Consider the following 112,841-nt stretch of genomic DNA (forward strand, 5'->3'; position numbering starts at 1 on the left):
GTGTGCGGTGCAGCTTAGACACCTCCACCACACCGGAGGTCTTCGCCATGATCAAGACCCCGGCCCTGTTAACAACGCTCGTGATCAATACACCTAGGCCGCTGACCGCACCAGCGGGTGACGGAACCGTACCCGGGCCCCGAACTCGATCAGCCCCGCCTCCTCCGCCGCCGCCCCCGCGTCCGCGGCGATCCCCAGCCGCCCGGCCGCGCGCCACAGCAGGATCCCGTCACCCGACGGGTCGGCGGCCGCCACCAACAGCCATCGCCGTGCCGCGCGGGGCACCGACTCAAGCCGCCGGACGAAGCCCTGCTCGATGCGGCCGGCCACCCGCCCCCCGTCGGGCAGCGCGAATCCGCCCGCCAGTTCGGCCGGCGTCAACTGCCCGGGCAGTTCCAGCAGCGCCAGCGGATTTCCCCGGGCCTCGGCCACGATCCGGTCCCGCACCCGCTCGTCCAACGGCCCGTGGATCGTCGACGCCAGCACCAGGCGAGCGTCGGCATCACCGAGCCCCTCGACCACCAGCTCCGGCAGCCCACGCAGCTCCCAGTCCTCGCTTGGCTCCCGCACGGCGAAGACCACGGCCACCGGATCGGCCAGCAGGCGCCGCGCCGCGAACGCCAGGGCCTGCACCGACGCCCGATCGAGCCACTGGGCATCGTCGGTCGGGCACACCAGAGGCCGCTCCGCAGACGCCTCGGACAGCAGCGTCAAGACCGCCAGGCCGACCAGGAACCGGTCCGGGGCGCCCCCTCGGATTCGATACCCCCGACCCGGGCGATGCCGCACCCCGTCGCCCGCCGGCCCGCGTGCTCCAGCGGGGCCGTCATGCCCATCCCCGGCTCGCCCCGCAGGACCAGCACGGCACTCCGGCACCACTCCCAGCTGCGCGGCGAGGCGGGAGACGGGATCATCCTCGGGGCCTCCCCACCGGGTCACCTGAGCCAGAACCTCGCTGCGGCGGACGGCGCTCCACGATCAGGACAGTGGCCGGCGTTGAGGCGGCTGTCCTGGTGAAGCCCATGACCGCAGAACCACTACCGGCTGCCGACACGGCCCCGTACGCGCCCCGTGTTGGCTTCGCAGCGTGGCGACATCACCTCGCCCAGATCCTGACGAGCTATCAGGAAAGGCGGCATTGGGTCAGCATCCGTCCGACCAAAGCTGCTCACAGATGGCCGCACCTCGGAATCGCGGACAGCCTCGGAGGCGTCCGCTCGGCAGTCCCTGAGAGGGCTCCCGCTACAGACTGTCGTTGTGAGACAACTGCCGCAGGTCAGCGCACCCTTCCTCGGGGTTTCATCGGCACTTCCGGCAGTTGAGGTGCGGGCAGCGGGGCTCCGGCGTAGCCCTTCACCTCGCCGAAGCGGGTCCCCTTCACCCAGTCCTGGCGAGCCTGGACGATCTCCGCCTGGGACCGCCCGACGAAGTTCCACCACATGACCAGTTCCTCGGCGAACGGCTCGCCGCCCAGGAGCATGATCCCGGCGTCCGACTCGGCCCGCAGCGGGAGTTCGGAGCGGCCGCAGCCGAGGTAGAGCAGGGAGCCGGGCAGTACCGGAACCCCGTCCACGTGCACCTCGCCGGACATGGCCAGCACGCCGTACTCGAAGTCCGGCTCCAGGGGGAGGCGGGCCTCGGCGCCCCGGCGCAGGGCGAGGTCGGCGCCGACGATCGGGGTGTACGCCGTACCGGGGGAGCGGGCGCCGTCCAGGTCGCCGAGGATCACCGTGGCGGTCAGGCCGGGCGCGGTCGCCGTGGGCAGCTCAGGGTGGTACTCGAACGACGGTTCCGTGTGCCGGTGCTCGTCGGGCAGCGCCACCCACAGCTGGGCGCCGTGCAGGAGGCGGGCGTGCGGGCGGGGGCTCTCCTCGGAGTGGCTGATCGCCCGGCCCGAGGTCATCAGGCCCAGCTGCCGGGGCCCGATCGTCTGCAGGCTGCCGGTCGAGTCCCGGTGCAGCACCTCGCCCTCGTGCAGCCAGCTGACCGTCTGCAACCCGGTGTGCGGATGCGGCGGGACCTGCATGCCGGGCTCGTCGGCGATGTCGTCCGGGCCGTAGTGGTCGACGAAGGCCCACGCGCCGATCATGCGCCGGCCGAGGTTCGGCAGCAGCCGGCGCACCTCGGCCGACTCGCCCGGTTTCACGTGACGGGGACTCAGCAACTCGCGGACGGGTTCGGCGACGACGAATCCGCGGCCGCCGCAGACACTGGGCACGGGCGCGCGGTCAAGGTTGCTCATGACGCACAACCTAGCGCTCCGCGCGCTGCGCAGGAGGGGGCGCGGGAGCGGTTCACCGGTGTGGTGCGCTCGGGGACGGCTGGGCCGTGGACGGGCGCACCGGGCTCGGTACCGGGCTCGGCACCGAGGACGGCGTGCCGGTCGGGGGACGGGGGGAGCGGGCGGGCCCGGCCGGGTGGGACGGGCCGCCGCGTGTCGTGAAGAACACCAGCGCGGCCACGGCGGCCAGGGCCAGCACGCCCGCCACCGCCCGGCGCACCAGCACCCGCCGGGGCCGTACCGCACCGGCCGGCGGGCGCAGCGGCCGCAGGTCGGCCGGGCCGACCGAGTCCGCCCGCGCGGCCAGGGCGGCCCGCAGCCGCTCCTCGACCGGCGTCGCCGTGCTCCGCGTACCGGACTCGTTCATCGCAGCCCCTCCAGACGCCGGCCCAGGGCGTCCAGCGCCCTGCTGGCCGTGGACTTGACGGCTCCGCGCGACAGACCGAGCGTCGTCGCGATCTCGGCCTCGGTCAGATGGGACCAGTAGCGCAGCACCAGCACCTCCCGCTGCCGCCGGGTCAGCGTGCGCAGCGCCGCCAGCACCTCCCGGTGGTCCTCGTGCAGCAGCACGTCCTCCTCCGGGGCGGGCGCGTGCCCCTCGGGCGCGGGGGTGTACGCCCGTACGGTCCGGCGCCGGCGCAGCACCGAGCGGGCCGCGTTGACGACACTGGTCCGCAGGTACGCCTCCGGGTCGTCCAGCGCCGCGAGCCGGTGGCCGTGGCGCCGGAACAGCGCGGTGAAGGCGTCCTGCACGACGTCCTCGGCCGTGGGCAGGTCGTCCACGAGGAGCACCGCCAGGCGGACGAGGGACAGCCGTCGGTGGTGGTACAACTCCTCGATGTCCGGCGGGGGTACGGCGTCGGCGGCGGACCCGGTGCCGCGGGGCGCGGTGGGGGACGGGTCCGTGCGGATGCGGGCGAGGACGCGGACCGGAAGCAGCTGCGCGAGACGTCGTCGGCGGGCGGGGTCCTTCCAGGGGCCGGTCCGTTCCCAGGGCAGGGCCGTCGCCGGTGGTGTCGCTGTCGTCATGGCTCTCCCCGGCCGGGTGGGAGGGGAGCCGCCGCGCGACGGCTCCCCTCCCACCCGGCCCTGCCTCAGTGCTGCTGCGGAACCGGCGCCGGCGTGGCGTGACGGTGGTGGTGGTGCGGTACGGGCGCCGGGTGCCGGGGCGCGGGGGCGGACGGCACCGGGCGTGGGGCGGCCGGCACGGGTGAGGGGGTGGCCGTGGCGGGTGCCGGTGCGGGGCTCGTCGGCCGTACGGGCGAGGGCACGGGGGACGGGGTGCCGGTGCGGGCCGGGGACGGGACCGGGGAGGGGGTGCCCGTGCGGACCGGGGACGGTACCGGGGAGGGGGTCGCGTGGGCGCGCGCCGGTGCGGGGGCGGGGTGGTCCGCCGGGTGGCCGCCGTCCTGGGCCGCCTGGGCGGTCAGCGTGCCGGCGACGGCCAGGGCCGCGCCTACGGCGGAGACCCCCAGGGCGGCCCGCAGCCGGCGGGAGCGGTTCGGACGCGGGGTTCGGTGTGCGGACATGGGTTCCTTCGGTGGCTCGGGGTCGGACATCTGGTCGAAGCGGAGGCCTCCACCCCGACAGACGCCCGACCCCGGGCGAGGTTGCAGGTGACGGCCGACGAATTCTCCGCGCCCGGCGATCCCGCCGACCGCCGCTGTCCGGCGACCCCGCCGACCGTCACCGGCCCCCGGGGCCGTCAGCCCCGTCGCAGGCCGCCGCCGTCGCCCGGGGCCGTCAGCCCCGCCGTCACCCGCGGCCTTCGCCCCGTCATAGCCTGCCGCCGTCACCCGCGGCCCTCACCCGCGGCCGTCAGCCCCGCCGTCACCCGCCGCCGTCTCCCGGGGCCTCACCCCCGACGTAGCCCGCCGCCGTCCCCCGGCAGCTTTCAGCCCAGCCGCTTCAGCAGTTCCTCGGCGACCGGAGCCGAGGATGCCGGGTTCTGGCCGGTGATCAGGTTGCGGTCCACCACGACGTGCGGTGCCCACGGCTCGCCCGCGCGCACGTCGACGCCCGCCTCGGTCAGCCGGTCCTGGAGCAGCCACTCGGCCTGGCCGGCGAGGCCGCCCTGGGTCTCCTCCTCGTTGGTGAAGGCCGCCGCGCGGTACCCGGCGAAGGCGTTGGTGCCGTCGGGGCGGACCGCGGCGAGCAGCGCGGCCGGACCGTGGCAGACCACGGCCAGGGGCTTGCCCGAGTCCAGGGCCGACACCAGCAGCCGGCCCGACTCGGCGTCGACGGCCAGGTCCTCCATGGGGCCGTGCCCGCCCGGGTAGAACACGGCGGCGAAGTCGCCGAGGTCGACCTCCGCGAGCTTCACGGGCGTGCGCAGTTCGGTCATCTCCTCCAGCGCACGGGCGACCTCGGCGGCGCCCTCCTCGCCGCCGTTGAACTCGGGCGCCAGGCTCGCCCGGTCGACCGGCGGCACCACACCGCCCGGCGTGGCGACGACGACCTCGTGCCCGGCGGCCTTGACGGCGCGGTACGGGATCACGGCCTCCTCGGCCCAGAAGCCGGTGGGGTGCGTGGTGCCGTCGGCGAGCGTCCACTGATCGGCGCCGGTCATCACGAACAGGATCTTCGACATGGGGTCCCTCTTCACAGCGTGCGTCTTCGGAAACGGGCGCGTCCGCGGAAACGTGCGTCCGCAGGAAAGAACGTAGGCGGCCCGACCCATCGGGATCCAATGAAGGATCCAATGGCTGACATTGGATTCCCTATGGGACGGCGGGAATACCGGCCGGTGATACTCGGACCGTGGAGACCGCTTCCCTCGACCTGAACCTGCTGCGCACCTTCCTCGCGGTGTACCGCTCCGGCTCCTTCACCGGCGCCGCCCGCCTGCTCGGCCTGTCCCAGCCGACGGTGACGACGCAGATGCGCGCGCTGGAACGGCAGACCGGCCGGGAGCTGTTCGAACGGCTGCCGCGCGGGGTCACGCCGACCCCCGTGGCCGACGAACTGGCGGCCCGTGTCGCCGCGCCGCTGGACGAGCTCGCGGCCGTCGCCGGCCCCACTCCGCCGGCCGGGACCGGAGCCGAACCGGTGCACCTGGCCGGCCCGGCGGAACTGCTGTGCACCATGGTCCTGCCGGCCCTCGCGCCGCTGGTCGCCGAGGGCGTACGGCTGCGGGTGGCGACCGGGCTGACTGATCCGCTGCTGGACGAACTGCGGGCCGGCCGCCACGACCTGGTGATCGCCACCACCCGCCCACGCGGCCGCACCCTGCACGCCGTTGCGCTCACCGACGAGGAGTTCGTGCTGGTCGCGGCGCCGGTCTGGGCCGAGCGGCTGACGGACCGCCTGCGCGCGACGGGATCCGAGGGCCGGGAACCGGGCGCGCAGGGGGCCTTCGACCCCGCCGTCCTGCAAGGTGTCCCGCTGCTCACCTACGCCGAGGACCTGCCGATCACCCGCCGCTACTGGCGGCACGTCTTCGGCCGGCGCCTGTCCCGTACCGCCGCGGTGACCGTGCCGGACCTGCGCGGGGTCCTCACGGCCGTGGCCGCGGGCGCCGGGTTCGGCGTGCTGCCCCGCTACCTGTGCCAGGACCTGCTGGAGTCGGGCGCGCTCGTGGCGCTGCTGGAACCGGAGGACCCGCCGATCAACACCGGCTTCCTCGTCCAGCGGCCCGGCGCCTCCGACAACCCGGACGTGGCCCGCGTCCGCGCGCTGCTGCTGCGGGCGGCGCGCGGCTGGTGACCGCCCGGCCCCCGGCCTCCGCCCCACCCCGCCCCCTGGCCCACCCCGGCCGGCAGCCCGCCTCCGCCGGTCACCTCCGGGCGAGCGGGTGGGACACCCGACATCCGGCACTCCGGCGGCAACTCCCGCGCCGCCGCCTCGTGTCGCGCGCCCGGACCGGACAGCACCGCCTCGTCGGACTCCGGCCCGCTCCGGCAGCACAGCGGCTGCCCGGGCAGGGGGCGCAGGGCGGATCCGACCTGACATCGTTCTCCCGCGCCCCTGGATGGCGGGGCCGGGTCGCCGGGCCGACCATGGGGGTGGGGCACGGCCGCCGCCGCAGCACCGGCGCCGTCCGAGGCCGCCGGGGGACGGAGGCCGGCCCCGGCCGCGGTCAGCGGCCGGAAGGGAGGACACCGTCATGCTGGAAGTGAAGACGGTCGAGAAGCCGGACGAACGGCGCGACTTCCCCCGCGGCCACCTCGAAGCACTCCACCTGACCGGGCTCGACTTCGCGGTGGGCACCTTCGAACCGGGCTGGCGCTGGTCGGAGTCGGTGGCACCGATCGCGGGCACCGGGAGCTGCATGGTCCACCACAACGGGTACGTCGTGCAGGGACGGATGCACCTGCGCATGGACGACGGCGGTGAGGGCGAGGTCGGCCCCGGCGACGTCTTCGTCTGCCCGCCGGGCCACGACGCCTGGGTGGTCGGTGACGAGCAGGTCGTCGTCCTGGACTTCGCCGGGACGATGGCGAACGAGTACGCGAAGGGCTAGCCGGACGCCGGCGACCGTCCGCGCGTCTCCACCGCCGGGCCGCACCGGGTGCGGCCCGGCGGCCTGTCCGCAAGCCCGGTAGGTCCGTGACGTCGTCAGTCCGTGACGTCGAAGATCTCCGCTTCCTCCTCCGCGAACCCGACGGCGTCCGGGTGGCCGAACAGGCCCGGGAGGCCGCCCGTGTGGAGCAGCACCGTCTTCTCGCCGGGGCGGACCGTGCCGTCGGCGACCGCCGCGCGCAGGCCGGCCAGGGCCCGGCCCGTGTAGACGGGGTCCAGCGGCAGGCCCTCGGTGCGGGCGGCGAGCCGCAGGGCCTCGCGTACCGGACCGGTCAGCGTCGCGTACCCCGCGCCCACCTGGTCCCGGCGGATCCGCAGCCCCTCCCGGGAGACGTGCTCCGTGGTGAGGGGCGCGGCGAACGCGGTCACCGCCGCCGCGGGGTCGGCCAGCGCGCCCACGTCGACGCCCAGTACCGCCCCGCCGCCCAGGGCCGCGACCAGCCCGGCCATCGTGCCGCCCGAGCCGAGCGCCACCACCGCCGTGCGCAGCTCCGGCAGTTGCTCGCGCAGCTCCGCGCCGCAGCGCAGGTAGCCGCGGGCGCCCAGGACGCCGGAACCGCCGAACGGGATCAGCGCCGGGCGGGCACCGCCGGCCCGCAGGCGGGCGCAGACCCCGGCCGCCGCCGCGTCCAGCCCGGCCTGGTCCACCGGCCCGGCCCAGGCCAGCCGGGCCCCGAACAGGCCGTCGAGGGCCAGGTTCCCGGAGCGGGAGGCGCCCGGGGAGCCGCGCAGCACGAGGACGACCGACAGGCCGAGCCGGGCGCCCGCGGCGGCGGTCAGCCGGGCGTGGTTGCTCTGCGGGGCGCCGGTGGTCACCAGCGTGTCCGCGCCCTCGGCGACGGCCGCGCCCACCGTCCACTCCAGCTTGCGGATCTTGTTCCCGCCGCCGCCGAGACCGGTCAGGTCGTCCCGCTTCACCCACAGGTCGTCCGGCCCGAGTCCGAGCGCGGCGGCGAGCCGGGGCGCCGGTTCCAGCGGGGTGGGGAAGGTGCCCAGCGGCACGGGCGGGTGAGTCATGGCGACGCGTCCTCGGGTCGGGTCCGGCGAGGGGGCCAGTGGATCACGGACCGGTGCCCGGCGTCACACCGGCAGCAGCCTCGCGATGAGCCCGCTCAGCTGCCGGGCCGTGCGGCACTCGTGCATCTCGGCCAGCTCGGCGTAGGCGGGCGCGGCCGAGTCGCCGGTGCCCCAGCGGTCGCGCGGCTCGGGGTTCAGCCAGTAGACGCGCCGGGCCCGCCGGGACAGCTCGCGTACGGCGGGCAGGTTGGGGTCGCTCATGTTCGTCCGGGCGTCCCCGAGGACGAACACGGTCGTCCGCGGGCCGACCGCACCGCCGTACCGCTCGGTGAACTCGCCCAGCGCCACGCCGTAGTCGCTGCTGCCGTGCCAGCCGGTGAGCACGGCCTCGGCGCGGATGCGGGCGCTCAGCCCGTCGGGGTCGGCGCGGCCGTGGTCGAGCAGGCCGGTGACCTCGTCGAGCCGGTTGACGAAGGCGAACACGCGCACCTTGCTGAACTGGTCGTGCAGGGCCTGCACGAGGAGCATGGTGAAGTCCGAGAAGCCGGACACCGAGCCGGACACGTCGCAGAGCAGCACCAGTTCGGGGCGGACCGGGCGGCGCCGGCGCAGCACCGGCCGTATCGGCACCCCGCCCGTGGACAGCGAGGAGCGCAGGGTGCGGCGCAGGTCGATCGTGCCGCGCGCGGCCCGGCGGCGGCGCGCGGCGAGCCGGGTGGCCAGCTTGCGCGCCAACGGCTGGACGGCCCTGCGCAGTTCGACGAGCTGGTCCCGGCCGGCGGTCAGGAAGTCGACCCGGTCGGCGGTCGGCCGGACGCCCCGCCGCGCGATCTCGTCCCGCCCGCGCCGCTCCGCGACCCGGCGCCGTGCCTCCGTCCCGACCATCCGCCGGAACTCCTCGATGCGGCGCCGGATCTCGTCGTCCAGCAGCCGGTCCGCGAAGCCGGCGCCGCCGCCGTCCGGGCCCCGGACGTCGGACCGTACCCTGGCCAGCAGGGTCTGCGGGCGCAGCCGGTCCAGGGTCTGGTACGCCGACCAGCCGTCCGAACCGGGTGAACTCCCGTATCCGCCCAGGCCGTCGACGGCTTCCGCCGCCAACCGGGCCAGAAGCGCCCGGTCGTCGGCGGCCAGCGCTTCCGCGAGCCGGTCGCGCAGGGTCTCGCGGTCCGGGGGAGCGCCGTCGGGGCCGCCGACCCCGCGCGGGAAGTACAGGTCGAAGACGGAGTCGAACAGGGCGCGTTGGCCCGGGCCGTGCAGCAGGGTGGCCGCCAGCCCCTCGCGCAGCAGCTCCCGGTCGGCGAGGCCCAGTGCCTCGACGGCCCGGGCCGCGTCCACGGTCTCCCCGGTGCCGATCCGCACCCCGTGCGCGCGCAGTGCCCCGGCGAGGCCCGTGATCCGGCCGGCGACGTCGGTCACAGCGCGTCCAGGTCGAGTTTGGCCGCCGCCTTCTGGATGTCGTCCTGGTGCTTGAGGATCACGCCTAGGGTGTCCCGGACGAGGGTCTCGTCGAGGGTGCCGGCGCCCAGGGCCAGCAGGGTGCGCGCCCAGTCGACGGTCTCGGCGACGGACGGCACCTTGCGCAGGTCCATCGCGCGCAGCGCCCCGACGACCCGGACCACCGACGCGGTCAGCGCCTCGCCGAGGTCCGGCACCTTCAGCCGTACGATCCGCCGCTCCAGCTCCTCCTCCGGGAAGCCGATGTGCAGGAAGAGGCAGCGGCGGCGCAGGGCCTCGGACAGCTCGCGGCCGGCGTTGGAGGTGAGGACGACGAACGGGCGGCGGGTCGCGGTGACCGTGCCCAGCTCCGGGACGGTGACCTGGAAGTCGCTCAGCACCTCCAGCAGCAGCCCCTCCATCTCGACGTCGGCCTTGTCGGTCTCGTCGATGAGCAGCACCGTCGGCTCGTCACCGCGGATGGCGGTGAGCAGCGGGCGGGGCAGGAGGAACTCCTCGCTGAAGATGTCGGTGCGGGTCTCGTCCCAGTTCTCGTCGCGGCCCGCGCTGATGCGCAGCAGCTGTTTGGCGTGGTTCCACTCGTACAGGGCCCGGGACTCGTCCACGCCCTCGTAGCACTGGAGCCGGACCAGCCGGGCCGCGGCGACCTGGGCGACGGCCTTGGCCAGTTCGGTCTTGCCGACCCCGGCCGGGCCCTCGACCAGCAGCGGCTTGCCCAGCCGGGCGGCGAGGAAGACGGTCGTGGCGACGGCGGGCGAGGCGAGGTAGCCGGTCCCGGCGAGGCGGGCGGAGACGTCGTCGACGGACGTGAACAACGGGGCCTCCGGGCGGGTCGGGGAGCGGGCTCCTGGGGGCAGCAACGGCCGAGCCCCTATCTAAGCGCTTGTTCAGCTCCGGCGCCATGGGTCCGAGCCCGGCCGCGGAGCTCCGTGGCGGCGGAACTCCCTGCCGGGGAGCGCCGGGCCGGCTCCCCCGGACGGGCCAGCCCAGCGTGCCGCCGCCGGGGGCCGCCCGGTCCAATGGAGCCGTGACCGCGCCCCCGGACGACTGCCTCGCGCGCAACGCGTGGATCTGCGGCGCCTACCTGAGCACCCGCCGGCAGATCCTGCTCGACGCGGTCGTCCAGCACCTCCAGCTGACCTTCCTGTCGGTCCTGATCGGCCTGCTCGTGGCCCTGCCGCTCGCGGTTATGGCCCGCCGCTGGGGCTGGGCGGCCGGCCCGGTCCTCGCGGTCACGACGGTCCTCTACACCATCCCGTCGCTGGCCATGTTCTCCCTGCTCCTGCCGCTCTACGGCCTCTCGGCCACCCTGGTCGTCGCCGGGCTGGTGCTGTACTCGCTCACCCTGCTCGTCCGCAACATCCTCGCCGGGCTGCGCGCGGTCCCGCAGGAGATCCGGCAGGCCGCGCTCGGCCTCGGCTACGGCCCCGTCCGGCTGCTCCTCACCGTCGAGCTGCCCCTCGCCCTGCCCGCCGCGATGGCCGGCCTGCGCATCGCCACCGTCTCGGCGGTCTCCCTGGTCACGGTCGGCGCGATCGTCGGCTTCGGCGGCCTCGGCAACCTCATCTACGCGGGCATGAACACCTACTTCAAGGCCCAGGTGCTCACCGCCTCCGTGCTGTGCGTGGTCATCGCCGTCGCCGCCGACCTGCTCCTGCTGGGCGTGCAGCGGCTGATCACGCCCTGGACGCGGGCGGCCCGCGGATGAACGCCCTCGCCGCCGCCTGGGACTGGCTCACCGACCCCGCGCACTGGTCGGGCGACGACGGCATCCGGCACCGGCTGTTCCAGCACCTCGTGCTCACCGTCGTCTGCCTGCTGCTCAGCTGCCTGATCGCGCTGCCCGTCGCCCTCGTCCTCGGTCACCTCGGCAGGGGCGGCGCGCTCGCCGTGAACATCTCCAACGTCGGCCGGGCCGTGCCCACCTTCGCCGTCCTGGTGCTGCTGCTCCTGACCCCGGTCGGCAGGTGGGGCGAGGGCCCGACGGTGGTCGCCCTGGTGCTGTTCGCCGTACCGCCGCTGCTCACCAACGCCTACGTCGGCGTGCGCGAGGTCGACCGGAGCGTGGTCCAGGCCGCCCGGGGCATGGGGATGACCGGCCGGCAGGTGCTGTTCCACGTGGAACTGCCCCTTTCGCTCCCCCTGCTCCTGAACGGGGTGCGGATCGCCGCCGTCCAGCTCGTGGCCACCGCCACCATCGCCGCGCTCGCGGGCGGCGGTGGCCTCGGCCGGATCATCACGGCCGGGTTCAACCTCGCCAGCACCCCGATGGTGGTCGCGGGAGCGCTGCTCGTCGCCGGGTTCGCCCTCCTCGTCGAAGGAGTCTTCGAGGCCGTCGAGCGGCTGGCACCGGCGTGGGCCCGGGGCGGCCGGTGAGGGGGCGCACGGCACTCGCCGCGCTCGCGCTCCTCGTGCTGGGCGGCTGCGCCACCGGCCCGGCCCTGGAGCACCGCGGCCAGGTCACCGCACCGCCCGGCGACAGCCGCCACCTGACCATCGGCTCGGCCGGCTTCACCGAGAGCGACCTGCTCGCCCAGCTCTACGCCCAGCTGCTGGACCGGGCCGGCTACCGGACGTCCGTCCTCACCGTCGCCAACCGGGAGCTGTACGAACCGGCCCTGGAGTCCGGCCGGATCGACGTCGTGCCCGAGTACGCGGCCACGTTCGCCGACTGGCTGGGCGCCAAGACGCACGGCGCGGGCGCGCCCCCGGCCGGCTCGCCCGACCTCGCCGCCACGATGCGGGCGCTGCGTGCTCTCGCCGCCCCCCGCGGCCTCACCGTCCTGCCGCCCGGCCGGGCCGTCGACCAGAACGCCTTCGCGGTGACCGCCGCCTACGCCCGCCGGCACCGGCTCAGGACCCTCGGCGACCTCGGCGCCTCCGGACTGAAGGTACGGCTCGCGGCGGGCGACGAGTGCGTGCAGCGGCCGTACTGCGCGCCGGGCCTGCGGAAGGTGTACGGCATCGACATCACCGGCATCGATCCCAAGGGCGTGGGCACCACCCAGGCCAAGCTCGCCGTACAGGCCGGCCGGGACCAGATGGTGCTGACCACCACCACCGACGCCACCCTCGGCTCCTTCGGCCTGGTCCTGCTCGCCGACGACAAGCGGCTGCAGAACGCCGACTACGTCGTCCCGGTCGTCAACCGCTCCCGCGCGGGCGGCCCCGGTGTGGCGAAGGCACTCGGCCGGCTCAACGACGTCCTCACCACCGGCGACCTGGCCGCCATGAACCAGCAGGTCGACAGCTGGCGCCGGCTCCCCGCCGACGTGGCCCGCGCCTATCTGGTGGACAAGGGCCTGCTGAAGTGACCCGCCTCAGGCGTCGGCCACCGAGTCGAACGGCACCTGCCCGCGCGCCACCCCGCGCGCGTCCGCGTCCACCGAGCGGCGCAGCGCCTCGTGCAGTTTCGCCGGGGTCAGCACCCCCAGGAACCGCGCCCCCTCCAGCACGGCGACCCACCCGGCGTCGTACTGGAGCATCACCCCGAACGCCTGCTTCAGCGGGGCGCCGACCGGCACCCAGGCGGTCATCCGGTGGGTCAGCTCCCCGACCGGGCCGCCCGCCACCAGTTCCTCGATGCCGACCCAGCCGCGCAGGTCACCGCCCCGGTCCAGGACCACCGCCCACCGGGCGCCCTCGGCCCGCAGCCGCTCCAGCGCCTGCCCGGCGGGCTCGTCCAGAAGGGCCACCGGCGGCTGTTCCAGGTCGTCCGGTTCGATCGTGGTGACCGACAGTCGCTTCAGCCCGCGGTCGGCCCCCACGAAACCGGCGACGTACGGCGTCGCGGGCGACCCCAGCACCGCGCCGGGCGTGTCGAACTGCTCGATACGGCCCTGTCCGTACACCGCGATGCGGTCGCCGAGCCGGACGGCCTCCTCGATGTCGTGCGTGACCAGCAGCACCGTCTTGCGCACCGCGGCCTGCATGCGCAGGAACTCGTCCTGCAACTGCTCGCGCACCACCGGGTCGACCGCGCCGAACGGCTCGTCCATCAGCAGCACCGGCGGATCCGCGGCCAGCGCCCGCGCCACGCCGACCCGCTGCCGCTGCCCGCCGGACAGCTGCTCCGGGTAGCGCGGCCCGTACGTCGTCGGGTCGAGGCCCACCAGGTCCAGCAGCTCGGCCGCCCGGGCCCGCGCCGCCGCCCGCTTCCAGCCGAGCAGCGCGGGCACGGTCGCGGTGTTGTCCAGGACCGTGCGGTGCGGGAACAGGCCCACCTGCTGGATGACGTACCCGATCCGGCGGCGCAGCCGGACCGGGTCGACGGCCGCGATGTCCTCCCCGCCGACGAGGATCCGGCCCGAGGTGGGCTCGATGAGCCGATTCACCATCATCATCGTGGTCGTCTTGCCGCACCCGGACGGTCCCACGAGCGTGACCAGCTCGCCCTCGGACACCTCGAAGGAGAGGTCGTCCACGGCCGTAGTACCGTCCGGGTACCGCTTGGTGACCTGCTCGAACCGGATCATTCCCTCACGCTACGGCAGCCACTGCCGGGTCTCATCCCGCCATGGCCCGGCCGGCGGACAGCGGCGCTCACCGCCCGGACGTGAGCACGATCTCGCCGTACTGGGCGCCCGCCTCCATGTACCGGTGGGCCTGGACCGGCAAAGTACGACGACTGTCAAACTACGACGGCGGCGGGGTCAGCCGAGCAGGATCACCTCCAGGGTGCGCGGGCCGTGCACGCCCTCCACCCGGTCCAGTTCGATGTCGCTGGTGGCCGACGGACCCGAGATCCATGTCAACGGCCGGACGGGATCCAGGCGTTCGAGGGCCTGCGGGACCGACGAGACGACCTGGTCCGGGACACGGACGACACAGATGTGGTGGTCCGGGACGAGCGTGATGCGGCGCCGGCCCTGGTCCGGGGAGCCGTCCAGGACGATCGTGCCGGTCTCGGCGATCGCCACGGCGCAGCCCGTCACCACGCTGTCGACCCGGTCCAGCCGCTGCGGAGTGTCCGCCGCCCGGTCGTCGATCCGCACGCAATCGGCGGCCGACAGCCACTGCGGCGGCAGCCCCGGCGGGACCAGCACCTCCCGGGAACCCCGCTCGGCCAGCAGCCGCATGACCAGCAGCGGCAGCTCCCCGGCGTCGGCGCGGTGCACGATCGCCCGGTAGTCCGCCAGGTTCTCCGCGAGCAGCTCCACCGTCTGCTCGACGGTCCGCTCCCCGTGCTCGCGCAGATAGTCCCGCGGCACAGCCTCCTCGTACGGCCGCTCCTGCGGCGTCACGTCCGCCAGTGCGCGCCGCACCCGGCCCAGGACCCGTTCCCTGCTGCTCACTTGGTGCCGTCCTTTCCGCCGTGCGTGCGCTGCCACCAGTCCCGGAAGGGTTCCGGCGGCACGGCCGGCAGGTCCCGGGTGCCGCTCCAGGCCCGGCCGGGGCCCGGCAGCGCGCGGGGGTGCAGCCGGCGGGTCCGGGAGGCCAGCCGCTGGCCGGTGCGCAGGGCGCCCGGGTGGGTGAACGCCCAGCGTGCCGCCCGCATCGCCGCCCGCTCGGCCGCGTGCCCCTTCGCCGGCTGGAGCACCACCTTGTTGCCCTGCCGTACCGCGGGACCGCCCTCCACGACCCGCTCGCGCAGGTGTACCAGCACCTCGGGGATGTCGATGGCGACCGGGCACACCTCGTAGCAGGCCCCGCACAGGCTCGACGCGTACGGCAGCGAGGCGTCGATCTCGCTCTGCGTGCCCCGGAGCTGGGGACTGAGGATGGCGCCGATGGGGCCCGGGTAGACCGAGCCGTAGGCGTGCCCGCCGGCCCGCTCGTACACCGGGCAGACGTTCAGGCAGGCGGAGCAGCGGATGCAGCGCAGGGCCTGGCGGCCGACCTCGTCGGCGAGCGTGTCGGTACGGCCGTTGTCGATCAGGACCAGGTGGAAGGCGCGCGGGCCGTCCCCGTCCGTGGTGCCCGTCCACATGGTGGTGTACGGGTTCATGCGCTCGGCGGTGGAGGACCGGGGGAGGGTCTGCAGGAAGACCTCCAGGTCCCGCCACGAGGGGACGACCTTCTCGATGCCGACGACCGAGATGAGCGTCTCCGGCAGGGTCAGGCACATCCGGCCGTTGCCCTCGGACTCCACCACCACCAGCGTGCCGGTCTCGGCGACCATGAAGTTGGCCCCCGAGATGCCGACCTTCGCGCGCAGGAACTTCTCCCGCAGGTGCAGCCGGGCGGCCTCGGCGAGTTCGGCGGGGGTGTCCGTCAGCCCCTCCGGGGCCGGCCGGCCCCACTCACCCATCTCGGAGCGGAAGATGTCCCGGATCTCGCCCCGGTTGCGGTGGATGGCCGGGACCAGGATGTGCGAGGGGCGGTCCCTGCCCAACTGCACGATCAGCTCGGCGAGATCGGTCTCGTACGCGCGGATGCCCTCGGCCTCCAGGGCTTCGTTGAGGCCGATCTCCTGCGTGGCCATCGACTTGACCTTGACGACCTCCGACTCGCCCGTCTCCTTGACCAGCCGGGCCACGATCCGGTTGGCCTCGCCGGCGTCGGCCGCCCAGTGGACCGTGCCGCCCGCGGCGGTGACCGACTCCTCCAACTGCACGAGGTACCGGTCGAGATGGCGCAGGGTGTGGTCCTTGATCCGGCTGCCCGCCTCGCGCAGGGCCGCCCAGTCGGACAACTCGCCCACCGCCCGGGCCCGTTTGGCGCGGATGGTGTGCGTGGCGTACCGCAGGTTGCCGCGCAGGGTGGGATTGCGGACGGCGTCGCGTGCGGCCTCCGGGAAGGCCGGCATGCCGAGATACGTTCCGCTCATACCGCCGGTTCCTCCTCCGTGCTCGCCAGGATCTCCGCGATGTGCACCGGCCGCATGCCCGTCCGCAGCCGGCTCATCGTGCCGCCGAGGTGCATCAGACAGGAGTTGTCGGCCGCGCACAGCACCTCCGCGCCCGTCGACTCGGCGTTGCGGACCTTGTCCGCGCCCATCGCCGCCGACACCTCGGCGTTCTTCAGCGCGAACGTGCCGCCGAACCCGCAGCACTCCTCGGCACCGGGCAGCTCGACCAGCTCCAGCCCCTTGACGGCCTCCAGCAGCCGGCGCGGCCGGTCACCGAGCCCGAGACCGCGCAGCCCGTGGCAGGTCGGGTGGTAGGTGACCGTGTGCGGGTAGTAGGCGCCGACGTCCGTCACGCCGAGCACGTCCACCAGGAACTCGGTCAGCTCGTACGTCTTCGGCACCACCGGAGCCAGTGTCCGCGCCAGAGAGTCCCCCCGCCCCTCGGCCCGGGCCCGCTCGCCCATGCGCGGATACAGCTCCCGCACCATCGCCCCGCACGAACCGGACGGTGTCACGATCGCCTCGTAGTCGCGGAAGACATCGGAGAATTGCCGGGCCAGCGGCTCGGCCTCATGGCGGTAGCCGGTGTTGTAGTGCGCCTGCCCGCAACAGCTCTGGCCCATCGGGAAGTCGACGTCGACACCCAGTCGGGTCAGCAGCCTCACCACGGCACGCCCGGTGTCCGGATACAGCGTGTCGTTGACACAGGTCAGGAACAGGGCGACACGCATCGCGGCTCCTCGGCGTCGGTCATCGGACGAGTGCAGGGTAGTCGGCGGGTCCCGCCGGCGGGAGAGGGCGATCATCGCGCGGCGAGCCGGGCCTCGGCCGCCCGCCACCGGCCGGTGTCGCCGCGGGGCGTGTACCGGGTGACGGGCTGGGTGCGGGTGAGCAGCCGGCGCGTCTCGGCCAGGTCGCCGGCGAGTCCCTGCGCGCGGGCCTGCACGAGGACGTTGCCGAGCGCGGCGGCCTCGGTCGCGCCGGCCACCACCGGCAGACCGCAGGCGTCGGCGGTCAGCTGGCACAGCAGCGCGTTGCGGGTGCCGCCGCCGACCAGGTACACCACGTCCACCGGATGGTCGGCCAGCCGCTGCGCGTCCGTGACGGCCCGCCGGTGGGCGAGGGCCAGGGAGTCCAGGATGCACCGGGTGGTCTCGGCCCGCGTCCCCGGGACCGGCTGCCCCGACTCCCGGCAGGCCCGCGCGATCCGCTCCGGCATCCGCCCCGGCGCGAGGAACGCCGCGTCCCCGGCGTCCACCACCGAGCGCAGCGCCTCCGCGGCGGCCGCCTCCCGCAGCAGCACCCCCAGGTCCGGCTCCCCCCAGGCGCGTACGCACTCCTGGAGCAGCCACAGGCCCATGATGTTGCGCAGATAGCGGACGGTGCCGTCCAGCCCCAGCTCGTTGGTGAAGTTCGCGGCCCGGCTCTCCTCGGTGAGCACCGGAGCGCGCAGTTCGAGACCGGCCAGCGACCAGGTCCCGGTGCAGATGTAGGCGAAGCGCTCACCGGCCGCCGCGGGGACGGCGGCCACCGCGGAGGCGGTGTCGTGGGAGCCGACGGTGGTCACCGGCACCGGACCGGTCAGGCCCGTCTCCGCCAGCACCTCCGGCCGCAGCGTCCCGGCCGGATCACCCGGTTGCCGCAGCGGCGCGAACAGGCCGAGGTCGATTCCGAGCCGGTCGGCGGTCCCGTACGACCAGTCCCGGGTCCGCGGGTCGATCAGCTGGGTGGTGGAGGCGTTGGTCAGCTCGGTGCCCTGCTCGCCGGTGAGCCAGTACGTCAGCAGGTCGGGGACGAGCAGCAACCGCTTCGCCGCGGCCAGTTGGGCGGTGGAGCGGGCGGCCGTGAGCTGGTAGAGGGTGTTGAACGGCGCGTACTGGATGCCGGTGGCCGCGTACAGCTCCGCCGCCGGCACGGTCGCCCACACCTTCTCCGCGACCCCCTCGGTACGGCCGTCCCGGTAGTGCACCGGGTTGCCGAGCAGGGCCCCGTCGGCGTCCAGCAGGCCGTAGTCCACGGCCCAGCTGTCGACGCCCACGGAGGCGAGCCGTCCGCCGCAGCGGGCACCGGCCGCCCGCAGCCCGTCCAGGACACCGCCGTACAGCGCGAGGACGTCCCAGCGCAGCCCCTCCGGCAGGCGCACCGGACGGTTGGGGAACCGGTGCGCCTCGCTCAGCTCCACCGAGTCCGGACCCACCCGCCCGACCATCACCCGCCCGCTGGAGGCGCCCAGATCGACCGCCGCGTACGACTTCACCTGCGCGCTCACCGCAGGAACGCGGCGGCCACACCCGCGTCGACCGGGATGTGCAGACCGGTGGTGTGCGTCAGGTCCCCGCCGGTGAGCGCGAACACCGCGTTCGCCACGTGCTCGGGCAGCACCTCCCGCTTCAGGATGGTCCGCTGCGCGTAGAACTCGCCCAGCTTCTCCTCCGGCACCCCGTACACCGCGGCCCGCTGCGCCCCCCAGCCGCCCGCGAAGATCCCGGACCCGCGCACCACCCCGTCCGGGTTGACCCCGTTGACCCGGATCCCGTGCTCACCCAACTCGGCCGCCAGGAGTCGCACTTGATGAGCCTGGTCGGCCTTGGCGGCGGAGTAGGCGATGTTATCGGGCCCGGCGAATACGGCGTTCTTCGAGCAGATGTACACGATGTCGCCGCCCAGCCCCTGCGCGGTCATCACCCGGGCCGCCTCGCGCGACACGAGGAACGACCCGCGGGCCATGACGTCGTGCTGGAGGTCCCAGTCCCGCACCGACGTCTCCAGCAGCGGCTTGGAGACGGAGATCCCGGCGTTGTTGACGACGAGGTCCACCCCGCCGAAGGCGAGCACGGCCGCCTCGAACGCGGCGGCGATCTGCTCCTCGGAGGTGACGTCGACGGTGACGGGGACGGCCTTGTCCGGCCCGCCCAGCTCCTCCGCGACGGCCGCGGCGTTCTCGCCGTTCAGGTCGGCGACGACGACACACGCCCCCTCTGCCACCAGCCGGTGCGCGATGGCCTTCCCGATCCCGCTGCCGGCCCCGGTGACGAGCGCGACACGCGTGGCGAGCGGCTTGGGCCCGGGCAGCCGCCGGAGCTTGGCCTCCTCCAGCGCCCAGTACTCGATCCGGAACTTCTCGGCTTCCTCGATCGGCGCGTACGACGAGACGGCCTCCGCGCCCCGCATCACGTTGACGGCGTTGACGTAGAACTCGCCGGCCACACGGGCGGTCTGCTTGTCCGTGCCGAAGGAGAACATGCCGACGCCCGGCACGAGCACGACGGCCGGGTCGGCGCCGCGCATGGCGGGGGAGTCGGGCAGGGCGTGCCGCCGGTAGTAGGCGGCGTACTCCTCCCGGTAGGCGGCGTGCAGCTCCCGCAGCCGGGCGACGGCCTCGTCCAGCGGCGCGGCCGGCGGCAGGTCCAGCACGAGCGGCCGTACCTTGGTGCGCAGGAAGTGGTCCGGGCAGGAGGTGCCCAGGGCGGCCAGCCGGGGGTGCTCGGCGCGCGCCAGGAAGTCGAGCACCACCTCGGCGTCCGTGAAGTGTCCGACCTGCGGCCGGTCCTGGGAGGCGAGCGCGCGGACGTACGGCGCGAGCGCGGCCGCCCGCTTCCTCCGCTCCGCCTCGGGCAGCGCCTCGTACCCCTCGACGACCGGCCCGAAGGGCTCCGCCTTCCCCCTCTCGGCGAGGAACGCCTCGGCGGTCCGGATGATGTGCAGCGAGTTGCGTTCGCACTCCTCGGAGGAGTCGCCCCAGGCGGTGATGCCGTGCCCGCCGAGGACGCATCCGACGGCGTGCGGGCTGGCGGCCTTGATCGCGGCGATGTCCAGCCCCAGCTGGAACCCGGGCCGCCGCCACGGCACCCACACCACGCTGTCCCCGAAGCACTCGGCGGTCAGCTTCTCCCCGTCGGCCGCGCAGGCCAGCGCGATACCGGAGTCCGGGTGGAGGTGATCGACGTGCGGGGCGTCCACCAGCCCGTGCATGGCGGTGTCGATCGAGGGCGCGGCCCCGCCCCTGCCGTGCAGGCAGTAGTCGAACGCGCCGACCATCTCGTCCTCGCGCCCGACCCCGGGGTACACCTCGGCGAGGGCCCGCAGCCGGTCCAGCCGCAGCACGGCCAGCCCGTCCTCGGTGAGGGTGCCGAGGTCACCACCGGACCCCTTCACCCACATCAGTTCCACCTCGCCCCCGGTGACGGGGTCGGTGGCGGTGCCTTTCGCGGACGTGTTCCCGCCGGCGTAGTTGGTGTTACGGGGATCGGAGCCGAGCCGGTGGGAGCGGGAGAGGAGAGCGGCGACTTCGGGACGGGTGGTCATGGAGATCAATTCCTGTTCGGAAGAGGGACGGACGGACAGGAGCGCGGGCCGTGTCGATGTGCGGCTGCGCCGCGTGGGGCACGCCACCACGGACCCGCACCCCGCAACGGCGCTCCGGGGGCGGACGCGTCACGCCCCCCAGCCGGCCTGCTCCCCGCCCACCCGCTCGGCGACGATCTTCTCGCCCCACCCGGACCGGGCGTAGGCGCCCATCGGATCGGGGTCCAGCCCCGACTCCTCCCGGACCTCGCGCAGCAGCCCGCGCACATCCGTGTTGTACGCGTCCATCAGCACGGCGTTGGCCCCCAGCACGTCCCCGGCCCGCTGCATCGCGGCCAACGCGTCACGGTCGACCAGCAGGGCCTTCGCCGTGGCCTCCTGGACGTTCATCACCGAGCGGATGATCGCCGGGATCTTCGCCTCGATGTTGTGGCACTGGTCGAGCATGAACGCGACGTCGGAGGTGAACCCCCCGCCCCGGATCACCTCGTACATGATCCGGAACAGCTGGAAGGGATCGGCCGCCCCCACCATCAGGTCGTCGTCGGCGTAGAACCGCGAGTTGAAGTCGAACCCGCCGAGCTTGCCCTCCCGCAGCAGCGTCGCCACGATGAACTCGATGTTGGTGCCCGGCGCGTGGTGCCCGGTGTCGACGACCACCCGGGCCTTGTCGCCGAGCCTGAGGCAGTGCGCGTAGGCGGTTCCCCAGTCCGGGACGTCGGTCGTGTAGAAGGCCGGCTCGAAGAACTTGTACTCCAGCAGCATCCGCTGCCCCTCGCCGAGCCGCTCGTAGACCTCGGCCAGCGCCTCGGCGAGCCGGTCCTGGCGGGCGCGGATGTCGTCCTGCCCGGGGTAGTTCGTCCCGTCGGCGAACCACAGCTTCAGATCGCGCGACCCGGTGGCGTCCATGATGTCCACGCACCGCAGCAGGTGGTCGACGGCCTTGCGCCGCACCGCCGCGTCCGGGTGGCAGACGCTGCCCAGCTTGTAGTCGTCGTCCTGGAAGGTGTTGGAGTTGATCGCGCCCAGCCGTACGCCCCGTTCCCCGGCGTACTGCGCGAGGGCCGCGTAGTCCTCCACGGTGTCCCAGGGGATGTGCAGGGCGACGGTCGGCGCGACGCCGGTGAAGGCGTGCACCTGGGCCGCGTCCTGCAGCTTCTCCCAGGGCGAGCGCGGCACGCCGGCCTGGGCGAACACCTTGAAGCGGGTCCCGGAGTTCCCGTACGCCCACGACGGCGTCTCGACGGCCTGGGTCTTGAGGGCGGCCTTCACCGCGGCGAAGTCGGTCACTTCAGGGCTCCTGGGAGGTCGGGCGGGACGACTGAGCAGGTGAAACGATTCAGAACGGCAAGCTAGGGGTCACCCGAAGGGGTGTCAAGCGGTCCGGCCCGCCCGGCCTCGTGTGGCCCCGCCGCGACCTACGGCTGTCGAAACTTTTTCGATACGGCCCCATTGACGTGACATGACTGCGGTGCCTACCGTCCCGGCAGTCCACTTGAAACCTTTCACAACCCGGCGGCGGTCCTGCGGCCCCGCCGGTGTCGTTCAGGAGCCCCCATGACCCACCCGCCCGACACCGGACCGGCCCCGGTGCTCGCACCGGAGGGCGTCTCCAGGTCCTTCGGCGCCGTACGCGCCGCGCGGGACGTCTCCCCGGAGCTGCCGCCCGGCGAGGTGCACGCCCTCGCCGGCGAGAACGGCGCGGGCAAGCCGACCCTGGTCAGGACCCTCGCCGGAGTGCACCGGCCGTTCGCCGGCCGGGTGCTGCTCGACGGCGGGCCCGTCGTCTTCCACGGCCCCGGCGACGCCCGTGACACCGGCATCGCCGTCAACGGCAGAGAACATCGACCAGTTCAACTCCGGGAGGCGGGCGGCTGTCGATGCAGCGCGTGTGTTTCCTGCTGAAGGTCCGGGCGGACCGGCTCGACGAGTACCGCGAGCGGCACGCGGCCGTCTGGCCGGAGATGCTCGACGCCCTGAGGGCGACGGGCTGGCACAACTACTCGCTGTTCCTGCGCGAGGACGGCCTGCTCGTCGGCTACCTGGAGACGGAGGACTTCGCCGCCGCCCAGGCGGGCATGGAGGCCACCGGCGTCAACGCCCGCTGGCAGGCGGAGATGGCGCCGTTCTTCGAGTCGCTGGACGGCGCCCGCCCCGACGAGGCCATGAAACCGCTCACCGAGGTGTTCCACCTCGCCTGACCACCTGGAGCCGAACATGGGACGACGCACCGTGCCGGCCGGCGCCCGCGCCGCCTCCGTCACGGCCGCCCAAACCGCACCGGCGGCCGTCCCGGGCCCGTCGGTCACCAGCAGGGGGACCGCCCGACTCGACGCCCGGGCCGTCTACTTCGTCTCCTACGACGGCCTGGTCAACAACAACTCCTTCCAGAAGAACGGCCTGCTGACCTACCGGGGCCACCAGTACGCCGCCTGGTACACGGCGAGCCGCCACGCGGTCGTGGCCCGCCGGGCCCTGACCGCCGGCACCTGGTCGACGGTCACCCTGCCGCACCGGCTGAAGGCCGACGACTCCCACAACGTCATCTCCATGGGCGTCTCCGCGGCCGACGGCCGCCTGCACCTGAACATGGACTCCCACAGCGACGGCTTCTGCTACGTCAAGTCCGTCGCCGGGCTGCTGGACGACCCCGCGTCCACGGCCTGGACCGGGTCCGTCTTCGGTGCCGTCCAGACGACCCTCGACGGCCTGGCGCTCACCCCCCGGTTCACCTACCCGCAGTTCGTCGCCACCCCCGAGGGCCGGCTCCAGCTCAGCTACCGCGCCGGCATCTCCGGCAACGGCCGCAACGCCCTCGCCGAGTACGACGGGTCACGCTGGACCGCGCTGGGGGAGTGGACCAGCGCGACCGGCACGTACACCAGCGAGCACGGCTCCAGCACCGCCCGGAACATGTACCTGCACGGCCTCGACTACGACACGCGGGGCCGGCTGCACGCCCTGTTCACCTGGCGGGAGCAGAACGCGGCCGTCATGCGCGGCGGCGGCATCACCAACCACGACACCGGTTACGTGTGGTCCGACGACCGCGGCCGTACCTGGCGCAACGACGTGGGCGCCGTCGTCGGCACCACCGGCGGGCCGGACACGGTCGCCGTCGGTGACGGCGGTCTCGTCGTGGACCCGCTGGACCCGGACCACTCCCTGATGAACCAGGAGAGCCAGGCCACCGACTCGGCCGGCCTGCCGCACGCGGTCATCAGCTACGTCGCCGGCCGCTTGGGCCAGTGCACCACCGACCACGTCGCCGCCCGCACCGCTCACGGACGCGCCTTCCATCTGCGCAAGGACACCTCCGGCGGCTGGCGGAAGACCGAGATCCCGGTCCCGCTCGGCTCCAGCCAGCGCACCAAGCTGGTCCTGGACCGGTACGACAACGCCTACGCCGTGTTCCCGTTCGGCCGGATCGCCGCGGCCTCCCGGTCCTCCGGGTACACCGACTGGACGCTGCTGTACGACGGCGGCGGGCTGAACGCCTTCGGCGAAGTGGTGGTGGACGAGACCCGGGTCCGGGCGGACGACGTCCTGTCGTTCCTCTACCAGGAGAAGTCCACCGGAACCACGCCCTCGCCACTGCACGTGGCCGACTTCGCCCTGCCGGCGTGACGGTAGTGTGAAGACCGCCCCGCCGCGTCCCGTTCCCTGGAGGTCCGAACCCCGATGGCCCAGTCGGTGGGTATCAAGGACGTCGCCCGCGCCGCCGGAGTGTCGGTGGGCACGGTGTCCAACGTCATCAACCGCCCGGACACCGTCGCCGGCGAGACCCGTGCCCGGGTGCTGTCCGCGATCGACCGGCTCGGCTACGTCCGCAGCGAGTCGGCGCGCCAGCTGCGGGCCGGCCGCAGCCGGATCATGGGGCTGCTCGTGCTCGACATGGGCAACCCGTTCTTCGTCGACGTCGCGCGCGGGGCCGAGCGGGCGGCCCGGGAGGCGGGGCTCGGCGTGATGGTGTGCAACAGCGCGCAGAACGCGGCCGAGGAGGCGGAGTACCTCTCGCTCTTCGCCGAGCAGCGGGTGCGGGGCGTGCTGCTCACCCCGGCCGACGCCACCGGCCGCAACATCGATGCCTTCCGCCGGCACGGCATCCCGTTCGTGCTGGTCGACCGGGTCGCCGAGGGCACCACCGAATGCTCGGTGAGCGTGGACGACGTGGCGGGCGGCGCGCTCGCCGTCCGGCACCTGGTGGACGCCGGGCACCGCTCGATCGCCTACGTCAGCGGGCCGCCCGGACTCAACCAGGTCCGCGACCGCCGCACCGGCGCGCTGAACGCCCTCGCCGAGGCCGGGCTCGGCCCCGGCGCCCTGCGCGAACTGCCCACCGAACGGCTCGACGTGGCCGCCGGCCGGGACGCGGGTGCCCGGCTGCTCGGCCTCGCCGACCGGCCCACCGCCGTCTTCTGCGCCAACGACCTGCTCGCCCTCGGTGTCCTCCAGGCCATGTACGCGGCCGGGGTCACCGTCCCGGACGACCTCGCGCTCGTCGGCTACGACGACATCGAGTTCGCCGCCGCGGCCGCCGTACCCCTCACCTCCGTACGGCAGCCCGCCGTCACCCTGGGTGCCCTCGCCGCCGAACTGCTGCTGGAGGAGACCGAGCAGCACGAGGGTGAGCGGAAGCGGGCGCACGAGCACCGGCGGGTGGTGCTCCAGCCGGAGCTGGTGGTGCGCCGCTCCAGCCTCGCCGCCCGCTGAAGGTCCGTGCGCTGACCGCCAGTTCAGTAACAATCCATGATTCTGGGGCTCGGCCCGAGCGCCCTCGTGTGCTCAACTGGGACACGTCCAGCCCGTCCGTCCCAGGAGACCCGTTGAGCCTCAGCTACCGCCAGCCCGGCGTCGTCCTCACCGACCGCCGCTTCACCGTGCCCCTCGACCACGCCGACCCGGGCGGCGAGACCATCGAGCTGTACGCCCGCGAGGCGGTGGCGAGCGACAAGGCCGGGCAGGACCTGCCCTGGCTGGTGTACCTGCAAGGCGGCCCCGGCTTCGGGGCGAATCGTTTCGTCGGACGTCAGGCCTGGCTCGACCGGGCGCTGAAGGAGTACCGCGTCCTGCTGCTCGACCAGCGCGGCACCGGCCGCTCCACGCCCGCCACCCGGCAGACCCTGCCGCTGCGCGGCGGCCCCGCCGCCCAGGCCGACTACCTCACCCGCTTCCGCGCCGACTCCATCGTCCGCGACTGCGAGGCCATCCGCTCCCGGGTCACCGGCGGCGCCCCGTGGACCGTGCTCGGCCAGAGCTTCGGCGGCTTCTGCACGGTGTCGTACCTCTCCCTCGCCCCCGAGGGCATCGACACCGCGATCGTCACCGGCGGCCTGCCCTCCCTGCACGCCCACGCCGACGACGTCTACCGGGCCGCCTACCCGCGCGTCGAACGCAAGGTCACCGCGCACTACGCCCGCTACCCGCAGGACGTGGAGCGGGCCCGCCGGATCGCCGACCACCTCCTCACCCGCGACGTGGTCCTTCCGAACGGCTACCGCTTCACCGTCGAGGCCTTCCAGTCCCTCGGCCTGATGCTCGGCACGAGCGACGGCAGCCACCGGCTGCATCACCTGCTGGAGGACGCCTTCGTGGCGACCCCGGCCGGCCTGGAGCTGTCCGACGCCTTCCAGGAGCAGGCCCAGTCCCTCCTGTCGTACGCCTCCCACCCCCTCTACGCCCTCGTCCACGAGTCGATCTACGGCCTGGACGCCCGCCCGACCGCGTGGGCCGCCGAACGCGTGCGCGCCGAGTTCCCGCAGTTCGACGCGGCCAAGGCGCTCACCGGAGACGGCCCGGTGCTCTTCACCGGCGAGACCGTGCACCCCTGGATGTTCGACACCGACCCGGCCCTGCGCCCCTTGCGCGAGACGGCCGGACTGCTCGCCGCCCGCACCGACTGGCGCCCCCTCTACGACCCGGCACGCCTCGCCGCCAACGAGGTTCCGGTCGCCGCGGCCGTCTACCACGACGACATGTACGTCGACACCGCCCACTCCCTGGAGACGGCCGCCACGATCCGCGGCCTGCGCCCCTGGGTCACCAACGAGTACGAGCACGACGGCCTGCGCGCGGGCGCCCCCCGCGTCCTGGACCGGCTGCTGGCGCTGGTGCGCGACGAGGTGTGACGCGGCCGCAGCCGGCCGCTGCGAGGGGCGGGCCGGCAGGTCACGGCAGGTCAGTAGGCTGGACCCCATGCCGGATCAGATAGCCGACCCCGACCCCGACCTGCGCGGCGACTGCGCGCGGTGCTTCGGGCTGTGCTGCGTCGCCCTGCCCTTCGCCCGCTCCGCCGACTTCGCGCTGGACAAGCCCGCTGGCAAGCCCTGCCCCAACCTCCAGGGCGACCACCGCTGCGGCATCCACGCCGGCCTGCGGACGAAGGGCTTCACCGGCTGCACGGTCTACGACTGCTTCGGCGCCGGCCAGAAGGTCTCTCAGGTCACCTTCGGGGGGCAGGACTGGCGCACCGGACCGAAGGACCAGGCGCGCCGGATGTTCGAGGTGTTCCCGGTCGTCCGGCAACTGCACGAGCTGCTGTGGTACCTGACCGAGGCACTCGGTCTGCCCGCCGCCCGGCCCGTCCACCCCGAGCTGCGGCAGGCGCTGGAGAAGACCGAGCGGCTCACCCGGCAGACCCCCGAGGAGCTGGCGGCGCTGGACGTGGGCGCGCACCGGCAGGAGGTCAACGTGCTCCTGCTGCGCACCAGCGAACTGGCCCGGGCCGGCGCCGGCGGCAACGGCAGGGGGAGGGGGAAGGGCAGGGGCAGGGACCGGCGGGGCGCGGACCTCATCGGCGCCCGGCTCAGGGGCGCCGACCTGCGCGGGGCGAGCCTGCGCGGCGCTTACCTGATAGCCGCCGACCTCACCGGTGCCGACCTGCGCGACGCGGACCTGATCGGTGCCGATCTGCGTGACGCCGACCTGACCGACGCGGACCTCACCGGTGCCTTCTTCCTCACCCAGCCGCAGGTCAACGCGGCCCGGGGCAGTGCGGGGACGCGGCTGCCGGTGTCAGTCGGCCGCCCCGTGCACTGGACAGCGGGGGACTGAAGGGCGCTGTGAGCTGTCGTCGGCCGGCTGCGGGCTCGTCGTGGCCGGCCGCGCGGTTCCCCGCACCCCTTCGGGGCGCCGCGGTCGGCGCTCCAGCCGCAGCCGCAGCCCCTCCGGCATCAGCGTCAGGCGTTCGGAGACGGTGAGCCGGTAGCCGGGGTCGGCGTGCAGCTCGTAGCGGCGCAGCAGCAGGCCGAGGACCAGGGTCGCCTCGTGCAGGGCGAACTGGCGGCCGATGCAGGCCCGGGCGCCGGTGCCGAACGGCTTGAAGGTGTGCGGCGGCCGGGCCCGTACGGCCGCCGCGGTGAAGCGGTCCGGGTCGAAGCGGTCGGCGTCCTCGCCCCACACCTCCGGTGCCCGGTGCAGCATCGGCGTCAGCACCAGGGCCCACGCGCCCCGGCGCATCGGATGCTCCCCGGCGAGGACCGTGTCCCGCAGAGCCTCGCGGGCGAAGGCGGGCGCGGTCGGCCACAGCCGCAGCGACTCGTCCAGTACCCGGCGGACGTAGCGCAGCTTGGCGATCCGGTCGTAACCGGGCCGCGGGTCGTCGCCCCAGACCCGGTCCACCTCGGCGCGGGCCCGGGCGGCGGTCTCGGGGTGCCGGGCGAGGTAGTGGAGGGCGAAGGAGAGGGCGCCCGAGGTGGTCTCGTGGCCCGCCACCAGGAACGTGATCACCTGCTTGCGGACGTTCTCCGCGGACAGCCTCCGCCCGGTCCGCGGGTGCGCGGTCGCCAGCATGCGGTCCAGCAGGTCCCCCTCGCCGCCACCGGACCGGCGCCGGGCGGCCACCAGGCCGTCCACGGTGCGGTCGAGGTACGCCATGTCGGCCGCGTTGCGCCGGCCGGCGGCGCGCAGCAGCAGCGGGGCGAGCGGCCCGGGCACGCTGTTCAGCCGCTGGGCGTAGCCGAGGGTGCCGACCATCGCCGTGACGAAGGGGTGCGGGCGGTCCCGTTCGAAGGAGCCGAAGTCGTGCCCGAAGCCGGTCCGGGCGATCGTCTCCAGGGTCAGCCGGGTCATGTCGCCGGGCACGTCCACCGTGCGTCCGGCCGCCAGCTCGCGGTCCCAGTGGTCGGTGAGCCGTCCGGCGACCGCGAGCATCATGCCGTGGTAGCCCTCCATGGCCTCCCGGCTGAACCCGGGCGCCAGGACGTCGTGCGCCAGCTGCCAGTTGGGTTCGTGGTTGTAGGCGGTGAACAGGCCGTCGCCGGCGACCGGCCGCAGATTGGCGACGCCCAGCCCGACGTGCTTGGCGAACCGCGACTCGTCGGCGAGGTCGGCGACCAGCCCGGCCCCCCACACGAACACGAACTCCTTGCCGAAGGCCCGGCGCCGGAATATCGGCCCCAGCTCGCGCGCGAAGCGCATCGAGTCCTGCACCGGCCGCCTCCGGTCGGCGCCGAGCACATCGCCGAGCAGCGGCAGCCGGTGCGGCGGATGCGGTATGCGGTGCAGTCCGGGCCAGCCCTGCTCGGCGCTCCGGAAACCCTTCGGCAGCCCGGTCCCCGTGGCCCCCGTCGTCTCCGCCATGACGCGATCTCCCTTGATCAGCGGATGGTTGCAGCAGTGACGCGCTCGTGTTGTACGTGGGTTCAATAACGGTTCCAGTGTCGTCCCGTTGTTGAACCGGCGTCAAGTAAAGTGACGGCATGCCCGCGAACCAGGGGGAACGCGCCCGGCGCAGACTCAGCACCGCGGAACGCCGTGAGCAGCTGCTGTCGGTCGGCGCGAAGCTGTTCTCGGAGAGCCCCTACGACGACGTGTGGATCGAGCAGGTCGCCGAGATCGCCGGGGTCTCGCGCGGGCTGCTGTACCACTACTTCCCGACCAAGCGGGAGTTCTTCGCCGCCGTCGTGGAGCGGGAGAGTGCGCGCATGCTGCGCATGACGGCGGCGGTGCCCGGGGTGCCGGTGCGCGAGCAGCTCACCGCCGGCCTCGACACCTACCTCGGCTACGTCGAGGCGCACGCCCACGGCTTCCGCGCCTTCCACCGTGCCGACGCGGCCGGCGACCAGGCCGTGCGTCGGGTCTACCAGCGGGCCCTGGCCGCCCAGGAGCGGCAGATCCTGGCCGCGCTCGCCGCCGACCCCGAGTTCGGGCCCGTCGTCGAGACCGCTCCCCAGGTGCGCCTGGCGGTGCGTGGCTGGCTCGCCTTCACCACCGCCGTCTGCCTCGAATGGCTGCGCGGGGAGGGCGAGTTCGGCCGGGAACAGGTGCGCGATCTGTGCGCCCGCGCCCTGCTGGGCGCCCTCGCGCACTCCTGACGGCCCCGGCCGCCGGTGCGGCCTGGTTGGCGTGCGCCTCGATCTCCGATAGGTTAGGCAAGGCTTACCTAAGGAGGTCTCGGATGGGTGACACGCAGGACTGGACGGCCGCCCCCGGCGCGGCGGAACGGGCCCGCTCGGTGCTGGCCGTCGCGTGGTCGTGCGCGGTGACCGCGGACGGCGCGCGCGAGGAGTACGCCGGTGCCCACACCGTCACCGAGGACGGCGCGGTACGCCTGGCGGTGCCCGACGACAGTGCCCTGTTCGGAGCGGTCCTGTGCGCCCCGCGTCAAGAGCCCTCGGCCCTGCTGGAGTTCGCCGACGTGGCGCCCGTACCGGTACGCCACCGCATCCGCGCCCGGCTCTTCCTCTCCGGCTGGTTCGCCCCGTCCGGGGGCGCCCTCCTCTTCCGCCCCGCCCGCGTGGTGCTGCGCCGCTCCGACGGGGCGGTGGTGGTCGGCCCGGACGAGTTCGCCGCCGCCCGCCCCGACCCCCTCGCCGGCTCCGAGGCCCGGCTGCTCACCCACCTCGCCGACGCCCACCCGGACGCCGTCGAGCGGCTCACCCGCCTGGTGCGGCCCGAGAGCCTGCACGCCGCGACCCGGGTGGCGCCGCTCGCCGTCGACCGGCACGGACTGACCCTGCGCATCGAACGCACCCGCGCCCACGGCGACGTACGGCTGCCCTTCCACGCGCCCGCCGACGACGTCGCCCAGCTCACCGAGCGCATGCACGCCCTGCTGGCGCAGGCCGGTGCCGCCGGCTGCCCCCGCGCGCTACAGCGGCAGCGCGCAGACGGCGACGGGTGAGGCGAACGGCTCGCCCACCAGGCGCAGTTCACCGCGCTCCGTGTCGACACGGAAGACGGTGACCGTGCCGGAGCGCTGGTTCGCCGCGAACAGCAGCCGGCCGTCCGGCGAGAACGCGATCTGCCGCGGGAAGTCCCCGCCCACCGGCACCGTGCCGAGCAGCCGCAGCCGGGCCCCGGCGGCCTCGACGGCGTACCGGGCGAGGCTGTTGTGACCCCGGTTGGCGAGGAATGCGTACCGGCCGTTCGCCGTCACCAGGAGCTGCGCCGGGTAGTTGGTGCCCCCGTCCGACCCCGTCGGCTGCGGTTCGCCCACGCGCAGCCGGCCGGAGCGCGGGTCGTACGCGCACACGGCCACGGTGTCGTCCACCTCGTTGGCCAGGTAGGCGTACCGGCCGCCCGGGTGGAAGGTCAGGTGGCGCGGGCCCGCGCCGGGCCGGGTCCGCGCCCGGGCCACCTCGGTGAGCGTGCCCCGGGCCGGGTCGAGGCGGTAGGTGTAGACGGTGTCGGTGCCCAGGTCCACGGCGAGCACGTGCCCGCCGTCGGGACCGGTCACGAACTGGTGGGCGTGCGGCCCCTGCCGGCCGGGACCGGGCGGGGGAGAGGTGTGGATGACCAGGTCGGTGCGCTCGCCCAGGGCGCCCGAGGCGTCGATCGGGTGCACGGCGACACTGCCCGAACCGTAGTCGGCGCTCAGCAGCCAGCGCCCGCTCGGATGCACCGACAGGTGGCAGGACCCGGCGCCGCCGGTGCTCCGGGTGCCGAGGACCTTCCGGTCCGCGAGGCGCACGGCCGTCACCCCGCCGTCCTGCCGCTCGTCCACCGCGTACAGCGTGCGGCCGTCCGGATGCACGGCGAGGTACGACGGATCGGGGACCCCGGTCAGCGTGCCCGACCCGGTGATCCGGCCCGACTCCGGGTCGTACGACGCCAGGCCGATGCCGGTGCCGCCGCCGTCGACGGAGGTGTACGTGCCCACGTACAGCGGGCGCGGCCCGGACGGTTCCCGGGACGGCGGGGCCGCGTCCGGTGCGCTCCGCGGGGCCCCGGTGTCCGACGGCGGGGCGGCCGGGGACGGCACCGCGACGACGGCGGCCGTGCCGGCCACGGCCCCGACGAACCGGCGTCTGGTCCAGCCGCCGCGCTCGCCGTCCCGCCGGGGCGGGGACGATCCCTCGCCCGCCGTCCGTGCCTCCGTGTCCATGCCGCACCTCAGGTCGTCGGTCGCCCCCCTGGTGACAGCCACCTTGGCCCGTGCCGGCCGGCAAGGGCAAGTCCGGCGACCGCCGTTGCGCGGCACGCGACGGCGGTGGTCACCACTCCCCGTCCTCGACCGGCTTGCCCGGCGCGTCCTTCAGCGGTGCCACCTGGCCGGCGGACGGTGCCTGCCACGGGTCCAGGTCGGCCCCGAGCCACTCGCCGAGCGGCTCGACCCCTCCCAGGGTGTCCGTGGGGGCGAGGTCGTCGGCGTCCGCGTCGTAGTAGTCGTACCAGGGCAGGCCCGCGCGGGTGTACGCCGCCCGGTCGACCGGTGACGGCGGGGGCGCCTCGCCGGTGATCCGGCGCCACTCCGGGGGCGTGACCAGGTGCACGAACACCCGGCCCGCCGGTTCCTCGGACCAGTCGCCGAGCGGCCGGTCGTCCTGGTAGACCTCCTGCCGCATCGAGCCGCCGACGCCCAGCCCCATCGCCGCGGCGCGCCGCGGGGCGGCGGCGGCCGGGGGCGGGGGAGCGCCGTAGGACGCGGCGGGCGGCGGCGAGCCCGCGGCCCCGCCCGGCGGCGGACCGCCCGGGGCCGGTGCCGCCATGGGCAGGGCGGCACCGAAGCCGCCGGGCGGCCCGTAGCTGCCGGTCGCGCCGAAGCCGCCGGGCGGTACCGGGGGCAGTGCCCGCTCCCGCTCCCGCTCCTGACGCCGCCACGTGGCGAGGGCGTCCTCCTTCAGCGGGAACGACTGGAGCTGGACACCGCCCCACACCTCCTCGCCGGTGACCTGCCCCTCCACGGTCGCGCCCAGCCCCAGCGGCACGGCCACGAACTGGCGGACCGTGCCCTTGCCGGAGTTGATGCCGTCCAGCCAGGGCTGGCGGGGCAGCACCACGTAGTTCTGCGGACGCCGCGCCAGCCGGTCCCGCCACGGCTCACCGGACACCGCGCACACCTTGCCCACGCCGACCTGGAGCGCGGCCGGCTCCGCGGTGCCCGCGAAACTCAGCCACATCGCCTCGCGCAGGTACACCGGCAGCATCACCCCGCCGCGTGCCCGCATCTGCTCCGGCACCCGGTCGGCGTGGTCCGCCACCCGCCGGACCGGGAACTCGCCCAGACCCGGCGGCAGCGGATGCGTGCCGCTCTCCGGCAGCCGCAGTGTGCGCACGAACCGCACCGCCACCCCGCCGGGCAGCCGCAGCGTGTTCCCGTCGATCCGGACCCCGCCACCCGTCATGCGCCCGCTCCCTCGCCTCCCGCGCCGGCCCGCCCCGGCGGCTTCCTCACCGAGAACGCTCACCGACCCCCGCGCGGTTCCGCCACAGCTCCTCCTGTACGCCGAGGCGGTTGCGCAGCCAGGCCAGCCGGGGCATCTTGGTCCGCTGCCCGCGCGAGACCCGGTCCAGCTCCTCCAGCAGGCGGCGGGCCCGGTGCTCGGTGTTCAGCTCGTCGATGATCCGGGTCGTCTCGGTGAGGACCGCCCCGAGCAGCTGCCAGTGCGCCCAGTCCTTGCGGATCTCCTCCTGGAGCAGCTCGGCCAGCCGGTCCCGGGTGCCGGCCGCCGTACGCAGTTCGGCACTCAGCCGCTCCTCCGCCGACTCGGCGTTCTCGCTCAGGTGGGTGGTCACCAGGACGGCGAAGCTCACGACGGCGTCGGCGATCTCCGACAGCAGCTGCTCCACCGTCGCCGCCACCCGGGGCGGGAACAGCTCCTCGGAGCCGCGGGCCTTGGCGAGGTCCGTGAAGGAGCGGGCCAGCACCCGCAGCACCACCGTGCAGATCTCCAGGGTGTCCAGACCGGTGCGCAGCACCACCCGGTGCAGCAGGCCCTCCTTCACCCGGGGATTGAGCCGCAGGCTGTCCTCCGCCTGCCGCAGTGCCGCGTCCACCTGGACGATGTCGTGGTCCAGCCGGCGTGCCTCGTGCAGCCGCTCGGCCGCCCGCTGCCAGGGGGTGCGGCCCGCGGCCTCCTCACCCATCCGCAGCATCAGCTGGCGCACCCGCCGGGCGAGGTCCTCGATCGAGCGGCCCGCCTCGTCCACCCACACCGGGGGTGGCAGCAGCAGGTTGCAGGCGGTGCCGACGACCGCGCCGATCAGCGTCTCCACGATCCGCGCCCACGCCGTGAACCCGACCGTGGTGACCCCGAGCACCAGCATGGCGCTGATCGCCACCTCGGCCACGTACTCGTCGACGCGCACCAGGTGTCCCACGGCCAGCGCGGCCACGATCAGCAGCGCGAGGCTCCACCAGGTCAGGCCCACCAGCACGCTGAACGCGATGGCGACCAGGACGCCCGCGACCACCGAGTTCACCCGGCGGATGCCGTTGGTGAGGGTGGCGTAGAAGGTCACCTGGACGACCAGCAGCGCGGTCAGCGGCGCGGTGAGGGGGGCGGGCTCCGGACTCAGCCGGAGCGCGATCACGTAGGCGATCGTCGCGGCCGTCGCCGACCGCAGGGTCTGGACGACCACCGGCTCGCGGCGGCGTTCCGCCAGCCGCAGCAGTCCCGTGGTCCACTTTCGTACGTCGCGCATCCCTTGGCCTGTTCCCGTTCCTCGGGGGCGTCGAACGTGGCTGTTTGCAGACTGTTTCCGACTGCTTCAGGCCAGATGCTTACGCATGGAGCTTCCAGCTGCTTATGCGGAGAGCTTGTCGAGGAAGGCGTCCAGGTTGCTCCTGGTGCGGGCGATCTGCTCGTCCAGGGTCAGGCTCTCCTCGAACCGGGCGCCGGACGCCGGCGTCCTCCTGCCGCGCACGTAGAGCGAACACGCCAGGTCCGAGCACATGTACAGCCCGACCGAGTTGCCCTCCCGGCCGGCCGGGCCCGCCTTGCGCGCGGTCATCAGCGAGACCCCGCCGCCCCGGTGCGTGGTCAGGCACAGCGAGCACATGCTGCGGTGCAGGAAGCCGTGCCGGGAGGCGGGGAAGCGCAGGGCGACGCCGTACGGCCGGCCGTCCCGTTCGGTGACCAGATAGCTGCGGTCCGGGGCGCCGGGATCGCGCCAGCCCAGGAAGTCCAGCTCGTCCCAAGGGCGTTCACCGAGGTCCCGCGGGACCGCCACCCGCTTGGCCTCACCCTTGGAGCAGTTGACGAAGGAGGTGCGGATGTCCTGCTCGGTGAGCGCCCTCATGGGGGAGTCCTTCCGGAGCCGGCCGTGCCGGTGAACCTAGACCCTCTAGGCTGACAACTAGCCTAGTTAGCCCTGGGAGGAGGCAGCCACTGGTTTTTCCGTGTGGCTCTCCGTCGGCTACTCCTGGCCCGCAGGCCCCGGCTCCGGGGGCCATACGCCCGGGACCAGCACGCCCAGGGCGTACGCGCGGGCCACCAGCTCGGTGCGGTTCACGGCGTTCCAGCGGGCCGACAGGCGGCGCAGGTGATAGGTGACGCCGTCCCGCGTGAGACCGAGTTCGCGGGCGGCGCGGGCCGTGGTGGCGCCCCCGGCCAGCAGGGCCAGCACCCGCCGCTCCACCTCGGTGGTCCGCACCGGCTCCGGCTCCGCTGCCGGGCGCTCGCCCAGCACCCGCAGCATCACCAGCAACGCCGGTGTCTCCTCCACGCTGTCGCTCACCGGATCCGCCGTCAGCTCCCCGTGCCGCTCGGCCCCGCCGGGCGCCCGCCAGCACACCGACACCTGGTAGCGGGAGCGGTGCCGCAGCCGCAGCGCCTCGGCGATCCGCTCCACCTGGGTGGCCTCCTGCGGCCGGAACAGCTCCAGCACCTGCCGGCCGCGCAGCCGTCCCGGGGCCGTACCGCACTCCGCGGCCATCGCCGGGTTCGCCAGCACCACCCGGCCGTACACGTCGCACACCGCCACGGGGACCGACACCCGGTCGAACAGCATCAGCGCACGGTTGCGCCACACCACCGCGTCGGCCCGTTCCGCCTCCATCGCACCTCCCGGTCCGCCGGCCGACCGCCATCCAAGAGGAAGTGCAGGTCAGCGGCAAGTCGGCGGCGCGGGGGTCAGCGCCACCGGGCCTCGACGGCGGCGAACTCGCTCGCGTGGGCGCCGGGCGGCAGGGCCGCGCGCAGCGGGGGCAGATCGGACGGCCGGAGCAGGCCGAAGCCCTCGCGCGGGAGGGCCCGCAGCAGCTCCGGCGCCCGGACGGACAGCCAGTCGTCCAGACCGAGGTCGATCGCGGCGCGCAGGACCGCGACAAGCACGGAGGGGCGGCGGGCGGCGACCGCGGGGAGGTCGAGCTCGTCGAGGAGCCGGTCCAGCCGGCCGGCCGCCTCCGCGCCGCACGGCATCCCGGCGTCCCGCCACGTGGAGCTGGAACGGGCGGCCTGGGTGAACGCCACCAGGGCGGCGAGCCGGACGTCCTCGGTGCTCCCGCTGGTGCCCGTGCGCACGAGCAGCTGGTGAAGTTCCGCCACGGCCGTTTCGAGCGCCGGGTCCGGCCGTCCGGCGGCGAGGAACAGGCAGTCGGACAGGTGGGTCCGCAGCGCCGGGCCGATGACGGCCTTGTCGAGGAGGAAGCGCACCCGGCGCAGGTGGGCCGCCAGCGAGTCGTCCGGCAGCAGGGGAGCGTCGCGCGCCAGCTGGTGGACCAGGGCTTCCAGGTACGGCTCCGTCTCGCCGGACGGCAGCCCCTCCAGCGCCTTCAGCCCGGTGGCGTAGGCCTTGTCCCGCAGAGCGGCGGCCGGCGGCTGCGCGACCAGGGTCAGCAGGGCCTGCGCGGCCGAGCGCAACCTCCCGTCCTTCTCCGTCCGGTACGTCAGCAGGGCGCCGGGCATGGACTGCAGCATGGGCCGTACCGCGTGCAGCAGGATCTCGGCATCCGGGTCGCCGGTGAACGTGATCCGGCGGTGCATGCGGGCCCAGGCATTGGGGGAGAACTCGTCGTCTCCCGCGTACCGGGCGACGTCCGAGTCCGGACTGCCCAGCACCCAGTCCAGTTGGTCGTCGGCCGACGGGGCCTGCAAGCGCAGTCTCAGGTCCGGTCGGCCGCCGGAGCGCCGGCAGCGCACGGGCGTCAGCGTGCCGGTGAACAGCTTCCAGGACGGCCCGGACAACTGGGACCGCCACTTGAACGCGTGCCGCCGCCAGCCGTCGGCCACGTCGTCGTCGGGCGCGAGGAACCGGGAGGCCCACACCTCGCCCGCCCCGGCGACGGCGATCAGCAGCAGATTGACCTGGTACACCGAGTTCCGGTACGTCGCGGTCAGCCGCATGGGGGCGTGCCCGACGAGGGTGCGCCCCTCCGGCTCCCAGTCGGCGGCCCGGAAGGCCCCGGCCAGGGCGTCCACGAGGCCCCCCGGTGCCCGGCGGGCCAGCAGGTCCCGCACGTTCTCCAGCACCTGCGCCCGGTCCGTGAGCGGCGCGAACGACAGCAGCGCGTACAGCAGGCCGTCGTCCCTGGCGCCGGACTCGGCCAGCTCGCGCACCGCCTGTCCGATCAGCCGGGCCGTCAGGTGCTCGCCGAACGTCGCGTGCATGAACTCGTAGCTGCGCAGGCGCTGTTCGGCGACCAGGGCGTGTGCCTCGTGCACGAAGAAGAACCGCCCGAACAGCAGGTCCGAGCCGCCGCCCCGGTCCTCTCCGGTGGCCGCCCCGTCCAGCGCCGCCAGGTCCCGGTCGGCGTCCGCGGCGCCGAGCGCCTGGGCGCCGCGCTGGAACATGCCGAGCGCGACCACGGACAGCCGGTGCAGTTCCCGCTCGACCGCCGCGGCCTGCTCGGCCGGCGGCAGCGCGCCGTCCTTGTCGACCTGCCGCCGGACGAACTCCGTGAGCAGCCGGTCGTACAGCTCGGTACGGCTGAAGTCCGCGTCGGTGAGGCGGTGCAGGGCGTTGTCGGCCGCGTCGTACAGGGCCAGCATGAGCAACAGCAGGGGCTGGGCGGTCAGTTCCCGGTGCCGCAGGACCGTTTCCGGGCTCAGCGGGAGGAGGTCGCGCTGCGTGAAGTACGCGTGGTTCACGGTGTTCCAGACGGACAGCCAACGGTCCGTCTCGGCCGGTCCGAACGGCTCCAGGCGCAGCACCAGGGAACCCTCGGGGAGCTGGGCCCGGTCCGCCACCACGGTCCGGCTGGTGACGAGGACGATCAGCGGGCGGCCCTGGGCCGCCTCCCGCAGCTGGAACGCCGCCACGTCCGTCAGGTAGTTCCACTGCCACCGCGCGTCCAGGCTCTGCGCGCCCGCCTGCAGCAGCTCGTCGAAGCCGTCGAGCAGTACCACCGGCAGCGCGCCGGGTTCCTCCTCGGCCCAGTCCGGCCAGTGCCACGGCCGGCCGGTGTCCCGCCGCAGTGCGTGTTCGAGCTGCTCCTGTACGCCGAGCGGCGGGGTGTGCCGCAACTCGACCCGCAGCGACCGGAATTCGGCTGCCGGGAGCCGGGCCGCCAGCAGCCGGGTGAGCAGTGACTTGCCGGTGCCCGGGTGCCCGAGGACGACGAGCGGGGTCAGCAGGGCGGGCAGGGAGAGCAGATGGGCGGCGAGGAACCGGTCGATGCCCTCGTGGACGGCCTGTTGCCCCCACCACTTGTCCGAGGCGACCCTCGTCTCGTCCCCGGGCGTGGTGCGGGACAGCCGGAAGCGTGGATCGACGTACCCCTCGCCGAGTGCCGGCAGCCGGGGGCCGGGGGCGTCCAGCGAGGCGATCGGGGCCCGGAGCCGGGCGCGGACGGCGGCGCTCGGGGAGCCGGTGCCCGCGAACGCGTCGAGGAGTGCGCCCAGTCCGGCCAGGCCGACGCCCGTGCCGGTGTCGGCGAGCGACCTCACCCTGGCGCTCGGCAGCCCGGCCGCCAGTGCGAACTCGGGGCACCGCGCGGCGAGGGGGAGCGTCAGCTCGTGGAAGGAGTCGGCGATCAGCCGCCGGGTGCCGGTGGTCGTGCCGGACGGGGGCCAGGGCAGCGCGCCGGCCGGATCGGGGTGCCCGTCGGGGTCCGTACCGGCGGGCGCGTAGGCCGGGAACGAGCCGTTGGCCAGGCCCTGCACCAGGTGGGATCCCTCCGCGGGGAGTCCCGGGACGTGCCGCCGTACCGCGCAGGCCGCCGTCACCACACGCGCCGCCTGAAGCAGCGCCCCGCGTGGCAGGCCGCGGGAGGCGCGCACCCGGCGGGGATACCCGTCCAGCAGCTCCGCCAGCATGCGCCGCACGCTCGGCTCGTCGTAGTCGTGGTTGAGCTGGCGGAGCATCTCCAGCCCGGCGTGCTGCCGGTCACCGGCCAACAGCAGTACGGCGGCGCGCACGTCCATGTCCACACACGCGCCGGCATCGAGGTCGCCGGGTCCGGGTACGTCCGCGGGCGGGCCGGGCTCGTGCGGGGGCACGGGATCACCGGCCGGCGGGCCGGGCACGGGCCGCGGTACGGCCGCCGCCTCCGCGGTACGCTCCAGCTCGGCGTGGCGGGCCCGCCACCAGTCCGTGTCCAGGGTCATCCCGGCGGGCGGCGCCGATCCGGCCCCGCGCCGGTCCGCGCAGAGCGCGACGATCAGCCGGACCCTGTTCCAGTCGGGCACCCGGCGCCGCCGTCCGCTCAGCAGCTCCGACACCGAGGAACCGCTCAGCCGCAGCGCGGCGCCGATCTCCGTCTGTGACACCCCGCACGCCCGTACGAGACGGTGCAGTTCCGCGCAGAAGTCCGCGACGGGACCCGCCGGTGGTACGGCCAACTCCCCACTCCTTCGCATGCGGCTCGGCGGAGTCCCTGGAAGCGTACGGCCTGGCCGGCGTCCGGCGCGGTCGGTCGGCCATTCGTACGGGCGCGCGCAAGACCCGCCGCCCACTTTCCACTGCACGATCGTGTAGTGCCGTGGCGCGGGCCCGGCTCGCCCGTCGACCACCCTGGAACGCAGTAGTCCGCTACCGCGAAAGGCAGTTGTCGCGTCATGCCCCCCACCGCACTGCACCCCGAACCGGCCGCACCCCTGGCCGGTGTCCCCGTCGTCGACATCACCGCCACCGGCCCCGGCCGCACCCCCATCCAGCAGATCATGGAGCTGATGCGGGAACACGGCCCGGTACTGGTGCGCCGGCTGCACGGCCGGGACGTGACGTTCGTCGCCGACACCGGCCTGGTCGCCGACCTGGCCGACGAGGAGCGGTTCGCCAAGCACGTCGGGCCCGCCCTGGAGAACGTCCGGGAGTTCGCCGCCGACGGGCTGTTCACCGCGTACAACGACGAGCCCAACTGGGCCCGGGCGCACGACATCCTGATGCCCGCCTTCGCACTCGGCTCGATGCGCACCTACCACCCCGTGATGCTGAAGGTGGCCCGGCGGCTCATCGACTCCTGGGACCGGGCCGCGCGGGCCGGACAGCCCGTCGACGTGCCCGACGACATGACCCGCATGACCCTGGACACCATCGGACTGGCCGGGTTCGACTACGACTTCGGCTCCTTCGAACGCGCCGAGCCGCACCCCTTCGTGGAGTCCATGGTCCGCTGCCTGGAGTGGAGCATGACCCGCCTGGCCCGCAGGCCCGGCGAGGACCACACGGCGGCCGACGCGGCCTTCCGGCGGGACGCGGACTACCTGGCCGGGGTCGTGGACGACGTCATCGCCGCCCGCACCGGCACCGACCAGAGCCGCGCCGGGGACCTGCTCGGGCTGATGCTCAGCGCCCCGCACCCCGCCGACGGCACCACCCTGGATGCGGCCAACATCCGCAACCAGGTCATCACCTTCCTGATCGCCGGCCACGAGACCACCTCCGGCGCGATGTCCTTCGCCCTGTACTACCTCGCCAAGCACCCCGCCGTACTGCGGCTCGTGCAGCGCGAGGCCGACGCGCTGTGGGGCGACACGACCGATCCCGAGCCGGCGTACGAGGACATCGGCCGGCTCACCTACACCCGCCAGGTCCTCAACGAGGCGCTGCGGCTGTGGCCGACGGCCGCCGCGTTCAGCCGGCACGCCCGCGAGGACACCCTGCTCGGCGGCCGGATCCCGCTGCGCGCCGGCCAGGCCGTCACCGTGCTCGCGCCGATGCTGCACCGCCAGCCCGTGTGGGGCGACAACCCCGAGCTGTTCGACCCCGAGCGGTTCACCCCCGAGGCCGAGGCGGCCCGCCCGGTGCACGCCTTCAAGCCGTTCGGCACCGGTGAACGCGCTTGCATCGGACGGCAGTTCGCGCTGCACGAGGCGACCATGCTGCTCGCCCTGCTGGTCCACCGCTACCGGCTGCACGACCACGCCGGCTACCGGCTCACCGTGAAGGAGACCCTCACCCTCAAGCCCGAGGGTTTCACCCTCACACTCACCCCGCGCACCCCCGCCGACCGCGTGCACGCCGCCCTGCCCGGCACCACCTCCGCGCCGGCCGCGGGCACCCCGGCCACCGGCACCCTCCCGGCCCGGGTCCGCCCCGGCACCCGCGCCCTCTTCCTGCACGGCAGCAACTACGGCACCTGCCGGGACTTCGCCGCCCGGCTCGCCGACGAGGCCGCCGCCGTGGGCTGCACCACCGAGGTCGCCGCCCTGGACGCCTACCCGGACGGCCTGCCCACGGACCGGCCCGTCGTCATCACCGCGGCCTCCTACAACGGCCGGCCCACCGACGACGCCGTCGCCTTCACCGCCTGGCTCGACGGCACCCCCGACCTGACCGGCGTCACCTACGCCGTGCTCGGCGTCGGCGACCGCAACTGGGCCGCGACCTACCAGCAGGTCCCCACCCGCGTCGACGCCCGGCTCGCCGAACTCGGCGCCACCCGGCTCACCGACCGCGCCGCCGCCGACGCCTCCGGCGATCTCACCGGCACCGTACGGGAGTTCACGGCCCGGCTGCGCACCGCGCTGCTGACGGAGTACGGCGACCCGGACGCCGTGGACGGCGCACCGGCCGAGCCCGAGCACGCCTACGCGGTGCGCACCCTGACCGGCGGCCCGCTGGACGCCCTCGCCGCACGGCACGGCCTGGTCCCCATGACGGTCACCGAGGCATACGACCTCACCGCGGCGGGCCACCCGCGCACCAAGCGGTTCCTGCGCGTCGCCCTGCCCGAGGGCGTCTCCTACCGCACCGCCGACCACCTGACCGTGCTGCCCGCCAACGCCCCGGAGCTGGTGGACCGGGCCGTCGCCGCGTTCGGTCTGGACGCCGACGCGGTCCTGGACATCCGGGCCACCCGCCGTCTCAGCGACGGACTCGCCGTCGACCGGCCGCTGACGGTGCGTGAACTGTTCACCCACCACGTCGAGTTGCAGGAGCGGCCGACGGAACGGCAGCGGGCCCTGCTCGCCGGGGCCAACCCCTGTCCGCCCGAGCGCGCCGCCCTCGCCGCCCTCGCCGACGACGACCCGCGCACCCTGGTGGAGCTGGCCGAGGACCACCCCGCCCTGCGCGGCGCGCTCGGCTGGCCGCTCCTGCTGGACCTGCTGACCCCGCTGCGGCCCCGCCACTACTCCATCTCCTCGGCACCGGCGGCCGACGCGCGCCACGCCGACCTCATGGTCTCCGTGCTCGACGCACCGGCCCGGTCGGGCAAGGGCCGCTACCGGGGCACCGGGTCCGGCCACCTCGCCTCCCTGCGGCCCGGCGACACCGTCCACGCCCGCGTCCAGCCCTGCCGCGAGGCGTTCCGGATCGACCACTCGGCCCCCGTCGTGCTGGTCGCCGCGGGCACCGGACTCGCCCCGTTCCGCGGCGCCGTCGCCGACCGCCTGGCCGCCCGCCGCGCCGGCACCACGCTCCCGCCCGCCCTCCTCTACTTCGGCTGCGACGCTCCCGACGCCGACTACCTGCACGCCGACGAACTGCGCGCCGCCGAGCGGGCCGGAGCGGTGTCGCTGCGCCCGGCCTTCAGCGCCGCGCCCGAGAACGGCGCCGCCTTCGTCCAGCACCGGATCGCGGTCGAGTCCGACGAGGTGTGGCGGCTGCTGACGGCCGGGGCGCGGGTCTACGTGTGCGGCGACGGCGCCCGCATGGCCCCTGGCGTCCGCGAGGCCTTCCGTACCCTGTACCGGGAGCGCGTGCCGGACGCCGGCGGAGCCGCCGCCGAGCGGTGGCTGAACGAGCTCGTCGCGGACGGGCGTTACGTGGAGGACGTCTACGCGGCGGGCTGAGCCCGTCGGGGGAGGGGCGCGCTGGGGCACCCGTGCTGGTCGGGGCGGTGCCCCGGGCCGTCAGGACCGCCTCCGAATGTCTCCGCCTTAGCTCATAGCGTGAACTAAGGGTTGGGAGAATCTCGCGCCACAGCTGCCTGAAGGGGTATGTTGCAGGTCGGGCAGGGTTCGTGAAGGGAGCCACATGGCTGGGCGCAACGGACGCACGGTACGCGACCTGAGGCGGGGCAACCGGACGGCGGTGCTCCAGCGGCTGTACTTCGACGGCCCGCTCAGCCGGTTCGAGCTGGGGCCGGCCACCGGTCTCAGTTCCGGGTCGGTCAGCAACGTGGTCGCGGACCTGGTCGCCGACGGGCTGGTCGAGGAGGCGGGCAGCGTCGACTCCGACGGCGGCCGGCCCCGCACCCTGCTGCGGGTCGCCCCGCACAGCGGACAGATGATCGGCGTCGACGTCGGCGAGACCCGCGTCCGGGTCGAGCTGTTCGACCTCGCCCTCACCGAACTGGCGCGCGCGGAACGCCCGCTGACCCCGCAGGGTTACGACGTGGACGTCATCGCCGGGCACATCCGCGACGGCGTCGCCGAGGTCCTCACCGCCGGTCAGGCCGCCCCCGACCGGCTGCTCGGCATCGGCGTCGGCGTCCCCGGCATCGTGGAACACACCCCCGACCGGGGCGCCGTCGTCCACGGGCAGACCATCGGCTGGGACGCGGTCCCGCTGGAGCGGCTGCTCCGCTCGGCCTCCGGGCTGCCCGACGGAGTGCCGTACTTCATCGACAACGGCGCCAAGACCCTCGGCCAGGCCGAGATGTGGTTCGGCGCCGGGCGCGGCGCCCGCAACGCCGTGGTGGTGCTCTTCGGCTCGGGCGTCGGCGCCTGCCTGGTCACGCCCGAGGTGGAACACGGGCGGGCCGTGGAGTGGGGGCACCTGACGGTCCGGGTGCGCGGGCGCCGCTGCCGCTGCGGTGCGCCGGGCTGCCTGGAGGCCTACGCCGGCGCCGAGTCGCTGCTCGCCCGCTGGCGCGAGGAGGGCGGCCGGCCGCCCGAGGGCACCGACGAGGAGACCGCGCTCACCGCGATGCTCGCCGCCGCCTATCCGGCCGAGGGCACCGCGCCCGACCCGGTCGCGCTCGCCGTCCTGGAGGAGACCGCGGAGTACCTCGGCGCCGGGCTGTCCGACCTGATCAACCTCTTCCAGCCCGAGCGGATCCTGATCGGCGGCTGGGCCGGCCTCCAGCTCGGCACGCGCTTCCTGCCCGCCGTACGCCGGCACGCGGCGACGTACGCCCTGCGGCACCCGGCCGAGCAGGTGACCATCGAACTCGGCCGGCTCGGCCCGGACGCGGTCACCGTCGGCGCGGCGATCCTCCCCCTGGCCGAGTTCTTCGCCGACGGCGGCCGGCGGCCCGAAAGAACCCCCGAGAAACGTCTCCCGGCCTGGCGCACCGCCCTCCAGGACCGCACCCCGCACTGACGAACCTCACGCGATGCGGGATGCGGCGCGTTGGCGCCTCAGCCCGGAGGCTCCTGCGGAGTCGGGTGGTCCGAGTGGGCCGTGCCCGAATCGGGGTGGGCACCGCGCGGGCCGGTGCCGGCCTCGTCCGTGTCCGGGACCGTGTCCTCGGCGTTCCCGGCGTCCGTGTCCGGTCGGTCGGTCCGCGTGCGGCGCGGGGCGACGTCCCAGGGGTCCTCGTCGGGCCGGGCCTGCTGGTCGGGCATGTCCCGGGGTACCGGCCGCTGCTCGGCGCCGGGCCTGGGCCGCTGCTCAGTCATGGTGTTCTCCGCTCCTCGGTCGGCTCGGGCGGGGCACGAGGTCAGCCGACCTTCCGGCCCCGCATCGGCTCGGTCTCCATCCCGCCGCCCTTCCGCAGGCCGTCCAGGAACTCCTGGAGCACCTCGGTCGCGCTGCGCCGGGGCTCCCACTCCAGCTCGGCGCGCGCCCGCGAGCAGTCCATCAGCGGCAGCCGCAGCACGGCGTCGAACAGGTGCGGTGACGCGGGCAGCAGGCGCAGCCCCCAGGCCGCGGCGATCGCCGACCGGGCCGCCGTACGCGGCAGCCGCACCGGCCGGGAGCCGAGCAGCTCGGCGAGCACTTCGGCGTCCAGCGGCGGATCGGCGGCGAGGTTGAAGGCGCCCCGGGCGCTGTCCGACCGCACCGCGAGCCGGTAGGCCTCGGCGGCGTCGTCCGTGTGCAGCGCCTGCACCCGCAGCCCCGGGATGTCCGGCAGGAACGGCAGCAGGTCCGGCCGGGCCAGCGGACCGGGCAGGAACCGCCCGCCGAAGATCCGCCGCTGCTCGCTCGCCGACTCCCACTTGAACAGGAACGCCGGGCGCATCCGCACCACCCGCACCTCGGGATGGTCGCGTTCGAAGACGTCCAGCGTGCGCTCCAGATAGGCCTTCTCCCGGCAGTACGCGGCGTCCGGCCAGCCGTGCGTGGGCCAGGACTCGTCCACCGGGCGGTCCTTCGGCCCCGGCGAGTACGCCCCGACGGAGGAGGCGTGCACCAGCACCGGCACCCGGGCCGCGGCGACCGCCTCGAACACCCGGATGGAGCCGAGCACATTGGTCCGCCAGGTGGCGACCGGATCGTGCGTCGGCTGGAACGCCCAGGCCAGATGGATCACGGCGTCGGCGCCCTCGAAGCGCTCGGCGAGGTTCGCCTCGTCCGAGCTCAGGTCGACGGCGGACCACTCGGTCTTCGGTGGCGACCACTCGGGCGTCCGCCGGGCCAGCCCCCGGACGGACTTGATATCGGGGTCCTCCGAGAGCAGACGCACCACACTCGTCCCGACATTGCCGGTGGCGCCTGTCACGACGACCCTGCTGCCCGCTGAGCTGCTCACCTTCGGCTCCTCTCGTCGGCGCGGCGGAGGCTGCGACGAGCGGCCGGGTACCCGGGCGCCGGGCCCGCACACGCGGCGCCGGGTCGGCGGAGGCAAGGGAAAGCCCCGGCCGTGACGGGGGAATCACGACCGGGGCGGTCGGGGTGTGGGCGCGGATGGCGGTCGCCTCTCGGCGAATGGCTCCACAGGGCTTCAGCCGGACGATCGTCCCTGTGGGCTTGAGGTGAGGCCCGGGGACACTGTCCCATCCACACCCACGGTTTGTTCAACGGGCAACCACCCTTGGGTGTTCCGTCCCCTTTCGTGACCTGCGTCACTCCCGGTGCCGCTCACCCCAGCGGGCTCCCGGCCAGGCGCGCCAGCAGGTCGGCGGGGTCGGCGTACACCTCCTGCGCACCCGCCTCCTCCAGGTCCGCCCGGGGGATCCCGCCGCACAGCACCCCGACACAGCGCACCCCGGCCTTGCTGCCCGCCCGCATGTCCCACACGGTGTCCCCGACGAACACCGCCCGCGAGGCCGGTACCCCGGCCAGCTCCAGCGCGTGCTCCACGGGTTCCGGGGCCGGCTTGCCCTGCTCGACGTCGTCCGCGCTCGCCGTGCCGGTGATGGCGTCGTCCGCGTCGATAGCCCGGCGCAGCGCGCCCAGCTCGGCACCGCTGGCCGAGGTGGCGAGAACCACCGTCCAGCCGTCCCCGTGCAGCCGCCGCAGCAGCTCCCCGGCCCCCGGCAGGGCGGGGAGCCGGTCGAAGTACTGGCCGTACAGCGCCTTGTGCGCCGCGCTCAGAGCGGCGTCCTGGCCGGGGTCCCGGTCGTCGCCGAGCAGATGGGCGACCAGATCCGTGGAGCCGAGGCCGACGGCCCGGTGCACGGCGTGCATGGGCACGTCGTGACCGGCCTGCCGGAACGCTTCCCACCAGGTGACGACATGCAGGTGATTGGTGTCGACGAGCGTTCCGTCGACGTCGAACACGGCGGCACGGTCCATCCGGGGTTCCCTTCTCTCAGTTCCCGGACCGGGTACCACGCCCGGACCCGGCCACGCGTGCCGGCAGCCGGCCCTCGTGGGTCCAGTCCAGCAGTTCCCCGGCCGACCAGGTGGTCACCACCCGTTCGGGCGGCACCCCGCACTCCTCGGCACGGGCGCAGCCGAGGATCTGCCAGTCCAGCTGGCCGGGTGCGTGCGCGTCGGTGTCGACCGAGAACAGCACCCCTGCCTCGACCGCCCGGCGCAGCAGCCGCCGGGGCGGGTCCAGCCGTTCCGGGCGGCTGTTGATCTCCACGGCGGTGCCCGACTCCGCGCACGCGGCGAACACCTCGTCCGCGTCGAACTGCGACTCCGGCCGCCCCCGGCCCGTGACCAGGCGCCCGGTGCAGTGCCCGAGGACGTCGGCGTGCGGGCTGCGCACGGCCGCCGTCATCCGGCGGGTCATGGACCGCGCGTCCATCCGCAGCTTGGAGTGCACCGACACCACGACCACGTCCAGCTGCGCCAGCAGGTCCTCCTCCTGGTCCAGCGAGCCGTCGTCGAGGATGTCGCACTCGATGCCGGTGAGCAGCCGGAACGGTGCCCAGCGGGCGTTCAGCTCCGCCACCACCGACAGCTGCTCGCGCAGCCGCTCGGGCGACAGCCCGCGGGCCACGGTCAGCCGCGGGGAGTGGTCGGTGAGCACGGTCCACTCGTGCCCCAGCTCGGCCGCCGCCCGCCCCATCTCCTCGATCGGACTGCCCCCGTCGGACCAGTCCGAGTGCGTGTGGCAGTCCCCGCGGATCAGCGCCCGCAGTCCGGCGCCGGCCCCCTCGGCACCGGCCGGCGTCCCGGCCTCCTCCTCCAGCCTGCGCAGGTAACCGGGCACCTCGCCGGCCAGCGCCTCCCGCACCACCTGCGCGGTCTTCGGCCCGACCCCTTTCAGCGACTCCAGCGTCCCGTCCGCGGCCCGCGCGGCCACCTCGCCCTCGGGCAGCGCGGCCAGCGTCCGGGAGGCGGTACGGAAGGCCCGTACCCGGTAGGCGGGCGCGAGCGCCCGCTCCAGCAGGAAGGCGATCCGGTCGAGGGCGGCGACGGGGTCCATGGGAATCAAGGGTGCACCAGCGGCCCGTGCGGAGCGCGGGGAACAGCGCGGGCGGCCGGCCACGCACCGCGGCCCGCGCACCCGGAGCGAGTCGTCCGGGCCGGCCGCGGTGGCCACCCGGAACCGGCGGGCGACGGCCGGTGACCCCGCACGGCGGACCCCGTTTGCCCGCACCGCCCCCGGGTACTGCGGAGACTCGTCCGGACACCCAGCGTGAGGAGTCGAGCCATGTCCGTACCAGCAGCGCAGCGCACGGCACTGATCACGGGCGCGGACTCCGGCATCGGCCGGGCCACCGCCGTACGCCTGGCCGAGACCGGCCTGGACGTCGGCATCACCTGGCACACGGACGAGAAGGGTGCCGAGGAGACGGCGCGGGAGGTCCGCGCGCGCGGCCGCCGCGCGGCCGTCGCCCACCTGGACCTCACCCGGCTGCCGGAGGCCGCCGACACCGTGGACGAGCTGTGCGAGGAACTGGGCCGGATCGATGTGCTGGTCAACAACGCCGGTACGGGCACCATGACCCCCTATCTGGACCTGACCCTGACCGATGTGCGCCGGGTCCTGGACGTCGACCTCGTCGGCCCGTTCCTGCTGGGTCAGCGGGCCGCGCGGCGCATGATCCGGCAGGGCGACGGCGGCCGGATCGTCAACGTCACCTCGGTGCACGAGCACCAGCCCCGGGTCGGCGCGGCCCCGTACTGCGCGGCCAAGGGCGGTCTCGGCCTGCTCACCCAGGTGATGGCCCTGGAGCTGGCCGAGCACGGGATCACCGTGAACGCGGTCGCGCCGGGCGAGATCGCCACCCCGATGACCGGCCAGGAGGACACCGACGTCCACACCGAGCGCCGCCCCGGCGTGCCGCTCGGCCGGCCCGGCGACGCCCGTGAGGTCGCCGCGGTGATCGCGTTCCTGGCGAGCCCGGACGCCTCCTACGTCACCGGCGCCTCCTGGAGCGTCGACGGCGGCATGCTGCGCATGGGGCCGCAGGCCGGCTCCCATCTGACCAGCGACGACTGGCGCCGTCCGTGAGCCGCGGCCGAGGGGCGGGGAGGGGCGGGGGTGCTTCGAGCCGTCCGAGCAGGGCGTGACCGAGGCCCCCGTGTTCACCCGGCCGGGTGAACACGGGGAGTCCGGGCGTCCGGCCACGCAGGGGGCCGTCGAGGCGGCCGTACCCGATCTTCTGGACCGCTCCGCCGGATGACCCGTCGGCGCGGGTTGCGTTCTACCCTCGATTGCATGACCGAACAAGCAGCTCCCTACATCTCCCGTCCGCGGATCATGGTCCTCGGCGTATGCCCGGGCAGGCACGGTGAGCCGCCCTTCCGGATCATGGAGATCGACGGTCAGGTGGTCGGTGAGGCCCGGACCGTCACGGACGTGCTGGAGACGGCCGCCTCCTACGGCATCCTCATCCACGACCTGGACGACCCGGACGCGGTCCGCTGGGTGGGCGGCGACAAGTACACCTGGAGGCTGCACTGACCGGCCGGCGCGACGGGCTCAGCCGACCGTCCACTTCTGGTTGGCGCCGCCCGTGCAGGTCCAGATCTGCAGCCGGGTGCCGTTGGCCGCGTTGTTCCCGGTCACGTCCAGGCACTTGTTCGCCTGCGGGTTGACGATGTCGCGGGCCGCCGGGAGGGCCCACTTCTGGGCGGTGCTCCCGTTGCAGTCCCACAGCTGGACGGGCGTGCCGTCGGCGGTGCCGCCGCCGCTGACGTCCAGGCACTTGCCGAGCGCGCGGAGTGTGCCGTCCGAGCCGACGGTCCACGCCTGTGCGCCCGTGCCGTTGCAGTCGTAGAGCTGGACCGGGGTGCCGTTCGCGGAGTTCGCGCCGGCCACGTCCACGCACTTGCCCGCCAGGCCCCGGATCGGCACGCCGGCGGCGCTGTCGCTCGTCGTCACCGACACCGAGTCCACCACCAGTGTCTGGGGGAACTGCGTCGAGCCGTCCGGGTCGCCGGGCCAGTAGCCGCCGACCGCGAGGTTCAGGATCAGGAAGAACGGCTTGTTGAACACCCAGGTCTTGCCGCCCAGGTCGGCCGGCGTGCGGCGCTGGTAGACGTTCCCGTCCACCGACCAGGTGATCGAGTCGGGCGCCCAGTCGACGGCGAAGGTGTGGAAGGCGTCCGCGAAGGCCTGCCCGTTCGGCAGCGAGTAGGGGGCGCCTATGCCGCCCGAGCCGGAATAGCCGGGGCCGTGGATGGTGCCGTGCACGGTGGAGGGTTCGAAGCCGACGTTCTCCATCACGTCGATCTCACCGGAGTCCGGCCAGTTGACCGGCGTGCCCAGCATCCAGAACGCGGGCCACATGCCCTGCCCGCGCGGGATCTTCATCCGGGCCTCGACATGGCCGTACTGGGCGTTGAACTTCCCGGCCGTGTTCAGCCGGGCCGAGGTGTACTGGCAACTGCCGTACCAGCACTGGTAACCGGCCGGGTTCTCCTTGCGGGCCGTGATCACCAGATGGCCCTGGCCGTCCAGGGCCGCGTTCTTCGTGCCCGAGGTGTAGTACTGCCGCTCGTGGTTGTTGACGTTGTCACCGGTCTCCAGCGTCCACTTCGAGGAGTCGACGGCGGCGCCCGCGGGCCCGTCGAAGGTGTCGGAGAAGGTGGTGACGGCCGCGGCGGCCGGGGCGGCGGTCCGGGCCTGTGCCGGGCCGACGGCGACGGAGCCGACGAGCGCGGCGGACAGGGCGGCGAGGAGACATCTGCGGAGCAGACGGGGGGAGGCCATGGCTCTCCGTTCGGTGGGGGGTGGGAGCATGCGCCTCTTGATTTAAGAAGTGAGATAAGGGCTCGTCAATACCCTGGTACAGACCTCTTTCCCGATCGTCAGCCGGCTGCGGGCCCGGACACGCGCCGGTGTACGCCACGCCCGAGCCGCCGCCCCAGCAGCAGCCAACCCAGCAGCGCCCCGGTCGTGTTGAGGATCACGTCGTCGATGTCGAAGGCCCGTCCGGTGACCAGCGCGCCCTGTACCAGCTCCACCATCAGCATCACCAGGGCCGTCAGCGCCGTCACCCGCGCCGCTCCCCGGGCCCGCGGCGCGAGCACGGGCACCAGCACCCCGAACGGCACGCCGAGCAGTATGTTCCCGCCGAGCTGGCGGAGCGCGTCCCGCAGCGGAGCGTGCTCCAGATAGGCCCTGAGCGAGCGGCCCGGGTGCAGGTTGCTGTGTGTCAGCGGCACCGAGGCGGGCGACGGCTGGAGCGTGATCCGGGCCAGGACGACGGCGAACGCCACCATCAACGCGAACGCCACCAGCACGGCGAGGAGCCGCAGGGGGAGCGGCAGCGCGTGCCGCGGCGGGCCCGGGGGCCGCGCCGGCTGCTCCTTGTCGTCCGGGCGGTCGTCCGGACGGTCCTCCGCTCGGTCGTCCGGTCGGTCGTCCGGGCGTCGGTTACGGGCGGCGCGCAGCACCTCCGGCAGCCGTGGGACGGTACGGGCCATGCGGTCCTCCAGTCGTCAACGTGCGGGCTCCGACCGTCGGTTACCCGCGCCGCGGCCCGGGATGCCACCGCCCGGCGGCGGCCCGTGGTTTTCGTTCACGCCTCCGGGGCACTCCGGGTGCGGACCCGCGCGCCGCCGCTCCCGCCCGGGTCCGGCGGTGCTTGGATGCCTCCAGCGGCATTCCGGATGGACCGCTGCATTCCGGGCAAAGAGGCCGAGGAGGCGCTGCATGACCCGTCGTACGGCCGCCCGCGCGCTCCTCCTCGGAGCGGGTGAACTCCTCGTCTGGTGGGCGGCGCTGGCGCTGCTGTGGCTGGTGCTCATCACGACCGTCGACACGCTCGAACGGATCGTCGGCGCGAGCTGCGCCGCCGTCGGCGCGCTACTGGCCCGGGCCGGCCGGCGGGCGGTGACCTGGCGGTGAACGGCTGGATCCTGGCGGCGACCGTCGACCTGGGCGGGGGAGGCGCGGCCGCCCTGTGGGGCGTGGCCACCGGCCCGCCGGCCCGCCGGTTGACCGCCCAGAACCTGACCACCTCCGTCGTCTGCCCGGCCCTGCTGCTCCTCGCCCAGGGCTACGGCCGCCCGGCCTACGTCGACCTCGCCCTGCTGCTCGCCCTGCTCGGCCCGGTCGGCACGCTCGTCTTCGCCCGCCTGCTCTCCGACGAACCGGGCCGCCCGAGCGCCTGGGGCCTGACCTGGGCCGCCGCCGGACTGGGCGCGGCCGTCGTCGTCGTGCTGTGCGTGGCCGGCGGACCGGGCCGGTCCATGGTGAAGCTGCTGCTGATCGGCACCCTGCTGATCGGCGGCAACGTCGTCGCCTCACGGGCCTTGGCGGGCGGCTTCCGGGGGGTCCGGGGTGGCTGACGGGATGCCGGGGCCGGGCGCGACGGGCGCGACGGGCGGGCCGGCGAGGGCGGCCGGGGTGGCGAGGGCGGGTGGCGCGTGTCCGATGCGGTGATCGTCGTCGTCCTGCTGCTCGTGGCCGCCTGCGCCACCGCCGCCGTGGTCCAGCGCGACCCCGCCCGCCAGGCACTGGTGCTGTCCGTCCTCGGGATGGTGCTGGCCGTGCTGTTCACGGTGCTCCAGGCCCCGGACGTCGGCCTGTCCCAGCTGGCCGTCGGCTCCGCCCTCACCCCGCTGCTGATCATGCTGTCGGTGCGCAAGGTCAGACGCCGGGGCCGGACCGGGCGGGAGCGGAAGTGAACCGGCTGCGGCGGTACCTGCTGGCCGTCGGCGGCGCCGGCCTCGCCGCCCTGCTCGTCGCCGCCTGCTTCCGCCTGCCGGACTTCGGCGGCCCCCGGCACCCGTACGGTGACCGCGCCGTGCACGCCTCCCTGGCCCGGCACACCGCCAACACCATCGCCTCCGTCAACTTCGACCAGCGCGCCTACGACACCCTCGGCGAGATGAGCATCCTGTTCGCCGCCGTCCTCGGCTGCGTGGTGCTGCTGCGCCAGGCCCGCGACGAGCACCGGGCGCGGCCGGAACCCGCCGAGGTGGTCCGCCCGGTCCGCCGCTACGCCCTGCTCGTGCTGCCCGTCGCCCTGGTCACCGGCCTGTACGTGATCGCCCACGGCCAGCTCAGCCCCGGCGGCGGCTTCCAGGGCGGGGTCGTCGCCGCGACCGCCCTGCACCTGCTCTACCTCGGCGCCGACTACGGCGCGCTGGAACGCGTCCGCCCGCTCGGCGTCTTCGAGACCACCGACTCCCTCGCGGTCTGCGCCTACCTCGTGCTGGGCGCCGCCGGAATCCTGGCCGGCACCGCGTTCCTGGCCAACACCCTGCTCCCGTACGGCACTTTCAACACCCTGTCCTCCGGTGGCACGGTCCCGCTGCTGAACGCGGCCGTCGGCATGGAGGTGGCCAGTGCGGTCGTCGCCCTGCTCGCCCACTTCCTCGACCAGGCCGTCGAGATCGAGGAGGAGCCCGCGAGGTGAACACCGCGATGCACGTCCTGCCCTACCTGGTCGCCGCCTACGTCTTCCTGACGGGCTGCTACGGCCTCGCCACCAGCCGGAACCTGATCCACACCGTCGGCTGTCTCGCCGTCTGCCAGTCCGCCACCTACGTCCTGCTGCTGGCGGTCGGCTACCGCGACGGCGCCACCGCACCCGTCTTCTCCGACATCAGGCCCGGATCCCGGCCGGTCGTCGACCCGGTGGTGCAGGCCCTCACCCTCACCGACATCGTCGTCGGCGCCACCGTCACCGCACTGCTGCTCGCCCTCGTCCTGCAGATCGCCAAACGGCACGGCACCCTCGACCCCGACGAACTGCGGGAGCTGCGCGGCTGATGCACCACCTGATCCCGCTCCTGGTCGCGATCCCGCTGTTCGGCGCCGCCCTGCTGGCGGCCACGGGCCGCCGGCTGCCCCGCGTCGCGGCCGAGGTCGTCGGGTTCGCCGTTTCCGGTACCACGGCGGCCCTCGCGCTCGTGCTGCTGCTGAACTCGGCGCCGCCCATGGTGGAGTGGGCCGGCGGCTGGCTGCCCGTCGACGGCGAGAGCGTCGGCATCCTGGTCGTCGGGGACGGTCCGGCGCTCGGCATGGCCGCGCTGGCCTCGCTGCTGACCCTCGCCGCCCTCGCCTACTCCTGGCGCTACTTCGACGAGCCGCCACGGGAGCGCACCGGCTCCTTCACCGCGCTGATGCTGGTCTTCCAGGGCGCCATGTGCGGATTCGCCGTGGCCGGCGACCTGTTCAACGCGTTCGTGTTCTTCGAGCTGATGAGCGTGGTGGCGTACGCCCTGACCGGCTACCGCATCGACGAGGCGAAGGCCGTCCAGGGCGCCCTGACGTTCGGGGTCGTCAACTCCCTCGGCGCGTACGCCATGCTGATGGGCATCGCCCTGCTGTACGCCCGTACCGGCGAACTGGCCATGGCCAAGATCGGCCGCGGGCTCGACGCCGCCGCCGGGCAGGGCGGCCCGGACGCGCTGGTCCTCGCCTCCTTCGTGCTGGTACTGACCGGCCTGCTGGTGAAGGCGGCGGCCGTGCCCTTCCACTTCTGGCTCCCCGACGCGCACGCCGTCGCCCCCACCCCGGTCTGCATGCTGCTGTCCGGCGTCATGGTCGAACTCGGCACCTACGGCGTGTGGCGGGTGTACGGCACCGTCTTCGCCGGACCCGGCGGCATCCCCGCCGCCGACCTGACCCGGGCCCTGGTGACGCTCGGTGCCCTCACGGCCGTGACCGGCGCCGTCATGTGCTGGTACCAGCGGCACATCAAACGCCTCCTCGCCTGCTCCACCGTCTCGCACACCGGCCTGTTCCTCGTCGGGATCGGCGTCCTCACCCCCGAGGGCGACGACGGCGTGGCCCTGTACATCCTCGGCCACGCCGGGGTGAAGGCCGCGCTGTTCGCCTGCGCGGGCGTCCTGCTGGACCGGTTCGGCAGCGTCGACGAGCACGCGCTGCACGGCAGGGCCCGGCAACTGCGCGCCACCGGGGTGATGTTCGCCGTCGGCGCCGTGGGCCTGGCCGGCCTGCCGCCGTTCGGTACGGCGCTGGGCAAGGCGGTCGCCGAGGAGGCGGTCGGCGGCCCGCTCACCGTGGTGTTCGTGGTGGCCTCCGCGATCACCGGGGGCGCGGTCCTGCGGGTCACCGGCCGCGTCTTCCTGGGCCTCGGGCCGCGCCCCGAGGACGCCGAATACGAGACCAGCGGCTCCGACGAGGAACCGGAGACGCCCGGCCTGCTGCGCCGGATCCCGGACACCATGACGGCCGTGCCCGCCGTGCTGCTCGCCACCGCCCTCGCCGTCGGGGTGGTCCCCGGCTTCGGTGAAGTGGTGGCCCGCTCCGTCAACGAGGCCGGCTCCGGCGGCGCGCACGCCTCGGTGCACTGGACCGCGCACGGCGTGCTGCTGGGCCTGGCCTCCACCGTGCCGGCCGTGGCACTGGCCGGCCTCGCCGTCACCCGTCCCCGCTGGGTGGCCGCGCCCGGCTGGGCCGCGCCCCTCAGGCGTCTGCAGTCCGGGCACGTCGGCGACTACGTGGCCTGGCTCCTGGTGGGCGCGACCGTCCTCGGGGCGCTGGCCCTGCCGGGAGTACTGGGTGGCTGATCAGGTCCCGTAGGTGATGTGCACCTCCTTGAAGCCGAGCGAGCGCAGCAGGCCCTGGAGCATGCCGGTGGTGTTGCTCTCCGCCCGGGCGGTCAGCCCGCTGTGCCTGGCCGCCTCGCCGATGTGCCGCACGGCGAGCTTCTGCACGGCCTGCTCGCTGTTGGGGTTGTCCGAGAACAGGTCGCCGATCCGGTCCAGCAGGCCACGCTGCTTGGACACGGCGTAGGAGTGGTCGGGGTCCAGGGCCGGTTTGCCGAGCCGCGCGTGCGGCAGCCGGATCGTGGCCGACGTACGGTCCTTGTCGACCCGGACGTCCTGCTCGTCCACCCCGCCGAGGTCGACGTAGGCGTCCACGGTGCCCGCGCCGACGTACAGGGTGCGGCTGCCGTGCAGGGCGTCGGGCAGGAACCTGGCGTCCTTCTCCAGGTCCACGACGACCTGGAAGTTGCCCGAGGCCGCGTCGTAACGGCTCATGTCCTGGATGGATTTGAGCAGGGCGGGCCCGGAGCGGTCATCGGTGTCGGTGCCGAACAGGTCCTTGATGCCCGGCAGTACGGCCAGCCGGATGCCGGCGAACAGGACGGCGAGCACCAGCACCAGCGCCGCCACGGCCTTGGCCCAGCCGGGCAGGCGTCTCACGGAAGTCGTCATCGTGACGGTCCTCCTTCCTGCCGACCGGATGCCCCCGAACTCCCCGCGCAAGACAGGCTTTCCGGAAGAGGGACCGGCCGGCCGGCGCGACCCCGACGGCCCGGCCCGCTACCGTCCGGCCGGAGCCGGCCCGCTCACAGGGAGCCGGACGCGGCCTCCGAGCGGGCCAGGGCCTCGTCCAGGCCGGGGTGCGGGGGCAGCAGCCGGGCCAGCCCGGTGACCCGGAACACCCGCAGGGTCAGCGGGTGCGTGCACACCAGGTGCAGTTGCCCGCCGCGCTCCAGCACCCGGGCGCGCGCCCGGTACAGCAGCCGCAGCCCGGAGCAGTCGAAGAACTCCACCGGCCGCAGGTCGATGACCAGCCGCAGGCCGGCCCGGCCGGTGACCCGGTCGAGGAAGGGGCCGATCTCCGCCGCCGAGACGATGTCGATCTCGCCCCGTAATTCCAGCACGATGTGCCCGCGGTCCTCGTACACGCTCAGCTGCCGGGTGAGAGGTACGGGTTCGTGTCGCACCTCGGCCCCACCTCCCGCCCGCGCCCCGACGTCGCTTCCCGATCGCCAAGTTACCCTCGTTGGAGGGAATTTGAGCATGTTCGATTGACATATGTCTTCGAGTTTGTCGCGTGTGGCGGGTGGGAAGCGGGCGGGAAGTGAACGGGAAGCGGGCGCGGATCGCTCGGTCCACCGGCAGCACCAGCCCGCCGGCCGCCCGGCCGGCTCGTCCACGCCGGTCTCCCGCAGGAAGTCCGGCAGACCGGCTGAACGTTCCGGCCCGCTCCCGCGTCGGAGGACCGCACGACGGCAGGCGCACAGGAGAAGAGGGCGGGCATGCGAAGAGGTCTCGTGGCCGTGGCGGTACTGACGGCGGTGGCGGTGGCGGGGTGCGACGACGGCCCGCGCCAGGACCTGGTGGTGAAGGGCACCCCGCCGGCGACCGCCTACAGCGGTCCGCTGTACGTCCCCACCGAGGAACCTGCCGGACACGGCCCCCGGGCGTTGCGCCTGGCCTCCGGTGCGGCCGGCCGGGCGCTGGAGTGCGACGGGGAGATCTTCGACGGCTCCGGACCCGACGGGTGGAGCACGTCCGACGGCGGCGCCACACCGGAGCAGGGACTGGCCCTCTACTTCGACATGGCCCAGCCGGACCTGCCCGACCACGGCTACCGCCTGGAGCGCGAGGAACCGGACCGGGTGCTGTACTCCTACGACGTGGGCGGCCGTACGAAGGTGGCGGTCGTGGTCGCCAAGGACCAGAAGGACCGGCCCGGCTGGGGCCCGGAGACCGACGCCTCCTGCGATCCGGCCGAGCTCCCCGAGAGCTTCACGGCCACCGCGGGCCGGCAGATCTGGACCGACCGCGCCGGCCGCAGGGTTCCGGTGGCCCGGCTGCACAGCGCGCCGGGCCCGGAGCACTGCGGCTGGCAGTCCGCCGACTTCCTCGCCCTGGGCGACCGGACCTACGCCCGCGACCCCGACGGCGTGCTGGGCCGGGACGGGCTGCTCCGGGCGCCCTACCGCCACAGCGTCCGCATGCCCGCCGACGCGCGGGACACCGGATACCACCGCCGCGGCCGCCGGCTGTGGCTGACGGCCGACAAGGCGACGGCGTACGTCCGCACGGACCGCGGGGTGGAGGCGTGGCCGCTGGTCGAGGACGGCGTCGGCTGCGACTGACCGGTGCCCTGGTGCCTACTCCGCGGCGTACACGCACTCGCCCCCGACGTAGGTGAGCGCCACGGCCGTCTCCGCGATCGCCTCCGGCGGCCCGGCGAACGGGTCGCGGTTCAGCACCACCAGGTCGGCGAGCGCACCCACGGCCACCCGGCCGGTCCCGTCCAGGTGGTTCACGTACGCCGAACCGGCCGTGTACGCCGTCAACGCCTCGGCCAGGCTCAGCCGTTCGTCCGGCAGGAACACCGGTCCGGTGCCGCCCGGCTCGACCCGGTTCACCGCGACATGGATGCCCTGGAGCGGATCGGGGCTGCTCACCGGCCAGTCGCTGCCCGCCGCGAGCCGTGCCCCGGAGCGCAGCAGCGCCGCGAACGGATACTGCCGGGCGGCCCGTTCGGGCCCGAGGAACGGGATCGTCAGCTCGTCCATCTGCGGCTCGTGCGCGGCCCACAGCGGCTGGATGTTCGCGGTGGCGCCGAGCCGGGCGAACCGCGGCACGTCGTCGGGGTGCACGACCTGGAGGTGCGCGAGATGCGGCCGGGTGTCGTTCGGTCCGTTCGCGGCGCGGGCCGCCGCCACCGCGTCCAGCGCGTCGCGTACGGCCCGGTCGCCCAGCGCGTGGAAGTGGCACTGGAAACCGAGGGCGTCCAGCTCGGTGACGTACCCGGGGAGCCGGGCGGGATCGATGAAGCTCTTGCCGCGGTTGGCGGTCCGGCAGCCGCACCGGTCCAGATAGGGGTCGAGCAGCGCCGCCGTGCCGTTCTCGGCGACGCCGTCCAGCATCAGCTTCACCGCGCCCGCCCGGAACCGCCCCCGGCTCAGCGCGGCGCGCTTCTCGGCGAGTTCGGGGATCTGCTCGGCCCCGCGCTCCCGGTCCCACCACAGCGCGCCCACGACCCGGGCGGTCAGCGTGCCGTCCTGCGCGGCGGTGAGGTAGGCCCCGGCCGGGTCGTCCATGCCGAGGAAGTCACCGACGAGCGCGTCCTGCCAGGCGGTGATGCCGAGCGCGTGCAGGTGCCGCTGGGCGTGCAGCAGCGCGGCCAGCCGGTCGGCGGGGGTGGCGGGCGGGGCCAGCCGGCCGACCAGCCGCATCGCGCCCTCCTGGAGGGTGCCGCCGGGCTCTTCGGAGGCGTTCCGCTCGATCCGTCCGTCGGCCGGGTCGGGGGTGTCCCGGCCGACCCCGGCCAGCTCCAGTGCCCGGCTGTTCACCCAGGCGCCGTGGTGGTCGCGGTTGGGCAGGTACACCGGCCGGTCCGGGACGGCCGCGTCCAGCAGTTCCTTCGTCGGCGTACCGCCCGCGAACGCCTCCATCGACCAGCCGCCGCCCAGGATCCACTCCCGCTCCGGGTGGGCCTCGGCGTAGGCGCGCACGGCGGCCACGGTCTCCTCGGCCGTCGTCGCCCCCGTCAGATCGCACCGGGACAGTTCGAGCCCGGCCGGTACCGGATGGACGTGCGCGTCCTGGAAACCGGGCAGCAGCAGCCGCCCGGCCAGGTCCACCACCTCCGTGCGCGGCCCCGCGAGCGCGCGCACCTCCGCGTGGCCGACGGCGGTGATCCGGTCGCCGGTGACGGCCACCGCGGTGGCGGTACGGCCCTCGGGGGTGAGGACGGGGCCACCGGTGAAGAGGAGGTCAGCGTGCATGGTGCCTTCCGGGTGGATCGGTCGGAGCGGGCGGACGGCTCCGGTGGATCCGCATCGTCCCAGTCCGCGCCAGGGAGGTCGTCCTCGGGGGGGCGTGGCGGGGCGAGCGGCGCGTCGGCACCGGCCAGCAGGGTCTGGCGGGGGCCGTTCACCGCTCCGACCACGACTCCTTCGGGGAGCAGGGGGGCCGGCGTGTCGGGTGACGCGGCGACGGCCGGCATTCCGCCGGAGGGAGTCCGCGTCGCCGCCTCCGTCCGCGTCACCAGCAGCCGGACGGCATCCGGCAGGGACATCACACCGGCGACGACGGCCGCGAGCAAGAAGGACACCCTCCACCGGCTGGAGAGCGATGTCGACGCGTGGGTCGCCACCGCCGGTCCCGACGGCGCCGCCCCGTATCTCGTGCCGCTGTCGTTCGTGTGGGACGGCGCCACGCTGCTGTTCGCCACGCCGGCCGACAGCCCCACCGGGCGCAACCTCGTGGCCACCGGCCGGGCCCGTCTCGGCATCGGCCCCACGCGGGACGTCGTCCTCGTCGACGGCACGGTACGGGCGGTGACGCCCGAGGACCTGCCCGAGGAGGACGCCGAGGTCTTCGCCGGGAAGACCGGCTTCGACCCGCGTCGACTGGCCACGCGCTACCTGTACTTCCGGGTCCTCCCGCAGCGGATCCAGGCCTGGCGCGAGGAGAACGAGCTGCGCGGGCGGGAGCTGATGCGCGACGGTCGGTGGCTGTCCGCCGACTGAATCCGGGGGCCCGGGATATCCGCAGGGAAGAGGACACATCCCGGGAGGATCCATGACACTGGTCAAAGCGGGCGTGGTCGTGCTGGACTGCGCGGAACCGGAGAAACTCGCGGAGTTCTACCGCGAGTTCCTGGAGGGCGAGCGGACCCACGCGTCCGCCAACCTGGTGGAGATCCGGGGCGCCGACGGCGTCCGGCTGGCCTTCCGCCGCGACGTGAACGCGACCCCGCCCAGCTGGCCGCGCCCCGAGAACTCGCTCCAGGCCCATCTCGACTTCCTCGTCGAGGACTTGGACGAGGCGGAACGCCGGATCGTCGGCCTCGGCGGGCGCCCCGTCGAAACCAGGGATGCGGCGGGCCCCTACGAGGAACGCGGCTACTCCGACCCCGCCGGCCACTCCTTCACCCTCCGCCTGGTCCCGCCGACGGCCCCGAAACAGGGCTGACGCCACCCGGTGGTGTACGGCCGGGCCCGCCCGGGTGGTGCAGGAAGGCCGGGCGGCCCGGCGCCGTTCCGGCGGGGCCGCCCGGTCGTGGGGAGGTCAGTCGCGGCCGCCCTTGTCGGTGGCCGGCCAGACGCCCGTCGTGCGGGCGATGGCCTTGGCCCCGGTGCGGTCCACGGCGCTGCGGACGACCGCGAAGATCGCGCCCTGGACCGCCGCGGCCAGCAGGATCTCGCCCCAGCTGCGGTCCGGGTCCAGGGCGTCGGGCGCGTCCTCCTCGTGCCGGATCGCCATCCATGCCTTGCGGAAGGCCATGCCGGCCAACGCGCCACCCGCCCAGCTGAGCACGAATCCGACCGGCTGGTAGGCGAGGGGGAGCTTCTTCTTCTTGTTCTTGGCCATGTGTGACTACTTCCTCGTCAGTCGTCCCTCATGCGGGCCGTCCTTGCGGGGCCACCCGTTCGCCCGGGCGCACCGGCCCCGGCGGCGTCCCGTCCCCGAAGGGCCGGCCGCCCAGCTCCGCCCGGCCGTGCGGGCTCAGCCAGCCGGCGAGATCCGGGCCGAGCGGCACGATGCCGGTGGGGTTGATGCCGGAGTGCACCTGGTAGTAGTGCCGCTTGATGTGGTCGAAGTCGACCGTGTCCCCGAACCCCGGCGTCTGGAACAGGTCCCGGGCGTACGCCCAGAGCACCGGGTGCTCCGCCAGCTTCCAGCGGTTGCACTTGAAGTGGCCGTGGTACACCGCGTCGAACCGGACCAGCGTGGTGAACAGCCGGATGTCCGCTTCCGTGAGGGTGTCGCCGACCAGATACCGCTGCTCCGACAGCCGCTCACCGAGCAGTTCCAGCCGCCGGAACACGCCCGCGCACGCCTGCTCGTACTCCTTCTGGTGCGTGGCGAACCCGGCCCGGTACACCCCGTTGTTCACGTCCTGGTAGACCTCGTCCATCACCTGGCCGATCTCCTCGCGCCGCCCGTCCGGGTACAGGTCCGGCGCACCGGCGCGGTGCAGGGCCGTCCACTCGGTGGCCAGGTCCAGGGTGAGCCGCTGGTAGTCGTTGGTGACCAGCCGCCCGCTGGGCACGTCCACCACCGCGGGCACGCTCACCCCGCCCGGATAACCGGTCTCCCGCTTGTCGTAGGCCTCGCTCAGGAACCGGATGCCGAGCACCGGGTCCCGGCCGCCCGGGTCGAGGGTGAACCGCCAGCTGCGGTCATCCTGGACCGGGTCGGCCACCGCCATCGGCAGCGCCTCCTCCAGTCCCAGCAGCCGGCGTGAGATCACCGCCCGGCTCGCCCACGGGCAGGCGCGGGAGACCACCAGCCGGTAGCGGCCCGCCTCCACCGGCCAGCCGTCCCGGCCGTCGGCGGTGATCCGGTCCGTGAAGTGGCTCCTGGACCGGGTGAAGCCGCGGTGTCCGTAGGCGCGGTTGCCGTCGCCGCCCATGTCTCCTCCTCGCCGCCCGGGCCGTCCGGGTCCTGCGCCCCGCGTTCCCCGTTTGGCGCGGACCGCACGGTGTGAGCCGCCCGGTCGGGGGCAGTCGGCCAAGGGTGAGTGGGACATCCTCGGAACGGGAGAGGGCCGCACGGACGGCCGAGGACAGCGCGACAGGACCGGCGCACGCCGCGGGCCCGGAAACGGCACCGGCGCACGACCCGGACGGCGGAGCACAGCCGGCCCGCGCCCCCGCGGGCGGCGACGCCGGCGGCGAGGGCCGGGGACAACCCGGCGGCCGGGGCGACGCCGGGTCCGACCGGCACACCAAGATCACCGTCCTCGTGGCGCTCACCGCCAACCTGGTGATCGCCGTCGCCAAGGCGGTCGGCGGTGTCCTCGCGGGCTCCCCGGCCCTGCTGTCGGAGGCCGCGCACTCGGTCGCGGACAGCCTCAACGAGGTGTTCCTGCTGGCCGCGCTGCGCCGCAGCCGCCGCCCCGCCGACGCCCGGCATCCCTTCGGCTACGGCAAGGAGCGCTTCTTCTGGTCGCTGCTCGCCGCCGTGGGCATCTTCGTCATGGGCGGCTGCTTCTCCGTCTTCCAGGGCGTCGAGGCGCTGCGCAACGGCGCCGAGGAGAAGTTCAGCGGCTACGTGGCGGGTCTGATCGTGCTGGGCGTCGCCCTGCTCGCCGAGGGCGTCTCGCTGCTGCGGGCGCTGCAGCAGGTGCGCAGGCAGGGCGGCGGTCTGAGCGCGCTGCGCGATCCCGCGCTGCGCACGGTGGTCGCCGAGGACGGCACGGCGGTGCTCGGCGTGACCCTCGCCCTGATCGGGATGGCCCTGCACATGGTGACCGGGCAGGTCGTGTGGGAGGCGTCCGCCTCGCTGGCGATCGGCGCGCTGCTGGTCTACGTCGCCTACCGGCTCGGCCGCGACGCCCGCGCCCAGCTGATCGGGGAGGCCGCGGATCCGGAGCTGAGCGGCAGGATCCAGGCGCAGCTGCGGGCCCAGCCGGAGATCGACAGCGTGGAGGCGCTGTTCACCATGAAGATGGGACTCGACTCGATGCTGGTGGCCGCCCGCGTCGACCTGATGCCGGGTCTGGACAGCGAACGCGTCGAGGAGGTCGCCGTACGCATCAAGCGGTCCCTCGCCCGGACGTTCCCGGCCGCCGACCAGATCTTCCTGGACGTCACCGACCGTCCGGCGGGCGAGGCACGGGAAAGCCCCGCCGCGACGGGGGAACGCGGCGGGGCCTGACGCACCAGTGCCCGTCCTCAGGCCGGTTCACACGCCTGCGAAACAGATTTTTCTGAAACGCAGCCGTGTCCGGCCTGAATCAGCTCCCGTGCACGGATCAGCTCCCGTGCACGGATCAGCTCCCGTGCATGGATCAGCTCCTGTGCGTGGACAGCCTTCGTGCCCGGGTCAGCTCTCGTCGAGCGGCTCCAGCACGAAGACCGGGATCTCCCGGGAGGTCTTCTCCTGGTAGTCGGCGTACGGCGGGTACGCGGCCACCGCCCGCTCCCACCACGCGGCCTTCTCCGCCCCGGTGACCTCCCGGGCCCGCATGTCCCGCTTCACCGGGCCGTCCTGCACTTCGACATGCGGGTCGGACTTCACGTTGAAGTACCAGACGGGGTGCTTGGGCGCACCGCCGAGGGAGGCGACCGCCGCGTACCGGCCCTCGTGCTCCACCCGCATCAGCGGCGTCTTGCGGATCTTCCCGCTCTTCGCCCCCCGGGTGGTCAGCACGATCACCGGCATCCCGGTGTCCTGCAGCGTCGTCCCCTTCGTCCCGCCGGAACTCTCGTACAGCTCGACCTGCTCGCGCACCCACTGCGTCGGGCTGGGCTCGTACTCGCCTTCAAGAGGCATGGGATCCGCTTCCTTTCGTCGGTCCACGGTCTGTCCGTCACCGGTGCCCACACCGATGGCGGGCGAACACATCCGTACCGCGCCCGGCGACCGCCGACGCGGTGATTACCTCTGAGGTCATCGCGCCGCCCCGGTCCCGCACGGCACAGTGGTCCGCGTCCCGATCACTGCCCACCCCGGAGGGGAACGACCCATGTCCACCGACCGCACCGCGACCACCCGCTCCGTCGTGCACGAACTGCTCCACCGGATCGGCCAGGGCGACCCGGAGCGGATCGCCGATCTGTACGCGGACGACTGCGACTGGCGCCTGGACTGGCCGGAGGAGGAGCACGGCCGCGCCGACACACCGTGGATCCGGCACCGCGCCGGCCGCGCGGACGCCGCCGCCCACTACCGGGAGCTGGCCGCCCACCACGTCCCGGAGAAGGCGGACACCACGGTCGAGCACGTCCTGGCCGACGGGGAGGACGCGGTCGTGCTCGGCGTCATCCGGCAGACCGCCGCCCCGACCGGGCGCTCCTACTCCGCCCGGTTCGCCCTGCACGTCACCGTCCGGGACGGCCTGGTGGTACGGCACCACGTGTACGAGGACAGCCTCGCCGTCGCCCGCGCCTTCGCCCCGGACGGGCGCTGAGCCCCGCCCCGGCCGGCAGCCGGCTCCGGAGCGCGGCACGGTGGCCGGTTCCCACCCCCGGACCCTGGGTACTTCGGCCAGATGACGTGGGTCACCGAAGTGGCCGAACTTGACGTCGACCCATAGGTGCCTGGGGCATCTAATGAAGATCGGCACGACGCACCTCTTCGTCTGCGAGGTCTTTCCATGACGGAACTGACGGACATCACCGGCCCGACTGCCCCGGCCGAACCCGTCGCCTTCCCCCAGGACCGCACCTGCCCCTACCACCCGCCCACCGGCTACGGCCCGCTGCGCGACGGGCGGCCCCTGTCCCGCGTCACCCTCTACGACGGCCGTGAGGTCTGGGCGGTCACCGCGCACGCCACCGCCCGCACCCTGCTCGCCGACCCCCGCCTGTCCACCGAGCGCCGCCGTCCCGGCTTCCCCGTGCCCACGGCCCGGTTCGAGGCCGGCCGCAACCGCAAGGTGGCCCTGCTCGGCCTGGACGACCCCGAGCACCACCAGCAGCGGCGGATGCTGATCCCGTCGTTCACCGTCAAACGCGCGGCGGCCCTGCGCCCCTGGATCCAGCGGATCGTGGACGACCTGCTGGACACGATGATCGCGCAGGGGCCACCCGCCGAACTCGTCTCCGCCTTCGCGCTGCCCGTGCCGTCGATGGTGATCTGCGGGCTGCTCGGCGTGCCGTACGCCGACCACGAGTTCTTCGAGGAACAGTCCCGCCGGCTGCTGCGCGGCCCGACCGGCGCCGACACCGTGGACGCCCGCGAACGGCTGGAGGAGTACCTCGGCGGGCTGATCGACGCCAAGGCCGAGCAGGCCGAACCCGGCGACGGCATCCTCGACGAACTGGTCCACCAACGGCTGCGCACCGGCGAGCTGGACCGCGCCGACGCCGTGTCGCTCGCCATCATCCTGCTGGTCGCCGGGCACGAGACCACCGCCAACATGATCTCCCTCGGCGCCTACACCCTGCTCCGGCACCCCGAGCGGCTGGCCGAGCTGCGCGCCGACCCCGCGCTGCTGCCCGCCGTCGTGGAGGAGCTGATGCGGATGCTGTCCATCGCGGACGGGCTGCAGCGGGTGGCGCTGGAGGACATCGAGGTCGCCGGCAGCACGATCCGGGCCGGCGACGGCGTGATCTTCGCGACCTCGGTGATCAACCGGGACACGGCCCTGTACGACGATCCCGACGCCCTGGACTTCCACCGTTCCGAGCGCCACCACGTGGCCTTCGGTTTCGGCATCCACCAGTGCCTCGGCCAGAACCTGGCCCGGGCGGAGCTGGAGATCGCCCTGGGCACCCTGTTCACACGGCTGCCCGGGCTGCGGCTGGCCGCCCCGGCGGAGGAGATTCCGTTCAAACCCGGCGACACGATCCAGGGGATGCTGGAACTCCCCGTGAGCTGGTAAGAGGCTCTGCTCATGCACATCGACATCGACAAGGACGTCTGTATCGGCGCCGGGCAGTGCGCGCTGGCCGCGCCGGGCGTCTTCACCCAGGACGACGACGGCTACAGCTCCCTCCTGCCCGGCAGCGAGGACGGCGCCGGAGACCCGATGGTCCGGGCGGCGGCCCGCGCCTGCCCGGTGAGCGCGATCACCGTACGGGACAGCACCGGCTGACCCGGGTCCGGCGGTACGGCGGCCACCGGCCGCCGTACCGCCGCACTCGCGCGGCGGGCGCGCTAGCCCACCCTGCGCACGTACCCGGCGCTGCCCGGGACGGACACGTCCCGGTCGCGGCGGACGATGCTCAGGCGGCCGCCCCAGCGGGCGCGGGCCGCGCGCAGGCCGCCGTCGGTGTACTCGACGTCCAGCACCCGGTCGTCGAACGCCTTCGCGTACACCTCGCACTCGTCGTACTGCCCGCACTCCTCCGTCACCGCGAAGTCCAGTCCCGCCCGGTTGCGCCGCCCGGCGAGCTCCGCGGTGTTCTTCTGCCCGACCGCCAGGTGCCGGGCGTGCGCGTGCCGGGACAGCAGGCTCATGAACGCCGTCGCGTCGGCCGCCGTGAGCAGCCGGTGGGAGCGGGTGTAGCTGTCGTAGTTGTCCGGCTCGACGGCGTCGTACCCCTTCCGCGCGCAGCCGTCGATCCACCGGTTCACCCGCCGCGCCACCCGTTCCCGCTTGGCCGGGGTGCCGATGTCGAGCAGCGGCTCGTTCCAGTCCTCGTCGACGACGACCCTGCCCCGTGCGTCGCGCAGCAGCAGCTCGGCCGGCCACGCGGAGCGCTCGGCGGGCTGTGCCTGGAACGCGTTGACGTAGCAGATGTTGTACAGCCCCGGCGCGGGGGAGTCGGACCGGTCACGGCTGACGATCCGCACACCCGCGGGCGGGCGGTAGGCGCCGCCGATCTGGTAGTCGAACCCGGCGTGCCGCGGCGGGAGCCGCAGCGCGGCGGCCTCGGGCCCGCCGCGCTGCTCCCGCTCGCCGGAGGCGCAGCCGGCCAGTGCCGACACGGCGACGACCAGTGCTGCCGCCAGCGCGCCCAGGGCCGTACGCGGCCCCGCGGCGCGGTGCAGATCCGTGGGGGGCACGTCCGCTCCGTCCTGTCCGCACCGGGCGGCGCGGCACGTCCCATGATCACATCCCCGCACGGCGGAGGCGTCAAGTCGGTCCCCGGCCCGGGTCGTAGGCTCTGTCCTGACCATCGTTCCGAAGGCAGGAGCAGCAACGATGCAGTACGTGAAGCTCGGTTCGACGGGCCTGGACGTCTCGCGGATCTGTCTGGGCTGCATGACCTACGGCCTGCCCGACCGCGGTGTCCACGAGTGGACTCTCGACGAGGAGGCGTCCCGCCCGCTGATCCGGCAGGCGCTGGAGGCGGGCGTCACCTTCTTCGACACCGCGAACGTCTACTCCGACGGCACCAGCGAGGAGATCGTCGGCAAGGCCCTGCGGGACTTCGCGCGCCGCGACGAGATCGTGCTGGCCACCAAGGTGAACGGCCGGATGCGGCCGGGGCCCAACGGGGCCGGGCTGTCCCGCAAGGCCATCATGAGCGAGATCGACCACAGCCTGCGCCGGCTCGGCACCGACTACGTGGACCTCTACCAGATCCACCGCTACGACCACGCGACCCCGGTCGAGGAGACGATGGAGGCGCTGCACGACCTGGTCAAGGCGGGCAAGGTCCGTTACATCGGGGCGAGTTCGATGTACGCGTGGGAGTTCTCCAAGGCCCAGTACACCGCCGAGCGGCACGGCTGGACGAGGTTCGTGTCCATGCAGAACCACTACAACCTCCTCTACCGCGAGGAGGAGCGGGAGATGCTGCCGCTGTGCGCGGACCAGGGTGTCGGCGTGCTGCCCTGGAGCCCGCTCGCCCGCGGCCGGCTCACCCGGGACTGGGGCACGGTCACCGAGCGCAGCGCGAGCGACGACTTCGGCAGCCGGCTGTACCTGGAGAGCGACCGCGCGATCGTCGAGGCCGTCGGCCGGATCGCGGGCGAACGCGGCGTCCCCCGCGCCCAGGTGGCCCTCGCCTGGCTCCTGCACCAGGACACCGTGGCGGCCCCGATCGTCGGCGCCGCCAAGCCGCGGCACATCGAGGACGCGGTGGCGGCGGTCGGACTGGAGCTGACCGAGAAGGAGATCGAGGAACTGGAGCGCCCGTACACGCCCCACGAAATCAGCGGCCACTGACGGTCGATGCGGACCGTGCGGTGCGCATTCCGTGCCGCACGGCCCCGCCCCCCGGCCCAGCGGACCGGCCGCTGCCGGCGGCGGCCTCCGGATTTCCCGGTCCCTTCCACTTCAGCCGGGTATTCCGGGCGCGGTACGGAGTGCCACCCGGCGCCTCGGGAGGTGGAAAAGGCTGTCGTTGACGAGATGTCAATGGAAAAAACACGGTGGGGAATCCAGGAAATCGGGAGATCTCTTGTTCGGACGTGTTCGGCTGTGTAAAAGTGTGCGCTGTCGGCGCGCAGGCAAATACATTCCCTCTGTATGCGCCAGGCCGCTCCCGTACACCCCCCACGCTTCACAAGAGCCGCCTCAGGTGGACGTCCGAGCTGCCCCCATGCCCTCGCCGTACCAATTGGTATGGACTAATTCCGTTAGTGCGTCGGGAGGAATTCGGCCGTGACCGAGGCAGGTCTGTCGGACGAGCAGCTGAGCGCCGAACTGAAGAAGTGGACGGGCGCGTCACCCGCCCTGCACCCTGTCGGCGAACTCCTCGACCGGCACTGGGCGGCGGCCTTCGCCTACGCCCGGCTGTGCACCGACGGCCCGCGCGCCGCCGGCATGCTCACCACGGCCGCGTTCACCCGGCTCTTCGGCGCGTCCCTGCGGCAGACCGGCCCGACCGCCGCCTGGCGGCCCCAGGTCCTGGTCGCCGTCCGCCGCATCGCGGCGGAGTGGGACACCGACGGCCGCCGGGAGCTCCTCCACCCGGGCCTGCGCTCCGGTGACGGACCCGGCGATGGTGCCGCGGCCCGGCTGCTGCCACCGTCCGAACGGCGGCTGCTGGCCCGCGCGTTCCAGCGGATACCCGAGACCTCCCGCGCCGTGCTGTGGCACGCCGAGGTCGAGGCCGAGCCCCTGGCCGTACCCGCCGCGCTGCTAGGCCTGGACGCGGAGGACGCCCGCGTCGAACTGGAGCGGGCACGGGAGCGGCTGCGCGAGGAATGCCTCCAGGTGCACCGCGAGCTGGCACCCGAGGCCGAGTGCCGGCGCTACCTGCGCATGCTGGACGTGACGTTCCGGCGCGGCGGCACCGACATCGACCCGGACCTGGGGCAGCACCTGGCCGGCTGCGCCCACTGCGGGCGGACCGCCGGCCAGCTCGCCGAGTTCAACGGCGACGCCCTCGGCCTCGGCCTGGCCGAGGCGGTCCTCGGCTGGGGCGCCCACGGCTATGTGCAGTCGCGGGCGGTCCGTGCCGAGGAACCGGCCGCGCCGGCCCCGGCCGCCGCCACCGTCGTCCCCCAGGGCGGCGAATCCTTCACCCCCGACGCACCCGACGCACCCGCCGTGCCCGGCCCGGGCACCGCCCGCGGCCGGGCGGGCGGCCGCGGCGCCTCGTCCGGCCGCCGCCGGGCGGCCGGTGCCTCCGCCCCCGCCAGGGAAACCCGGGGCGCCGGGGGCAGGGAGGCCACCGAGGGCGGCGGGCCCGCCCCTGCCTCCCCGCGCTCCGCGCAGCGAGCCGCCCGGCGTGCCCGGCGCCGCACCCTGGCGCTGGCCGTGGTCACCGTCAGCGGGCTCGTCGTCCTGCCCCTGGTGCTGTGGTCGGTGCTCGGCTCCGGCGACGGTCCGGCGCCCGGCGCCACCCGCACGCCCTCTCGCACCCCGGGCAAGGACGCGGCCTCCCCGGGCGCCTCCTGGGCCGGCCGCGACGCACCGGGCCAGGGCGCCCTGCACGGCAGACTGCGCAACCTCGCCTCCGGCCTGTGCGTCGGCGTCGTCGGCGGGAAGGCGGTCGAGGGCGCCGAGACCGAACTCGCCGACTGTTCCGCCACCCCGGGCCAGCAGTGGACGTACGAGACCGACGGGCTGCTGCGCAACGCCGCCGCCCCCGACCTGTGCCTGGACTCCCACCTCGGCTACTCCGTGCGCCTCGCCCCGTGCACGGCCACCGGCCGGGCCGCCCGCGACATCCGCTACGACTTCACGCCCCAGGGCGCCCTGGTGCCGCACGCCGACCGGAAGCTGGCCCTCACCCCGGCCGCCACCGACGGCTCCGGCGCCCTCGTGCTCAAGATCCGCGCCGCGGGCGCCGTCCAGCGCTGGTCCGTCGACACCGCCCACCCGCGCCTGCGGATGGAGAACGTCAACTGGGACCGGGACAGCACCTTGGTGCCCAGCCCGCCCGCACCGCCCGCGACCGCCGGTCCGGTCGCGCCCACGCCGTCCCGTACGGCCGAGCCGGCGCCCGCGCCGTCCGCGACGACGACCGCCCCGGCGCCCTCGCCGACCGCCACCGCGGACCCGTGCGTGAGGTACCCGCAGTACTGCGGCCAGGACGGCGGCGGCCGGGGCGGCGGCTGGGACGGGGGCGGCGGGCGCCACCACCGCTGACCTCAGGGGTGGTGCGGCGGCGGGGGCGGGATCGTCCCCAGCCCCGGGGCCGGTTCCGGCCAGACCAGCAGCACCGGGCACGGCGCGTGGTCGACGGCGAACCGCACGGCCGGACCCAGGCTCCTCGGGCCGAGCCGCGACCGGTCCCCGTCCCGGGCCAGCACCAGCAGCCCGGCCCCCTCCGCGGCGGCCACCACCTCCCGCTCGACCCGGCCCGACCGCTCCTCGCGCACACAGGGCCGGCCCAGCCGCTCGGCCGCCGCGGCGAGCAGCGAGGCCGCCGACGTGCCGCCGAGCGCCTCCAGCCGGTCACCCGGGTCCGCCTCCCGGCGTCCGCGCCCCAGCAGCCCGGCGAAGGCCCCGTGCGCCACCGCCGGCACATCGGGGCCGCTCACATGGAGCAGCACCACCTCGGCGTCGTCCGGAGCATGGGCGCGCACCGCGTCCACGCAGGCGGGCCAGGTGCCCTCCACGAGCCAGGCGATCACCCGCATCCCTCGGCCTCCCTCGGCTCACGCGAACCCGTCACAGAACCTGCAGCGACCCCCACAGTGCCACCACCGCGACCGCCAGGGAGGACGGCACGGCCAGCAGACCGAGCCGGGTGAACTCCCCGAGGTCCACGTCGTGCTCGTGCTGGTGCACGATCCGCCGCCACAGCAGCGTGGCCAGCGACCCGGCGTACGTGAGGTTGGGGCCGATGTTCACGCCCAGCAGCACGGCCAGCACCGTACCCGGCCCGGTGGGCGCCGCCAGCGGCAGCAGGACCAGCACCGCGGGCAGGTTGTTGATCAGGTTGGCCAGCAGCGCGGCCAGCGCGGCGATCCCGAGCAGCGCGGGCAGTCCGGTGCCGCCCGGCAGCACGTGCCCGAGCAGGTCCGCGAGTCCGTTGTCGACCACGGCCCGCACCACGATGCCCAGTGCCAGGACGAACGCGAGGAAGGCCGGGGCCGCCGACCGCACCACGGTCAGCGGACTCGCCCGCCGCCGCAGCAGCGCCCGCCCGGCCAGCACCAGCGCACCGGCCGCCGCCACCCAGGCCGGCTCCACGCCGAACGCCGACGCCACCACGAACCCGGCCAGTGTGCAGCCCACGGTCACCAGCGCGAACAGCGGCAGCGCGGGCGCCTCGCCGGTGTCCCGGCCCGCCGGGGCCGCCGCCGTGAGATCCCGGGCGAAGAACCGCCGGAACACCAGGTACTCGGCGCCGATCGCGGCCAGCCACGGCAGCGCCATCAGCCCCGCGAACCGGGTGAAGCTCAGCCCGCTCGCCGCGAACGCCAGCAGGTTCGTCAGGTTGGACACCGGCAGCAGCAGCGACGCCGTGTTGGACAGGTGCGTGCAGGCGTACACATGCGGTTTGGGCCGTACGCCGGTCCGCGCCGCCGTGGCGAAGACCACCGGGGTGAGCAGCACGATCGTCGCGTCCAGGCTGAGCACGGCGGTGATGGCCGAGGCCAGCGCGAACACCGCCGTCAGCAGCCGCACCGGCCGGCCCGCCGCCCACCGCGCCATCCACGCCCCGCACGCCTGGAACAGCCCCTCCACGTCGCAGAAGTGGGCGAGCACCAGCACCGCGGCCAGGAACCCGACCACCGGGCCCAGCCGTTCGGCCTCGGCCCGGGCGTGGCCGAGGGAGATCGCACCGGTGGCGACCGTGACGGCGGCGGCGGGGACGGCCATGACCGCCTCGGGCAGGCCGAAGGGCCGTACGACGGCCCAGGCCAGCACGGCGACCAGGAGGACGACGGACAGTGCCTCGGCGAGCGGGGTGTTCAGGACGGTTCCTTCCTCAGGCGGGCAGGAGAGTGCCCGCCCATGAAAACAGACGAGGCCGAACGCGCTACGACGACCGGCTGCCCGCCGCGCCCAGGAACTCCGCCCAGCCGCCCGCCGGAGCCTGCCCGGGCGGCAGGGTGCGCAGCCGGCGCAGCACCGCCCGGTCCTGCGCCTCCAGCCAGGCGACGAGCTGCTTGAAGGACACGAAGCGCACGTCGTCGTACGCGGCCATCTTCCCGATGGCCTCCTCCACGGCGTCCATGTAGACACCGCCGTTCCAGCGTTCGAAGTGGTTGCCGATGAAGAAGGGGGCGCGGTTGGACTCGTAGGCCCGCCGGAAACCGGCCAGGTAGGTGTCACGGGCCTGGGTCCGCCAGGTGTCGTACATGCCGCGGTCGCCGAGCGGGTTGCCGCCGGACTGGTTGAACATCAGGTTGTAGTCCATCGAGAGCACCTGGAAGGAGTGCCCGGCGAACGGTATGGACTGCAGCGGGAAGTCCCACAGCTTGCCGCCCTGCACCTTGCCCGGCCAGATCTGGAGCCCGCCGGGGGAGCTGGCGTCGTACTTCCAGCCGAGCGCGGCGGCGGCCGGCAGCAGGTTGGCCTGTCCCTCCAGACAGGGGGTACGGCCGCCGGTCAGCTCCTTGCGGTAGTCGAAGGGGAGCGGGTCGAGGTCGGTGAAGCCGGTGTTGGTCTTCCACCTCGTCACGAAGTCCACGGCCTGGTCGATCTCGCTGCGCCACTCGGCCGGGGACCAGTTGCGCACGCCGCTCGCGCCGCAGAAGTGCCCGTTGAAGTGGGTGCCGATCTCGTGGCCCTCCAGCCAGGCCCCGCGCACCTGCTGGAGCGTGGCGTGGATGTGCCGGTCGGCGAGGTAGCCGATCGCGGAGGCGCCGACCGGGTGCTGCGGCGGCCGGTAGAGGTGCTTCCTGGACTCGGGGAGCGTGTAGATGCCGCTCAGGAAGAACGTCATGCCGGCGCCGTGGTCGGCGGCCACCTTGCGGAACCGGGAGAACAGCCGGTTGCTCAGCTCCCCGGCCCCGTCCCAGGAGAACACCACGAACTGCGGCGGCCGCTGTCCCTCCTTCAGCCGCTCCGGCTTCGGCTGGTGCGGCTGGGCGCCGGTGTCGGCGGTGGAGCCGTCCCCGATCGGCTTCACCGGCCGGGCCTGCGCCGTGCCCCGGCCGCCCGCCGGACCCGGCCCGCCGGTCCCGGTGGAGCAGGCGGCCAGTGTTCCGAGGGCGCCCGCCGCCGCCCCGGCCGTCAGCACCCGCCTGCGTGAGATCCCGCTCATCGTCTCCCCGATTCCCTGGTCATGGCCCCGGCGGGGCCTGTTCTGCGGTCGACCGGGTTCGATGACGGCGGGCCGGGGAAAGATCGCGGCCGGCGGCGCCTGTTGCCGTCCTGTGACAGTTGTGGCGCCGCCATGACGAACGGGGGGCCGCCGGGCCGGCGCGGGGAACGGGGACCCTGCCGGGCCGGCACGACGGACGGGGCTTCGCGGGACCGGCATGACGAACCCCGCTGCCTCGGGGGCCGGCAGCGGGGTTCGCGCGGAGGGGGCGGAGAAGGGGCGGGGTCAGGGGCCGGTGCCCGGGGCGAGCACCGTCAGGCGGACGGAGGAGGAGTTCCCGGAGACCGGCACCGGGCCTCCCGACCAGGCCGCCTTCAACGGGGCCCGCTCGTCCGGCGGGGTGACCAGCAGCGCGGCCGGCCTGGCCGTCTTCGCCCCGCTGATCTCCGGGTTGGAGAAGGTCAGTCCGGCCCAGGCGCTCCGCCCGGGCTTGAGCGTGACGGTGACCGGGGTGCCCGGCTCCCGCCGGGGGTCCGGGCCGAGCTGGGAGCCGGACGCGGCGACGAAGGCCGCGCCCGGGTAGCCGCGCAGGGTGCAGGTCCGGGCGGACGTGTTGGTGAGCACCACCGGGAAGTTCTCCTGGCCGGCGCCCGGATCGTTGCGGCCGACGGAGGCGCGCAATTCGGAGGTGTGGCAGCGGGTGCTCGCCGCGGCCGGGGTGGTGGTGGCCGCGGGGCCGCCCGCGGTGCGGGTCGCCGCCGGCGCGGACGGCGCGGACGGCGCGCCCGTGCCGGCGGGGGAGGCGGCCGTGGCCGTGCGGGACGCCGGGGGTGGTTCCGTGGTGTCCCGCACGGGGGCGGCCGTACCGGAGACGGTGGCCGGGCCGGCGCTGTGCGCGCCGGAGCCGTCACCACAGGCGGTCAGGAGGCCCAGCACGGCGACCGTGCCCACGAGCAGGGCACCGTGCCGCGCGGACCGGGGGGTGTACACCATGTCGCTCAACACTCCAGGAGGTCACGGCACGCGACCGGGACGCGTGCCTACGGCGCCGGGTGCGCCGTCCTCTCCGTCCGATGCACGGACCGCCGGAAAAGTTCGGGACGCGCCGGGTTCTGTCCGGTTCTCTTCCCCGCCGGGCCGCTCGCCAGGCCTCGGTCAGGACACCCGCAGCGAACGGAGCACACCGTCGGTCGCGTCGCCGCCGCCGCGCTGACGCACCTGCACGTACACCTGTGGCCGGGCGGTGCCGTCCGCCGGGACCAGGGCGGACTCGGTGACCGAGCCGCCGTCGGGGCAGCCGTGCCAGGACCGCACCAGTCCGTGCCAGTCGGCGTCCGTGAAGGCGCGGGCGCCCGCGTACCGGCAGCCGGAGTGCGCCAGCGACTTCACCTTCGCGGTGACGTCCCCGCGCGCGCCGACCCCGACGAACACCCCGTCCACGGGGGTTTCGGGGTCGGACCAGCGGGAGAGGTCGCCGGCCACCACGAGACCCGGCTCGTGCCCGGCGGCCAGCCCGAGCTCCCGCGGGTCCCAGCCGGAGCCGCGCAGTTCGCGGCCGAAGCCGTCCGGCACCCGCAGGCTCACCCGCCCGGTGGCGTCCCTGACCCGCACCCCGTCGTCCGCGGCGCCGTCCCGGTGGAGCGCCGCGGTCACCGTGACCGCGGCGGCGCCGGCGGCGAGGACCGCGGCGAGGAGCAGGGTCAGGGGGGTGAGCCGGCCGCGCACCCCGTCCAGGCGCCGCACGGGCCGCGCCGGCGGCGCCGCGGCCAGCCGGTCCAGCTCCGCCGCGAACGCCAGGGCACCCGGCCAGCGCCGCGCCCGGTCCGGCTCCAGCGCGCGCAGCAGCGCCCGCTCCACGCCCGCGTCCAGCTCCGGCCGCAGCCGCCGGGGCGGTACCACCTGCCCGGGCGGGCCCGGCACGGTCCCGGTGAGCAGCTCGTACCCGACCGCGCCCAGGCTGTAGACGTCCGCCCGCTCGTCGATGCCCGCGCCGGGCTCGGCCTGCTCCGGCGGCCGGTAGCCCGCCGAACCCGCCGCCAGGGTCAGCACCGAGGCCTGCGCGAGGCTCTTGGCGAGGCCTAGGTCGGCGAGCAGCACCCGCCGGGTGCCGTCCGGGGCGGTGTGCAGCAGCACGTTGGTCGGCTTGATGTCACGGTGCACGATGCCCGCCTCGTGCAGCGCGGCGGCGCCGCGCGCGGCCTCGGCGGTCAGCGCGAGCGCCTCCCGCACCGGCAGCGGACCGCCGGCCAGCAGATCGGCGAGGGTCCCGCCGCCGGCGTACTCCATCACGAAGTACGGCCTGCCGTCCGGGAGTTCGCCGATGTCGTAGACCTGCACCACCCGGCTGGAACCGGCCCGGCGCAGCAGCCGCGCCTCGGACAGGAAGCGCTCCCTGATGTCGAGCCGGTGCGCCCAGTTCTCGGCGAGCACCTTCACCGCCACCGGGGCCTGGAGCTCGGGGTCGTGGGCGAGCCACACCGTGGCGAAGGCGCCGCTGCCCAGCGGCCGTTCGAGGCGGTGGCGGCCGATCCGCTCCAGGGGGTGCATACGACTATCATGCCTGGCCTGAGATCGACTCGGAGGGGGGCCGTCCGTGCAGGACCAGGCGCTGACGGAGGAGTTCGCCCGGCGTGCCGCCGCCGGTGACGGCACGGCCCTGGACCGGCTGCTGACGGAGATACGGCCGGAGGTCGTGCGCCGCTGCGCGCGCTTCCTGCCCTGCCGGGAGGACGCCGAGGAGGCCGCCCAGGACGTGCTGCTCCAGGTGGCCCGGCACATCTCCGGCTTCGAGGGCCGCAGCCGCTTCGGGACCTGGCTGTACACCGTCGTCGCCAACTGCTGCCGGCAGAAGTACCGCGAGCTGAAGCGGCGGGCCGCCGAACAGCCCGCGGCCATCGAGCCGGGGCACGCCGTCGACCCGCGCACCACCAGCGTCATCGCCGGCTCCCGGGTGGACCTGCTGGAGGCCCTGGAGCGCCTGGAGCGCGAGCATCCGCACCTGGTCGCGCCGCTGGTCTACCGGGACATCTGCCAGCTCGACTACGCCGAGGCCGCCGAGCGCGCCGGCATCCCGCTCGGCACCCTCAAGTCCCGGCTGCACGAGGCCCGCAAGCAGGTACGGCCGTGGCTGACGGCCTCCTGAGGGCCGCGCCGGGGCCTACTCGTCCTCCTCGAACAGCGGCAGCTCCGCCCAGATCGTCTTGCCCTCCGGATGGTGCCGGCTGCCCCAGCGCTGGGTGAGCTGGGCGACCAGCAGCAGACCCCGGCCGCCCTCGTCGAAGGTCTTGGCCCGGCGCAGGTGCGGGGCGGTGGGGCTGGTGTCGGAGACCTCGCAGATCAGCGTGGCCGCGTCGTGGATCAGGCGGAGCCGGATCGGATGCGCGCCGTACCGGATGGCGTTGGTGACCAGCTCGCTGACGACCAGCTCCGTGGTGAACGACGCCTCGCGGAGCGACCAGGTGTCCAGCTGCTCCACGACCTGTTTGCGGACCGGCGCGACCAGCGCCGGGTCGGCCGGGATGTCCCAGGTCGCCACCTGCGCGGCGGGCAGGCCCCGGGTGCGGGCCAGCAGCAGCGCCACGTCGTCGGGGGCGCCGCCGGACGGGAGCAGGGTGTGCAGGACGCGGTCGCAGGTCTCGTCCAGGGAGTCCGCGTACGCGCCGAGCGCCGCGTGGAGCAACTCCCGGCTCGTTTCCGGGTCGCGGTCCCGGGACCACACCAGCCCGTCGGTGTACAGCGCGAGGACGGTGCCCTCGGGCAGTTCCACCTCGGTCGACTCGAAGGGCAGCCCGCCCAGGCCGAGCGGGGGACCGGCGGGCACGTCCAGGGCCTCGGGCGTGCCGCCCGGCTGCAGGACCACGGGCGGCGGATGCCCGGCGCGGGCCATGGTGCAGCGCCGGGACACCGGGTCGTAGACGGCGTACAGGCAGGTCGCGCCGACCTCGCCGGGGCTGCCGTCGTCGCCGGGGCTGCCATCGCCGCCGGACTCCTCCGACAGCCGGACGACCAGGTCGTCGAGGTGGGTGAGCAGTTCGTCCGGGGCCAGGTCGATGTCGGCGAGGGTGCGTACGGCGGTGCGCAGCCGGCCCATGGTGGCCGACGCCTGGATGCCGTGCCCGACGACGTCCCCGACGACCATCGCGACCCGCATCCCGGACAGCGGGATCACGTCGAACCAGTCCCCGCCCACGCCGGCCCGGGCGGCCGGCAGATAGCGGGAGGAGGCGTCCAGCGCGGCCGTGTGCGGCAGCGACCGGGGCAGCAGACTGCGCTGGAGCGCGAGCGCGGTCTCCCGCTCGCGCGAGTAGCGGCGGGCGTTGTCGATGCAGACGGCGGCGCGCGCGGTGATCTCCTCGGCGAGCAGCACGTCGTCCGGGGTGAAGCCGTCCGGACGGCGGTGCCGGGTGAGCACCGCGACGCCGAGGGTCAGCCCGCGCGCCTGGATGGGCACCGACATCGAGGAGTGGATGCCGAACTGCCGGACCCGCTCGCCGCGTTCCGCGTGCCAGGTCAGCCACTGGTCCATGTCGCCGACGGCCACCGAGGTGGCGATCGTGCGGCCCGCGGTCAGCGAGTCGGCCTGCGGGGAGAAGTCCGGGTACTCCTCCGCCGTGCCGGGATCGATCACGGCCTCGGGCACGCCGGGCAGCACGGACCGGTGGGCGGTGCGGCGCAGCCGCACCGGGGCGGTGATCCGGGCGGGCGGCTCGCCGCCGTACTCCTGCGGGTCCAGCAGGTCGATGGTGACGAAGTCGGCGAGCGCGGGCACGCACACGTCCGCCAGCTCCTGCGCGGTCCGGGTGACGTCGAGCGTGGTCCCGATGCGCACGCTGGCCTCGTTGACCAGCTGCAGCCGCTGCCGGGCCCGCCGGCTGTCGGTGGTGTCGTGCGCGGCCAGGCACACCCCCCGCACCCGGCCGGCCGGGTCCCTGACCGGTGCCATCCGGGCGAGCCAGGCGTGGGCCCGGCCGTCGCGGCCGGTGTGCAGGAAGGTCTGCAGGTCCAGCGGGCGGCCCGTGGTCAGGACCCGGAGCATGCCCTCCTCCAGCTCCTCGCTCTGCCGTCTGCCGCCGATCTCCGCGAGCCGCAGCCCGCGCAGCCGCCGCTCCGGAAGCCCGATGATGCCGGCCATCGCCTCGTTCATCCGGTGCAGCCGCAGCCGGTCGTCGTACACCGCGATCGCGCACGGCGACTGGACCAGGCCCGCGGCGGTGAGAGGGTCGTCACCGGGCGGCGGGCCGTCGCCGGTGAGCGGGGTGACCACGAGCCAGTCGCCCGGGTGCTCCTCGTCCGCCGGGCGGCGGTGGGCGAGCAGCCACACGGCGACGGTACGGCCGTCCCGGTGGCGCAATCCGATCGTGCCCGCCCAGCGGGTGCCGGCGGGCGGGTCCGGGGGACCGGAGTCGGCCAGCAGCTCGGTGGCGGGGCGGCCCAGGACGGCGGCGGCCGGGTGGCCGAGCAGGCGGCGGGCGCCCTCGTTCCACTCCGTCAGCATTCCGTCGGCGCCGATGACGGCCCGGGCCGTGGCCGCATCGTCGAACGGATAGACCCGGCTCATCCTCGCCGCTCCCAAGCGCACACTCACAGTGAACGGGTGGCTCCACCCGTTGGTCCAGCGTAGTGCTTCACGCCCTTCCGTGAACGAGGGTCGCACGGCCACCTGGCCGACCGGCCGAACGCGGTCGGGCGCGGCCGAGGGGCACATCCGGACAGTCTCGGGCCGTGGGCAGCGGCAGGCGTTCGGGTCCTTGACGATCGTGTGTGCCAGGACGTCAGAATCTGTTCGATGACGATCAGATGTGAGTACTTCTGGGCCCTGAGGAGTAAGAGCCGCCCATGACGGTCACGCGCAGATCGGTTCTGGCGGCGGCCACGGCAGCGCCCGCGGCCGGCACGCTCCTGGGCGTTTCCGCGGCCCCGGCCGCCCGCGCCGCCGGCGCGTCCGCCGCCGGGGGACGCCACACCGTGCCGCTGCGGGACGGCTGGCGCTTCGCCCTGGCCGACCCCGGCGGCCTCACCGACCCGACCGACGCCCACGCCCGGGCGGCCGACCCGGACCACGACGACGGGGACTGGCGCCGGGTCGCCGTGCCCCACGACTGGAGCATCGAGCAGACCCCCACGACCGAGCACGGCACCACCAGCGGCACCGGCTTCTTCCCGGGCGGCCTCGGCTGGTACCGGCTCGCCTTCACCCTCCCGCGGGCGTACGCCGGCAAGCGGGTCTCGGTGGAGTTCGACGGCGTCTACATGGACGCGTACGTGTACTGCAACGGCACACAGGCCGGCCGTCACCCGTACGGGTACACCGGCTTCGCCCTCGACCTCACCGACCTCGTCCACACCGACGGCACCACCCCCAACGTGCTCGCCGTCGAGGTGCGCAACCAGCTGCCGAGCAGCCGCTGGTACTCCGGCAGCGGCATCTACCGCGAGGCCCGCCTGGTCGTCACCGAGCCGGCCCCGGCTATCCGCCGCCGCCCGACTACCCGGACGCGGAGGCCAGTTACTCCGGCCGCCCGGACACCCTGCCCGCCGCGATGCTGGACGGCGACCCGGCCACCGGCTGGTCCAACGCCTTCGTCAAGGCGGCGACCGCCCTGCTGCCCGCCTTCAGCGGGGCCCGGGCCGAGGACTGGGTGTCGGTCGACTTCGGGCGCACCCGGACCTTCGGCCGGGTGGCGGCCTCCTTCACCGTCGACGCCGGCCACAGCCTGCCCGCCCGGGCCGAGGTGGCGGTGTGGGACGGGCACGCCTACGTCCCGGTGACCGGGGCGGAGACGGAGTGGGCCGCCGCCTCCGGCAGCCCCACCGTCATCGCCTTCGACACGGTGCGCGGCTCCCGGCTGCGGCTGACGCTCACCAGCGCCCACCCGGGCCGGCCCGAGGGGGCGGTGCGCATCAGCCGGCTGGAGGCGTGAGGGTGCGGGGCACGGCCCGGGGGTCAGGCGGCGTCGTGGAAGACCAGGCCCAGCGTCCGCCGCCGCCCGGACCGCACGGTGCTCACCCCGTGCCGCATCGCCCCGGCCGACCAGCCGCGGCGCGTGCGCACGGGCCGGTCCCGGGTGGTGAACACCAGGCCGTGCCCCTGCCGCAGGACGCTCGCCGTCCCCCGGGACTGGGCGCGCGGGCGCTGTTCCACCAGGAGGAACTCACCGCCGGTGTAGTCGGTGCCGTACGCGTCCAGCGCCACCACCACCTGGAGCGGGAAGACCAGTTCGCCGAAGACGTCCCGGTGCAGGGCGTTCCAGTCGCCCGGCCCGTAGCGGAGCAGGATCTGCGCCGACCGGTCCTGGCCGGCCGCGTGGCAGCGCGCCAGCCATGCGTCGAGCGAGTCGGGCCAGGGGGCCGGGCGGCCCAGCCGGGCCGCCCAGTCCCGGGCGACGGGCAGCAGCCGGGGATAGAGCGCGGCCCGCAGCGCGGCGACCGGTGCGGGCAGGTCGTGGGTGAAATAGCGGTACTCGCCGGAGCCGAACCGGTGCCGGCCCAGGTCGACCGTGGTGCGGAACAGCCCCGGCTCGTCGTACAGGGCGGCCAGGTCCGCGCACTCGGCCGGTGTCAGCAGCGGGCCGGTGGCCGCGCTGCCCCGCTCGTCCAGCTCGGCGGCCAGCGCGGCCCAGTCGGTACGGGCCGCCCGGCGGCGGGCCTCGGCCGGGGTCGGCGTCATGGGTCCTCCTGTTGCCCCTCGGGCTGGTTGCGTCGCGGTCGAGTCTGCCGCGCCGCGCGGTGCATGACCGGCGGAAACCGGACACCGTCCTCGGGGCCCTCCGGTACCGCGCTGATTCGCACTGATTCCGCGCTGACCTGCGGGTATTTACGCGTGAGTACCCGCGCGGTACCGTGTGGGGCATGCCAGCTCTCAACGTGGAGTTCAGCGAACGGGAACTTGAGGACCTGCGGCAGATCGCCAAGGAGCGCGGTACGTCGATGAAGGCCCTCGTCCGCGAGGCCGCCGCCGCCGACATAGCCCGGCACCGCGCCCTGCAGGAGGGTGCCGAGGCGTTCCGCCGCTTCTTCGCCGGCCACGCCGAGGAGTTCGCGGCGGCCTTCCCCGACGACGAGCGTCCCGCCAAGGGCGAGGCCGCCTGAGCGATGCCCTCCGTCATCCACATCGACGTCCCGTGGCTGCTCCAGCGGCATGAGGAGGTCCTGCCCGACCAGCCCGCCGTGGACGACTTCTCCGCGCTGGTCGCCGCCGTCGCCCGGCACCGGGTGGACCCGCCCCGGCTCGGCGTGGACTCCGACGCGGCCTGGCGCGCCGCCGCGCTGCTGCACACCCTCGCCGTGCTCAAGCCGCTGCCCGCGGCCAACGCCCGCTTCGCCTGTGCCACCGCCGTGGCCTACATGTTCGTCAGCGGCGCCGGCATCGACCCGCCCTACGGCGCCCTGGTCGACCTGGCCCGCGACCTGATCTCCGGCAAGGCCGACGTGTACGGCGCCGCCGACCGGCTCCGCTCCTGGCAGATCTGACCCGCCGGCCGGCGGGGGGAAGCCGCCGGGACCGCCGGCCGGGGACGGGCCGTCCGAGGAGGACCGGTTCCCAGTCCACTACCGGGCCGCCGGCTCCGGGAGCGTGCGCGCCCGGCCGGTGTGTGCGCACGCTTCACACGGGGTGCACGGGAATCCGGCCGCTTTTCCGCCAAGCCCTGCGCCACGGCCTGTTTCTGACTTTCTTTCAAACCGGCTGAAGTCGTACGTGCGCCTTGTTGCTCGTGTGGAAGTTGTGCAAGGGTTCAAACGCGGTGAATTTCCGCTCGCACCACGCGCCAAAAGGAATCCGCTCCGTGCTCACCCCCCACCCCCCTCGCCCTTCCTGGCCGCCGCCCGGCGCCGAACCCGGGGAGTCCGACGAGTTCCTCGCCGGCCCGCTGCGGGCCGGCTCCGACGCGGAGGCCTCCCGGTCGGCCGCCCTGCTGATGGCCCGGCACTGGCAGCCGGCCCACGCGTACGCGGTCATCTGCCTGACCGCACCGGGACCCCTCGCCCACATGGTCACCGCCACCGCCTTCCACCAGGTCCTGGGGCGGCTGGCGCTCGGCGAAGGCGGCGACGCGCTGCGGCCCCGCCTGCTGGTGGCCGTCCGGGACACGGTCCTCACCTGGGCCGCCACCGACCGGATCACCGCCGTACTGCCCGGCCTCGGAAAACCCGCCGGGGGCCGCGGGATGCGCACCGCGCCGGCCCTGATACCGGAGAACCGCGTCCTTTCCGACCGCTCGTTCCACGCCCTTTCCCGGCTGGAACAGGCACTGCTGTGGCACACCGAGGTCGAGGCGGAACCGCCCGCCGTGCCCGCCGGACTGCTCGGCATGGACATTCCGAGCGCGACGGCAGCGCTGGAACAGGCGCGGGAGAAATTCCGCGAGGGCCTGGTGCGCACCCACCGGGAACTCGCGCCCGGCAAGGAGTGCCGTTACTACAACCGCCTGCTGGACGTGCCGATCCGCCGGGGCGGCACACTGCTGCCCGACGTCCAGGACCACCTGGCCGGATGCGCCTACTGCCGGCACGCGGCGGAGCAACTGGGCCAGGTCGACGCCGCCCTGGGCGTCCTGCTCGCCGAGGCCGTCCTCGGCTGGGGGGCCCGCCGCTACCTCGACTCCCGTCCCGGGCGCCGTCAGGGACCCGCCCGCGGCGGCTCCCGGCGGTCGGGCGGACGCCGGCGCGGCGGCGGGCGGCGCCGCGCCGGCGACGGCGCACCCGGGCTGCCGGGCCGGCTCCTCGCCGCCCTGTCCGGGCGCCGCCCGCCGGGCGCCTGGTCGTCCCGCACGCTGCTGACGGGCGTCGGCGTGGCCTCGGCCGGGCTGCTCGCGACGGTCCTCGCGGTCAGTGCGTGGCCGGACGGCGGCGGCACCGAACCGGTCGCCGCCAGCGCGGTCCCCGGCGCGACGGCCTCGCCGAGCACCACGGGCCTGCCCGCCGCCAACCGGCCGGGCCCGCTGCGCAACGCCGCCGGACGCTGCCTGGATGTCAAGGGCACGCCGGAGGCCGGGGCGAGTGCCGTGCTCGCCGCCTGCTCCGGCTCGCCCACACAGCGGTGGACGTACGAGACGGACGGGCTGCTGCGCAGTGCCGCGGGCACCGGTCTGTGCCTGGACTCGCACGCCGACGCCGGGGTGGTGCTCCTCGGCCGCTGCGCCGGCGCCGGGTCGGGACGCGCCGACGACGTGCGCTACGACCTCACGCCCGAGGGCGAGTTGCTGCCGCGCTGGGACCGGACGCTCGCGCTCGCCGCCGGCGGTGACCGGGCGGGCGCCGATCTCGTCGTCAAGGTCCGGGACGGGTCCGCCGGTCAGCGGTGGACGGCGGCGTGATGCCGCCGGCGGTTGCCGGGCCCTGCCCGCTCCCGCCCGCCGCACCGGCTCCCCGGGCTGCGGCCGGGAAGACTCCCGTCGCCGGTTGCCGGGGCTCCGCCACGGCGCCCTCCGCCGCCTCGCGATGCCCGGCGCCAGACCCCGCTCCCGGCTCCGGCCCGATCCGGACGAAAGGCCCTAGCGACGTGCGCCGCCGTCGGCCTCCAGGTCCGACGGCGTCACCGTGTCCGGCCGGGCGTGGCCCGACAGGGCCAGCGTGAGGTCGAACTCCGCCAGCAGACAGCGGATGACGTGTTCGACACCGGCCCGGCCGTCCAGCCCGAGACCGTAGACGTACGGGCGGCCCAGCAGGACCGCCCGGGCGCCCAGGGCGAGGGCCTTGAAGACGTCGGCGCCGGTGCGCACACCGCTGTCGAACAGGACCGTCAGCCGGTCCCCGGCCGCGTCCGCGACGCGGGGCAGCGCGTCGGCCGCCGCGACCGAGCCGGCCACCTGCCGGCCGCCGTGGTTGGAGACCACCACGCCGTCCATGCCGGCGTCCGCGGCGAGCCGGGCGTCGTCCGGGTGCAGGACGCCCTTGAGGACGATCGGCCCGTCCCAGTGCGCGCGCAGGAAGGCGAGGTCGGGCCAGGTGTGACCGGCGTCCCCGAACAGGCCGAGGAAGTGCAGCACCGCCGCGTTCGGGTCCTCGTGCACCGGCTTGGCGAGGCCCGCCCGGAACGCGGGGTCGGTGAAGTAGTTGGCGGTGCCCACGCCGTGCAGGAACGGCAGGTACGCCTGGTCCAGGTCGCGGGGCCGCCAGGCCAGCAGCGGGGTGTCCAGCGTGACGACCAGCACCGAGAAGCCGGCCGCCCGGGCCCGGGCGAGGAAACTCCGGGTCACCTCCCGGTCCTTGCCCCAGTACAGCTGGAACCACCGCTCGGCGTCCCCCATCGCCTCCGCCACCTGCTCCAGCGGGGTGCTGGACGCCGACGACAGGACGAACGGCACGCCCTGCGCGGCGGCGGCCCGGGCGGCGGCGGTCTCGGCGTCCGGATGCATGATGGACAGCACGCCGACGGGCGCCAGCGCGACCGGCGCCGGCAGCCTTCGCCCCAGCACCTCGGTCGTGAGGTCCCGCTCCTGCACGTCCCGCAGCATGCGCGGCACGATCCGGCGCCGGTCCAGGGCCTCCCGGTTGGCGCGGGCCGTGCCGCCGTCGCCCGCGCTGCCGGCCACATAGCCCACCGGCCCCGGGCCGAGCCGGTGCTCGGCCAGCTCCTCCAGCCGGGTCAGATCGGTGGGGAGCCGGGGCACCGCCCCCGCCATCCCGTTCAGATAGATCTCGTACTGGAAGTCCGCCCAGTGCCGTGCCATCCGTCAACTCCCGCCCGTCGTCGGCCGCGCGCACCCGACGATACGTGATCACTTCATGAACACAAGGAGTCATGAAGGGACTTGCAGGGGCCTCAGCCGGAATGTTTCAGGACGATTAACGAAGAGCTGTTTTTCGGCCATCCGGTCGCATCGGCGAGGGGGGAGCGGCTCTGTTCCGGGGTCCCGGCGTTCGAATTCCGTGACTTCACGCCACTGATTCAACACGAAAGGTTACTGAAACCCATGGGTTCGATGTGAGTTTCGCCCGCGGAGTCGGCAGAGTGGCGCTCGCCGCTCCGGCTCCCGACCGGACCGGAGCCGGCACCTCATCTGTTCGAGCGGAAGGATGCACACAATGCGGAACACCGCGCGCTGGGCAGCGGCCCTCGGCCTCACGGCCGCCGCCGTCTGCGGACCCCTGACCGGGGCCGCCGTCGCTGCACCGGGCGCCGCCCCGTCGTCGCTCTACGCCCCCTCGGCGCTGGTGCTCACCACCGGCCACGGCAATGACGCGGCCACGGCCACACCGGAGCGCGCCGTCACCCTGAACTGCGCCCCCACGGCCTCGGGCACCCACCCGGCCGCCGTCCAGGCCTGCGCCGAACTGCGCGGCGTCGGCGGCGAACTCGACGCCCTGAAGCCCGCCGGCGACGTGATGTGCACCAAGGTGTACGACCCCGTCGTCGTGACCGTCCAGGGCGTCTGGCAGGGCAAGCGCGTCTCCTACGAGCGCACCTTCGGCAACGCGTGCATGAGGGACGCCGTCGGCGGCAGCCTCTTCGCGTTCTAGACCGGGATCGCGGTGCCCCGTGGACACCGGATCAGGCTCGCAACTGGGGAGTGCGGCCCCTGGAGCGGGGAACCTGCGATCTCGCACCGGGGCCGGCGGGCGGAGTGGGGCCGCCCGCCGGGCCCGGGCACACAGCCGCTCCCCGGGCGGTCCGTGGGGGACCGTCCGGGGAGCGGCGAAAAACAATCTGTTTCAACGGAGCGCTCAGGCCTTGCGCCGGTGACTCGTGTCGCACCAGGGGTAGCGGCGACTGCGCCGGCAGGTACACAGAGCGACACGGAACCGGTCCGAGGAGACCGTGCTCCCGTCCTCCAGTTCGATTTCCACGGGCCCTTCCACCAGGAGGGGCCCGCGCCGTTGCACGCTGATCCGGCGGGCCCGGCCGGCGGCGGCGCCGGGCGCCTGGCCGGCGGAGTCGCGCGCCGCGCTGTCAGAGGGGTCGTTCGGCACGGATGACCACCAGTTCCTCTCTGTCCTCGGCCGGTGCGAGCAGCCCGCTCCGGCGCAGCCAGTCCTCCCGGGAGCGCAGCACCGGTCCGAAGGGGACCCAGCGGCGCCGCACCACCGCGGCCTTCAGCCCGGCGTCCCGCAGCAGCTCCAGGGTGCGGTCGGGACCGCTCAGCGCCGAGTGCACGATCAGCAGCGTGCCCCCGGGACTCAGCAGCGGCGGCGCGTCCCGGCAGATCCGGTCCAGCAGCAGCCGCCCGTCGCGGCCCGCGTCCCAGGCGACGGCCCGCCCGCGCGGTCCGCGCCCGGTGTCGGGCGCCGGCACGTAGGGCGGGTTCGCCAGGATGAGGTCGTACGTGCGGTCGCGCACCGGCGCGAACAGGTTGCCGCGCCGGATGCGCACCGGCAGCCGGGACAGCCACGCGTTCAGCCGGACCGTCCACACCGCCCGGCGGGACACGTCCACGGCGGTCACCTCGGCGCCCCGCCGGGCCGCCGCCAGGGCCAGCGCACCGCTTCCGGTGCCCACGTCCAGCACCCGGGCGCCGGGCGGCGGGGCCGCCTCGTCGAGGGCCTCGGCCAGCAGCTCGGTGTCGTCCTGCGGGGCGTACACACCCGGAAGCATCACAGCGATCACAGCGCCCGAGTACCCGGATGCTCAGGAGATATGGGACATCTGTTGTTCCTGGGGTGCCTGAGGGGACTGCTCCCGGGGCGCCAGCGGCGTCCGCAGACAGGTCCGTCCCGCGCGCCAGCAGGCGAGCAGCCGCCGGCCCAGCCGGTCCTCCAGGTACTCGGTGGCGTCGATGCCGAAGGCGATGTCCGGCGCCAGCTCCGGCTCCTCCTCCAGCAGCCCGCCGATCACCTCGTGCCGGACGACCTGCTCGTGCACGGCGTCCGCCGTCACGTGCTCGTCGTAGAAGAACTCCGCCGCCGGGCCGGCGCCGGTGCGGCGCATCGCCTCGGCCAGCCGGCGGGAACCGGGCGAGGAGGTGATCTCCACCTCGGCGAAGTGGCCCACCAGCGCGCCGCGCAGCTCGCGGTGCAGGCCGAACAGGGACATCAGGTTCACCACGGCGAGCATCTCCGCCGGGGCCGCGTCCAGGTACCGGCCGTACGCCGTGTCCAGGTCCAGGTCCCGCATCAGGTCGGCGAACAGGCGTGCGTGCACCCGGTCGGCCCGGCCGCCGCCGAACTCGTCGTACTCCACCGCGGCCATCGCGGCCTTGGCCCGGCCCCACAGCCGCGGCAGCACCCAGGCGTGCGGGTCGGCCTCCTTCAGGTGGTACAGCGAGCGCACCGCCGCGTACTCCCGCGCCTGCCACAGCTCGCCCTCGGCGGACAGGAAGTGGGAGACGCCCGTGCCCTCGGCCGGCTCGACCAGGAGGGCGGCGAGCGCGTCGTCCAGGTTGTCGTGGACCGGGGTGTCGGCGCGCAGCGCGGACCGGAAGCGCTCTTCCAGCGCGGCCCGCACACGCAGCAGCTCCGGGTCCCACTCGGTCTCCGGGGGGACCCCGGCGAAGCCGCGGTAGTACAGCTCGTAGCACAGGTAGAGGGCGAGCTGGAGGTCGTCGCCGTAGGGGTCGGCGGTCGCGGGGTCCGCGGGGCGGGGGAGCGGGCCCGTGCCGCGCAGGTGGGCCGTGACCGCGGCGGAGAGCGGGCCGCGGGACGGGGGCAGCAGGGGCTCGCGCAGAGGGTCGTTCATGCGGCTCGGGTACCCGGCTCGGAGAGAAGCACCGCTGCGAGCGGGCCACCGGTGACGGGGGGCGGCGCCCACCGGCGGGCTCCGGGGCGCCCCGGCACGGCGGCCCGGCCCACCGCCCGACGGGCGCGCGCCGCCCGCCTCAGTCGCCGTTCGCCTGCTCCTGCGCCCCGGTGTTCGGGGTGACGGCGTCCCCGGCCTCGCCGAGGCGTCCGGGTCCTCGTCGCGCTTCTCGGCCTCCTCGACCTCCCGGAGCACTTCCTCCAGGGCCGTCTCCGGCCGGTCCTCGTGGTCGTTGCGGTCGTTGCCGCCAGGCATGACGTCTCCTTCCGTCGGCGAGGTGATCTCCCCTGCGGGTTACCCGGCGGGGCCGTCCCAAGCGCCCCCCGGACAGGCCGGGGGGCCGCCGTCTCGTGCGGACGACTGGTGCGGCGCCCGCGTCCTGCTGCGCCATCCCGCGCCGCCAGAGGACATGCATCTGTACCCCTCCGAACGAAACGGCCACGTTTCTTTCACGGTGGGCAGGTGTCCGGTCGGCGCTTCGCCGTGCGCGGTGTTCCAGTGTGTGGCGCCCTGGATACACCGCGAAGGCTCGACCCCGGAGCTCGCGAACTCGTGTACGCCGTCGCAGTGAGGTCGTCACCATGTCCCAGGCCCCGTCCCCCGCAGGACCGTCGAACGACACCCGGCCGGTCCCGGCCCCGGCCGGGCAGGCGGTCACCGCCCCGCGTCCCGCCCGGGGCGGTACCGCCCTGGTGACGGGTGCCTCCTCGGGCATCGGTGCGGCCGTGGCCCGCCGGCTGGCCACCGAGGGCGGCTGGCGGCTGGTGCTGAACGGGCGCGACGTCACCCGGCTGGAGCAGGCGGCCGCGCAGTCGGGAGCGCTCGCACTGCCCGCGGACCTGACCCGGCCCGGCGCCGGACGCCGGCTCACCGCCCTGGCCCTGGACCACCTCGGCGGGCTGGACCTGCTGGTGGCGGGCGCGGGTGTCGGCTGGGCCGGGGAGTTCACCGGTATGCCCGCCGCGCGCATCGACGAGATCGTGGGGCTCGACCTGCTGGCCACCGTCCACCTGGTGCGGGCCGTGCTGCCGCACATGGTGGCGGCCGGATCCGGACGTGTCGTACTCATCGGGTCCCTCGCCGGCAGCGTCGGCGTGCGCGGCGAGGCCGTCTACTCCGCGGCGAAGGCCGCCCTGGCCACGTTCGCCGACTGCCTGCGCTACGAGCTGCGCGGCACCGGAGTGGGCGTCAGCCATGTCGTCCCCGGCGTGGTGGACACCCCCTTCTTCGACCGGCGGGGCACCCCCTACGCGCGCTCCTGGCCGCGGCCGGTCTCCGTCGAGCGCGTGGCCGACGCCGTCTGCGCCGCCGCCCTGCACGGCCGGGACGAGGTGTACGTCCCCGGGTGGCTGCGGCTGCCCGCCCGGGTGCGCGGAGCCGCGCCCGGGCTCTACCGGCTGCTCGCCGCCCGCTTCGGGTGACCGTCATGACCGCCGTCACGGTACTGCTCGCCCTCCTCGCGGCCCTGTCCAACGCGTCCGCCTCGGTGCTCCAGCGCCGCGCCGCCGTCGAGGAGCCGGATCGCGGTGAGGGTGCCGGGAACGTCGTACGCCGGTTCACCCGCCTGCTGCGGCGCCCCTACTGGCTGGCGGGCGCCGGGCTGCTGGCGCTGTCCTGCCTGCTGCAGGCCGGAGCGCTGGCCGTGGGCAGCCTGTCGCTGGTCCAGCCGCTGCTCGCCGCCGAACTGCTGTTCACCCTCGCCGTGGGCAGCGTCGTCTTCCGGCGCCGCCCGGACGGCCGGACCTGGCTGGCGTTCGTCGCCCTCGCCGGCGGACTGGCCCTGTTCCTCCTCGCGGCCGCACCCTCGGCCGGCCGGTCCACCGCGCGGCCGGGGGACTGGCTGCTGGGCGGCGGCGGGGTGCTCGGCGCGGTGGTGCTGCTCGTGGCGGCCGCCCGCCCGGCGCGGGGCGCCTCCCGGGCCGCGTTGCTCGGGCTCGCCTCCGCCGTGTCCTTCGCCGCCACCGCGGCGCTGCTCAAGGAGGCCGTGGGGCGGCTCGAACAGGGGCCGGCGGCGATGTTCGGGCACTGGTCGCTGTACGCCACCGGGGTCGCCGGGCTCGTGGCCTTCCTGCTGCTGCAGGGCGCGCTCGGCGCCGGCTCGCTGACCGCCTCGCAGCCGGCCCTCACCCTCGGCGACGCGCTCACCAGCGTCGTGCTCGGCTGGGTGCTGTTCGCCGAGTCGATCCACCTGGGCCTGAGCCTGCTGCCGGAGGCCGTCGGTGTCGCGCTGATCGGCGCCGGCAGCATCGGCCTGGCCCACGCGGCGTCCGTGGGCGGGGAGTGGGACGCCACGGACCCCGGGAAGTCCGCCGGATCCACCGCGGCCGTGCCGCGCACCCCGAGGAGGTAGGCCACCGATGCCCGCTCTGTCCGCCCGCGCCCGGCGGACGGCCGCCGTCCTGCTGCCGGCCGGTGCCGCCGCGGCCCACATCGGCCCGGCGGCCACCTGGCTGCCGGGCGTACGGCTGCCGCTCTTCCCCGGGCTCTCCGGCACCGGCCCCCGCCGGCACATCGCGCTCACCTTCGACGACGGACCGGACCCGGTGTCCACCCCGCGCTTCCTCGACACGCTGGACGAGCTGGGGGTGCGGGCCACGTTCTTCGTGGTCGGCGAGCACGCGGTCCGCCATCCCGAGCTGCTGCGGGAGACGGTACGCCGCGGGCACGAGCTGGGCGTGCACGGCTGGACCCACGACCGGCCCTGGCGGCCCGCGTTCGCCCGCGACGCCGCGGAGGTCGCCCGGACGGTCCGGGCGGTGCAGGACCTCACCGGCCGGCGCCCGCGCTGGTACCGCCCCCCGTACGGCATCCTCACCACGAGCCGCTGGCGGGCCGCCCGGCGCGCCGGACTGCGCACGGTGCTGTGGTCGGCGTGGGGCAGGGACTGGACGGCCGACGCCACGCCGGCGTCCGTACGGGCCAGGATCGCCGCGGACCTGCGCGGCGGCGGCACCGTCCTGCTCCACGACTCCGACCACCACTCGGCCCCCGGCTGCTGGCGGGCGACCCTGGCCGCCCTCCCGGCCATCGTCCAGGACTGCCGGGACGCGGGCCTCACGGTCGGCCCCCTCCACGACCACCAGCCGGCCGGCACCGGGCGCCGGCCCCCGCCCCACCGGCCCGCTCCCTGACCGCGGCTGCCGGGCGGAGCGGGTGGTCCCGTGTGCCGCGGGCGTCGGCCGCGGGTGTGGGCAAGCGGGTCGCTCACAGGTTCGGCACGGCGTCCAGGGCGTCGCCTCGGAACAGTGCCCGGCCGCGGGCCGCCTGGGCCGTGCGGGCGGGGGAGTCCGCGCGAAGGCGGGTCAGGGCCGTCAGCAGGGCGGGGCCGTCGGGGGCCGGTTCGGACAGCCCCAGGCCGGCCATGCGGCGCACCCCCTCCGCGCCGTGGCCGGGCAGCGGGCGGTGGCCGATGACGGGCAGGCCCGTGGCGAGGGCCTGGACGGCGGTCTGGCCGGCGGCGTTGTCCACCAGGGCGTGGCAGGCGGCCAGCAGCCCCGGCATGTCGTCGACCCACCCCAGGGCGAGCGCCGCCGGTTCCCGGGAGAGGCGGGCGAGGAGCCGCTCGTCCCGGCCGCACAGCACCACCGGCAGGTAACCGCCCGCAGCCAGCAGCCGTGCGGTGGCGGCCGGGCGGGAGGCCGCGCCCCAGGCACCGGCGGACAGCAGGACCGCGGGCCGGCCCGGCGCCCGCCGGGCGAACCGCTCCCGCCACCGGGCCGCTCCCAGGGCCGGCGCCCGGAAGGCGGGCGCGACCACCGGCCCGGTCGTGACCACGGGCACCGCGAGGTGGCGGCGCACCTCCTCCGCCGCCGCGTCCGTGAGGCACAGGTACCGGTCGTTGCCCGGGTGCAGCCACTGCCGGTGCACCGCGAAGTCGAGCAGGAAGACGGCGCTCGGCACCTCCAGCCCGCCCCGGGCCCGCAGGTGCCCGGTCAGCTGGGCGGCGAGATGGAACACGGACACCACCACGTCGGCGTCCAGCCGGTCCACCAGCTCCGTCAGGCGGTCCCCGGCGAGCCGGGCCAGCGGCACCCCGCTCGGCCGCCGCCCGGGCCCGCCGCGCAGGAACGCGCCGTAGACGCCGGCGTACAGCCAGGGCAGGTGCCGTACCGACGCCCGGTAGCCGCGGCGCAGCCCGGTTCCCAGGCCGTACGGCAGCAGCCGCAGCACGTCGGCGACATGCGCCTCGTGGCCCCGGGCAGCGGCCCGGCGGGCGAGTTCGCGGGCCACGGTGTCGTGGCCGGCTCCCATGCCGGCGCTCAGGATCAGCAGGCGCCGACGGCGGTCCCGCGCGTGGTGGTGTGTGGTGGGCACGGGGCCCGATTCTCCGCCGCCCCGGGGCCCGTACGGCGGACCCGGCGGGCCGTGTCGCCGTACGGGCGGTCACTCGTGCGCACCAACGCCCCCCTGCCACCGCCCGCCCTCCGGCTGCGAGTCGCCCGGCGCGTGCCAGTCTGGAGGAACCGGCACGGGAGAGCGTCCGGGCGGCGAGCACGGGAGGAGCCGTGAGGCGGTTGCGGCGCGGCCTGCACCGCGCGTGGGAGTGGCTGCGCCTGCGGGCCCTGTTCGAGCACGGCAAGGAGCTGGAACTGATGCACCGGGCCATGGGCTTCGCCACCCTGGCCCTGGTGACGCTGGCGCCGCTGCTGATCGTGGTGGCCGCGGCCGACCCCCTGGTGAGCGGCGGCTTCGCCTCCTGGCTCACCGACGGCATGGGGCTGTCCGGCCGGTCCGCCCACGTGATCACGGACGTCATCAGCCCCCCGCGCAAGGTCATCGGCACCACCAGCGCCCTGAGCGGCATCCTGCTCGCCGTGTTCGGCGTGTCGTTCGGCGGCAGCGTGCAGAACGCCTACGAACGGATCTGGGACCTGGCGTCCGGGCCGTGGCACCGGGTGTGGCGGCAGGCGACCTGGCTGGTCGTGCTGACGGCGTACCTGTACCAGGAAGTGGCGACGAAGTCGACGCTGCACGGGACGCAGCGGGCCCTGCTGTCCACGGTCAGCGGGATCCTGTTCTTCTGGTGGGGGCAGCGCTTCCTGCTCGGCGGCCAGGTGCACTGGCGCTCGCTGCTGCCCGGCGCGCTGGCCACCGTCATCGGCCTGGCCGGCCTGCGCGCCTTCTCCTACCTGGTGTTCACCCCGCTCATCGTCACCAACGCCCTCAGCTACGGCCCCGTCGGCACCGTACTCGTCGTCGAGTCCTGGCTCATCGGCGTCGGATTCGTCATCTACGGCGGCGCCGTCTTCGGCCGCTGGTTCACCGAACACCACTGGATGCCGTCCCACCACGAGGACGACCCGGCCGGCCCGGCCGGCGAGGAGCAGTCCGCCACGCCGGCCTGATCCGGCCCGTGTCGAACGCACGGCCCTAGGCCAGCTGGCGGCGCACCAGCTCGTGCAGGCGGCCTCCGGTGTCCGCGAGGAGGTCGGCCGGGGCGCCCTGCTGGACGACCTTGCCGTCCTCCATCACGATCACCCGGTCGGCGTCCAGCACGGTCGACAGGCGGTGGGCGATGACGATCCGGGTGGCGTTCAGCTTGCGGGTGCTGTCGATGACGATGCGCTGGGTGTCGTTGTCCAGGGCACTGGTCGCCTCGTCGAAGAAGAGGATGCGAGGCCGCCGGATGAGGGCCTGGGCGATCATCAGGCGCTGCCGCTGGCCGCCGGAGATCGCGCCGTTCCCCGCGACGATCGTGTGCAGCCCCATCGGCATCCGCCGGATGTCCTCCGCGAGACCCGCCAGCTCGGCCGCCGCCATCGCCTCCTCCGGCGTGTACGGTTCGGCGCCGCAGATGACGTCCATGATCGAACCGGTGAACGGCTGCGCGTGCTGGAGCACCACCCCGCACTGGCGCCGCACCGCCGACTGGTCGAGCGCCGCGAGGTCCTGGCCGTCGTACAGGACGCTGCCGGAGACCGGCCGGTCGAAGCCGATGAGCAGCCGCAGCAGCGTGGACTTGCCGCAGCCACTGGGGCCGACGACCGCCACGAACTCGCCGGGCCGCGCGGCGAAGGACACGTCGTCCAGGACCAGCGGGCCGTCGTCGGCGTACCGGAAGGAGAGCCGGCGGGCCTCCACGGCGCCGGACAGCGGGCCGGGCCGGGTGCTCGCCGTGCGCACCTCGGGCGTGGCCTCCAGCACCGGCCTGATCTCCTCGAACAGCGGCAGCGCCGCCACCGCCGAGACGAACGCGCCGGTCAGCTGGGTGACCGAGGTCAGCACCATGGTCACCGACGTGTTGAAGGCGAGGAAGTCCGCCGCCGACATCGCCCCCTTCGCCGGTCCCGCGAGCAGCATGAACATCAGCAGGGTGCACACCGGCAGATAGACCGCGCCGAGGACCGTGGTGAGGTTCTTGATCCGGCCGACCCGCTGCTGGAGCTCCCGGCTGCGCGCGAACTCCCGCGCCCACGCCGCGTACGCGTAGTTCTCGGCCGCCGCCACCCGCAGCTTGGGCAGCCCGCGCAGGGTCTGGAACGCCTGGTTGCTCAGCTTGTTGCCGAGCGTCACCAGCCGCCGCTGCCAGCGCACCTGCCACAGCCCGAGCCCGGTGAACACCGCCCCGATGACGACGAGCATCCCGATCGCGGCCGTCGCCATCGCCGGGCTGAACCAGAACAGCAGGGCCAGGTTCATCGCGCCGACGGTCACCGACTGGGCGACGACCGGGCCGACGCCCGCCAGCAGCCGGCGGATCGCGCTGATGCCCATGGCCGCACTGGCCAGTTCACCGGTGGAGCGCTGGGTGAAGAAGCGGGTGGGCAGCCGCAGCAGCCGGTCCCAGACGGCCGGCTGGAGCGCCGCCTCGATGCGGCCCTCCAGACGCAGGATGGACAGGTTCTCCAGCAGCGTGAACGCCGCCGCGACCACCCCGCTCACCATGACCGCCAGGCAGACCTGGACGATCAGGCCCTCCTGGGCCCGCGGCACGTACTCGCCGAGCACCTTGCCCGTGGCGATCGGCACCAGCGCGCCGATCGCCACCGTCACCAGCCCCGCGAGGAGCAGGTGCAGCAGGTCGGTACGGGTACCGCGGAGGCTGAACCGGAGCAGCCCGAGCGGCCCGAGGCGCTTGTCGGGCAGCGGCCGGTAGAACATGACCGCGCGCGGCTCGAACTCCTCCGCGTTGGCCTTCTCCACGGGCGTCTCACGCCCCGTCCCGGGGTGTACGGCCACATAGCCGCCGCGCCGCCACAGCAGCGCCACCGGCGCCCCGGACAGCGCCCGCCGGCCGACCAGCGGGCCCACGTCCTCGCGCCACCAGCGCCCGTCCAGGCGGACCGCCCGGGTGCGCACCCGGGAGGCCAGCGCGACCCGTTCCACCGGGTCCAGCCGGTCGCTCTCGGCGCCGCTCTGCGCGGGCTCGGCGAGCCGGATGCCGGCCGCCTCCGCGACCAGCTTGCAGGCCGCGTGGGTGGCGTCCGCGTCGGCCGGCGTGGTGCGGCGCGCGGAGCGCTTGCCGATGGAGGCCAGCAGGGTCCGGTCGGCCTGGGCGCGCACGGCCTCGCCGGCCTTGATCCCCTCGGCCGTGCGGTGCTCGTGGCTGCGCTCCAGCTGCTCGATCCACCGGTCCAGCGCGGTCAGCAGCCGGTACTGCTGGTCCACCAGGCTCTGCCACAGCGCCGGGTCCATCAGCAGATCGGCGGCGGCCTCCGCGCCGTACAGCGAGCCGTACTGCGCGCTGCCCGGCGGCACCTGCATCCAGAAGACCTCGTCGTCGGCCGGGGCCGCCGCCCGCTCCTCGGCCAGCGGGGCCTGGAAGAGGACGGACAGGCCGCGGCCGACACCGAGGGCGAGCGCGTACTCCAGCGGGCTCGACGTCGGCGGCACGTACTGCGGGTTGCCGTACTCGTCGTACGACCAGGTCTGGGTCTGCGCCGGCTGGTACAGCTCGCGCAGACCGACGCGGTGCACCACGCAGTCCCGGACCGGGCGGGCCACCAGCGTGTGCTGGGGCCCGGTGACCGGGCCGAGCAGCAGGGTGCCCGCCTCCAGCCGGCCGAGGTGGTGCCAGTGGCCCTGCTGGGCGGCGTCCACCGCGAACAGGTCCAGCGCGCCGGCCGCGACCAGCCACAGCACCTGCGGGCCCTCCAGGTCCAGGCGGCCGAGGCCCGCGCAGTCCAGGCGCGTGCCCAGTGAGCCCAGCGCCCCGAGGACGAGGTCGCCTTCCGGTACGGACGTCATCTCACCGCTCCCTGACCAGCGCCGCGTACGCGCCGCCGCGCGCCACCAGCTCCTCGTGCCGCCCGCGCTCGACGACCGTGCCGTGCTGGAGGACGACGATCTCGTCGCTGTCGCGGACCGTGCTCAGCCGGTGTGCGATCACCACGCAGGCGCAGCCGCGCCGCCGCAGGTTGTCCATCACGATCTGCTCGGTCTCCGCGTCCAGCGCGCTGGTCACCTCGTCCAGCACCAGGATGCTCGGCCGGCGCACCAGCGCCCGCGCGATCTCCAGGCGCTGGCGCTGCCCGCCGGAGAAGTTGCGGCCGTCCTGCTCGACCCTGCTGTGGATGCCACCGGGCCGGCGCATCACCACGTCGTACAGCGCCGCGTCCTTCAGCGCCTCCACCACGGCCTCGTCCGGGATCGACGGGTCCCACAGGGCCACGTTGTCGCGGACGGAGCCCTCGAAGAGGAAGACGTCCTGGTCGACGAAGGAGACGGAGGCGGCGAGCGCGCCGCGCGGGATGTCCTCCAGCCGGCGGCCGTCGATGCGGATCACCCCGTCCCACGGCGTGTACAGCCCCGAGATCAGCCGGGAGACCGTGGACTTGCCGCTGCCCGAGCCGCCCACCAGCGCCACCTGCCGCCCGGGGCCGACGGTCAGGTCGAAACCGGTCAGCAGCGGCTGGTCCAGCGGGCTGTAGCCGAAGGTGACGTTCTGCAGCTCGACGTGCCCGTGCAGCCGCCGGGTGGACTCGCCGCCGCCGGGGCGGGCGTACAGCGGATCGGCCTGGAAGTTCTCCACGTCCTTCAGCCGGGCCACGTCGGCGGCGAAGTCCTGGATGCGGCCCGCCACGCCGTTGAGCCGGGTCAGCGGCGCGGTGAAACGGGTGACCAGCGCCTGGAACGCGACCAGCAGACCGACCGAGATGTGCCCCTCGACCGCGCGCAGCCCGCCGATCCACAGGATGAGCGCGCTGTTGAAGGTGGCGAGCGCCGGCGCGACCACGCCGAGCCAGGCGCTCGGCACGCCGAGCCGCTGCTGCTCCTCCAGCGTGGTGGCGTGCTGCCCGGCCCACTTGCGGAAGTAGCCGTCCTCGCCGCCGGTCGCCTTCAGCGTCTCGATCAGCTGCAGGCCGGTGTACGAGGTGTTGGTCAGCCGCGCGGTGTCCGCGCGCAGCTTCGCCGTCCGGGTCGCGCGCAGCCGTACGACGAGCCGCATGGCGACCACGTTCAGCAGGGCCACGGCGATGCCGACGAAGGTGAGCTGCGGGTCGTAGGTGTAGAGCAGGACCGCGTACAGCACGACCACGATCGCGTCGACGCCGGCCGCCGCGAGGTCGCGGGCCAGGGTCTCGGCGACCTGGTCGTTGGACTGCAGGCGCTGCACCAGGTCGGCGGGGGAGCGCTGGGCGAAGAACGTCACCGGCAGTCGCAGCAGGTGGCGCAGGAAGCGGGCGCTGGAGAGGGTGGAGGAGATGATCCGGCCGTGCAGCAGGTTGGCCTGCTGGAGCCAGGTCAGTACCAGCGTGAGCAGCACGCAGGCGGCCATCGAGGTGAACAGCACGCCCAGCAGCGAGGTCTGCCCGCCGATGAGGAACGTGTCGATGTAGGTGCGGCTGAGCGCCGGTACGGCCGCGCCGACCGCCACCAGCAGCAGGCTGGCCAGGACGGCGGCGGGCAGGGTGCCCGCGGTGCCGCGCAGCCGGGCCGGCATCGCGCCGAGCACACCGGGGCGGCGGCCGCCCGTGGTGAAGCCCTCGCCGGGCTCCAGGACCAGCACGACGCCGGTGAAACTGCCGTCGAACTCCTCCATGGGAACGAAACGGCGGCCCTTGGCGGGATCGTTGACGTACACGCCTCGCCGCCCGAAGCGGCGGCCCATGCCGTCGTAGACGACGTAGTGGTTGAACTCCCAGAAGAGGATGGCCGGTGCCCGCACCTCGGCGAGGGCGGCCAGGTCCATCTGCATGCCCTTGGCCGTCAGGCCGTAACCGCGGGCCGCCTTCAGCAGGTTGGAGGCGCGCGAGCCGTCCCGGGAGACGCCGCAGGCGATGCGCAGCTCCTCCAGCGGGACGTGCCGGCCGTAGTGGCCGAGGACCATGGCGAGGGAGGCGGCGCCGCACTCGACGGCCTCCATCTGGAGCACGGTGGGGGTACGGACCGTGCCGGTACGGGACTTGGGGACCGGCCGCTTCGCGGGGGCCGCGCGTCTGCGGCCGCGGGTTTCCTGGGCGGTGGTCACGGGAGCAGCCAATCGACGGGACGCTGGTCGGCGAGCCGGACGGAGCCGGTGGCGAGGGTCATGGAGTCGAGCCGGAACGGCGGCCCGCCGGCGGTGGACCAGCGGTAACCGCTCTTCGCCGACGACGACTTGTCGAGTTCCACCAGGACGGCCACCGGGCGGCCCTTGCGGGTGAACTGCTCGCCGAGCTGGCTGTCGCCGAGGAACGCGGAGATCGACTGGGCGGACTGCGCGGTGCGGTCCACCGCCTTCACCTCGCCGCGCAGCACGCCGTACCGCTGCGCGGGCACGGAGGACACCGTCAGGTCGACGGAGGCGTGCGCCGGGATGGCGGCGGCGTTCTCGGCGGGCACGTACACGGTCGCGTACAGCGGGTCGGAGGCGTGGGCGACCTTCTCGACCGCGGCGACGTTCGCGCCGGTCCGGATGATCTGGCCGATGGTCGCGGCCAGCGTGGTGACACGGCCCGCGGCGACCGTCCGGACCACCGTGTCGCCCTCGGCGGTGCGGACCTTGAGCACCGGCGCGCCCGCGGGCAGCCGGTCGCCCGGCCGGGCGAGGACGGCCGTCACCTGTCCGGCCACCGGGCTCTGCAGCAGGTAACTGCCCTGCCCGTGGGTGAGGATGGCGGGTGCGCTCACCGTGGAGGCGACCGAGCCGGTCACCGCCCACACGGAGGCGGCCGCCATGACGACGACCGTGACGCCGAGCGCGAGCCAGCCCTGCGGGCGGGCCAGCCGCACCGGGAGGTCCAGCTCCTCCGGCGACTGGAGCTTGGCGAGGGCCTGTTGGCGGAACTGCACGGGACTTCCCTCACCTGTGGGAGAGACGCATGTGTGTCAGGGCACCGATGAGCCCCGGAGCCGTGGGACGGCTCCGGGACCGCGGTGGCACCGAAGGTGCGATCAGAGACCGGCGACCAGGCCGTTGATCGGCGCGGTGTTCAGGCCGGAGACGCCCTCGACGGTGCCGACGACCGTGTTGACCAGGCCGTTGACGCCCGGAGCGATCTCGTTCACGGTGCCGAGGGTGCTGTTGAGCGTGTTCACGGACAGACCGCCGGAGACGTTGTCCAGCTCGGCGTCCGAGATCTCGACGGTCTCGACCTGGGGGGTGGAGTTCATGGTGGAACTTCCCTTCATATGGATATTCACAAGGGGGAGCGGCCCCCTCTGGGGACAGACGGACGGCCGCGACCGCGGGCGCCGGGCACCCGTCGCCGGGGGCCCGGCGGACCGAAGCGGTGCGATGGATCAAAGCACGCACGCGGGGCGCGCTTCCAATCAACCAGGGCCCTCACCTGCGCACTTGGCTCGGGAAGGGTCTCATCCGTGCAGGTCTGCGCACGCCTTGTCGGCGACTCCTTCACATGCGGCACGGCATCGTCGCGGCGGCCGGCCCGTCCGCCGGACGGCGAATCCGGCACTCCTCGCCAAAGGCGTGTCAGGGGGCGCGCAATTGTGCAGATAGCCCGGTGCCGGTGAGGTGCCTGGGTGCGGGATGTGCAGATTCCCTGAAGAGGGGGTTCCGCTTCCACTTCGAAGCAGACCGTCACCGGTCGGTTGCCGAGCGTGTCGGCCCGATCGCCGGCCGGGCCGGTCGACCCGGGAGCGCGTGGACCGTACCGGCCCGGGGGCGGGCCGGCCGGGTCAGCCCAGGATCGCGTAGACCGTGCTCGCCCGGGCGGTGAGTACGCCCGAGTCGGCATCGCTCAAGGTGACGTCCGCGAACGCCATCCGGCGGCCCAGCTTCGTCAGGACCGCTTCGATCAGGACATCCGCACCCGTCACCGCCCGCTGGAACGAGGTCGACTGCTGCACCGTCGTCATCGGCACGAACCCGCCCCGCGCGGCCGACACCGCGATCACCGTCGCCGTGTCCGCGGCCGCCATCAGCGCCTGCCCCGACAGCCCGCCGCCCTCCCGGGCCAGCCGGTCCGACCAGGGCAGTCGCAGCACGGCCCGGTCCTCGCCCACCGCCTCGACGGTCAGCCCGAGATCGAGCACCCAGGGCGCGAAACGGGCGGAGAGGATCTTGTCGGCCTCGGCGGTGGTCATCGTCATACGGGGCATGGTTCCCGGCCGCCCGCCGCGCCACGCCGAGCGTGGCCGATTCGCCACCCCGGTACGGCCGTTCGGAACCGGAATTGAACACGCCACGCGGTCGGCGCGTACCTAGGGCCATCCAGGCGCCGCGATACCCACCCCCCGATACGAACTGCCCGCGAGCGGCAGAACCCCCCCCGTCCCCAGGAGGTCGAGAATTTTGAGTCACAAGCGAATGCCGAAGCGCAAGGCCGCGATAGCGGTGGGCGGCGTCGCGGCGCTCGGAGCGGCGGCCCTCCTGCTCCCCAACGCCAACGCGTCCCAGGACAAGGACCAGGCGTCGGGCACCACCGGCACGGCGAAGACCCTGAAGGCCACGGACGCCTCCGGTCTCGCCGCCCGGCTGCAGAAGATCCTCGGCGACTCCTTCGCCGGCTCGTACTACGACAGCGCCAAGCAGCAGCTCGTCGTCAACGTGGTCAACGGCGACGACAACGTCGTCGTCCAGGCCAAGAAGGCGGGCGCTGTCGTCCGCCAGGTCGAGAACAGCACCGCCGAACTCAAGGCAGCGGCACGGACGCTGAAGACGAAGGCGACCATCCCGGGCACCTCCTGGGCCGTCGACCCGCGCACCGACAAGGTCCTGGTCACCGCCGACGCCACGGTCACCGGCGGCAAGTGGAACAGACTGCAGTCGACCGTGCGCGGCCTCGGCCCCGGCATGGCGACCCTGAAGAAGTCCTCCGGCACCTTCAAGACGTTCGTCTCCGGCGGCGACGCCATCTTCTCCCAGGTGCAGGGCGGCAACGTCCGCTGCTCCCTCGGCTTCAACGTCACCGCCTCCGACGGCAGCCCCGCCTTCCTGACGGCCGGTCACTGCGGGGTCGCCGCCAAGGACTGGTCCGACTCCCAGACCGGGCAGCCCATCGCCACCGTCGACCAGGCCACCTTCCCCGGCGCGGGCGACTTCTCCCTCGTCAAGTACAACGACCCGGCCACCCAGGCGCCCAGCGAGGTCAACACCGGCAACGGCCAGACCGTGCAGATCAAGCAGGCCGCCGACGCCACCGTGGGCGAGAACGTGTTCCGGATGGGTTCCACCACCGGGCTGCACGACGGCCAGGTCACCGGCCTCGACGCCACCGTCAACTTCCAGAGCGAGACCGACCCGAACGGCGTCGACACCGTCACCGGTCTGATCCAGACCAACGTCTGCGCCGAACCGGGCGACAGCGGCGGCTCGCTGTTCACCCAGGACGGCAGCGCCGTCGGCCTGACCTCCGGCGGCAGCGGCGACTGCACCAACGGCGGCGAGACCTTCTTCCAGCCGGTCACCACCGCCCTCCAGGCCACCGGCGCGACGCTCGGCGCCGGCGGCGCGGGCGCGGGCGACCAGGCCGGTGCGGGTGACCAGTCGGGTGCCGGTGCGGGTGACCAGTCCGGTGCCGGCGACCAGTCGGGTGCGGGTGCCGGCGACCAGTCCGGTGCCGGTGCGGGTGACCAGTCCGGTGCCGGTGCGGGTGACCAGTCCGGTGCCGGCGACCAGTCCGGTGCGGGCGCGGGTGACCAGTCGGGTGCGGGCGCGGGCGACCAGTCCGGTGCCGGTGCGGGTGACCAGTCCGGTACCGGCGGGGACCAGATCGGCGGCAGCGCCGACCCGTCCGCACCGGCCGACGCCTCCGGCTCCGGCGCGGCGCACGACGGCTCGTCGTCCCTGACCGGTACGCGCTAGCGGCACGGCGCGTCCGCGAGGCTCCCCGGCCGGCCTCCCCCCTCGGTACCGGCCGGCGGGCAGTGGTCCGGTCCTCCCACGGGAGGGCCGGACCACAGGCGTGCGCGTCAGCCGTCGCTCGCCCGCAGCAGCAGCACCGCCACGTCGTCCACCCGTTCCCGCGCGGCCGCGCTGTGCCGGACCACCTCGTCCGCCAGGCTCTCCAGCGGCTGGTGGCCCACGTCCGCGAGCAGCGCGCCGAGCTCGACCAGGGCGTCCTCGATGTCGACGCCGGGAGACTCCACCAGGCCGTCGGTGTAGAGCAGGAGCACCGAGCCGGGGGTCAGCGACACCTCGGTCGTCGGGTACACGGCCGCGGCGTCGATCCCCAGCAGCGGGCCCCCGGCCAGGTCCAGCACCCGTACCCGCCCGTCCGGCCGGCGCAGCAGCGGCGGCGGATGACCCGCCCGGGCCATCACGGCCCGCCCGCGTGACGGGTCCAGCCGCAGGTACAGACAGCTCGCGAACAGGTCGGCGCCGAGATCGATCAGCAGCCGGTTGGTGCTGCTCATCACCTCGTGCGGTGCCTGCCCCACGGTGGTGTACGCGCGCACACCCGTACGGATCTGCCCCATCAGGCCGGCCGCGGTCACGTTGTGCCCCTGGACGTCGCCGATCACCGCCGCCGCCAGCGGACGGGTCGGCACCAGGTCGTAGAAGTCGCCGCCGATCTCCATGCCGTGGGTGGCCGGCAGGTAGCGGGCCGCCGCCTCGATGCCGGGCGGAGGCGCCAGCGAGTGCGGCAGCAGCGCCTGTTGCAGGCCGTGCGCCAGGCGGTGTTTCGCGTCGTACAGCACGGCCCGCTCCAGGGCCTGCGCGATCAGCCCGCCGAGCGAGGTGAGCACCGCGCGCTCGTCGGCCGGGAAGGAGTGCGGCCGGGCGTAGGCCAGCACGCACGTGCCGACCGGCCGCCCGGACGCGATCAGCGGCAGGTACGCCCAGGCCGCGAAGCCGTCGGGGCTCTCCTGCCGGTCCGGGTACAGCCGCTCCAGCTGCTCCCGCGAGTCGAAGAACGCCGGCACCCCGCTGTTCAGGGCGTGCGTGCCCGGGGTCCGTTCGGACAGCGGCAGCCCGTCGAACCGCTCCACGACGCGCGCGGACGGGTAGCCGCGGTGCCCCAGCACGTGCAGCCGCCCGCCCTGCGCCCGCAGCAGCACCAGGGCCTGGCTGCCGACGGCCGGGGCCACCTCGTCCCACACCAGCTGCACCACGTCCTGCACCCCGACCGCCTCGGTCAGCGCGCCCGCGAGGCTCAGCACCTGGGAGATCGTCACCAGCCGGGACGGTCCCGGACCCGCCTGCGCGGTGCCGTGCGCCATCTCCGCCACCGCCCGGGCCCGGCTGATGCGCACGCTCAGCCCGGTCGTGCCCGGGTACATGCGGAACGACAGCCACTCGCCGGGCGGGCGCAGCGCCACGAACGACGTCACCTGCTGGCTGAGCAGCGCCGCCCGGTAACGGTCCTCGTACACCGGGTCGTTCAGCCAGGGCACCGACACCCAGGGCAGCGTGCCCAGCAGCTCCCCGGCCGGCCGGCCGAGCAGCTCGGCGGCGGCCGTGTTGGCGAAACCGATCCGGCCGTGCAGATCCAGCGAGATCAGCCCGTACGGGAGCCGGGACACCATCCGCGCCGCCTCGACCGAGCCCAGGGTGCCCGCCACGCCCGGCACCGGCGCCGCGAGCACGTCCGGTTCGTGGCCGACCGCCCGGTCCTCCCGCGCGGCCCGCTCCAGCCGCAGCGCCAGCCGATCGCAGGCCGCCGTCAGGTGCTCGCGCTCCCAGTCCGCCAGCTCCGGCGGATGCGCACCCGGCCAGGTCACGAACAACGCGCCGTACACCGTGTGCTCCGTCGCCACGGGCGCCGCGGCCAGCGCGAAGGGGTACGGCAGCACCACCGAGATCCGCGGATAGCGGCGGGCCATCTCCTCCTCGCCGCCCACCCAGACGAGCCGTCTCTCGCGCGCCGCGTCCGCCACCGGGATCGGCGCGCTCAGCCCCACCCGCTCCCATGGCGCCGCGAACGCCCGGGGCATGCCCGCCATCACCGCCATCTCCAGGACCGGCTCGCCGGGCCCGAGCAGATACACCGCGCCGGAGTGCGCGTGCACCTCCTCCAGCAGCGAGGCCAGCGCGAGCGACAGCACCGGTGGCCCGGCCGGCGCCCGGCTCGTCCCTGGCCCGTCGGACACGCCGACCACCTCCTCGTACGGCCGCGCGTCGCATCCCGGGCACAAGACTCCCTCGCGGCGGCGCCCCGCGCACGGCGAGCGTTCGTCCGGCCCCGTGCACGCCCGCGTACGTCGGATGGCTCCGAATACCCCGCCCCGGCGTCTCCATGCGCCGACGCCGAGGGGGGCGGCCGTCGCCCGCGAGCCGGCCCGTTCCGGCCTCGTGGCAGGCCGTGGGCCGGGACGGCGCCCGGAGGCGAGGAAGAGGCACAGGTGGTGTACCGGATTCTGGTGTGCGCCCCCGCCGCGCCCGGTTGGCCGATTCTGTGCGCAAGGGGCGAAGTTCTCGGCCCCGGCGCCGCGGCGGACGGTCGGTGCGGCGGGGGACGGCCGGGGTGGATCGCCGGTGGGCCGGGGCGGTGCGCCGGGCGTGTCGCCGCTGTTCCCCGGCAGCGGATCCGGAGTGTCCGTCGGCTGGATCATCACCCCAGATCAGCGGTAGTCCGGCCATCCCGCCGGACGGCCGGGCGGAATGCCGGGCCGCGGTGGCCGGGCGGCCGACGGCGCCATTCGGCCGAACCCGGTGGCGGTCTTTTTCCCGGCCGCCCTGTTTGGAGGCGAGACGCCGGGGCACACGCGGGGGCGAGCATCCGGCCGGGGTCCCGTGCGCGTGCGGGGCCGCAACAAGTGGCCGGACAGTGACGCAAAAGCACCGCCAGAGTACTCTCCGTTCAACTTCAGGGGGTTGCTTGCGCGTGACTCACCGTGAAGACTGTGGCCGAGTTCCATCGAAACGAAGGCGTGGCGGAGTACGCATCATGCCAATCGTGGGGCGGCACGCCCTGCGACTGCGTATTCTCACACCTCGTTCCAGACGGCCGGGGCGCGCCCCGTTGTCCGTTCACCAGCCGGGAGGGTCCCGTGTGATCGCCACGCGGGAGGTGTCGCCGAGGGGATGGGTTATGTCGGATGGGCGTGTCGCACGACCGGACTCGCCGTGGGGCCGGGGCCGTGGCCGGCCGCGGGGCCGCCGCGTCCTGCACCGCATGTGCTGAGGGACTGCGGCCCACCCCGGCAGCACACCGACCGCGGCTGACCGTCCCGCCGCGTACGAGGAACCCGCACGGGACGTGCGCTCCTCCCGTCCGAACCAGCCGGCACCGGGGCACACCCGTGCCCGGACCGCCCGCGGCCCCGGCCGCGCCGGGCCGCGGCACCGACCCCGTGCGTCACTCCGCCCTGCCCGCACGCGCCAGCAAGGAGACAAGGTGATCAGCAGCCAACCGACGGGCGAACGGCTCCTCCTGGAGGAGTTACCCGACCGCTGGCGAGGCTTACGCGAGGCCGGCCCGGTGCGGTACGACGAGACCCAGGGCGTCTGGCAGGTGCTGGACCACGAGAGCGTCGCCACGGTGCTCGCCGACCCGGCGACGTACTCCTCGGACCTCTCCGCCCTCGCCCCCACCCAGGCCGACTTCGAGACCTTCACCCAGGGCAACTTCGTCGGCATGGACCCGCCGGAGCACCGCAAGCTCCGCACCCTGGTGAGCCAGGCGTTCACCCCGCGGGTCGTGCAGGGGCTCGGACCCCGCATCGAGGCCGTGTGCGCGCGGCTGCTGGACGAGGTCGCCGACCGCGACCGGTTCGACCTGGTCGACGCGCTGGCCTATCCGCTGCCCATCATCGTGATCGCCGAACTGCTCGGCATCCCCGCCGAGGAACACCGGCTCTTCCAGGAGTGGGCGAGCGTCCTGTTCGGCGGCGACCAGCTCGGCGAGGCGCCCGACATGGCCGACCTCGAACGGGCACTGGAGGCCATCGCCCCCACCGTGCGCGAGATGAACGGCTACATGCTCGACCACATCCGCGCCCGCCGCAGACGCCCCGGCGATGACCTCACCAGCAGACTCATCGCCGCCGAGGTGGACGGCGTCCGCCTCGCCGACCAGGAGATGGTCGGGTTCGTGGCCCTGCTGCTGGTCGCCGGGCACATCACCACGACCGCGCTGCTCGGCAACGCCGTCGTCACCTTCGACCGGCACCCCGGCACGGACGCCGCGCTGCGCGCCGACCCCGCGGGCATCCCGGCCGCCGTCGAGGAGGTGCTGCGCTGGCTGCCGCCCTTCCCCGAACTGGGCCGCAGGGTCACCCGGCCGGTGGTCCTCGGCGGCCGGGAGATCCCGGCCGACAGCCTGCTGATGGCGCATCTGGGCGCCGCGAACCGGGACCCCGCCCGTTTCGACGCGCCCGACGTCCTCGACGTGACCCGGAGTCCCAATCCCCATCTGACCTTCGGGCACGGCATCCACTTCTGCTTCGGCGCGCCCCTGGCCCGGCTTGAGGCGCGGATCGCCCTGCACATGTTGCATGAACGATTCCGCATCCTGGCGGTCCCCTCCTACGAGGACGTCGCCTACCAGAACCCGGCCGTCATCATCGGCGTACGGCAGCTGCCCGTCGAGGTCGCCAGACCGTAACCCGCGCGCACCGCGCACCGGCCGGCCCCGTGCCGCTCACGGGCCGGACCGGCACACCCGCACATGAGACCCATCCAACGGGAGTCCCCTTCTCATGCCGTACACCTTCCCCGCCGCTCCGGCCGCCTCCCGGACGCCGTCCCTGCTGCACCGGGAGCTGCAGGACCGCCTCGACGCCCTCGCCCGGACCCACCGGGTGCCCGGTGCCCACATAGCCCTCGACACCGGCACCGACCTCATATCCGTGCACACCGGTACCGCCGACACCGCGGCCGGCAGCCCCTTCACCCCGGACACCGCGGTCCCCCTCGGATCGCTCACCAAGCCCTACACCGCCGCGCTCGTCATGCTCCTGGCCGACGACGGAGACCTCGACCCGGACGAGCCCGCCGCCGCACACCTCCCGGAGCTGGCCGACGTCCCCGACGTGACGATCCGTCATCTTCTGTCCCACACGAGCGGGTTCCCCACCGGTCCCGACTCGGACACGGCCGCCACGACCACGGCCGCCCGTTACCTCGCGGCCGTGTGCACCGCCCGGGACGCGCTGTTCCCGCCGGGCACCGACTTCTCCTACTCCAACGCCGGCTACGTCGCCGCAGGCCGGCTGGTGGAGACGGTCACCGGCATGCCGTGGCACGAGGCGGTCCGGGCGCTGCTCCTCCAGCCGCTGGGCGTCGCACCCGCGTTCATCGGCGACACGGTGGCCGCCCGGCCCGTGGCCGCCGGGCACGCCGTCAACACCGCGACGGGTCAGGCCCGTCCGGCCCGGCAGAACCTGGCGCCGCTGGAGGCGCCGGCCGGTGCGCTGCTCGCCAGTGCCCGGGACCTGGCCGCGTTCGGCAACGCGCTGATCGGCCGCGCGGACCTGCTGCCGCCCGCCGTCACCAAGGAGATGCGCCGCGCCGAGCCGGCCGCCCGCCCGGGCGCGCTGGCCGACGGCTGGGGCGCCGGACTCGCCCTCTACCAGCGGGACGACCGCGTGTGGTGCGGCCACGACGGCAACGCCCAGGGCACGTCCTGCCATCTGCGGGCCGAACCGGAGAGCGGAGTGGTGGTCGCCTTCACCGGCAACGCCGGCGGCGCGACCGCGCTCTGGCGCGACCTCGCCGAGGAACTGGGCCGGCTGACCGGCATCCAGGTGCCCGTCGGCGCGCGGGTCGCGGACCGGGGCCGTCCCGTCGCCCTGCCCGACTGCGCGGGCACCTACCGCAACGGCACCACGGCCTACCGCGTCGCGCCGGGAGCGGACGGCTCGCCGGCCCTGTCCGTGGACGGCGACCTCCCCATCCCGCTGGTCTGCTACGCAGACCTCTCCTGCGACCTGCGCGATCCGGACACCGGCCGCCTCGAACCCGGGGGCCGCTTCCACCGCGATCCGGCCACCGGCAGGGTCGACCGGCTCCAGATCTCCGGCCGCACGGCCCGGCGCACCGCCGACGGCTGACCGGTCCGGGAACCGCCGAGGTCCGGTTCCCGGCCGGCACCACCGCCGCAGCCCGCGCTCCCGCCGCGTACCGGTGGCCGTCACCCATGACGTCGTCCCCGACCCCTCGGCACGCCGGCCGGTGGACCACGGCCCCGGCACCCCCGTCCCGGCACCCCTCCCCGGCACACGCACGCCCCGCAGCACCGTCGCGCCCACCCGGTGGGCCACCCGGTCCAGCGCGCCACCCCCGTGGCGGTCCCCGGCGCCGCATCGTCCCGCTCTCCAAAGGACTTCACCCATGACGGACCTGCACGACAAGCCCGCACCGGCGTCCTCCCTGCCGCGGCAGGCCGGCCCCGCCGCCGACGCGCCGGGGAGCGGCGCGGCCCCGGCGTACCCGACGCTCGGCGAGCTGTTCGCCGCCTGGGTGGCCCGCACCCCGGACGCGCCGGCCCTCACCGACGGCCGGCGCACCTGGACCTACCGCGAACTGGCCGCCCGCGCCGACCGGTTGGCCGCACACCTGGTCCGGCGGGGAGCGGGACCCGACCGCGTGGTCGCCCTCGTCCTGCCGCGCTCGATGGAGCTGATCGCGGCGGAGCTGGCCGTCGCGCGGGCCGGCGCCGCCTTCCTGCCCGTGGACCCCGCCTACCCCGCCGAACGCCGCGCGCTGATGCTCGCCGACGCCGCGCCCACGGTCACCCTCGACGACCCGCCCGGAGTCCGCGAGCTGCTGGACACCGGGGACGACGCGGAGCCCGGCCCCGGTACCCGGGCCGGCGCCGACCACGCCGCCTACGTCATCTACACCTCCGGCTCCACCGGCACCCCCAAGGGCGTCACGGTCACCCACCGCGGCATCGGCGGCTTCACCACGGCCGCCGCCGAACGGTACGCGGTGGGCCCCGGCGACCGCGTGCTGCAGTTCTCCTCGCCGAGCTTCGACGCCTCCGTCCTGGAACTGTTCGTCTCCGTGCTGTCCGGCGCCACGCTCGTCGTACCGCCGGACGGCCCCTGGCTGGGCGACGAACTCGCCGCGGTCCTGGACGAACACCGCATCACCCACGCCCTCATCCCGCCGGCCGCGCTGGCCACCCTGCCCGACCCCGCGCAGGGGACGGCCCGTCACCTGCGCACGCTGATCGTGGGCGCGGAGGCCTGCCCGGCCGGGCTCGTGGACCGCTGGGCACCCGGCCGCCGCATGATCAACTCCTACGGTCCGACCGAGGCCACCATCGTCGCCACGTGGACCGGGCCGCTCACCGCCGGCCGGGGCACCCCGACGATCGGCGGCGCCCTGCCGCACACCCGGGTGCACGTCCTCGACGCCGCGCTGCGTCCCGTACCGGCCGGTGCGGACGGCGAGCTGTTCGTCGGCGGCGACGCGGTGGCCCGCGGCTACCTGGGCCGGCCGGGGCTGACCGCCGCCCGCTTCGTCGCCGACCCCTACGGCCCGCCCGGCGCCCGGCTGTACCGCACCGGGGACCGGGCGCGCTGGACCACCGACGGGGAGCTGGAGTTCCTCGGCCGGCTGGACCGGCAGGTGAAGATCCGCGGCTTCCGCATCGAACCGGGCGAGATCGAGGCGGCCCTGCGCCGGACCGGCGCCGTCGGCGAGGCGGTCGTCGTGGTACGCGAGGACACGCCGGGCCACCAGCGCCTCGTCGGCTACGTCACCCCCGCCGGAGCCCCGGCGTCCGCCGACCCCCGGCCCGCCACCGCGCCACCCGGCTCCGGCGACGGCCCGCGGCCCCCCGCGCACCCCCTCGACCCCGCGGCCCTGCGCGCCGCCCTCGCCGCCGCGCTGCCCGCCCACATGGTGCCCTCGGCGATCGTCGTACTGGAGCGGATGCCGCTCACCCCGCAGCACAAGATCGACCGGCGGGCGCTGCCCGCTCCGGAGCGCTCGGCCGCGGCCGGGCACGTGGCGCCGCGGTCGGAACGCGAGCGGGCCCTCGCCGAGATCTGGACGCAAGTGCTGGGCGTCGCGGCGGTCGGGGTGACGGACGACTTCTTCGAGCTGGGCGGCGAATCGATCCTCGCCGCCCGTGTCCTGGCCCGGATCCGGGAGGAGCTGGGCGTCCGGCTGACGGTCCGGGACGTGTTCACCGCGCGGACGGTCGCCGCCCTGGCCGGGCTGCTGGGCGACCCGTCGGACGCGGCACCGTCCGAGCCGATCCCGCCCGCCCCCGCCGAGGCCGTGCTGCCGCTGTCCAGCGCCCAGCGGCGGCTGTGGTACCTCGACGAACTCTCCGCGGGCGGCAGCGAGTACAACACCGGGGTGTCCCTGCGGCTGCGCGGCCCCCTGGACCCGGACGCGCTGCGCCGCTCCCTGCGCCGCCTCGCGGCCCGCCACGCCTCCCTGCGCACCACCTTCACCACCGTCGACGGCCAGGGCGTCCAGCGGGTCGCGCCGGAGCCGGAGCTGCCGCTCGGGACCGCCGACCTCACCGGCGTACCCGACGCCCGCCGCGCCGAGGCCGCCGAGGCGCTGCTCACCGAGGAGCTGAGCCGCCCCTACGACCTGGCGGCCGGCCCGCTCACCCGGGCCCTGCTGGTCCGCCTGGCCGCCGAGGACCACCTGCTGCTCCTGGCCCAGCACCACATCGTCACCGACGGCTGGTCCGTGGGCATCCTCACCCGCGAACTCGCCGCCCTCTACCACGCGGAGACCACCGGGGAGCCCGACGGCCTGGCGCAACCCGCCGTGCAGTACCCGGACTTCGCGGTCTGGGAGCGAGGGCAGCGCACCGGCGACACGGACGCCGCCGACCTGGCCTACTGGAGACGGCACCTGACGGGCCTCCAGCAGCTGGAGCTGCCCACCGACCGGCCGCGTCCCGCCGTGCGCACCACCGCCGGAGCCGCTCACCGGCACACGCTCCCCGCCGAGTTGGTGACCCGGCTGCGGCAGCTGGCCGCGGGCCGCGGCACCACCGTGTTCACCTTGTTCGCCGGCGCCTGCGCGCTGCTGTTCTCCCGCTACTCCGGGCAGCGGGACGTCGCGTTCGGCACCGTCACCACCGGCCGCGGCCGGCGGGACCTGGAGGACGTGCCCGGCTTCTTCGCCAACACGGTGGTGCTGCGCGGCGAGGTGGACGAGCGGGCGACCGTGGACCGGTTCGTGGAGAGCATGCGGACGACCGTCCTGGACGCCTTCGCGCACGACGGGGTGCCGTTCGACCGGGTGGTGGAGGAGCTGGCCCCGCCGCGCGACCCGAGCCGCACCCCGCTGGTGCAGGCGCTCGTGGTGCAGCAGACCGCGCTGCCGGTGCCGCCGCTGTCCGGCGGGGTGCGCCTCGCCGAGCACCCGCTGCCCCGCCCCGCCGCCCGCTTCGACCTGGTCCTGGAGTTCACCCCGGACGCGGACGGCGACTGCGCGCTGACCGCCGAGTTCAACACCGACCTGTTCGAGGCGGCGACCGTGGCCCGCCTGACCGCCCACCTGCACCGCCTGCTGGAGGGCATGGCGGACGGCCCCGGCCGCGCCCTGGCCGAGCTGCCCATGCTGTCCGCCGAGGAGCAGCGCACGCTGGTGGACGCCTGGAACCCGCCCGCCCGCCGCTCCCCGGACACCGAACCCGCCACCCTGCCCGAGCTGTTCCGCGCCCAGGCGGCCCGCACCCCCGACCGCACCGCCGTCGTCTGCGGCCCCGACCGGCTGGACTACGCCGAGGTGGCCCGGCGCGCCAACCGGCTGGCCCGGCTGCTCCTCGCGCGCGGCGCGGGCCCGGAGACCCTGGTCGCGCTGTGCCTGCCGCGCACCGCCGACCTGGTGCCCGTGGTGTGGGCCGTCCTCACCGCCGGCGCCGGCTATCTGCCCGTCGACCCGGCCTACCCCGCCGAACGCGTCCGCTTCATGCTCGCCGACGCCCGGCCCGCCCTGGTGATCGCCACCCGGGAGACCGCCGACGCCCTGCCCCCGGACTGCACACCGCTGCTCCTGGAGGACTGCGCCGACCCGGCCGTGCCCGGCACCGACGTCACGGACGCCGACCGGCCCCGGCCGCTGCTGCCGGACCACCCCGCGTACGTCATCTACACCTCGGGTTCCACCGGCCGCCCCAAGGGGGTCGTGGTCACCCACCGCACGGTCGCCGCGCTGGCCGCGTGGGCGGCGGAGCGGTTCGGGGAGCGGGGGCTCGGCCATGTGATCGCCTCCACCTCCCTCAACTTCGACGTCTCCGTCTTCGAGCTGCTCTGCCCGACCACGGCGGGCGGCACCGTCGAGGTGGTCGCCGACCTGCCGGCCCTCACCGACGGCACGGGACCCCGGCGGGCCGGGCTGCTGAGCGGGGTGCCGTCCGTCGTCTCCCGCCTGTTCGCGCAGGGCGCGGCGCCCGTGACCGCGGACACCGTCGTCCTCGCCGGGGAGGCCCTGCCCGCGCAGACGCTGCACGATCTGCGCACCGCCCTGCCCGGCAGCCGGCTCGCCAACATCTACGGGCCCACCGAGGCCACCGTGTACGCCACCGCATGGTTCGCCGGGGACCGGCTGCCGGAACAGGCGCCGCCCATCGGCGAGCC

The 112,841-nt window shown here is 74.6% G+C and carries 98 protein-coding genes and 4 pseudogenes (1 of these 102 running past the window's edge); 47 read left to right on the forward strand and 55 right to left on the reverse strand.

From position 1 onward, the window contains the following. Nucleotides 1-338 precede the first annotated feature (338 nt). From IG05_RS50625 to IG05_RS0120310, 7 genes and pseudogenes are all read right to left on the reverse strand, one after another. Nucleotides 339-744 (reverse strand): annotated as a pseudogene (locus IG05_RS50625) (hypothetical protein); the annotation flags it as partial. After that, nucleotides 711-914, reverse strand: coding sequence for a hypothetical protein (locus IG05_RS48440; protein WP_030344501.1), 204 nt, complete (start codon nt 912-914; stop codon nt 711-713). The pseudogene IG05_RS50625 and the gene IG05_RS48440, both read right to left, overlap by 34 nt. Before the next feature lie 362 nt (nt 915-1,276). Beyond that, entirely contained in the window at nt 1,277-2,242 is a 966-nt protein-coding gene (locus tag IG05_RS0120290; protein WP_030344504.1) for a pirin family protein, read from the reverse strand. Nucleotides 2,243-2,294: 52 nt separating this feature from the next. Then, complete coding sequence (locus IG05_RS0120295; RefSeq protein ID WP_030344506.1) at nt 2,295-2,648, reverse strand: hypothetical protein; 354 nt, start codon at nt 2,646-2,648, stop codon at nt 2,295-2,297. Continuing rightward, nucleotides 2,645-3,310, reverse strand: a complete 666-nt coding sequence (locus IG05_RS0120300) for an RNA polymerase sigma factor (protein ID WP_030344508.1) — start codon at nt 3,308-3,310, stop codon at nt 2,645-2,647. Before IG05_RS0120300 ends, IG05_RS0120295 begins: the two co-directional genes overlap by 4 nt. Before the next feature lie 65 nt (nt 3,311-3,375). After that, a complete protein-coding gene (locus IG05_RS0120305; protein WP_030344510.1) occupies nt 3,376-3,810 on the reverse strand; it encodes a hypothetical protein in 435 nt (144 codons plus the stop codon). 365 nt (nt 3,811-4,175) lie between these two features. Further along, entirely contained in the window at nt 4,176-4,871 is a 696-nt protein-coding gene (locus tag IG05_RS0120310) for a type 1 glutamine amidotransferase domain-containing protein (protein ID WP_030344512.1), read from the reverse strand. 170 nt (nt 4,872-5,041) lie between these two features. On the opposite strand from IG05_RS0120310, the gene IG05_RS0120315 reads away from it, so the two are divergent. Next, nucleotides 5,042-5,986, forward strand: a complete 945-nt coding sequence (locus tag IG05_RS0120315; RefSeq protein ID WP_030344515.1) for a LysR family transcriptional regulator — start codon at nt 5,042-5,044, stop codon at nt 5,984-5,986. A 400-nt stretch (nt 5,987-6,386) separates the two neighbouring features. Continuing rightward, nucleotides 6,387-6,743, forward strand: coding sequence for a cupin domain-containing protein (locus tag IG05_RS0120320; protein WP_030344517.1), 357 nt, complete (start codon nt 6,387-6,389; stop codon nt 6,741-6,743). A 95-nt stretch (nt 6,744-6,838) separates the two neighbouring features. Here IG05_RS0120320 and IG05_RS0120325 read toward each other — a convergent pair whose 3' ends face one another. The 3 genes from IG05_RS0120325 to IG05_RS0120335 form a co-directional block, all read right to left on the reverse strand. Further along, the gene (locus IG05_RS0120325; protein WP_030344519.1) at nt 6,839-7,819 is read right to left on the reverse strand and encodes a D-cysteine desulfhydrase family protein; all 981 of its coding nucleotides are present in this window, start codon (nt 7,817-7,819) and stop codon (nt 6,839-6,841) included. Between the two features lie 63 nt (nt 7,820-7,882). Next, entirely contained in the window at nt 7,883-9,235 is a 1,353-nt protein-coding gene (locus IG05_RS0120330; protein ID WP_030344521.1) for a vWA domain-containing protein, read from the reverse strand. Then, nucleotides 9,232-10,089 (reverse strand): AAA family ATPase, encoded by an 858-nt coding sequence (locus IG05_RS0120335; protein ID WP_030344523.1) that lies wholly within the window; start codon nt 10,087-10,089, stop codon nt 9,232-9,234. Before IG05_RS0120335 ends, IG05_RS0120330 begins: the two co-directional genes overlap by 4 nt. Before the next feature lie 212 nt (nt 10,090-10,301). Between IG05_RS0120335 and IG05_RS0120340 the strand changes: the two genes are divergently transcribed. The 3 genes from IG05_RS0120340 to IG05_RS0120350 are packed head-to-tail and all read left to right on the forward strand — an operon-like array spanning nt 10,302 to nt 12,588. Next, a complete protein-coding gene (locus IG05_RS0120340) occupies nt 10,302-10,982 on the forward strand; it encodes an ABC transporter permease (protein ID WP_030344525.1) in 681 nt (226 codons plus the stop codon). Further along, on the forward strand, nt 10,979-11,650 hold the full coding sequence (locus IG05_RS0120345) for an ABC transporter permease (protein WP_030344528.1): 672 nt from the start codon (nt 10,979-10,981) through the stop codon (nt 11,648-11,650). The genes IG05_RS0120340 and IG05_RS0120345 overlap by 4 nt, the downstream gene beginning before the upstream one ends. Beyond that, nucleotides 11,647-12,588, forward strand: coding sequence for an ABC transporter substrate-binding protein (locus IG05_RS0120350; protein WP_030344530.1), 942 nt, complete (start codon nt 11,647-11,649; stop codon nt 12,586-12,588). Before IG05_RS0120345 ends, IG05_RS0120350 begins: the two co-directional genes overlap by 4 nt. A 6-nt stretch (nt 12,589-12,594) precedes the next feature. On the opposite strand, the gene IG05_RS0120355 is transcribed toward IG05_RS0120350, so the two are convergent. From IG05_RS0120355 to rhaI, 7 genes are all read right to left on the reverse strand, one after another. Then, nucleotides 12,595-13,749 (reverse strand): ABC transporter ATP-binding protein, encoded by a 1,155-nt coding sequence (locus IG05_RS0120355; protein WP_030344532.1) that lies wholly within the window; start codon nt 13,747-13,749, stop codon nt 12,595-12,597. Between the two features lie 177 nt (nt 13,750-13,926). Then, nucleotides 13,927-14,568: a LutC/YkgG family protein gene (locus IG05_RS0120360; RefSeq protein ID WP_030344534.1), complete on the reverse strand. Its 642-nt coding sequence runs from the start codon at nt 14,566-14,568 to the stop codon at nt 13,927-13,929. Continuing rightward, nucleotides 14,565-16,043 carry a LutB/LldF family L-lactate oxidation iron-sulfur protein gene (locus IG05_RS0120365; protein WP_030344536.1) on the reverse strand — a complete coding sequence of 493 codons (1,479 nt, stop codon included), beginning with the start codon at nt 16,041-16,043 and terminating at the stop codon, nt 14,565-14,567. Before IG05_RS0120365 ends, IG05_RS0120360 begins: the two co-directional genes overlap by 4 nt. After that, complete coding sequence (locus IG05_RS0120370; RefSeq protein ID WP_030344539.1) at nt 16,040-16,795, reverse strand: (Fe-S)-binding protein; 756 nt, start codon at nt 16,793-16,795, stop codon at nt 16,040-16,042. Before IG05_RS0120370 ends, IG05_RS0120365 begins: the two co-directional genes overlap by 4 nt. A gap of 71 nt (nt 16,796-16,866) precedes the next feature. Beyond that, nucleotides 16,867-18,333: a rhamnulokinase gene (locus tag IG05_RS0120375; protein ID WP_234335940.1), complete on the reverse strand. Its 1,467-nt coding sequence runs from the start codon at nt 18,331-18,333 to the stop codon at nt 16,867-16,869. Beyond that, entirely contained in the window at nt 18,330-20,369 is a 2,040-nt protein-coding gene (locus IG05_RS0120380; RefSeq protein WP_030344543.1) for a bifunctional rhamnulose-1-phosphate aldolase/short-chain dehydrogenase, read from the reverse strand. Before IG05_RS0120380 ends, IG05_RS0120375 begins: the two co-directional genes overlap by 4 nt. A 129-nt stretch (nt 20,370-20,498) precedes the next feature. Continuing rightward, nucleotides 20,499-21,659: an L-rhamnose isomerase gene (rhaI, locus tag IG05_RS0120385; RefSeq protein WP_030344545.1), complete on the reverse strand. Its 1,161-nt coding sequence runs from the start codon at nt 21,657-21,659 to the stop codon at nt 20,499-20,501. Between the two features lie 267 nt (nt 21,660-21,926). Here rhaI and IG05_RS0120390 point away from each other — a divergent pair. The 6 genes and pseudogenes from IG05_RS0120390 to IG05_RS0120415 form a co-directional block, all read left to right on the forward strand. Then, a pseudogene (locus IG05_RS0120390) lies at nt 21,927-22,199 on the forward strand (ATP-binding cassette domain-containing protein); the annotation flags it as partial. 50 nt (nt 22,200-22,249) lie between these two features. Continuing rightward, nucleotides 22,250-22,570 carry an L-rhamnose mutarotase gene (locus IG05_RS0120395; RefSeq protein WP_030344549.1) on the forward strand — a complete coding sequence of 107 codons (321 nt, stop codon included), beginning with the start codon at nt 22,250-22,252 and terminating at the stop codon, nt 22,568-22,570. A 16-nt stretch (nt 22,571-22,586) separates the two neighbouring features. Further along, the gene (locus tag IG05_RS0120400; RefSeq protein WP_030344551.1) at nt 22,587-23,996 is read left to right on the forward strand and encodes a BNR repeat-containing protein; all 1,410 of its coding nucleotides are present in this window, start codon (nt 22,587-22,589) and stop codon (nt 23,994-23,996) included. Between the two features lie 54 nt (nt 23,997-24,050). After that, nucleotides 24,051-25,082: a LacI family DNA-binding transcriptional regulator gene (locus IG05_RS0120405; protein WP_030344553.1), complete on the forward strand. Its 1,032-nt coding sequence runs from the start codon at nt 24,051-24,053 to the stop codon at nt 25,080-25,082. Nucleotides 25,083-25,195: 113 nt separating this feature from the next. Then, a complete protein-coding gene (locus IG05_RS0120410) occupies nt 25,196-26,497 on the forward strand; it encodes an alpha/beta fold hydrolase (RefSeq protein ID WP_030344555.1) in 1,302 nt (433 codons plus the stop codon). A gap of 67 nt (nt 26,498-26,564) precedes the next feature. Beyond that, nucleotides 26,565-27,422 carry a pentapeptide repeat-containing protein gene (locus IG05_RS0120415; RefSeq protein ID WP_030344556.1) on the forward strand — a complete coding sequence of 286 codons (858 nt, stop codon included), beginning with the start codon at nt 26,565-26,567 and terminating at the stop codon, nt 27,420-27,422. On the opposite strand, the gene IG05_RS0120420 is transcribed toward IG05_RS0120415, so the two are convergent. Then, complete coding sequence (locus IG05_RS0120420; RefSeq protein ID WP_030344557.1) at nt 27,384-28,949, reverse strand: cytochrome P450; 1,566 nt, start codon at nt 28,947-28,949, stop codon at nt 27,384-27,386. The genes IG05_RS0120415 and IG05_RS0120420 overlap by 39 nt on opposite strands. A gap of 119 nt (nt 28,950-29,068) precedes the next feature. Between IG05_RS0120420 and IG05_RS0120425 the strand changes: the two genes are divergently transcribed. After that, nucleotides 29,069-29,683, forward strand: a complete 615-nt coding sequence (locus IG05_RS0120425; RefSeq protein WP_030344558.1) for a TetR/AcrR family transcriptional regulator — start codon at nt 29,069-29,071, stop codon at nt 29,681-29,683. 83 nt (nt 29,684-29,766) lie between these two features. Next, nucleotides 29,767-30,492 (forward strand): DUF2470 domain-containing protein, encoded by a 726-nt coding sequence (locus IG05_RS0120430; protein WP_030344559.1) that lies wholly within the window; start codon nt 29,767-29,769, stop codon nt 30,490-30,492. On the opposite strand, the gene IG05_RS0120435 is transcribed toward IG05_RS0120430, so the two are convergent. From IG05_RS0120435 to IG05_RS43775, 6 genes are all read right to left on the reverse strand, one after another. Then, complete coding sequence (locus tag IG05_RS0120435; protein ID WP_199808354.1) at nt 30,460-31,695, reverse strand: lactonase family protein; 1,236 nt, start codon at nt 31,693-31,695, stop codon at nt 30,460-30,462. The two genes, IG05_RS0120430 and IG05_RS0120435, sit on opposite strands and share 33 nt — an antisense overlap. A 109-nt stretch (nt 31,696-31,804) precedes the next feature. Continuing rightward, on the reverse strand, nt 31,805-32,935 hold the full coding sequence (locus IG05_RS0120440) for a hypothetical protein (protein ID WP_030344562.1): 1,131 nt from the start codon (nt 32,933-32,935) through the stop codon (nt 31,805-31,807). A 46-nt stretch (nt 32,936-32,981) separates the two neighbouring features. After that, on the reverse strand, nt 32,982-34,235 hold the full coding sequence (locus IG05_RS0120445; RefSeq protein WP_030344564.1) for an FUSC family protein: 1,254 nt from the start codon (nt 34,233-34,235) through the stop codon (nt 32,982-32,984). 102 nt (nt 34,236-34,337) lie between these two features. Next, entirely contained in the window at nt 34,338-34,832 is a 495-nt protein-coding gene (locus IG05_RS0120450) for an FBP domain-containing protein (RefSeq protein WP_030344565.1), read from the reverse strand. A gap of 117 nt (nt 34,833-34,949) precedes the next feature. Further along, nucleotides 34,950-35,591 (reverse strand): PAS domain-containing protein, encoded by a 642-nt coding sequence (locus IG05_RS0120455; RefSeq protein ID WP_030344566.1) that lies wholly within the window; start codon nt 35,589-35,591, stop codon nt 34,950-34,952. Nucleotides 35,592-35,665: 74 nt separating this feature from the next. Beyond that, nucleotides 35,666-39,313: a helix-turn-helix domain-containing protein gene (locus IG05_RS43775; RefSeq protein WP_051790067.1), complete on the reverse strand. Its 3,648-nt coding sequence runs from the start codon at nt 39,311-39,313 to the stop codon at nt 35,666-35,668. A gap of 216 nt (nt 39,314-39,529) precedes the next feature. Here IG05_RS43775 and IG05_RS0120470 point away from each other — a divergent pair, with 216 nt between their 5' ends. Both IG05_RS0120470 and IG05_RS0120475 read left to right on the forward strand, forming a co-directional pair. After that, the gene (locus IG05_RS0120470) at nt 39,530-42,709 is read left to right on the forward strand and encodes a cytochrome P450 (RefSeq protein ID WP_030344569.1); all 3,180 of its coding nucleotides are present in this window, start codon (nt 39,530-39,532) and stop codon (nt 42,707-42,709) included. Between the two features lie 184 nt (nt 42,710-42,893). Then, nucleotides 42,894-44,183: an ROK family transcriptional regulator gene (locus IG05_RS0120475; protein ID WP_030344571.1), complete on the forward strand. Its 1,290-nt coding sequence runs from the start codon at nt 42,894-42,896 to the stop codon at nt 44,181-44,183. Between the two features lie 38 nt (nt 44,184-44,221). On the opposite strand, the gene IG05_RS0120480 is transcribed toward IG05_RS0120475, so the two are convergent. From IG05_RS0120480 to IG05_RS0120495, 4 genes are all read right to left on the reverse strand, one after another. Further along, a complete protein-coding gene (locus IG05_RS0120480) occupies nt 44,222-44,482 on the reverse strand; it encodes a hypothetical protein (protein ID WP_030344573.1) in 261 nt (86 codons plus the stop codon). 41 nt (nt 44,483-44,523) lie between these two features. Next, the gene (locus IG05_RS0120485; protein ID WP_030344574.1) at nt 44,524-45,555 is read right to left on the reverse strand and encodes an SDR family oxidoreductase; all 1,032 of its coding nucleotides are present in this window, start codon (nt 45,553-45,555) and stop codon (nt 44,524-44,526) included. A gap of 329 nt (nt 45,556-45,884) precedes the next feature. After that, nucleotides 45,885-46,541 carry an HAD family hydrolase gene (locus IG05_RS0120490; protein WP_030344575.1) on the reverse strand — a complete coding sequence of 219 codons (657 nt, stop codon included), beginning with the start codon at nt 46,539-46,541 and terminating at the stop codon, nt 45,885-45,887. Nucleotides 46,542-46,557: 16 nt separating this feature from the next. Next, entirely contained in the window at nt 46,558-47,625 is a 1,068-nt protein-coding gene (locus IG05_RS0120495; RefSeq protein ID WP_030344580.1) for a PHP domain-containing protein, read from the reverse strand. Nucleotides 47,626-47,853: 228 nt separating this feature from the next. On the opposite strand from IG05_RS0120495, the gene IG05_RS0120500 reads away from it, so the two are divergent. Together IG05_RS0120500 and IG05_RS0120510 are read left to right on the forward strand one after the other, a co-directional pair. Continuing rightward, entirely contained in the window at nt 47,854-48,657 is an 804-nt protein-coding gene (locus IG05_RS0120500; protein ID WP_051790069.1) for an SDR family oxidoreductase, read from the forward strand. 207 nt (nt 48,658-48,864) lie between these two features. Next, complete coding sequence (locus IG05_RS0120510; RefSeq protein WP_030344585.1) at nt 48,865-49,110, forward strand: hypothetical protein; 246 nt, start codon at nt 48,865-48,867, stop codon at nt 49,108-49,110. A gap of 18 nt (nt 49,111-49,128) precedes the next feature. Here the strand turns inward: IG05_RS0120510 and IG05_RS0120515 are convergent, their stop codons facing one another. Both IG05_RS0120515 and IG05_RS0120520 read right to left on the reverse strand, forming a co-directional pair. Continuing rightward, a complete protein-coding gene (locus IG05_RS0120515; protein WP_030344587.1) occupies nt 49,129-50,361 on the reverse strand; it encodes a glycoside hydrolase family 16 protein in 1,233 nt (410 codons plus the stop codon). Between the two features lie 98 nt (nt 50,362-50,459). Next, a complete protein-coding gene (locus IG05_RS0120520; protein ID WP_199808355.1) occupies nt 50,460-51,077 on the reverse strand; it encodes a VanZ family protein in 618 nt (205 codons plus the stop codon). A gap of 229 nt (nt 51,078-51,306) precedes the next feature. Here IG05_RS0120520 and IG05_RS0120525 point away from each other — a divergent pair, with 229 nt between their 5' ends. The 6 genes from IG05_RS0120525 to IG05_RS0120550 all read left to right on the forward strand — a co-directional run bounded on the left by IG05_RS0120525 (nt 51,307) and on the right by IG05_RS0120550 (nt 55,139). Beyond that, entirely contained in the window at nt 51,307-51,501 is a 195-nt protein-coding gene (locus tag IG05_RS0120525; RefSeq protein WP_030344592.1) for a hypothetical protein, read from the forward strand. After that, nucleotides 51,498-51,944, forward strand: a complete 447-nt coding sequence (locus tag IG05_RS0120530) for an MrpF/PhaF family protein (RefSeq protein WP_030344594.1) — start codon at nt 51,498-51,500, stop codon at nt 51,942-51,944. The genes IG05_RS0120525 and IG05_RS0120530 overlap by 4 nt, the downstream gene beginning before the upstream one ends. Before the next feature lie 78 nt (nt 51,945-52,022). After that, nucleotides 52,023-52,283 carry a hydrogenase subunit MbhD domain-containing protein gene (locus tag IG05_RS0120535; protein ID WP_030344596.1) on the forward strand — a complete coding sequence of 87 codons (261 nt, stop codon included), beginning with the start codon at nt 52,023-52,025 and terminating at the stop codon, nt 52,281-52,283. Then, on the forward strand, nt 52,280-53,017 hold the full coding sequence (locus tag IG05_RS0120540) for an MnhB domain-containing protein (RefSeq protein ID WP_030344597.1): 738 nt from the start codon (nt 52,280-52,282) through the stop codon (nt 53,015-53,017). Before IG05_RS0120535 ends, IG05_RS0120540 begins: the two co-directional genes overlap by 4 nt. Nucleotides 53,018-53,025: 8 nt before the next feature. Further along, nucleotides 53,026-53,373: a sodium:proton antiporter gene (locus IG05_RS0120545; protein WP_030344599.1), complete on the forward strand. Its 348-nt coding sequence runs from the start codon at nt 53,026-53,028 to the stop codon at nt 53,371-53,373. Further along, a complete protein-coding gene (locus IG05_RS0120550; protein WP_030344601.1) occupies nt 53,373-55,139 on the forward strand; it encodes a complex I subunit 5 family protein in 1,767 nt (588 codons plus the stop codon). The genes IG05_RS0120545 and IG05_RS0120550 overlap by 1 nt, the downstream gene beginning before the upstream one ends. On the opposite strand, the gene IG05_RS0120555 is transcribed toward IG05_RS0120550, so the two are convergent. Together IG05_RS0120555 and IG05_RS0120560 are read right to left on the reverse strand one after the other, a co-directional pair. After that, complete coding sequence (locus IG05_RS0120555) at nt 55,140-55,790, reverse strand: DUF4230 domain-containing protein (protein WP_030344603.1); 651 nt, start codon at nt 55,788-55,790, stop codon at nt 55,140-55,142. A gap of 134 nt (nt 55,791-55,924) precedes the next feature. Next, nucleotides 55,925-56,305 (reverse strand): anti-sigma factor antagonist, encoded by a 381-nt coding sequence (locus IG05_RS0120560; RefSeq protein WP_030344605.1) that lies wholly within the window; start codon nt 56,303-56,305, stop codon nt 55,925-55,927. A 315-nt stretch (nt 56,306-56,620) separates the two neighbouring features. Here IG05_RS0120560 and IG05_RS0120565 point away from each other — a divergent pair, with 315 nt between their 5' ends. Continuing rightward, a complete protein-coding gene (locus IG05_RS0120565) occupies nt 56,621-57,466 on the forward strand; it encodes a hypothetical protein (protein ID WP_030344606.1) in 846 nt (281 codons plus the stop codon). A gap of 15 nt (nt 57,467-57,481) precedes the next feature. On the opposite strand, the gene IG05_RS0120570 is transcribed toward IG05_RS0120565, so the two are convergent. Further along, nucleotides 57,482-59,107, reverse strand: coding sequence for an amidohydrolase (locus tag IG05_RS0120570; protein WP_030344608.1), 1,626 nt, complete (start codon nt 59,105-59,107; stop codon nt 57,482-57,484). Nucleotides 59,108-59,398: 291 nt separating this feature from the next. Here IG05_RS0120570 and IG05_RS0120575 point away from each other — a divergent pair, with 291 nt between their 5' ends. After that, a complete protein-coding gene (locus IG05_RS0120575) occupies nt 59,399-59,854 on the forward strand; it encodes a pyridoxamine 5'-phosphate oxidase family protein (protein WP_030344609.1) in 456 nt (151 codons plus the stop codon). 52 nt (nt 59,855-59,906) lie between these two features. After that, nucleotides 59,907-60,299 (forward strand): VOC family protein, encoded by a 393-nt coding sequence (locus IG05_RS0120580; protein ID WP_030344611.1) that lies wholly within the window; start codon nt 59,907-59,909, stop codon nt 60,297-60,299. 96 nt (nt 60,300-60,395) lie between these two features. On the opposite strand, the gene IG05_RS0120585 is transcribed toward IG05_RS0120580, so the two are convergent. After that, nucleotides 60,396-60,698 carry a DUF4235 domain-containing protein gene (locus tag IG05_RS0120585; RefSeq protein ID WP_030344613.1) on the reverse strand — a complete coding sequence of 101 codons (303 nt, stop codon included), beginning with the start codon at nt 60,696-60,698 and terminating at the stop codon, nt 60,396-60,398. A gap of 28 nt (nt 60,699-60,726) precedes the next feature. Next, nucleotides 60,727-61,743: a glutathione S-transferase family protein gene (locus IG05_RS0120590; protein ID WP_030344614.1), complete on the reverse strand. Its 1,017-nt coding sequence runs from the start codon at nt 61,741-61,743 to the stop codon at nt 60,727-60,729. Nucleotides 61,744-61,847: 104 nt separating this feature from the next. On the opposite strand from IG05_RS0120590, the gene IG05_RS0120595 reads away from it, so the two are divergent. After that, on the forward strand, nt 61,848-62,990 hold the full coding sequence (locus IG05_RS0120595; protein WP_051790072.1) for a cation diffusion facilitator family transporter: 1,143 nt from the start codon (nt 61,848-61,850) through the stop codon (nt 62,988-62,990). A gap of 168 nt (nt 62,991-63,158) precedes the next feature. Here IG05_RS0120595 and IG05_RS0120600 read toward each other — a convergent pair whose 3' ends face one another. Then, nucleotides 63,159-63,608, reverse strand: a complete 450-nt coding sequence (locus IG05_RS0120600) for a nitroreductase family deazaflavin-dependent oxidoreductase (RefSeq protein ID WP_030344617.1) — start codon at nt 63,606-63,608, stop codon at nt 63,159-63,161. A 193-nt stretch (nt 63,609-63,801) separates the two neighbouring features. On the opposite strand from IG05_RS0120600, the gene IG05_RS0120605 reads away from it, so the two are divergent. The 3 genes from IG05_RS0120605 (at nt 63,802) to IG05_RS0120615 (ending at nt 65,874) form a co-directional block, all read left to right on the forward strand. Then, nucleotides 63,802-64,245 carry a nuclear transport factor 2 family protein gene (locus IG05_RS0120605; RefSeq protein WP_030344619.1) on the forward strand — a complete coding sequence of 148 codons (444 nt, stop codon included), beginning with the start codon at nt 63,802-63,804 and terminating at the stop codon, nt 64,243-64,245. A 186-nt stretch (nt 64,246-64,431) separates the two neighbouring features. Then, on the forward strand, nt 64,432-65,661 hold the full coding sequence (locus IG05_RS0120610) for a cytochrome P450 (protein ID WP_030344620.1): 1,230 nt from the start codon (nt 64,432-64,434) through the stop codon (nt 65,659-65,661). A 12-nt stretch (nt 65,662-65,673) separates the two neighbouring features. After that, nucleotides 65,674-65,874 carry a ferredoxin gene (locus IG05_RS0120615; RefSeq protein WP_030344622.1) on the forward strand — a complete coding sequence of 67 codons (201 nt, stop codon included), beginning with the start codon at nt 65,674-65,676 and terminating at the stop codon, nt 65,872-65,874. A 62-nt stretch (nt 65,875-65,936) separates the two neighbouring features. Here IG05_RS0120615 and IG05_RS0120620 read toward each other — a convergent pair whose 3' ends face one another. Next, nucleotides 65,937-66,788: an endo alpha-1,4 polygalactosaminidase gene (locus tag IG05_RS0120620; RefSeq protein WP_037814300.1), complete on the reverse strand. Its 852-nt coding sequence runs from the start codon at nt 66,786-66,788 to the stop codon at nt 65,937-65,939. 139 nt (nt 66,789-66,927) lie between these two features. Between IG05_RS0120620 and IG05_RS0120625 the strand changes: the two genes are divergently transcribed. Together IG05_RS0120625 and IG05_RS0120630 are read left to right on the forward strand one after the other, a co-directional pair. Next, nucleotides 66,928-67,896, forward strand: a complete 969-nt coding sequence (locus tag IG05_RS0120625) for an aldo/keto reductase (protein WP_030344626.1) — start codon at nt 66,928-66,930, stop codon at nt 67,894-67,896. A gap of 438 nt (nt 67,897-68,334) precedes the next feature. Then, nucleotides 68,335-70,269, forward strand: a complete 1,935-nt coding sequence (locus tag IG05_RS0120630; RefSeq protein WP_051790074.1) for an RICIN domain-containing protein — start codon at nt 68,335-68,337, stop codon at nt 70,267-70,269. 2 nt (nt 70,270-70,271) lie between these two features. Here the strand turns inward: IG05_RS0120630 and IG05_RS0120635 are convergent, their stop codons facing one another. From IG05_RS0120635 to IG05_RS0120655, 5 genes and pseudogenes are all read right to left on the reverse strand, one after another. Then, nucleotides 70,272-70,763 carry a universal stress protein gene (locus tag IG05_RS0120635; RefSeq protein ID WP_030344629.1) on the reverse strand — a complete coding sequence of 164 codons (492 nt, stop codon included), beginning with the start codon at nt 70,761-70,763 and terminating at the stop codon, nt 70,272-70,274. A gap of 31 nt (nt 70,764-70,794) precedes the next feature. Further along, nucleotides 70,795-72,089 (reverse strand): annotated as a pseudogene (locus IG05_RS0120640) (SLC13 family permease). Nucleotides 72,090-72,112: 23 nt separating this feature from the next. Beyond that, complete coding sequence (locus IG05_RS0120645) at nt 72,113-73,342, reverse strand: hypothetical protein (protein ID WP_030344632.1); 1,230 nt, start codon at nt 73,340-73,342, stop codon at nt 72,113-72,115. Between the two features lie 285 nt (nt 73,343-73,627). Beyond that, nucleotides 73,628-74,335 (reverse strand): DUF4232 domain-containing protein, encoded by a 708-nt coding sequence (locus IG05_RS0120650; RefSeq protein ID WP_030344634.1) that lies wholly within the window; start codon nt 74,333-74,335, stop codon nt 73,628-73,630. Nucleotides 74,336-74,497: 162 nt separating this feature from the next. Continuing rightward, nucleotides 74,498-75,889, reverse strand: a complete 1,392-nt coding sequence (locus tag IG05_RS0120655) for a serine/threonine-protein kinase (RefSeq protein WP_030344636.1) — start codon at nt 75,887-75,889, stop codon at nt 74,498-74,500. A gap of 46 nt (nt 75,890-75,935) precedes the next feature. Here IG05_RS0120655 and IG05_RS0120660 point away from each other — a divergent pair, with 46 nt between their 5' ends. Continuing rightward, the gene (locus IG05_RS0120660; RefSeq protein WP_030344638.1) at nt 75,936-76,484 is read left to right on the forward strand and encodes an RNA polymerase sigma factor; all 549 of its coding nucleotides are present in this window, start codon (nt 75,936-75,938) and stop codon (nt 76,482-76,484) included. A 15-nt stretch (nt 76,485-76,499) separates the two neighbouring features. On the opposite strand, the gene IG05_RS0120665 is transcribed toward IG05_RS0120660, so the two are convergent. Beyond that, a complete protein-coding gene (locus tag IG05_RS0120665) occupies nt 76,500-78,899 on the reverse strand; it encodes a SpoIIE family protein phosphatase (RefSeq protein ID WP_030344639.1) in 2,400 nt (799 codons plus the stop codon). 278 nt (nt 78,900-79,177) lie between these two features. Between IG05_RS0120665 and IG05_RS50630 the strand changes: the two are divergent. Together IG05_RS50630 and IG05_RS50635 are read left to right on the forward strand one after the other, a co-directional pair. Next, nucleotides 79,178-79,801: pseudogene (locus tag IG05_RS50630) on the forward strand (sugar-binding domain-containing protein); the annotation flags it as partial. Between the two features lie 80 nt (nt 79,802-79,881). Further along, nucleotides 79,882-80,262 (forward strand): discoidin domain-containing protein, encoded by a 381-nt coding sequence (locus IG05_RS50635; RefSeq protein WP_030344643.1) that lies wholly within the window; start codon nt 79,882-79,884, stop codon nt 80,260-80,262. A gap of 23 nt (nt 80,263-80,285) precedes the next feature. Here the strand turns inward: IG05_RS50635 and IG05_RS0120685 are convergent, their stop codons facing one another. Beyond that, the gene (locus IG05_RS0120685; protein ID WP_030344645.1) at nt 80,286-81,008 is read right to left on the reverse strand and encodes a 2OG-Fe(II) oxygenase; all 723 of its coding nucleotides are present in this window, start codon (nt 81,006-81,008) and stop codon (nt 80,286-80,288) included. Between the two features lie 182 nt (nt 81,009-81,190). Here IG05_RS0120685 and IG05_RS0120690 point away from each other — a divergent pair, with 182 nt between their 5' ends. From IG05_RS0120690 to IG05_RS0120700, 3 genes are all read left to right on the forward strand, one after another. Continuing rightward, complete coding sequence (locus tag IG05_RS0120690; protein WP_030344647.1) at nt 81,191-81,430, forward strand: hypothetical protein; 240 nt, start codon at nt 81,191-81,193, stop codon at nt 81,428-81,430. Nucleotides 81,431-81,433: 3 nt separating this feature from the next. Further along, entirely contained in the window at nt 81,434-81,811 is a 378-nt protein-coding gene (locus IG05_RS0120695) for a hypothetical protein (RefSeq protein WP_030344648.1), read from the forward strand. A gap of 314 nt (nt 81,812-82,125) precedes the next feature. Further along, nucleotides 82,126-83,655, forward strand: a complete 1,530-nt coding sequence (locus IG05_RS0120700) for an RICIN domain-containing protein (protein WP_030344650.1) — start codon at nt 82,126-82,128, stop codon at nt 83,653-83,655. A gap of 177 nt (nt 83,656-83,832) precedes the next feature. Here the strand turns inward: IG05_RS0120700 and IG05_RS0120705 are convergent, their stop codons facing one another. Beyond that, nucleotides 83,833-85,011: a lactate 2-monooxygenase gene (locus tag IG05_RS0120705; RefSeq protein WP_030344651.1), complete on the reverse strand. Its 1,179-nt coding sequence runs from the start codon at nt 85,009-85,011 to the stop codon at nt 83,833-83,835. Nucleotides 85,012-85,366: 355 nt separating this feature from the next. On the opposite strand from IG05_RS0120705, the gene IG05_RS0120710 reads away from it, so the two are divergent. Further along, a complete protein-coding gene (locus IG05_RS0120710) occupies nt 85,367-85,801 on the forward strand; it encodes a protease inhibitor (protein WP_030344653.1) in 435 nt (144 codons plus the stop codon). A gap of 204 nt (nt 85,802-86,005) precedes the next feature. Here IG05_RS0120710 and IG05_RS0120715 read toward each other — a convergent pair whose 3' ends face one another. Genes IG05_RS0120715 through IG05_RS0120725 form a run of 3 tightly spaced genes read right to left on the reverse strand, consistent with a single transcriptional unit; the run spans nt 86,006 to nt 87,953 of the window. Further along, nucleotides 86,006-86,251, reverse strand: coding sequence for a CDGSH iron-sulfur domain-containing protein (locus tag IG05_RS0120715; RefSeq protein WP_030344654.1), 246 nt, complete (start codon nt 86,249-86,251; stop codon nt 86,006-86,008). Further along, nucleotides 86,232-86,873 (reverse strand): HemK2/MTQ2 family protein methyltransferase, encoded by a 642-nt coding sequence (locus IG05_RS0120720; protein ID WP_030344656.1) that lies wholly within the window; start codon nt 86,871-86,873, stop codon nt 86,232-86,234. Before IG05_RS0120720 ends, IG05_RS0120715 begins: the two co-directional genes overlap by 20 nt. Before the next feature lie 33 nt (nt 86,874-86,906). Beyond that, nucleotides 86,907-87,953, reverse strand: coding sequence for an iron-containing redox enzyme family protein (locus IG05_RS0120725; RefSeq protein ID WP_030344658.1), 1,047 nt, complete (start codon nt 87,951-87,953; stop codon nt 86,907-86,909). A gap of 641 nt (nt 87,954-88,594) precedes the next feature. Here IG05_RS0120725 and IG05_RS0120730 point away from each other — a divergent pair. Genes IG05_RS0120730 through IG05_RS0120740 form a run of 3 tightly spaced genes read left to right on the forward strand, consistent with a single transcriptional unit; the run spans nt 88,595 to nt 91,144 of the window. Then, complete coding sequence (locus tag IG05_RS0120730; protein WP_030344659.1) at nt 88,595-89,434, forward strand: SDR family NAD(P)-dependent oxidoreductase; 840 nt, start codon at nt 88,595-88,597, stop codon at nt 89,432-89,434. Nucleotides 89,435-89,439: 5 nt separating this feature from the next. Then, nucleotides 89,440-90,363 (forward strand): DMT family transporter, encoded by a 924-nt coding sequence (locus IG05_RS0120735; RefSeq protein WP_030344661.1) that lies wholly within the window; start codon nt 89,440-89,442, stop codon nt 90,361-90,363. A gap of 7 nt (nt 90,364-90,370) precedes the next feature. Continuing rightward, a complete protein-coding gene (locus IG05_RS0120740) occupies nt 90,371-91,144 on the forward strand; it encodes a polysaccharide deacetylase family protein (RefSeq protein ID WP_051790076.1) in 774 nt (257 codons plus the stop codon). Between the two features lie 73 nt (nt 91,145-91,217). On the opposite strand, the gene IG05_RS0120745 is transcribed toward IG05_RS0120740, so the two are convergent. Further along, entirely contained in the window at nt 91,218-92,264 is a 1,047-nt protein-coding gene (locus IG05_RS0120745; RefSeq protein WP_107051394.1) for an MGDG synthase family glycosyltransferase, read from the reverse strand. 254 nt (nt 92,265-92,518) lie between these two features. Between IG05_RS0120745 and IG05_RS0120750 the strand changes: the two genes are divergently transcribed. Further along, nucleotides 92,519-93,358, forward strand: coding sequence for a ribonuclease BN (locus IG05_RS0120750; RefSeq protein ID WP_234335942.1), 840 nt, complete (start codon nt 92,519-92,521; stop codon nt 93,356-93,358). Between the two features lie 25 nt (nt 93,359-93,383). On the opposite strand, the gene IG05_RS0120755 is transcribed toward IG05_RS0120750, so the two are convergent. From IG05_RS0120755 to IG05_RS0120775, 5 genes are all read right to left on the reverse strand, one after another. Beyond that, nucleotides 93,384-96,200, reverse strand: a complete 2,817-nt coding sequence (locus tag IG05_RS0120755) for an NHLP bacteriocin export ABC transporter permease/ATPase subunit (protein WP_030344668.1) — start codon at nt 96,198-96,200, stop codon at nt 93,384-93,386. A 1-nt stretch (nt 96,201) separates the two neighbouring features. Further along, the gene (locus IG05_RS0120760) at nt 96,202-98,424 is read right to left on the reverse strand and encodes an NHLP family bacteriocin export ABC transporter peptidase/permease/ATPase subunit (RefSeq protein WP_030344669.1); all 2,223 of its coding nucleotides are present in this window, start codon (nt 98,422-98,424) and stop codon (nt 96,202-96,204) included. Further along, a complete protein-coding gene (locus IG05_RS0120765) occupies nt 98,421-99,227 on the reverse strand; it encodes an HlyD family efflux transporter periplasmic adaptor subunit (protein WP_030344670.1) in 807 nt (268 codons plus the stop codon). The genes IG05_RS0120760 and IG05_RS0120765 overlap by 4 nt, the downstream gene beginning before the upstream one ends. 102 nt (nt 99,228-99,329) lie before the next feature. Then, nucleotides 99,330-99,548, reverse strand: a complete 219-nt coding sequence (locus tag IG05_RS0120770) for a hypothetical protein (RefSeq protein ID WP_030344672.1) — start codon at nt 99,546-99,548, stop codon at nt 99,330-99,332. Between the two features lie 525 nt (nt 99,549-100,073). After that, nucleotides 100,074-100,487, reverse strand: coding sequence for a PaaI family thioesterase (locus tag IG05_RS0120775; RefSeq protein WP_030344674.1), 414 nt, complete (start codon nt 100,485-100,487; stop codon nt 100,074-100,076). Nucleotides 100,488-100,704: 217 nt separating this feature from the next. Between IG05_RS0120775 and IG05_RS0120780 the strand changes: the two genes are divergently transcribed. Then, on the forward strand, nt 100,705-102,201 hold the full coding sequence (locus IG05_RS0120780; protein ID WP_030344675.1) for a S1 family peptidase: 1,497 nt from the start codon (nt 100,705-100,707) through the stop codon (nt 102,199-102,201). 107 nt (nt 102,202-102,308) lie between these two features. Here the strand turns inward: IG05_RS0120780 and IG05_RS0120785 are convergent, their stop codons facing one another. Beyond that, a complete protein-coding gene (locus tag IG05_RS0120785) occupies nt 102,309-104,438 on the reverse strand; it encodes a SpoIIE family protein phosphatase (protein WP_030344677.1) in 2,130 nt (709 codons plus the stop codon). 1,238 nt (nt 104,439-105,676) lie between these two features. On the opposite strand from IG05_RS0120785, the gene IG05_RS0120790 reads away from it, so the two are divergent. The 3 genes from IG05_RS0120790 to IG05_RS0120800 form a co-directional block, all read left to right on the forward strand. Next, nucleotides 105,677-106,885 carry a cytochrome P450 gene (locus IG05_RS0120790; protein ID WP_037814308.1) on the forward strand — a complete coding sequence of 403 codons (1,209 nt, stop codon included), beginning with the start codon at nt 105,677-105,679 and terminating at the stop codon, nt 106,883-106,885. 94 nt (nt 106,886-106,979) lie between these two features. Next, entirely contained in the window at nt 106,980-108,332 is a 1,353-nt protein-coding gene (locus tag IG05_RS0120795; RefSeq protein WP_030344680.1) for a serine hydrolase domain-containing protein, read from the forward strand. A gap of 280 nt (nt 108,333-108,612) precedes the next feature. Continuing rightward, nucleotides 108,613-112,841: the 5' end (the start) of a non-ribosomal peptide synthetase gene (locus tag IG05_RS0120800; RefSeq protein WP_030344681.1), read on the forward strand. Its footprint extends 14,482 nt past the window's final position; the window shows 4,229 of its 18,711 coding nt (coding positions 1-4,229); it begins with the start codon at nt 108,613-108,615; its stop codon lies beyond the right edge, outside the window.

This window comes from Streptomyces sp. NRRL S-1022 (genome assembly GCF_000720135.1).
Classification (GTDB): Bacteria; Actinomycetota; Actinomycetes; order Streptomycetales; family Streptomycetaceae; genus Streptomyces.

What these genes read in the sequence shown, in the direction of transcription:
- IG05_RS48440 (WP_030344501.1), bottom strand. Translation starts at nt 914, where the DNA reads ATGATCCCGTCTCCCGCCTCGCCGCGCAGCTGGGAGTGGTGCCGGAGT.
- IG05_RS0120290 (WP_030344504.1), bottom strand. Translation starts at nt 2,242, where the DNA reads ATGAGCAACCTTGACCGCGCGCCCGTGCCCAGTGTCTGCGGCGGCCGC.
- IG05_RS0120295 (WP_030344506.1), bottom strand. Translation starts at nt 2,648, where the DNA reads ATGAACGAGTCCGGTACGCGGAGCACGGCGACGCCGGTCGAGGAGCGG.
- IG05_RS0120300 (WP_030344508.1), bottom strand. Translation starts at nt 3,310, where the DNA reads ATGACGACAGCGACACCACCGGCGACGGCCCTGCCCTGGGAACGGACC.
- IG05_RS0120305 (WP_030344510.1), bottom strand. Translation starts at nt 3,810, where the DNA reads ATGTCCGCACACCGAACCCCGCGTCCGAACCGCTCCCGCCGGCTGCGG.
- IG05_RS0120310 (WP_030344512.1), bottom strand. Translation starts at nt 4,871, where the DNA reads ATGTCGAAGATCCTGTTCGTGATGACCGGCGCCGATCAGTGGACGCTC.
- IG05_RS0120320 (WP_030344517.1), top strand. Translation starts at nt 6,387, where the DNA reads ATGCTGGAAGTGAAGACGGTCGAGAAGCCGGACGAACGGCGCGACTTC.
- IG05_RS0120325 (WP_030344519.1), bottom strand. Translation starts at nt 7,819, where the DNA reads ATGACTCACCCGCCCGTGCCGCTGGGCACCTTCCCCACCCCGCTGGAA.
- IG05_RS0120345 (WP_030344528.1), top strand. Translation starts at nt 10,979, where the DNA reads ATGAACGCCCTCGCCGCCGCCTGGGACTGGCTCACCGACCCCGCGCAC.
- IG05_RS0120355 (WP_030344532.1), bottom strand. Translation starts at nt 13,749, where the DNA reads ATGATCCGGTTCGAGCAGGTCACCAAGCGGTACCCGGACGGTACTACG.
- IG05_RS0120365 (WP_030344536.1), bottom strand. Translation starts at nt 16,043, where the DNA reads ATGAGCGGAACGTATCTCGGCATGCCGGCCTTCCCGGAGGCCGCACGC.
- IG05_RS0120370 (WP_030344539.1), bottom strand. Translation starts at nt 16,795, where the DNA reads ATGCGTGTCGCCCTGTTCCTGACCTGTGTCAACGACACGCTGTATCCG.
- IG05_RS0120380 (WP_030344543.1), bottom strand. Translation starts at nt 20,369, where the DNA reads ATGACCACCCGTCCCGAAGTCGCCGCTCTCCTCTCCCGCTCCCACCGG.
- IG05_RS0120395 (WP_030344549.1), top strand. Translation starts at nt 22,250, where the DNA reads ATGCAGCGCGTGTGTTTCCTGCTGAAGGTCCGGGCGGACCGGCTCGAC.
- IG05_RS0120400 (WP_030344551.1), top strand. Translation starts at nt 22,587, where the DNA reads ATGGGACGACGCACCGTGCCGGCCGGCGCCCGCGCCGCCTCCGTCACG.
- IG05_RS0120405 (WP_030344553.1), top strand. Translation starts at nt 24,051, where the DNA reads ATGGCCCAGTCGGTGGGTATCAAGGACGTCGCCCGCGCCGCCGGAGTG.
- IG05_RS0120415 (WP_030344556.1), top strand. Translation starts at nt 26,565, where the DNA reads ATGCCGGATCAGATAGCCGACCCCGACCCCGACCTGCGCGGCGACTGC.
- IG05_RS0120420 (WP_030344557.1), bottom strand. Translation starts at nt 28,949, where the DNA reads ATGGCGGAGACGACGGGGGCCACGGGGACCGGGCTGCCGAAGGGTTTC.
- IG05_RS0120425 (WP_030344558.1), top strand. Translation starts at nt 29,069, where the DNA reads ATGCCCGCGAACCAGGGGGAACGCGCCCGGCGCAGACTCAGCACCGCG.
- IG05_RS0120430 (WP_030344559.1), top strand. Translation starts at nt 29,767, where the DNA reads ATGGGTGACACGCAGGACTGGACGGCCGCCCCCGGCGCGGCGGAACGG.
- IG05_RS0120435 (WP_199808354.1), bottom strand. Translation starts at nt 31,695, where the DNA reads ATGGACACGGAGGCACGGACGGCGGGCGAGGGATCGTCCCCGCCCCGG.
- IG05_RS0120440 (WP_030344562.1), bottom strand. Translation starts at nt 32,935, where the DNA reads ATGACGGGTGGCGGGGTCCGGATCGACGGGAACACGCTGCGGCTGCCC.
- IG05_RS0120445 (WP_030344564.1), bottom strand. Translation starts at nt 34,235, where the DNA reads ATGCGCGACGTACGAAAGTGGACCACGGGACTGCTGCGGCTGGCGGAA.
- IG05_RS0120450 (WP_030344565.1), bottom strand. Translation starts at nt 34,832, where the DNA reads ATGAGGGCGCTCACCGAGCAGGACATCCGCACCTCCTTCGTCAACTGC.
- IG05_RS0120455 (WP_030344566.1), bottom strand. Translation starts at nt 35,591, where the DNA reads ATGGAGGCGGAACGGGCCGACGCGGTGGTGTGGCGCAACCGTGCGCTG.
- IG05_RS0120470 (WP_030344569.1), top strand. Translation starts at nt 39,530, where the DNA reads ATGCCCCCCACCGCACTGCACCCCGAACCGGCCGCACCCCTGGCCGGT.
- IG05_RS0120475 (WP_030344571.1), top strand. Translation starts at nt 42,894, where the DNA reads ATGGCTGGGCGCAACGGACGCACGGTACGCGACCTGAGGCGGGGCAAC.
- IG05_RS0120480 (WP_030344573.1), bottom strand. Translation starts at nt 44,482, where the DNA reads ATGACTGAGCAGCGGCCCAGGCCCGGCGCCGAGCAGCGGCCGGTACCC.
- IG05_RS0120490 (WP_030344575.1), bottom strand. Translation starts at nt 46,541, where the DNA reads ATGGACCGTGCCGCCGTGTTCGACGTCGACGGAACGCTCGTCGACACC.
- IG05_RS0120495 (WP_030344580.1), bottom strand. Translation starts at nt 47,625, where the DNA reads ATGGACCCCGTCGCCGCCCTCGACCGGATCGCCTTCCTGCTGGAGCGG.
- IG05_RS0120500 (WP_051790069.1), top strand. Translation starts at nt 47,854, where the DNA reads ATGTCCGTACCAGCAGCGCAGCGCACGGCACTGATCACGGGCGCGGAC.
- IG05_RS0120510 (WP_030344585.1), top strand. Translation starts at nt 48,865, where the DNA reads ATGACCGAACAAGCAGCTCCCTACATCTCCCGTCCGCGGATCATGGTC.
- IG05_RS0120515 (WP_030344587.1), bottom strand. Translation starts at nt 50,361, where the DNA reads ATGGCCTCCCCCCGTCTGCTCCGCAGATGTCTCCTCGCCGCCCTGTCC.
- IG05_RS0120520 (WP_199808355.1), bottom strand. Translation starts at nt 51,077, where the DNA reads ATGGCCCGTACCGTCCCACGGCTGCCGGAGGTGCTGCGCGCCGCCCGT.
- IG05_RS0120525 (WP_030344592.1), top strand. Translation starts at nt 51,307, where the DNA reads ATGACCCGTCGTACGGCCGCCCGCGCGCTCCTCCTCGGAGCGGGTGAA.
- IG05_RS0120545 (WP_030344599.1), top strand. Translation starts at nt 53,026, where the DNA reads ATGCACGTCCTGCCCTACCTGGTCGCCGCCTACGTCTTCCTGACGGGC.
- IG05_RS0120550 (WP_030344601.1), top strand. Translation starts at nt 53,373, where the DNA reads ATGCACCACCTGATCCCGCTCCTGGTCGCGATCCCGCTGTTCGGCGCC.
- IG05_RS0120555 (WP_030344603.1), bottom strand. Translation starts at nt 55,790, where the DNA reads ATGACGACTTCCGTGAGACGCCTGCCCGGCTGGGCCAAGGCCGTGGCG.
- IG05_RS0120565 (WP_030344606.1), top strand. Translation starts at nt 56,621, where the DNA reads ATGCGAAGAGGTCTCGTGGCCGTGGCGGTACTGACGGCGGTGGCGGTG.
- IG05_RS0120570 (WP_030344608.1), bottom strand. Translation starts at nt 59,107, where the DNA reads ATGCACGCTGACCTCCTCTTCACCGGTGGCCCCGTCCTCACCCCCGAG.
- IG05_RS0120580 (WP_030344611.1), top strand. Translation starts at nt 59,907, where the DNA reads ATGACACTGGTCAAAGCGGGCGTGGTCGTGCTGGACTGCGCGGAACCG.
- IG05_RS0120585 (WP_030344613.1), bottom strand. Translation starts at nt 60,698, where the DNA reads ATGGCCAAGAACAAGAAGAAGAAGCTCCCCCTCGCCTACCAGCCGGTC.
- IG05_RS0120590 (WP_030344614.1), bottom strand. Translation starts at nt 61,743, where the DNA reads ATGGGCGGCGACGGCAACCGCGCCTACGGACACCGCGGCTTCACCCGG.
- IG05_RS0120600 (WP_030344617.1), bottom strand. Translation starts at nt 63,608, where the DNA reads ATGCCTCTTGAAGGCGAGTACGAGCCCAGCCCGACGCAGTGGGTGCGC.
- IG05_RS0120605 (WP_030344619.1), top strand. Translation starts at nt 63,802, where the DNA reads ATGTCCACCGACCGCACCGCGACCACCCGCTCCGTCGTGCACGAACTG.
- IG05_RS0120610 (WP_030344620.1), top strand. Translation starts at nt 64,432, where the DNA reads ATGACGGAACTGACGGACATCACCGGCCCGACTGCCCCGGCCGAACCC.
- IG05_RS0120615 (WP_030344622.1), top strand. Translation starts at nt 65,674, where the DNA reads ATGCACATCGACATCGACAAGGACGTCTGTATCGGCGCCGGGCAGTGC.
- IG05_RS0120625 (WP_030344626.1), top strand. Translation starts at nt 66,928, where the DNA reads ATGCAGTACGTGAAGCTCGGTTCGACGGGCCTGGACGTCTCGCGGATC.
- IG05_RS0120635 (WP_030344629.1), bottom strand. Translation starts at nt 70,763, where the DNA reads ATGCGGGTGATCGCCTGGCTCGTGGAGGGCACCTGGCCCGCCTGCGTG.
- IG05_RS0120645 (WP_030344632.1), bottom strand. Translation starts at nt 73,342, where the DNA reads ATGAGCGGGATCTCACGCAGGCGGGTGCTGACGGCCGGGGCGGCGGCG.
- IG05_RS0120650 (WP_030344634.1), bottom strand. Translation starts at nt 74,335, where the DNA reads ATGGTGTACACCCCCCGGTCCGCGCGGCACGGTGCCCTGCTCGTGGGC.
- IG05_RS0120655 (WP_030344636.1), bottom strand. Translation starts at nt 75,889, where the DNA reads ATGCACCCCCTGGAGCGGATCGGCCGCCACCGCCTCGAACGGCCGCTG.
- IG05_RS0120665 (WP_030344639.1), bottom strand. Translation starts at nt 78,899, where the DNA reads ATGAGCCGGGTCTATCCGTTCGACGATGCGGCCACGGCCCGGGCCGTC.
- IG05_RS50635 (WP_030344643.1), top strand. Translation starts at nt 79,882, where the DNA reads ATGCTGGACGGCGACCCGGCCACCGGCTGGTCCAACGCCTTCGTCAAG.
- IG05_RS0120685 (WP_030344645.1), bottom strand. Translation starts at nt 81,008, where the DNA reads ATGACGCCGACCCCGGCCGAGGCCCGCCGCCGGGCGGCCCGTACCGAC.
- IG05_RS0120690 (WP_030344647.1), top strand. Translation starts at nt 81,191, where the DNA reads ATGCCAGCTCTCAACGTGGAGTTCAGCGAACGGGAACTTGAGGACCTG.
- IG05_RS0120695 (WP_030344648.1), top strand. Translation starts at nt 81,434, where the DNA reads ATGCCCTCCGTCATCCACATCGACGTCCCGTGGCTGCTCCAGCGGCAT.
- IG05_RS0120705 (WP_030344651.1), bottom strand. Translation starts at nt 85,011, where the DNA reads ATGGCACGGCACTGGGCGGACTTCCAGTACGAGATCTATCTGAACGGG.
- IG05_RS0120710 (WP_030344653.1), top strand. Translation starts at nt 85,367, where the DNA reads ATGCGGAACACCGCGCGCTGGGCAGCGGCCCTCGGCCTCACGGCCGCC.
- IG05_RS0120720 (WP_030344656.1), bottom strand. Translation starts at nt 86,873, where the DNA reads ATGCTTCCGGGTGTGTACGCCCCGCAGGACGACACCGAGCTGCTGGCC.
- IG05_RS0120725 (WP_030344658.1), bottom strand. Translation starts at nt 87,953, where the DNA reads ATGAACGACCCTCTGCGCGAGCCCCTGCTGCCCCCGTCCCGCGGCCCG.
- IG05_RS0120730 (WP_030344659.1), top strand. Translation starts at nt 88,595, where the DNA reads ATGTCCCAGGCCCCGTCCCCCGCAGGACCGTCGAACGACACCCGGCCG.
- IG05_RS0120735 (WP_030344661.1), top strand. Translation starts at nt 89,440, where the DNA reads ATGACCGCCGTCACGGTACTGCTCGCCCTCCTCGCGGCCCTGTCCAAC.
- IG05_RS0120740 (WP_051790076.1), top strand. Translation starts at nt 90,371, where the DNA reads ATGCCCGCTCTGTCCGCCCGCGCCCGGCGGACGGCCGCCGTCCTGCTG.
- IG05_RS0120745 (WP_107051394.1), bottom strand. Translation starts at nt 92,264, where the DNA reads ATGGGAGCCGGCCACGACACCGTGGCCCGCGAACTCGCCCGCCGGGCC.
- IG05_RS0120755 (WP_030344668.1), bottom strand. Translation starts at nt 96,200, where the DNA reads ATGACGTCCGTACCGGAAGGCGACCTCGTCCTCGGGGCGCTGGGCTCA.
- IG05_RS0120770 (WP_030344672.1), bottom strand. Translation starts at nt 99,548, where the DNA reads ATGAACTCCACCCCCCAGGTCGAGACCGTCGAGATCTCGGACGCCGAG.
- IG05_RS0120775 (WP_030344674.1), bottom strand. Translation starts at nt 100,487, where the DNA reads ATGACGATGACCACCGCCGAGGCCGACAAGATCCTCTCCGCCCGTTTC.
- IG05_RS0120780 (WP_030344675.1), top strand. Translation starts at nt 100,705, where the DNA reads ATGCCGAAGCGCAAGGCCGCGATAGCGGTGGGCGGCGTCGCGGCGCTC.
- IG05_RS0120795 (WP_030344680.1), top strand. Translation starts at nt 106,980, where the DNA reads ATGCCGTACACCTTCCCCGCCGCTCCGGCCGCCTCCCGGACGCCGTCC.